We start from the raw sequence: 115,343 nt of genomic DNA, 5'->3' as shown, positions 1-115,343 counted from the left end.
TTGAGTCTATCCTAAGAAAGCACGGGCTACACGACCTTGAGGAGTTTCGGCATATACTAGATGGGATTCTAATCGATAGTATGCAGACGACTTCTCGGCATGCCTCTGCACTGTTTTCATGTATTGCACTCGATATTTATCATGAAGGCGCCTATTATGTGAATGGAGGCCTGTATCGCTTTGGGGAAGTGCTAGCGGAAGTGATTATGTCTCATGGTGGCCGAGTGAAAAAGCCACGTACTGTTACAAAACTCACACGAGACGGATCGGGATGGACAGTAGAGGACCATCGAGGAACCATCTACGAAGCGGATGCAGTTGTATTCAATGGAGATCCACGTTCTTTGGAAGGATTGCTCGAGCCGCATCAATGGGAACAACTACCGAAAAAAATAAAACTGATGCCTCAAAAGTCGACGTGGGGTACATACTCCCTTTATATTGCGATTGACTCTTCCAAACTAGAGAAGTCTTTTGCACCTTTCCAGCAAATCTCACATGGACCAAATGGAGAGATGGACGAAGGGTGGCACTTCTTTGTCTCTGTTTCAAAACCAGAAGACCGATTACGTGCGCCGGAAGGGTATCAGACGGTTACCATCTCTACCCATACAAACTTGGAATACTGGAAAACAAAAGAATCTTATGACGCATATAGAGAAATGATAAAGAAGCGGATTTTAGATGCTGTCGAACAGTATTACCCGGGATTTCAACTAGCCATTGATTTTATCGAAGATGGTGCTCCGCGTGGCTGGGAGAACTATACACTACGTACAAATGGATACGTTGGAGGATTTGCACAAACGCCTTGGCATGCGTTATTTGGTGCAGCGTCCCATCGCTCAGGTTTGCCTGGGCTCTATTTATGCGGAGATCATATCTTCCCAGGAGGGGGTACAATTGGCGTTACAACGAGTGGATTGCATGCGGCCCGTTCTATTGCCAAGAAACCATTTATTTAAAATGGTGTGATAAAGTGACTAACTTGATAGAGTGTGCAGGGGTGACTCCAGCGGGATAAAAAGCGGAAGCTGAGACCGAGGCTCAGCCCGCGCCCGCGGAAAGCTTCCCCTGCACACTATACAAACTCTCTTTATTTTGACGGTTTTTAAGGGCGCATATTCATCCAACTGCCAACGTGATGCACAGAAATTCCTGCAAATGAAGAATAACCCCTAAATGCAGTGTTGACATCTACTAATGCCCGTTCCATCGCTTGTTCGCCTTCTTCATGAAAACTAATGAAAGGATAGTCCTTAGACTCCATCGTTTCGACACCTACACGAACTTTCTTTCCATACGTATTCCCCCAAGCCATCTCTTTTGAAGAAATATCAATAATCGCTTGTGCTGTATCGCGATAAGACATTAAGGCAACACCATCTGTATTTTTGATTGTCCACTCTGCTAAGTTCCCTTTTCCGTAAGCTGGATTTTTATAAGTGATCTCATCAAACCAGAATGGAATGTCTGCTTCAAACTGTAATTTGTGTGTCTTTGAAAAGGTAGCAAGCTCTGTGATTACATTTTGAAAGCCTCGAACAGTTGCGGCACGTTTCGTTTCCCATTCAGGAAGTCCGTAAGGCTCGATATCTACGTGGATGCCATCAAACTTTGCTGTAGCTGGAGCAGTTGTTTGATAATTGGCTACCCAGTTTTTGAATTTGTTTTTTGCTTTAGCGCCAGTAGTGTTGCCCCAGTTTGGAGCCCCGTCTAAAGCAAACACTTTGATATTCGCTTTATGAGCACCTGTCAAGAATGCATGATAGTTTGTGCGTGGGATGTCTGAATCGATTTGCACAAAGACAGTTGAAACTTTCTTTTGTTGTAAGAACGCTAATGTGGACTCTGGCGAATCATAGAACATCCATGGGTTCCATAGCCAAGTTGCACGGTCTGGTGTTTGCGCCATTGCAGGACTACCTCCGATGAATAGCAAGAGAGTAAAGAATAGAACAACGATTTTTTTCATGATGATTCCCTCCTAGGATGATGTTTGACCAAGCATCCTAGTAGGATGTTGGCAACCTGACGACCTTACATACACTGTATGCTTAGGCTCATGGCTTTGCGTCCTTGCCTTTCGGACAAGTTTGCCGTTTACAACAACTTTTAGTGTCAGTATAAATCGAAAAAATAAAAAAGAAAGAGTGCGAATTTCTTATTTTTATAGTATGAAAAATTTGAAATCAAAGAACAGTAGGGACTTAGGGCACTTCATAGAAAAACCCTCTATCTAGTTAGATAGAGGGTAGGGATTTGGACCATGAATTACTCTGAATCTTCTTCATCCGTGTCATCCATATTATCTTCTGCGTCATTTACATCTTCTTCAATTTCTTGCTCTGTACCATCATCGATGTTGTCTTGATCGACGCCATCTCCACAAGCTGTTAGTAAACCTAAAGATAAGAATGCTGCTGCTCCAACTTTAAACCATTTTTGACCGGCTACTAATTTTTCCATTTGAATTCCTCCTAAATGTCGGTTTGTTTTACTTTCCTTACAGGTATTTCGTGCACTTGACTAATAAATACCCAGACACCTGTTTGAACAAACCTCTACTACTTAAAATAGGGCAAAACACATAGGAAATTAAGATAGAGGTCTGACATCATACAATGAAATGGTGTATACTAAATAAGGTTTGATACATTTACAATGATAGAAAGTAGGATATATATGACAAAACCAACGAAACAGCAGGGACTAGTGCTGTTTATACTCGGAATTATCTTTTTGTCACTGACTCTCCGTTCTCCTCTAACAGCAGTTGGACCGGTAACGGAATTTATTCAAAACGGCCTCATGATGTCAACGACATTAATAGGACTACTTACAACGATTCCATTATTGGCATTTGCAGTAGTTTCACCGTTTGCACCTAAAGTGGCCAAGCAAATTGGAACAGAAGCTACTTTATTATGGTCCATAGTGTTACTTGTTGGGGGAATTGCGCTCCGTTCGGGTGGCTCAATTACACTATTGATTTTCGGAACAGCTATTATTGGTGTTGCGATTGCGTTTGGTAACGTGTTATTACCATCCATTATTAAAGATCGTTTCCCACTGCATGTAGGTTTATTGACAGCCGTATTCTCTGTCGTCATGAACTTATCAGCAGCACTTGGAGCAGGAATTGCATATCCAGTTGCAGCAGAAACATCATTCGGATGGCAAGGTTCATTAGGAGTCTGGGCAATTCTTGGAGTGCTGGCAATTGTTATTTGGTTACCTCAATTGAAACATCGTAAGACGGAACCGATTGATGCCACTTCAGAAATAGTAGATAATCCATCTATTTTGAAATCTCCTGTCACATGGAGCGTGACACTGATGATGGCGTTACAGTCTTTGATTTTCTATACGACAGCCGCTTGGTTACCGGCGATGTTGATTGAAAAGGGCATGAGCCCAGATTCTGCAGGGTATATGCTATCCTTTATGCAGTTTGCCCAGTTACCGATGACCTTCATCGCTCCGATTTTGGCAGCGAAAATGGTAAATCAACGTCCACTTGTCTGGTTCTTCAGTGTTCTTTACATCATTGGATTCACTGGCTTACTGCTTGATCCAAATGGAGCAATGACAATCCTTTGGATGATTTTAATTGGATTCGCTGGAGGTACATCTTTTGCTCTGACGATGATGATGTTCACGCTACGCACGAAGACAGCTATGGATGCAGCAGAATTATCGGGAATTGCTCAATCTATTGGATATCTTCTTGCAGCAGCAGGACCTGTATTGTTCGCATTCGTGAATGAAACAACAGGTAGCTGGTATGTCCCGACAATTCTATTCATTGTGACATGTGTATTGTTGCTAGTTGCAGCACTTCACGCAGCAGGAAATCGATACGTACGCAATTAACTAGATGCAAAGAAGCCTCGACAGTTCAGTCGGAGGCTTCTTTTTTATACATATCGCTCAACGTTTTTTGTAAAAGCTGCGTAAGAATACAATCCCGAAAATGGCTGATAAGGTAGAGAGCCAAACATGTTGAAAGAATATGCCAGTGAAAAAGGCAATTAATGAAATAGCTCCCATCAACGCATGGACAGCCCGATCTAAAAAGATATGTTGCACACGTACTTTTTCGATTGTTGTAGCTTCAACTAATTTGCGTAAGCGGGCAGGTTCATCCAAAAGTGAATACACCTTTTGTAAAGGAACAGCCCCTTTTTGAAGCCAGGATAAGACACGGTCTTGTTGATTCACATCTTCGTTTCCAAGTGCTTTATCTCGTGTCCAACTCAAGATGCGTGGTTTCCCAAGAGCCAATAAGTCCACACTCGGATCGAGTGCATGGAGAACACCAACAAACGTTGTAAGTGCTCGACCAAAGAATGCAAATTCTGCAGGTAATTGAACAGGCTGCGTGCGAACAATATGACGAATATCGGTCAGCAGTCTTTCGATAATATAACTGTCCATTTTAGCTAGCTCATTCGTTTCGTATGCATGAATCATGCGTCGAATCGTATCTGCCAAAAGTGGCCGATCTGCATTGGGTAACAAGAAATTCAACTCTTCAAGTGCATCCAATATCTCATCGTCATTTTCAAGCAAGATACCTTGAATAGCTTTCATAATGGAGCGCGTTTGATCAGGAGTAATCGCTCCGACCATTCCAAAATCTAAAAGAACAATCGTGCCATCTTGTTGAATCATCATGTTGCCAGCGTGTGGATCTGCATGAAATTCACCACTGCGCAGAATCTGTTCTAAGAACAAATTAAATAACCGTTTCGTCACTTCTGTAGGATCAATACCGTGTTTTTCCATATAAGAGACATTCGTGATTCGCGTTCCTTCAATCCATTCCATCACCAATACTCTACGTGTGGAATACTCTTCAAAATAGATGGGAAAACAGATGCCATCTAAATCACGAAACCGTTGTTGGAACGACCGACCATGACGCCACTCTTGCAGGAAATCTAATTCAGGAAGCAACGTACTTTCCATTTCTCTATAAAGTAGGTCAAAATCGATTTGCTTAGTGAATGTAGTAAATCGCTTGGCAAGCCAAATAACGACACGCATCGCCTGAAAGTCATACCGAATAATACGTTCGATGCCTGGGCGTTGAATCTTTACGGCAACATCACGACCATCGAGAAGCGTAGCTTTATAGACTTCTCCGATGGAAGCAGACGCAATCGATTCTTTTGAGATGGATGTGACATATTGAGAGGTGGGCCCGTTCCATTCTTCTTCTAAAACTTTCATAGCAAGCTCGCGTTCCACAGGAGGGACCCGGTCTGTCATCCCCTCTAATTCTTCAATAAAGGCTTGAGGCAAAACGTCTGCACGTGCAGATAGAAATTGGCCCACTTTTATCATGAGTCCGCCTAAATACAGGGCTGTTTCTTTGTATTCTATCGCTTGTTTTACAATGAGTCGTTCCCACTTCACTTGAACGGAAGGAGTAAATCGACCGCGATATTTTCTTTGGAAGAAGTAGACTTGCAGGAAAAATTTAATCGACATCCAAACTATTCGATACATCCGGTACCAGGCTACATTTTTCACTCGACATCGCTCCTTGTAGCTCTCATTATAGTGCGCCTGAAACCAAGAGTCCAAGAACTCACATAAAAAATCGGACAGGCCGCTGTGCGAACCTGCCCGAGGGGAAATAAAGTTATTCTTTACGGTCTTCGTCAGTACGGTGATCTTCCGGTGAATCGTGGTATGGGTGAAGATCATTTGTTTCAGGAAGATTAAATCCTGTATCTTGAGGGACGTCTTGTGCTAGTGTCTCGTCTCCATGAGCAGAAGTTCCGTGCATAAAGCGCTCTTCTTCTTGAGCAGCCTTTACATCGTCTTTCGCGTTTTGTTTCATTTCTTCTTTTTTCTGCTCGTAATTCTCTTTATCAACTTCTGCTTCATCAATTGATTTCTCCATACGATCTAGGTAACGAGATGCATGTTCGCGTCCACCCAGTCCGAAGGCTAAACCAAAAGCAAGTGCTACTCCACCCAAGATTAAGATGAAGGCAGATTGAATGATACCAGGTGCGAATCCTAATTGGCTAAGTGCCATGAAGAATGCAAATCCTAAGATAGCATACTTAGCTACTAGGCGTAAGAAGTGAGGAGATCCTGATGCATCTTTCATCAAACTTCCTACTAATTTTTCAGCTAAGTTTGCTAACCAGAAACCTACAGCTAAGATAACTAATGCAGCAATTACCATTGGAAGGTAAGCGAAGACTGCACTTCCAAGTGAAACCATGAACTCTAAGTTAACGAGTTGCAGTGCTTCCATAACGAATAACAAGACGATTACTACTTGGACAATAGTTCCGATAATAGACGCTATATCAAAGTTCTTTGCATTTGTAGAGTTTAAACCCATCTTTTTAGCTAAGTTGTTGATACCAAACCCATTCAATAAGTTGATTACAAAATCTTTCACAAATTTTGCTACATAGATACCAACAATGACTAAGATGATAGCTACGATAATTTGTGGAATCATCGACATAATGTCATTGAGCATGGCAATCGCAGGACCAGAAATTCCTTCTAAATCAAGAATTTCCAGAGCGGTAATTGTGATTGGAATCAAAATCAAAATGAAAGCCACTAAACCAGCAATTTTTGAAAGGCTCGTATTAGAGGTAGAGGTATCATTTTTTAAATTCAGTTTATCTGTAAAACGATCGATTCCAACCGAGTGTAGGAATTTCTCTACCAAATTACGAACAAGTTTTGCAAGGAAGAATCCAATTGCAAAGACAATTGCAGCAGATACTAATTTAGGGATGAAATTGATAAAGCTTGAAAGCATATTTTCGAATGGACCACTTAATCCATCAATTCCAAGTGCATTCAGTACGGCTGGTAAGAATAATAGGAAGATCAAGTAATAAGCGATATTTGCTACTGTATCTGTCCATTTTGTTGTCTGCTCACCAGTAGTCGTTATCCCTGCTTTTTCACCAAAGCGGTTGAAGTCTACTTTGTTGCCAAGCATTTGAATGCCTTTCTTTACAAGAGTGGCAAGTACCCAAGCGACTAGTAAAATCAAACCAGCTTTTAGAATGTTTAAGAATGCGCTTGTTAAAGTATCGTACATACTAGCAAACGGAGCAGCAAAAGTATGTAGGTTCATGATGTTAAAGAATAGAACGAAAGCTAACAATAATAGAATAAAGAAAACTACTTTACTGATCACTTTCTCCACAGACCATTTTGATTTTGTGTTACCTAATCGTTCATTAAGGTTCAACTTACGCAAACCTTTATAAACGAGCTTCTCCACGAACTTTGCAATGAAAAATCCAATTAATAAAACAAGAAGTGCTAATAAAAGATCAGGTAAAAATGAAAGCATGTCACGTACATAAAACTCATTAAACAATAAAATCTCCTCCTCTTTAGTAAATAAGTTGAAACTGTGCCAATCTAGTAAACTATACCCATTAACATTGGATATAAACCCCCTAGACCAATCGAATCAAATTTTTGGAAAAATGTTTAGAAGAGTGTTTGGTTGGAAAAACTGAGGATGTACCTGACAGCATAGAACAAATATTACAAAAGGGAGTTGGACACTAATGGACAACATTCAAAACAAAGTACAAAACGAAATGGAAAACGTATCACCTGAAAAAAAGGAGCAGATCTTACAAGACTTTGATAGATTCAAATCTTATTTAGGAGATAAAGTAGCTCTTGGAGAAAAAATGGGTCTAGGAGAAGAACAATTAGCGAAGACAGCAGAAGTAGTCGCGGGATATCTGGCTAAAAAAGAAGAACCACGCAACGCAGAAGAGAATTTATTACAAGAATTATGGCGTTCTGGAGATAAAGAGCAACAGCATGCACTTGCTCATATGCTTGTGAACATGGTACGTAAATAAGGAGGAGTTTTTTATGAGACACGATCCTAAAAAAGACCAAACACAAGAGAAACAAGATATAAAAGGGCGTATCATGGATAATCCGGAGGTAATGAAAACGGATCAAGAAAGTATTTATGATATGCATGATGATATGAAGACTGTGGATACAATTCCAGTCGAAGAATTGAATCAAAAGGTAAAAGATGAGGACAAACCTCGTCACACGAAAGATTCGTCTTCGAGTGAAGAACGTTATCCTGATTAATACAGAAAAGACTGCCGGCGATAGAATGCCGGCAGTCTTTCTTTATTATCGTGTTTTTTCGATTGCTGCTAGTGCTTGAAGTACAGAACCATACGTGTGGAAATCAGAGAAGTCGATATTCCCTTGTACGATGGCCATTGTAATATTCGGACGCATGCCTGTGAAATATAAATGTATTCCAAGTAGCTGTAATACATTGTGCAGAGTAAAAATGTGTTGTGCAATTTCAGAATCAATGGTCAAAATCCCTGAAAAATCGATAATCAAGTGATCAACTTCCATCTTTGGGATCTTTGGAACGACATGATTCAACACATAAGTCATACGGTCGTAATCAATCATTCCAATTAGAGGGAGTATAGCGACACCATCTTGAACCGGGACAACAGGTGCAGAAAGTTCATTGATTTGATTTTGGCGCTCCCGTAACTTGGCTGCTTGATGTTTTTCAAACGATTGAATCGATTGGACCATCGCAACATCTAATAGATAATTGAAACGGTTCATGATTCGAACAATCTGAGCAGGACCTACTTCTAAATCTAGTGCTACTTGTGCAATATGTTTAGAGTATACTAATCGGTTTTGAGCAAAGGGTTCTATGGATTGAGAAAATTCGTCCATGTTTTGTGAATTTGTTTCACCTTGTTTCTCCGCCCAGTCTAGTAATTCAGCAGCAGCTTCTTCATCTGTTGCTGGGAAAGAACGAGCCATCATTCGAAGAAATTCGATATTTTGCTGCCGTGCAATTTGCAATTGCTCTTCCGACAATTCAAACGTAATATGTTTCAATGCATCTTCTACAATCTTATCGATTAATTGTTCAGCATTTTCTTGCAGATACTGACTTACGCGGACAATTTGATCCATGGGAGGGCCTCCTGTTAAATTAAGAAATCAATGGCAGAAGCCATCGTTTCTTCTGTGATGTCGTAATGAGACTGATCCCATTTTGCTAAGCGATGCATAACTAAAATAGCTTGTGGTGATTGATGTGTAACATTTAAATCGTCTGCAATCTCTAAAGAAATCGGACGATTTTCAATTACTTTTACAAAATAGATAGGAAGGTCTGTTTGAAAATTGGTGACTTGGCGATGTGCAAATGCAGAAATTGGACAAGTCGTACTGTGCTTAAACAAGAAAAAAGGTTGTGTTTCGGATAATTCTAGTAGTTCTTTCCACTGCTCATGAGATGTAATTTCAAGTAGATTGGTCAACGTCTTCATCCTTTCTGTCAAGTGTCTTTTTTCAGTTTAACACAAATCGTTTAGGGGAAAGATAATTTTAAATGGATTTATGAAAGGAAGAGTGGAAATGAAAAAAACGGCGAAATGGACAGGTGTATCTTTACTTCTAACGACAGGAATTTTAGCTGGGTGTAATGAAACACAAGATAATACTGTAGAATCTCAACCTGCAGAATCTTCTCCTGTAGAAAATAGTGATCTTGTTACGACGGATGGATATGGTTTCTCAAGTTTTGATCTTTCCATTGACACGGCGGATGAAAACGATGCTATTGATGTTGACTTTGAATCAGGTAGGTCAGGTGCAGAACTTGAATATGTGAATAAGTTAGAAGATATTAATTTGGGTGGAGATGAAGCGGTAACGGCTCTTGATCCTATATTCTCTACTTTTGAATTATCTGCTGATCTGGCAAAAGAAGATGTGATTGCCCAGGTAACGGAAGCATTTGGTGTAACCGATTATCAGGAGTTTGAATTGGAAGTGGAATTTGAAGATGGTACTGAAGTGAAGTGGGAAGATCGCAAATAAAAAAAGCCCTCAGGGCTTTTTTTATTTGCCGAACAATCCGTCTAACACACCTTTTCCAGGTTGGAATCGAGTTTCAAACGCCAGAAACACACTCCGGAATCCATCGCACCCGCAAAGGCTAAAGTACGCCTTCACGGGCACGCTGGATTTCCTCGGAGTTTCTAGAGTGGCGTTTTACACATCTAAAGTCCTTGATGTCTCATAGACTCAGGCGTTTCTTGACCTGTAGTGTTCGCATTATTTTTCTGTCCACGCATTGGAGTGTTCGTAAACGTTTCAAATTGTTTCGCTAACTTATCACGTGATTCCTTGTTTCGCATAAGATAAGCAGCTCCGAGACCAAGTGCAGCAAGTAGCGCTTTATTATTTTTCCCTGCCATTTCTATCACTCCTTCATAACTAGTTGTAGTTCTAGTATGTATTATCCCCTTCTTTCGCCAGACTAAACATCACAAGTTGATGACAAAAATGACATTTCGAGTCAACAGGTTTAGGTGTTCTATAAGTAAGGAATAGCTAGTTAACAACAAAAAAATTACCAATTTGAAGGAGGAACTTATTAAATGGAAAACAAACGACACGTAGAAGTAGCTTGGACACAGGAAGAAATGAACCAGAAAATCGAATCATTGCGAGCGCAAGGATACAATGAGTCAGATATTCACGTTGTAGCGAAAGACCCTGACCGCTTTCATCTGCATGCAACGGATACACAAATCGATACACATGAAGCAGGATCTTTTTGGGATCGATTTAAATCTTTCTTCACTGGTGAGGATGCAACTTCTGAAAGTCTGCATCGCTTGAATTTAGAAGATCATGAACGAGAGAGCTACGCTAATGATTTATCAAATGGTGGAGCGATTCTTTATGTTGAAGGTGAGGTACGGTCAGATGACTACGCAACATTTGGTGAGACAGGGAATTCGTATGAATCTTATCACGGAGAAACAAATGCTGCAGGTACGGTTGGAACGGAGTTTGTGAACAAACGCTTTACTGATAATGAACCCGCTCTAGGCGAACATACGCCTGAAGAGAATCGCGAGTTATTTAAAGGCGAACCTACAGGATACGACGAAGGCCATGTTGTGCAGGATGATGCATTTGAAATAAAACCTCAAATGACAAATGCGGAGACGGTGGAATCTGATCACCACGATACTACTCGTTTTGAATCATCTACGTCAGAACCTGTAGCTTACGATGAATCAAAAGCTTATGGTGCAGAATCACCTGGAACTGACCCGAACTTAGGGCCTGCTGCTTTTGGTGAACTAAACCCAGCTTTAGAAGATGAGGGACGTGAGCCTTCAGCGATCGAAGATAGTTTATCGAACCACGAGCATGAAGAGCGTGTAGAGGAAATTGAAAACCGTCGTTCTGAGAATAACATGCAGGATCGTAGTAATTATTAATTTAAGATGTGGAGCCGACTGTTCAGAAATTGTGCGAGAAGACAGCGTGGACTGTGAAGCTCTCTTTGCTTCATAGGCCGCGATGGCTTCTTGCGGGATTTCTAGGAGGCGCAACTCGATTCCATTTAGATGTGTAGAACGCCGTTCTAGAAACTCGCCTAAGTGGCGAGTTTTTTTTATAGACATTCACATACCTTGTAGGGTATTTTTAGTATGAGGTGAATGAATTGAAAAAGTTAGCAATTTTAATTGGTGTGGTATCACTACTTTTAGCTGCCTGTTCTAGTGAAGGAGCAGTATACGAAACTATAGATATCAGTGAAGTCACAGAGTACCAAGAGCAAGGAGCACTCGTTATTGACGTGCGCGAAACGAACGAATATGATGCTGGCCACATTCCAGGAGCTATGAACAAACCGCTCTCTGAAATAAGCGCTGGAAATCTTGAGGGATTAGATCCGAATCAAGAGTATGTGGTCGTTTGTCAATCCGGTAATCGTTCCCAACAAGCAAGTGACCTGCTAGCAGAAGAAGGTTACGAAGTAATAAACGTAAAGCAAGGCATGTCAAGTTGGACTGGCACAGTTGAAAACTGATTCTTGCATGCCTCTTGTTTAAAAATCGAATGTAATTTTACCGTCCACAAGTTTTAAATGTGCAGCAAAGGATTTGCCTTGCTTTGAGGTGAATCCTTTTAATTTGCCTGTTCGACCTTTCGTGCATAGAGTTTCGATAACAGAAGGTGATAACTTTTTACTGGCTACTCGAAGGGGGAATGTTTGTGTGCACCCCTCTTTATAGCGCGAACATCCATAAAAGCTCTTCTTCAAGACAATAGTACCTTGCTTGCAAAGCGGGCAAGTAATTGCCTGACTTGCACTTTCTTCTTCCGGCAGTGCAGCGAACTGCTTTGTCTCTAAATGACTAGGCACAGTTTCGAGCGTTTGTTGAATAAAAGCTGTAATTTGCGTAAGGAACTGACTCTCTGTCCCTTCTCCTCGACCAATTTTTTGTAAATAGCTCTCCCATTTAGCGGTCATTGTAGGGCTTGCTAACAAAGTACCTTCAACAGATTGACAAAGGATGCGTCCTTTTTCTGTGATCTGCACTTCATTTTTCACAACATCAATATAGGCTTGCTTTTTTAATGTCTCGATAATACCGCTTCGTGTAGCTTCCGTACCAAGTCCTTCTACTTCTTTTAACAATGCGGCGTCTTCCGCGTCTTCCACTAGCTTTCCGCATGTCTTCATGACCTGAATCAATTGTCCCTCCGTATAGAGCTTTGGAGGTTTTGTGATGCCTTCCGCAATATGAACGGTTCCTTCGACAGATTGCCCTTTTTCTACATTTGGAAGAAATTCTTCTTTTTCTTTTTGTGGGAATAACTGCTTCCACCCCAACTCTAGAGGAACAGTGCCTTTTGTATAAAACGGTAATTCTGAAACGTCTGTCGTGATCGTCGTTTCACGAAAGACGAATGCTGAATGGAACATTCCTAAAGTAGTACGAGTGATTTCATCATACAAGTTTTTTTCAAGGCCACTCAAAGTCCCGACCTTGGGAACTTTTCGTGTTGGAATGATGGCATAGTGTTCTTGTACCTTACTAGCATCAACAAATCGTTTGGATGGAGCAGTTTGCAAAGGGAACGAACATCCAATGTACGATTGCAAGTCAGCCGCGATGTTTTTTATATAGTGAAATTCAGATGGTGTGATATGACGTGTATCGGTTCGTGGATACGTAATGATTTTCTTTTCGTACAAGTTTTGTGCTGCCTTTAAAACGGCAGACGGACTCGCCTTCCACTTCTTATTCGCAGCGAGCTGTAAGCTTGAGAGCGAATGAAGTTGGGGAGGTGGTATCTGTTTTTGTTTCTCTACGACATCCAAAACTGTCGCCTGTATAGATTGTCCTTCTGCTAGTTTGTGCTCTTCTAAAATGTTTTCAACAATCTTTCGCTCGTTCTCTTTTATCTTAGCTTTTCCTTTATAACTGCCATTCTCTGTTGAAAATTTACCTTCCAGCTCAAAAAATGGCTCTGGTTGAAAGTCCTCAATTTCACGAGTGCGCTGATAAATTAGATATAAAGTAGGGGATTGCACACGGCCAATCGAAAATACAGTCGCCACACCTTTTTTCTTTAACAAAATTGTATAGATGCGAGAAGCGTTCATGCCTACCAACCAGTCACTTTTTTGACGCGTACGCGCTTCTTCATATAGACGTAGATCTCGGTCGTTTGGGAGAAGGTTGGCGAAGCCTTTGCGCACTTCCGACGTTTCGAGGGAGTTAATCCACAACCGTTTCACTTGTTTTGAACGAATGCCTGTGAGTGTCAAAATCGAGTAAAAAATATTCGAACCTTCCCGGTCGATGTCGCACGCATTGATTAAGAAACTTGCGTCTTTCATAAGTTTTCGAACAATACTGTACTGTTCATATTTGCCTCGAGCAACTTTGTATTCAAAGGCATCGGGAAGGATAGGAAGTGACTTCAGTGACCATCTTGTCCATTTAGCATCATATTCTTTTGGTTCTCGTAGCTCAACCAAGTGTCCGATTGCCCAGGTTACTAGTGCACCATCTGGAAAAATCTCATCTGGAAAAATTTCGTAATATCCTTTTTGCTTTTTTGTCTTGAATGCATCGGCATAAGCTTTTGCTTGGCTAGGTTTTTCAGCTACAATAAGTGGTTTCATAAGAGGATTCCTTTCGAAGAGAGAGTAGAGGGGAACGTATGTTCATAAGTATACGTGTTTTTGCACTAGAAGGCAAAATAAAACTGCCTACATCTGTAGGCAGCTCAGATGGTGGGCAGTTGCCCCTCTATTTATTTACGATGAGTACCAACTTACCTTGATCAAGCTCTTCCTCAGCGGCTTCGGCTTCTGCCTCAGTCAATCCGGCAGCATGCATATCGCTTCGAAGCTGGTCTCCTCGTTTACTAAACGCATTTTTCATAGATTCAAAAAATCCTTTTTCACTGACGCCGACCTTTTCAGTGTCTAATACGTCTGCGATGTGACCTTCTCGGTCTTTTGAGTGAGCGAACAAATAAATATCATCTCGCGAATATCCTTGAGCCTCTAGTTCTTCAACTTTTTGCTTTGCTTGTACTGAATTTTCTACTGTGTACTTTGTAGCCATAAGTGAATCCCTCCAAGTTTTTATCTGTCGTCTATTCTAAATTTACCCAGTCAGTAGAAAGCTAAACCAAATTACTTTGAAAAGCTAAGTTTTCAGATTACACTGAAAATAGAATGAGGTTTGAGAGGAGCATACGATGACATTTTCAATTGTAGGATTTGATCCAGAAACTAAAGAGCTCGGAATTGCAGTTGCTTCAAAATTTTTAGGGGTAGGAGCAGTTGTACCGTTTGCAAAAGCTGGTGTTGGTGCTATCGCAACACAATCTCTTGCTAATCTTTCTTATGGAGTTGAAGGACTAGAATTATTAGAAAAAGGACATTCCCCGCTTGAAGTAGTAGAGACACTTACGAAAAAAGATGAAAATGCAGCATGGCGGCAAGTGGGTATAGTCGATGCTACAGGCCAAAGCGCTGCATACACAGGAGATGATTGTTACGACTGGGCTGGTGGAAAAGCAGCTAAGAATTATGCGATTCAAGGAAATATCCTAGTGAGCCAGCAAGTGGTGGAACAGATGGAAGCGACATTTGAGCAAACGGAAGGTCCTTTGGCTGAGCGCTTGCTAGCAGCTTTACTTGCTGGAGATGCAGCTGGTGGAGATAGTCGAGGGCGGCAATCAGCAGCTTTACTTGTTGTGAAAGAGAATGGGAGCTACGGCGGGTATACGGATCGCTATATTGATCTGCGAATAGATGATCACGAAGATCCTGTGCAAGAACTGGGACGGTTATTGAAACTTCGTCATCTGTATTTTGAGAAGACTGGAGAAGACGATGTATTAGCTATCACAGAAGAACTAGAAGCCCAACTTGCAACATCACTTCATCAACTCGGTTATTTAAAACTGGAAGAAGTTTCAACAGACGAAGTTCTTGAGGCACTAGATACGTATCATCATACGGAGAACTTCGAAGAGCGCCAACAATCTAGAGGTCAAGTTGATCGCCGTGTACTCGAGTATTTGGAAGAACAGGCGAGAGGTTTCACAGCAAAGAAATAGTGGGTATAGATAGTCATTGTACTTGAAAGGATGAATGACATGAAACCACTTATAGGGATATCTGCAGAAATGTCACAAAATCAAGATCATTTCTGGTTACCTTTTGTATATGTAGAAACTGTATTAAAATACGGGGGCTTACCTCTTATGATTCCAGTAATGGGGGATGAAAATCTAGATGAACTTTCGCTTCGCCTGGATGGACTATTTATTACCGGTGGAGAAGATATTGACCCTTCTTATTATAATGAAAATCCGCATTTGAAACTTGGCAAGATCGCACCTGAAATCGATCAAATGGAATCGGAACTTGTAAAGCGAATGCTAGAACTCGATAAACCATATATCGGTGTCTGTCGCGGACTGCATATGTTGAATATTGTGCAAGGTGGGACGATGTTCCAAGATATTCATGCGCAACGAGAAGAAAAATCGTATCTGCACCTACAAAAAGGTCCTCGTACCTACCGCTCTCATGAAGTAGAGCTAGATTTGGACTCTAAAATCGGTAAAATTCTTGGGGAGGAAAAGTTCCGTGTGAATTCATTCCACCACCAAGCATGTGATCAAGTTGGGCGTGATTTGAAAGTCGTTGCACGTGCAACAGATGGAATCATTGAGGCGATGGAAAGTAAAACACATGAATTTGCATTCGGCTTCCAGTGGCATCCGGAAGAATTTGCAATGGCTGGTGACGAAACTTCAGGTAAGATTTTTGAAGCGTTTATGAAACAAGCAATCAAGAGTAGGAAAGAAATTGATGATTCGAAAAAGCGAGATCGCCAATAAATTTAGTTGAAAAATTCATGGGTATATAGTAACGAAAGAACTGAATATCTAGAGTGGGTTCGGCTGATTCCGGGGTGTATTTCTGGCTTTCGTAACTCGATTTTGGCTCAGCTCGCGGAATACTGCCCCTACACACCCAACACCAAACAGAATGGAGTTACTCAATTACGAGAACTCCATTTTTTGTTTTATGTAGCTCTTTTACTAACTAAAAATCAGTCTTTTGAATGAGAGTATATGGAAAGCATTTCACTCCTCAATCTAGTATGATAAAAGAGAACAAACACTAGAAAGAAGGAAGTGATCCGTATGGACGCTGTTACACAATTTAAGCAAGCGCTAGGGAATTATCCGACAGGCGTTACTGTCGTCACTGCACAAGATGCAGACGGAAATCCGATTGGAATGACCGTAAATTCATTCGCATCGGTTTCGATAGATCCTCTCTTAATTTTATGGTCCATCGATAAAAACGCGTTTTATTACGATGCTTTCACAAATGCAACTACTTTCAATGTTAACATTTTAGCTGCTGACCAAGGCGATTTGTGTATGCTATTTGCAAGTCGTGTAGATGATCGCTTCGGCAAGTGTGAATGGCACCCAGGTCAAAATGGAGTCGCTGTATTAAAAGACACGGCTTCACAGCTAGAGTGCACGGTCTACAATACAGTAGATGCTGGAGATCATATGATTCTAATCGGCGAAGTGACTTCTATTCATAATGAAGACAAAGAGCCGCTTCTTTATCACAAGCGTCTATTCGGAAAAATTCCAGATGCATTTTATCAACAGTCGTAATTCCACAAAAACCCGTCACAGGTGTGGCGGGTTTTCTTCTGTCTTCACTTTTGGTTTTTTCCATTTCCGTTTTCTCCACATGAGAACTAAATAAATAAGAAGAGCCGCGAACGCTATACCAAAGAGTGAAAATTGCTCCGTTGTCGCTTCTAATAAACCTTCTGACACTAATGCTAAAAGGAAGAAAAAGATAAAGTTTCCTATAGCGGTAGCTAGGATAAATGGCATGAATTTCACGTGACTAAGACCTGCAGCTAAGTTTACGAGGCTAGTAGGAATGAATGGAATGATACGGGCTTGAAATACATACAGGAAGCTGTTTGCTTCTATTGAGCGTGTAATTGATTTCGGGATTTTTCTGACGACCAAGTCATCTACTAAATACCGAACAGCGTAGAAAACGATGGCGGATGCCAGAAGGCTTGCAAACCAACTCCATAAAAACCCTGGTAGTAGTCCATAAATCAAAACATTCATAGAGATGACGAGTAATAAAGGGAATATAGTAAATGTATGTTGAATCAACATGATTAAGAAGGTTAGTAATAGTGTAGACGCCCAGTTTCTAGTCAAATAAGCTTGTGCTCTGTCAATATCTCTTTCATACAAGTAGCGGAAGAGGTCAAAATGAATGACTAATAAACAGGAAATCAGTAGGGCAATGGGGAGAACTATCATCCATTTTTTCATGTCATCGTCACCTCTCTAGTCGTTCTATCATAGCATTATTCCCACGCGTTGCCCATTTTAGTACGCCTAGCTTTTCAATATAAAATACAAATAAATGGAATAAAAGGATATACAAGTATCAACCAATCTACTATACTGAAGAAAATCAATTCTAGGGGATAGTGGAATGAAGAAGTTTTGGATTGTAGTAGTCGTTCTGTTAGGGTTTCGCTGGTTGTCCGTCGGTGTCTACGAGGCGAAAACAGTAGATGAGCCAGTAGTGGTAGCGAGCCAAATGAATATGGAATTGAATTCAGTTTTTGTCTCGTATATTACGAAAACTCTTGAACCTGCTGACGTGGAAAAAGTCGAGATCAATGGATACAACTTTGCACCGGGCAACGGAGACATTTTCTTTTTTGAAGAGACTCCTCAAATCAATGCGCAACTTGAAGTGGAGTATCCGTATCACGCAATCTATTCTGTAACCATTCAATTGCCACACGATGGCTATTATGAGTTTATAGAGAATGCTGAAACACTCACTATTCATTTCGGAGATGAATCAAGTCAGTCGTTTCCTCTTCAAGTGCTACAAAAGCTTCCGCTAAACAACGTACTTGTTTCTCAATCTTGGGTTGGTAGTAATGAAACTCAGACAGAGTCTTATAGAGCACAAGATGATTTCATTTTAATGGATATCATTCCAGAGGAGCGTATTGAAATCTTGAGTGTTCGCTTAAACGATAAAGAGTTGAAAGTTCCATTGGACGAGCCGCTTTCAATTAGTAAAGGAGATTCATTTGTGGTTGTGCAATCCGATTCACCCGCACTATTTCTCGGGGAGTGGGGAACTGTGCAATTAACTATCAAAGAGGAATTTCGAGAGCCAAGTGAACTATTCTTAGTGTCAGCGTTTAACAGCAGACCTTCCGAAGAATGGATCCAAGCACAAGTACAGGAGGCGAAGAACAAATGAACTTTCACAAGCGTGTTTTACTAGGAAGCCTATTAGTCGTCTTCGATTTTAACGTCAATGCAATCGATGTGTTACCAGACTTTCTAGGCTTTTTTTTAATCGCGACAGCGTTTGATTCGGTCAAAACCAAAGAAGCCCAAGTAGGACAAACCATTTCACTGGTCCTCGCTGTAATTTCATTCATTCTGTTGTTTGTCCGGCTTGAACCAACAGGTTATCTAGTCCTTTACAGTTTTTATCCTTTTGTGATTGAGAGTGTAATTGGAGCATTGATTATTCTTCAGCTAGCATATGTTTTTATCGTGTCTACGCAGCGGCTTCCGGAGCTTGGTACAGGAATTCCTAAAGTATTTTTAGGCGCCCAACTTTTTATTTACGCTGCAACTGGTCTCACTCCTCATTTTACAGCGAGTGAAGCCGGTACTTGGGTAATAGGCTTAGTTGTCGGATCTGTCGTCTGTTACATGTACTATTTCGGATTTTTATGGAAGAGAAAATCGTTCGAAAGAGAAACGAGAGAGCTTCCTGTGAAGACTCTCGTACAATTCCCTCAATGAAAATTTGAAAAAAATAGAAGGAACTTCTTTGAATCTGTCGAATACTTTCTGTAAGCGCTTTCATATTAAGGGCTTTTTCGTACTGACAACTAGAAAAGAGGGATCGAATGAAGTTAACACATTTTATCAACGGAGAATGGCTCGAATCTGGGCACACAAAAGAAGTACTAAATCCAGCTACAGGAGAAGTTCTAGCACATGTTCCAATGGCAGATGCGGACCTCGTGGCAAAGGCAGTCGAAGGGGCAAAAACTGCTCAGAAGAAATGGGCAAAAGTTCCAGCTCCAAAGCGTGCACAATATTTATATGCAATTGGTCGCTTGATGGAAGAGCGAAAAGAACACTTGTCTCAAGTGCTCACAAAAGAAATGGGAAAAGTAATTGAAGAAGGTCGTGGAGAAGTCCAAGAAGGAATCGATATGGCCTACTATATGGCGGGTGAAGGAAGACGTTTGTTTGGAGAAACAACACCTTCAGAACTCGCTGATAAATTTGCGATGAGCGTGCGTGCACCAATTGGTGTTGTTGGACTCATCACACCATGGAACTTTCCGGTAGCCATCGCAACTTGGAAATCGTTCCCGGCTATAGTTGCAGGAAATACATTCCTTTGGAAGCCGGCTACAGAGACACCAATGATGGCCTATGAAATGGCGAAAATCTTTGAAGAAGTAGGTCTTCCAGAAGGTGTTGCCAATATCGTATTTGGTTCAGGGTCTGAAGTAGGTACGGCAATGATTGAACATCCAGACGTTAAAGTGATTTCCTTCACAGGTTCGACGGAGACAGGTAGCAAAGTAGCTGAACTTGGTGGACGTCACTTAAAGAAAGTGTCTCTTGAGATGGGCGGAAAGAATGCAGTCATCGTAATGGATGATGCGAATCTTGACTTAGCAGTAGACGGTATTTTATGGAGTGCATTTGGTACTGCAGGTCAACGTTGTACGGCATGTAGTCGTGTCATTGCGCATAAAGATGTCAAGAAAGAACTCGAGACGCGTTTACTTGAGAAGATGAAACATCTCACAATTGGGGACGGGACGGACGAATCCGTGAAAATCGGACCGGTCATCAATACAGCAGCACTTGAAAAGATCCATGGCTATGTGGAGATCGGAAAACAAGATGGTGCGATGCTGTTAGCGGGTGGTGAAATCTTAAAGGATGGAGACTTGGCGAAAGGAAACTACTACGCTCCCACACTGTTCACAGATGTACCGTGGGATTCTCGTATTGCGCAGGAAGAAATCTTTGGTCCTGTTGTATCCATCATTGAGGTTTCTTCGTTAGATGAAGCGATTGAAGTGAATAATAGTGTGAAATACGGACTTTCAAGTTCAATTTTCTCACAAGACGTCAATACGATCTTCACCGCACAGCGTGATCTGGATACGGGGATTGTTTACGTCAACGCTGGAACGACGGGTGCTGAGATTCACTTACCGTTCGGCGGGACAAAGGGAACAGGAAACGGACACCGAGATTCTGGTGTAGCGGCACTTGACGTCTATACAGAGTGGAAGAGCGTGTACGTAGATTTTAGTGGGAAGCTGCAACGGGCTCAGATTGATACTAACTAGATGTGGAGCCGACTGTTCAGAACGCCGCACTAGAAAGTTGAGTTACACTACGGGGTTGCTTTCCGAGGGCGCTGCGTGAGCTTCCTCGTCGCAGGCTCCTGCGGGATCTCACGACAGACTGGAATCCCACTGGAGTCAACCCCTCCATTTCACTCAACATTAGTATTAGATGTGGAGAACTCCATTCTACAAAGTCGTTACAAAGGGGTAAGAGAAAAGTAAACAAAGGGGGATTCACAAATGATCGTAGGTGTATTAGGTGCTGGTTTGATGGGGAAAGAAGCAGCAACCGATTTAGTTAAAGGTCAAAACGTTGAAAAAGTCATCATTGGAGATCTGGATGTTGGCCAAACAGAGATGTTTGCTCAAAAATTACAAAATCCAAAACTTGAAGTGCGCCATTTGGACGCAACTGACAATGAGTCGATGAAGTCCTTAATACGCGACTGTGATGTCATAGTCAACGCACTTTACTACTCGTTCAACCAACGCGTCGCAGAACTTGCAATTGAGCTTGGTGTTCATGCGGTGGACCTAGGTGGGCACATTGGGGGCGCGACAGACTACATTTTAAATCTTGATGAAAAAGCTAAGGCTGCTGGTGTTACGATGATTCCGGATCTAGGGGTGGCTCCGGGAATGATCAATATCTTGGCGGGGCACGGCGCCAAAAAACTTGATAAAGTATCGAGTATCAAGTTATATGTCGGTGGAATTCCAGTCGAACCAGAAGGGATTTTCAAATACAATTTGGTCTTCTCCTTAGATGGCGTTTTTGATCACTATACAGATAAGTCGCATGTCATTCGAAACGGAGAAATGCAAGAAGTGGACTCGCTATCCGAAATCGAACCTATTCAGTTTGATGGATTTGATGAGCTTGAAGCATTCCACACTGCAGGCGGTACGTCCACATTGGGACATACGTTCTCAGGAATCGACACATTAGAGTACAAGACCATTCGCTACAAGGGGCATGCTGAGAAATTTAAACTGCTCGTCGATCTTGGTCTAACAAATAAAGAGACGATGGTTAACGCAGGTGGACATGTTGTGTCTGCTCGGGACGTGTTACGTGAAGTGTTAACTCCAAAACTTCGGCTTGGAGACAAGAAAGATGCGGTTTTACTTCGCGTCATTGTAGAAGGGTTCGAAGGAGAAACAGAGAAGAGTTACATGTACGAACTCGTAACGACAAAAGATGAGCTTTCTGGTACAACAGCAATGGCACGAGCAACAGCAAACACGATTTCTGTCGTAGCCCAAATGATTGGCAACGGAACCATTACATCAACAGGTGTATTCCCACCTGAGACAATCGTACCAGGCGACTTGTACATGCGAGAAATGGCGGCACGTGGCGTCGAAATCAAAGAATCTGTAAAATCTGAACAACTATAAACCAGAGACCTGCAATCGACACGGATTGCAGGTCTTGTTTATTTCCCGGGAAATACGTCGAAAAATAACTTTTCCGTGGGTGTAACCTTCTTCCATTTTATAAGTCTAATGGAGTAGAAAAATGAGATGAAAAGAGGGGTCGACAATGAAGAAATGGACAATGCCACTGTTGGCAACCGCTTTTGTAGGTGTCTTGATTTTAAGTGCATATTTTATATTTACGAGGGAAGGCGATCTAGTGACGGGGGAAACAGTTCGTGGATATGATGAAATGACGACGGTCAGAGCAGAAAGTCAATTGCGTGAGTATTTTGAGCGTGTCCGTAAACTTCATGATTCGATGCAGTCTCAAGCAATGGAGGGAGCCAGTGGCACTGAAGCGGAAGAAGCCATGTCTTCTGGTGTAGAAGAGTCCACAGATGCTTCATCTGACAGTAAAAGTGCGGATGTTTCTTCCACGAATAATCAAGTAGAGGGCGTTGATGAAGCAGACAGCGTCAAATTGAACGAAGACTTTATTTATATGATTTCTGAGCAAAATGTAATGATCGTTGATATTCGCAACCCGGATGCTTTAGTCAATGCAGGGAGCATCGGATTTGGTGGGAATCGCTATCCCTCAAATTTATTTTTAACAGACGACTATTTAATTGTGATGAATCAAAACCATATGTATGAAGGAGTTCCAATTCAACCAGCCGCCGAAGGGAAGGTTTGGATGCCATATGATGGGATGACATTAGCTAGCATCTATTCCTTAGAAGACCCAACGAATCCAAAACTAGTTCGTGAAGTAGGAGCAGAAGGGTATATGGGACACGCACGTTTGACGAACAATACAATTTACTTCACTTCAAGTCTTTACAACCGCGTGTGGGCACTAGAGGAAAATGAGGATATCGAGTTGCGTCCGTTTCAGTTCGATTCTGAAAAAAGTGACGAACCAACCGTTCTTCCATATGAAGAAATTACAATCCTTCCTGATACGTTAGAAGGAGGATATACATTGATCTCTGCAATTTCATTAGATGACCTTTCTGAAGCGCAATTGACTACAGAAGGCTATCTTGGTAGCAGTGAACAATTCTACATGTCTCAAGGATCTCTTTATTTAACGACTACTGTCTACAATGCAAAGGCTAACGATTCAGAGGATGGGGACAGTTTGATGGATCTCCGTATTTGGAATCCAGGTGTTCGTGACACTGACATTTTCAAGTTTGATTTTGAAGGCACCGACGTTTCTTATATAGGGACGCATCGGGTAGAAGGTCATTTATTGAATCAATTCTCGATGGACGAATACGACAATCATTTCCGCGTTGTGACAACAGAAGGTGACGCTTGGAACGAAGAGCGACCTTCAGAGAATCATTTGTTCATCTTGGATGATCAGATGAATCGTGTTGGCGAATTAACAGGTCTTGCAAAGACGGAACGCATTTACTCCGCACGTTTCATGGGTGATAAAGCATATATGGTTACATTTAAAGAAACAGACCCTTTATTCGTGTTCGACTTGTCTGACCCAAAAGATCCGCGTGTTCTAGGGGAATTAAAAATTCCTGGATTCAGTAACTATCTGCATCCGGTGGGTGAAAACCATCTTCTAGGGATTGGATACGAAACTGAGATGGTTACATTCCCTGGAACCAAAGAACCGAGTCTAGTGACAGCAGGTATGAAGCTCTCGTTATTTGATGTGACGGACCTTTCGAATCCGATAGAGCAAGATGTTGAAATCATTGGCGGTCCAGGTACTTACTCACCTGTCCAGTATGACCACAAAGCCTTGATGATTCATCAAGAGCGCGGCTATTACGGTTTCCCAGTTACGATTTATGAAGGAGCAGCTGGTGGAAATGTGAAGTTCAAAGGAGACGGCGCCCATATTTATTCTGTAACGCCAGAGCAAGGTATTCAGTTGAAAGCCGCGCTAATGAACGACTTAGTGCCAGGGCAAGAGTATGAGGAATGGAATCAGATGATTCATCGTCTAGCTTATGTGGAGGATACGCTGTATACGCTGGCGAATCGTCGAGTCGAGAGTTATGATTTTAATTCCTTTGCGAAGAAGGCTAGTTTAGACTTTTAGTTTTAGATGTGGAGAACGCCACTCTAGACGTTGAGTTCCACTGCGGGGCTGCTTTCCGTGGGCGCTGCGTGAGCTTCCTCGTCGCAGGCTCCTGCGGGATCTCACGTCAGACTGGAATCCCACTGGAGTCAACCCCTCCATTCCACTCAACATATATTTCGCGGAATTTTCACTACAATTCTATAAAAATGAGGGAGCAACCTTGGCCTACCAGGGTTGCTTCTTCGTTTATTAGCTCTAGATTAAAAAAATAAATTCTTTAAGAGTGCGAAATTTATTTAGTCATTGTATTCCCGCCCTATTATTCGTTAGACTAAGGACAGAACCGAAAGGGGGCATGACATGTCAAATTACGAAATAACCGTTGAGTGCTGCTTACTCGCTGGCCGACTGATGATTGAAGGCGGCGCTGAGACCTACCGAGCAGAAGATACGATGGAACGCATGGCCAAGTCGCAACACCTAATCGGCTCCCAAAGCTTTGTCATGCCGACGGGAATCATGTTTAGTGGAAACAACAACGCACCAACTCGACTCATGCGTGTCAATACGCGCGTGACGGACCTTGAAAAAGTAGCGATGGTCAATTCGATTTCTCGTCGACTGGTGAATCAAGAGCTGACGATTGAAGAAGCGTATGATGAACTACGAAAAATCGAAACAGAACATAAAACGTTTCCATTCTGGTTACAAATCATTGCAGCTGGTATCACGTCTGGCGCATTTTTATTGTTGCTGGGGTTTGATATCTTGAACTTGCCAGCGGCTATGGTAATTGGGGCGCTAGGATATGTGATAGCGACTTTATTAGAAGTAAAGACACGCGTGAAGTTCTTTGCAGAGTTCTTTGCCGCGCTGATTATAGGGATTGCCGCATACTCTGCAGTCTATCTTGGATTTGGTTCGAATCTCGATGGCTTGATCATCGGCTCGGTCATTCCATTAGTGCCTGGTTTATTGATCACCAATGCAGTACGCGACCTAATGGCTGGGCATTTCGTGTCTGGATTATCAAAAGGAGCAGAAGCCTTCCTGACTGCCTTTGCAATTGGGGCTGGGGTTGCGCTTGTGCTGTCATTTTAAGGAGGAGCTATGGACTATTTAGTAGAAGCCGTTTTAAGCTTTCTAGCAGCTGTGGCGTTCGGAGTATTGTTTAATGCGCCGCGTCGAATGCTGATTCACTGCGGCGTCGTCGGAACGGTCGGTTGGCTCGTTTTCTCCATATCACGCAGCCAGACAGATGACCAAGTGGTCGCAACATTTTTAGGTGCGTTCACGATTGCACTCTTGTCGCATATTTTTGCGAGACGTCGGAAGATGCCTATGATTTTATTTAGTGTTACGGGAATCATCGTCCTTGTTCCAGGGAGCTCTGCTTACAACGCCATGCGCCACGTTGTAGAACAGGATTATTTGACGGCAATTGAGCTCGGTACACGGGCGCTCTTAATATCAGGTGCCATTGCGATGGGGTTAGTATTTGCGGAAATTATTATGCAAATCTACTCTAAAGTGTATGGTCGGCTTACAAAAAAGAAAAAGACGGATGCCCTCGTGAATATCGAAGACACCCGTCAGTTATAAAGAAAAACCAAGCGTCTCGTAGGCGCTTGGTTTTCTGTATACATAGTTTCAAAAATGAATGCGCTAAAGTTTTCTCAAGTGTTCTAATGTCACTAGTTTAAATGCTTAAAAGTTGAGTGTAGTGCAGGGGCTGACTCCAGTGGGATTCAAGTCGGAACGTGAGACCCCGCAGGAGCCTGCGACGAGGGAGGCTCACGCCGCGCCCTCGGAAAGCAGCCCCGGAATGGAACTCAACTTTTCTAGAGCGGCGTTCTCCACATCTAGAGTAATCGAGTTGCGCCTCCTAGAAATCCCGCAAGAAGCCATCGCAGCCCATGAAGCAAAGAGCGCTTCACGGTCCACGCTGTCATCTCGCACAATTTCTGAACAGTCGGCTCCACATCTAAAACGAAATCGAGTTGCGAACGCCAGAAACACGCTCCGGAATCAGCCGCACCCGCAAAGGCTGAAGAGCGCCTTCACGGGCACGTCTGATTTCCTCGGAGTTTCTTGAGCGGCGTTCTCCACATCTTAAAGTCACTCAAAATACTCACTAAGCTCGCTGACTTTGAGCGGCTTCGAAATATGGAAGCCTTGCAACCCATCGCAACCCATTGCCTGAAGCTGCTTCATCTGTTGCTCAGATTCAATACCTTCCGCCAATACCCGAATTTGAAGGGAATGCGCTAGAGATACCATCCCTTTAATTAAGCGAAGTACTTTATCATTTTTTGTCATCGACTGAATGAAAACCCGATCAATCTTCAAGCTCTCGATTGGAAGAAGCTGCAGGTAGCGAAGAGAAGCATAGCCAGAACCAAAATCATCAAGAACAAATCGAACGCCTTCACGGTTCAATGCGTGCATCTGTTCAATGATTGTTTTTTCTGCTTCCGCTTCTAAAGCGAACTTCTCTGTAATTTCAATTTGCAAACGGTTGGCAGGACATCCGGTTTGCTGCAAAATCTGCATAATGGTGCGTGCCATATTTTTATCATGGAATTCTCGTACAGACAGATTGACGTTGACCTTGATGTCGTAGCCTTGTTGCTGCCATTCTGCTGCTTGTTGACAACTCTTTTCCAGTACAAAAGTACCTATGTCGTTGATTAACCCTGTTTGTTCAGCAATAGGTATCAATTCTTCTGGAGAAACTGCACCAAGTGCCTCACTTTCCCACCGAACGAGCGCTTCAAAACTTGAGACTTTTTTTGTGACGGTATCGATGATTGGTAAATAGACGACCTCGAGATGCTGTTGATCAAGTGCGACCATAAGCTCTTTTTCGATTTCTACTCGTCGGGATAATTTCGAGTGCGCATCTTTTGGGAGCGTTGTAATCAAGTTCCCGCCTTGCTGTTTCACGCGTTGCAGCGAGTTATGCGCCGCTTCGACAATGTGGTGAAGCGTCTTTTGGTCATCGGGATACCGGGTCATGCTACCACTTACAGTGATGGCAACAGATTTTGAATCTAGATAAACTGGATACGATTTTAGAAAGTCACTAAAGCCTTGGATATACCAGTCACTTAGAGGTGTGATCAAGGCAAACTCATTTCGACCCATTCGTCCGATTTCTGAGTCTGGAAAATACTTTTTCAAAAGGTTTGTGAATTCATGTAAAAGAGCTTCCTCGTGCTGTTCATTCATTAATTCTTTCAATGTATAGAATTTATCGATTGAAAGTAGGACGTAGGTGAACTCCACCTTTTTGGAAAGCTGTTCCTTCATAATCTCTTCCATTTTGTAACGACTCAGTAAACCAGTCTCAAGATCCGTGTAAGCGGCTTCCTCGAGTTTTGTTTGCATCGTCTTTTTATCCGTGATTTCTTCTTCGATGATATAGCTGTGCTGCAGAATGTCTTCTTCATCGAAGATGGGAATAGCAAGTGCCTGAACCCAATAGGACTGCCCTGATTTTGTCGCTTTTTCTATCGGGCCTTGCCAAATGGACCCACGTTCAAGCTGTTGCAAGATTTGATGTCCTTTATGGCGAGAAGATTCTTCATCAGGTAATAATTGCCAAATTGATTTCCCAATGACACGTTTAGGGGTCCATTCACTTCGTTCCAGAAATTTTGAATTGGTGGAGAGGATAATTCCTGTAGCATCAAGGACATAGAACATAAAGCCTTCTTTTAAACCAGCTTTTACCTGTTCCCACTCATTTGAAATGGATTTCATTTCGAATGAATGCTGCAAATTATCAAGTGTATAGTTAGTTTGATTCATTATCAGAACTCCTTTACAATTCGTTTTTATCAGTATAATTCATTTTTACCAAACAGTCATTACAAATAATGGTTGTCTGTATCAAAAGTTCTACGCTAGCCGAAATACATACTACGAAAATGGACAGGGGGATATAAATTTGAAATCACAACGTTGGAAAGGCATATTATTAATTTTGACCGGGGCTATGCTCTGGGGGGCGAGTGGGCCGATGATGGAATGGCTACTTGAACATTTCCCTCTCTCTGTCCCATTCTTCCTGACAGTTCGTTTAATTGTAGCAGGTACTCTTGTCCTGTTATTTTTGCGAATGAAGAAGCAACCTGTCTTTAAAATTTGGAAAGATACTGCATGGCGTTGGAGACTCTTGCTATTCGGGATATTCGGGATGCTTGCTGTGCAGTACACGTTTGTCGCAGCGATCGATGCGAGTAATGCAACTGTTGCCACACTCTTACAGTTTATCGGTCCGGTCTATATCATTCTGTTCATTTCATGGAAATTAAAACAGTTTCCCCCGATGTATCAAGTGATAGGCATGATCGGGACACTCGGCGGGCTAGTATTGTTGCTAACCAATGGAAACTTTGCACAGCTGGCGATTTCTGGTGAAGCGTTGTTTTGGGGGATTGCTGTCGGTATCGCCTTTGCGTTTTATACAGTGTACCCAGCCCGATTGATGCAAGAGTGGGGCGTTCTCCTCGTGGTTGGTTGGGGGATGGTGATTGGTGGAGTTGTTCTTGGAGTGGGAAGTAGGGTATGGACAACTGGTCAGTGGAGCCAGCTTGTGAATCCTACAGTCGCAGGGATGACGCTTGCCATCATCATTGTTGGAACACTCGCCTTTATTCTCTTCCTATCTAGTATGAAGTTTATTACAGCGGTTGAAACAAGTATTTTATCAAGTATGGAACCATTGACGGCTATGGTGATTTCGTTTTTCTGGTTCAGCCAAGTATTTGGTTCACTTCAATACGTAGGGATGATCATTATGCTGTTGTTTATAACGTGGCTAACGCTTGCTGGGGAAAAACAATCAGAACATTGAGACTTGTTTTTCGACTTCGGTGTGTCATAATAAAAGAAGTGATTAATTCGTATTCCGAAGAATTTTGAGGTGCAACATGAGAACAGTCTTTTCGTATTTAACACCGTATCGGGGACTCATCGTCCTCGCCTTATTTTTAATGTTTCTAGAGCTTGCTGTCGAGCTCGTCCAACCGTTATTGATTGCAAAAATAATCGATGACGGAATTTTAGCGAACGACCCCCAAGTCATTATTAATTTAGGGATTTGGATGGTCGCAATTTCGTTTATTGCGTTCTTTGGAGCGATTACAAACACTGTAATCGCTTCTCATATCGTACAGAGTTATGGATACGATATCCGCATGGCACTGTTCCGTAAAGTGCAAGACTTTACGATGACGGCATTTTTACGTTTTCCAAATGCTAGTCTGATCACGCGTCTGACTACAGATGTGACGATGACACAAAACGTAATTTTCATGGGACTGCGTATCATGCTCCGTGCACCATTGCTCGTCATCGGTAGTATTATCATGGCGTTCATCGTCAATCCATCGCTTGCGATTTACTTGGTAATCGGGTTCCCGTTCCTCCTCGTGTTCATGTACTGGATGAGCCGCAAAGGGATGCATATGTTTACGCGTGTACAAAAGGCGCTTGACCGTCTGAACCGTCAAATCCAGGAAAACTTGCAAGCTGTGCGGTTGATCAAAGCGTATTTGCGCGGTCGCTACGAGGCAGAGCGGTTTAACGGCGTCGCAGACGAACTTCGTACAGTGAACGTTACAGCCTTCCGCATCATGGAATTTATTCTCCCGGTCCTACTTCTTGTCATGAATATCAGCTTACTTGCCGTATTATGGTTTGGGGCTGACCTAGTCAATACAGGAGAAGCGCCACTAGGTGACCTTGTGGCCATCGTCAACTACGTGATGCGTATGACAGGGGCATTCTCGATGTTTGCATTCATCATCATCTTCTTCTCTCGTGCGAAAGCGTCAAGTGAGCGTATGGAAGAAGTGTTGCTAGTAGACGAGGAGCTGGAGCAAGGTCTTGAAAGTGGAAAATCCCCACGACGTGCGTTCGGAGAAATCGAGTTCGATAATGTCTCGTTCCGTTATCCGAATACAAAAGAATGGGTACTTGAAAACATTTCCTTCAAACTCCAATCTGGTCAGAAGCTTGCTGTAATGGGCGCGACAGGTGCAGGGAAATCGACCCTGTTTAACCTGATTCCACGCTTCTTTGAAGTGACCCGCGGAACGATTCGAATTGATGGTATCGCTGCAGAACAGTGGCCTCTTCGCGAATTACGCGAGACGATTGGGTATGTACCGCAGCAATCCATTTTATTTACAGGAAGTATTGAAGAGAATCTCGGTTGGGGCGATACAGAAGCCGAGCAGGAATGGCTTGTAAATGCTGCACGCAAAGCTCAAATCCACTCATCAATCGAAGAGTTCCCGAATCAGTACCAGACACGCGTCGGCCAAAAAGGTGTCAATCTCTCTGGTGGACAGAAGCAGCGCCTATCGATAGCACGTGCCATCGTACGCCGCCCGGAAATTTTGCTCCTTGACGACAGTACAAGTGCGCTCGACGTCAATACAGAGAATGCATTGTGGGAAGCACTGGATGAAGAGTCGGCAACCATGCTTGTCATCACACAGAAAATCCGTACAGCACAAGGCGCGGACGCCATCCTATTATTAAATGAAGGAAAAGTGGCTGGTTTCGGTACGCATGAAGAGTTGATGGAAACATCTGAACTGTACAGAGCGATTGCCGAGTCTCAACAGGAAGGAGGCGACGAACATGAGCTTCTTTCGTAAACCGTTTGGCTATGAACCAATTTTAACTAAAGAAGATATTAACGGGACGTCTGAGAAAAAAGTCGACAAAGCGTCGGATTGGAAGTCTGTCTTGTACCGTGTTTGGCAATTTGTCGATGAACAACGTTTCTTATTGATTGTAGTACTTGCACTCGTATTGGTATCATCGGTGCTCGCGCTTGCCGGGCCGTATCTCGTCGGGCGGATTATTGATGACTATATTACAAATCGAGACCTCTCTGGACTCTCTGTGATCATTATCTGGCTTGCCGTGATTTATGTCGGGTGGTCCGTGTCGCTTTACCTCCAAAACTTTTGGATGATCGGCATTGCCCAGCAGACAATCTACCGCTTACGTACAACGTTGATTGGCCATTTGCAACGTCTTCCGGTCTCGTTTTTTGACCGTAGACAGCACGGGGAATTGATGTCACGTGTGACAAATGACATTGAAAACGTCAGTCAGACACTCAATACATCGTTTATCCAAGTGTTCTCAAGTATTTTAACGCTTGTGGGAACGACGGTAGTCATGTTGTTACTTAGTCCTTTAATGACGGTGATCACATTGACGATTGTACCCGTCATGTTCGTTGCAATTCGTTGGATCACAAAACGTACATCAAAGCTGTTTAAAGAACAACAAAAAGCAGTCGGTGAGCTGAACGGGATGATTGAAGAAACTATTTCCGGCCAGCGTATCGTCAAAGCATTCTCACAAGAAGAGCGAATGATGCACGAATTTTCAGCGAAAAGCTCACGGCTTCGCAATACAGGATTCTGGGCACTGACATATTCCGGCTTTATTCCAAAAGTAATGAACTTACTGAATAACTTGAGTTTTACGATGGTCGCAGCCATCGGAGGGATCCTCGCGTTTTACGACCAAATCTCAATTGGTGAAATCGTCATCTTTACGGAGTACGCACGCCAGTTCACGCGTCCCTTGAATGACCTTTCGAACCAATTCAACACGGTCCTATCTGCCATCGCAGGTGCTGAGCGTGTGTTTAAAATCATTGATGAGGAAACGGAAGAGGACACGGGGAAACAACAAAATGCTGTCACTCTTCGTGGACATGTGGAGTTTAAGGATGTCGTGTTCCGTTACAATAAAGAGGAAGAACAAGCCGTCATCAACAATGTGTCCCTTGAAGTACGACCAGGTCAGACCGCGGCTCTTGTTGGGGCGACCGGTGCAGGGAAGACGACGATGATGCAACTGCTCGCTCGTTTCTACGAAACCGATGCGGGTGAGATTTTAATTGATGGGATTCGGATACAAGATATTCCGCGTCAGACACTTCGCAGTCAAATGGCATTTGTCTTACAAGATCCATTCTTATTTGAGATGACCGTAATGGAGAATATCCGGTACGGGAAGTTGAATGCGACGGACGAAGAGGTCATGGAAGCGGCGAAACAGGCAAATGCCCACGACTTCATCATGAAGCTCTCAGACGGCTATCACACAGTTTTAAATGCAGATGGCGGTGAAATTTCGCAAGGGCAAAAGCAGTTAATTTCAATTGCCCGTGCACTTGTGGCAGACCCAGCAATACTCCTGCTTGATGAAGCGACGTCGAGTATTGATACGGTCACTGAAATGAAAATTCAAGATGCACTTGAGCGGTTGATGGAAGGGCGCACAAGTTTTGTTATTGCCCATAGATTGAATACCGTGCGCCAAGCTGATATGATTTTTGTAATGGAGCATGGACGTCTCGTTGAGGGAGGTCCGCAAAAGCAGCTACTTGCACAGAAGGGGCGCTATTACCAAATGCTCATGTCTGGAAAGGAAGAAGACGAATGACAGAAGATTTAGTAGTCGTGTCGACACCTGTTGACCAGGAAACATGGCAAGAAATCAGCGAACTCGTTGCCGCTGCCTCTTCTCAGGACAGCATCAGCTATGCACCAATCTTTGGTGTGGAAAACTTGAAAGATCCGCATTATTATGGATTTTGCTTATTGGCCTATCGCCAAGACACAGATGAATTACTGGGCTTTGCTTCTGCAATGGACCCAATTAATACACGAGATTACGAGTGGAGCATTATGGTGCATCCCGAGCGTCGGAGTAAGGAGTTAGGCGTTCGTATCTATGAACGTCTGCTTGAGGAATTTGAAAAGCGTGAGTTTAATTCTGAGACAGCGATGAACCCGTCGAACAGTCCGCATTCCGCGGCATTCTTAAAAAAGCTCGGCTACACGTACGCCTATTCCGAGCGGACGATGAAAGCTCTTGCCAAACCAGTAGAACTGGATTCTGGATTAGATGTTCGTGCATATAATGAGGAAACAGATCGTGAGGCTTTAAAAGCTATTATTGAAAATGCTTTTGGAGATTCTTCGGAAGAAGTGGACGCCTTGATTGAATTTACGACGCATGCACCCAACCGCCAGTTCTTCCTCGTTCATTCAGGAACGGATGCAGTTGGCGCCATGACAATTGTGCGCGAAAGCGACCGCATTTGGGTGACGGCACTTGCTGTTCATTCGATGGCACGTGGCCAAGGTGTAGCAAGTAATCTTTTACGTTACGCACAACAGTATGCGCACAACGAGGGCATTAAGACGGTCTATTTGGATGTCGAAACGGACAATGAGACTGCGCTTTCGATTTATGAGCGGGTCGGGTTTCAGACGGTGAATCATACGAAGTATTGGAAAAACTAGATGTGGAGCCGACTGTCCAGAAATTGTGCAAGATGACAGCGGAGCCCGTGAAGCGTTCTTGGCTTCATGGGATGCGATGGCTTCTTGCGGGATTTATAGGAGGCGCAACCCGATTCCATTCGAAGTCGAAACTACCTTTCAACCTTTGCTTGTGGAGCCGAGTTTGATTTGAATACGCTGAGCTCCATTGCGCGGCTGCTTTCCGAGGGCGCGGCGTGAGCCTCCTCGGCGTACGAGCACGCCTGTGGGGTCTCACGTTCCGCTTTTGATCCCTCCGGAGTCAGCCCCGCAACGTAGCTCAGCTATGTACCAAAAGATTTCCTCCATTCCGCTCAACTTGAATGTAGAAGTAAGATGCATTCTTTTACTTAACTAACTATAAACCTCCCGAGAGTCCAATTCTCTCGGGTTTTTTTGACTAGAGAAGAGGTGGCGAGACAATGAAAATTTTTGCGCATCGTGGGTGCTCGGGTATTTATCCAGAAAATACTTTAGCAGCTTTTGAAGCAGCCAGTAAACTGCCAATAGAAGGCATAGAATTAGACGTTCATCTTTCAAAGGACGGGGAGCTTGTGGTGATTCATGACGAACTTGTCGACCGGACAACAAACGGCAAAGGGTTCGTAAAAGACATGACAAGTGAAGAATTGCGCCAATTGGATGCGGGGAGTTGGAAAGCCGCAGATTTTAACGGGGAACGTATTCCGTTTCTGCACGAAGTGTTGACGATTTTTGTGGAAACCGACCATGTGTTGAATATTGAACTCAAATCCGATATCTTCCCGTACCCTGGGATGGCCGACCGAGTCATGGAGTTGGTTCAGAAGCTAGGATTTGAGGAGCGCGTCATTCTATCTTCGTTTGATCATGAAGTCCTACGCTATGTGTCAGAGACTTATCCACAGATACATACCGCATGTCTTACAATGGAAGTCATGGTCGACTTTCCGGCCTATTTAAAAACAATTCCGGCACCAGACGCACATGTCCTGTTTCCAACGGCACTGCGTCAAATGGGACAAGAACTACGGGCCGCGGGAATTCCGATCCGTGCATTCACAGTGAACGATAAAGTGTACGCTGATATGCTCGAAAAAGCAGGAGTCGAGGCTATCTTTACAGACTTCCCGGAGAAGTTTTTATAGGTACCTGTCCCACAAACTATTCTGATATTCATGACTATTCACCAAATATGCAACAGAAACCCGCATTCCTGCGTTCATTTCTAAATATTCATAAATTGTGTTGGAATTGTTTGGGTACCAGGTACCTTATGGGGGCTGTTTCCAAATAGAAAAGGCATACCATAAGAGAGTGTGTTTCTCTTAGTGGTATGCCTATTTTAATTTCTGAACAGTCGGCTCCACATCTAAACGTCACCACTTCGCACTATGCTCTTCCACACACCCCAACATATGCGAAATCACTAACTTACCGTAGCCCTCTAGATAAATTGTGCCTTTAAAGTAGCCAAACAGTTGATGGACCTCTGAATACACAAGCTTTGCATCCGTTCTAGCCACTCGCTCATGGAAGGGAATAAACGTGAGGTTTACATCCGAAGAAAATTTCGTTCTCAGCGTCCAAGGCTTCTTGAAATCCTCGCGATCATATCCGAACAACACATCTTCACTGATTTTGTAAAGCTTGCCATCAACAATGACAGCATTTTCCGTCATGCCTGTGCCATCTGTCCATTTGCCACCAAAATTCAACCCGACGCGACGCGAACCGATACGCTGTGAGGCGAATCCCCAGTTCCAAGTCGCTTCGCGTGGCCACATACCCCGCCCGTAATCGAGCACAGCAAAATTCTCTTGTGCATCAAAGGAATACTCGTATCCACCATGGTGCACAGAACCTTCTACCGGTAGCGTATGATGCTTCGCAGTGAACTGGAAATGGTTTCGGTCCCAAGGGATGACGACGTTTAATGACTCCTGATTTTCGGGGTGCGTTATTTTTAAGCTGGCATGCAGAGGCTCACCGTCGAAGTCTGGAATATGAGCATTCAACAAAGTGTAACCTTCCTGATGGCCTACAAAACGCAATGTCATTTCTTTCGACTCCGCGCTCACTGTATCCAGAACGCCAGGTGCCATTTTTACACCACGTCCAAGTGGGAGTGTAACTGTTTTTTCAATGAGCTGCTGGGAATCGTAGTGAAACATATAGACAAAGCAAACAGCAGCGTAGTCCATATGACTGATGGTGGCGGAAAATAAAATTTCCTCACCAAATACACACCAATAATTCCACTTTTTCTTGCGCAAATAGTTTCCGCTCAAGTTGCTTTCGATGAGCGGGCTTTTTGCATACCCAATCGCTAGCGGATTTAATTGGCCCTTTGCATCACACAGTTGTACAGGCTGCTCTAAAAGTCTTTCACTATGTTGATTTCCCATGGCAGTCACCTCGAGTATAGTCTACGCTCACTGTAACATAGTTCCATCTACTCTAGCTGTGTCAAAGGTGTTAATTGTTGTACCAAAGTGTAGCCAGTGTACCTTGTCCAGCGTGAACAGCTAAGACCGTACTGATATCCCCAACAATGATTTCGCTAGTGGGGGCGACCTCTTTTAAGGAAGCCTCGAATTCTCGCGCTTCTGCTTCAGAGTTCCCGTGCATCAAGTAAATGCGTTTAATTGGTTGTTTTGCATATGCTGCTCCTACTTTATCAAGAAGCGACTGCTTTGCCTTTTTCATCGAACGAACTTTTTCTCCTTCGTTCAACTTTCCATTCGGCGCGATATGGATGATTGGTTTGATTTTCAGAAGGCTTCCAAGATAGAACTGTGCACTGCTCAAGCGACCACCGCGATATAGTTGATCCAAGCTTCCGATCAAGATATAGTTTTCAAAATCTTTTACGCGTGTGCGAAGGGCATCTGCAATCTCTTCTCCTGAATGGCCCTGCTCTTGTAAATCAAGTCCGTATTCAAGAAGTTCTGTAATACCTGCAGAAAGAGAGTGAGAATCCACAAGGTGGATATCGACTTCTGCAATTTCAGCGCCACTTCTCGAAGATGCGATCGTCCCGCTTAATTCGTTCGCCAAGTGTACAGAAATGATGGCATCATACTTTTCATTCAAGGCTTCATACAATTTTGCGAATTCACCTGCAGGAGGCTGAGACGTCTTTGCTTTTTCTTTATCACTCGCTAAACGACTGTAGACTTCCGATTTAGTGATTGTCACTTCATCAAGATACGTTTCGTTATCAAAATGAATGGCCAGAGGAACGATATGAACGTCTGGGTGATTCTTTACTCTTTCAGAAGGAAAAACACTGCTATCTGTAACCCATGCAATTTTGGTCATCATATGTGGACACTTCCTTTAATAGTATTCTTTGAATAATAAGTATAGCATGATATGAAGGTGAATAAATCAAAAGTTGAATTTATTTAGAGTGCCACCAAGCGTCGTCCCAGGACTCTTTTGTATCAGATCTATGACGCCATAAGATAATGACAATGAGTAGAAAAAATAGTGCGCTGGATATAACATTTTCAAAAGCTAGAGCAATTGCGTAGGCTGGAAATGCGAGATTCATAGACAGGGTTGCACTGCGGGTAATGACCAGTCCGATGAGCATGACGCCAATAACCGCTAGGAAACTGATTGGATGAAAAGCAAGCGTCACTCCAATGAACGTAGCAATCCCTTTGCCACCACGTCCTTTTAACCAGAGAGGAAAGAGGTGGCCGAGTGTCACCGCGACCGCACCTATAGCAATCGAAGTTGTAGACAGATTCAGTAGATGACCGATCCACACGATGAGTGCACCTTTTCCGGCATCGCCTAAAAATGTCACAATAAACGCGTCTTTTCCAAGAACTGTTCCCGCATTTCGTGCACCGAGATTGCCACTTTTGTGTTCTCTGAGGTCGACGCCTTTCCATTTGCCTACAAACCAAGCGGTCAACACGGTACCGACGAAGTAACTTGCTATCCAGTAAATCATTTCAATCATAGGAAATCTCCTCTAGAAGTTGGTGAGTTAAGTGTACCATGTGATATAGCGGAAGCGCTTTGGTATTTGGTACAATAAGAGCGATAAGGAGAGATGAATGATGAATGTACGTGAGGCAATTGAAACAAGACGATCCATCAAGAAGTTTAATGGGAAACCAGTTACCAAAGAGGCTCTTGCAAAGATTGTAGAGGCAGGAACTTGGGCACCGAATCATGGAACACGTGAACCTTGGCGGTTAGTTGGTGCAGTGGGTGAATCGATGGAGCGTATGGTGGATGCGATAAAAGAAGTCGCAGTTCCAAAGTGGCGCGATATGAGTGAAGAAGAACTTCAGACGGCTTTAGCTAAGTTTATGCTTCCTGGTGCGGTTTTATTTATTGTGGTACCGGAAGATGCGCGTCAAAAAGAACGCTTAGAGGATTTTGGAGCTGCAAGTGCAATGATTCAAAACATGCAACTTGCTGCGTGGGAGATGGAAATCGGGTCTTGCTGGAAGACGCCACCGTTTATTGACCATCCTAAATTCCGATCGAGCCTAGGGATTCAGCCGGGCGAGCGTATCATTAGTATGTTGCAATTCGGCTATTTTGATGAAGCACCAAAAGCAAAGTCACGTAAAGATGTAGACGAGATTTTATCTTATTTTGAATAAAAAATTGAAAAGCTGAACGCGTCGCAAATGGACGTGTTCAGCTTTTTTGAGAGCCCAAAATCCAGAACGCCATTTCCTGGGGGACTTTCACCGAGCCTCCTCACATCGACTTACGTCTCGTTGTGGGGTCTCGGCAAAACTCCGATAGCCCGGGAAATGACGTACTGGCTTCCGGGCACTGTGTTGGTGCATTTCGAAAGTTTTTAACTATCTTAAGTATCAAAAAAGAGTCTCTCATTTTCGAGAAACTCTTTTCTTAAATTGCTACACAATTATTTCTTTAATTGCTCAGGAGTAAAGTTCGCAAGCTGCTCGTAGTAATTCCCTATCACTCGGAGGCCCTTGTCAAAGTTCTCCAGGTGGAAGTGCTCATTCGGTGCATGGAAATTCTCCGTAGATAATCCAAAGCCCATCAATACGACTGGAAGCCCAAGAATCTCATCGAACGAAGCAACGATTGGAATCGAACCGCCTCCGCGCACGTAAGCAGTCGGTACGTTGTAGACCGCTTCATAACTTGCGCCAGCTGCTTGAATTGCTGGGTGATCGTAAGGGGTGATAAATGGTTTCCCTTTATCGAATTCTGAAACGGTCACTTCGACACCTTGTGGCTTATGTGCTTCCACGTGTGCTTTCAACTTCGCGACGATTTCATCTGGATCCTGATCTGGAACGAGGCGGCACGTGATTTTAGCACCTGCTTCATTTGGCAGAACCGTTTTAATTCCTTCACCCGAGAACCCGCCGAACACACCGTTGACTTCTAATGTCGGACGTGCCCACACGCGTTCTAAATGCGTGAACCCTGGCTCCCCAAACAAGGCCGGGACTTCAAGCTCTTGCTTCAAAGCTTCTTCGTCAAAACCAAGTGCTTTGTAAGCTTCACGCTCGTCATCTAAAAGTGGACGAACATTTTCATAGAATCCATCCACTTGAATCGTGCCTTCTTTATCGCGGAACGAAGCTAATAGTTCGACGATGGCATGCAGTGCGTTTTGTACACCGCCTCCGTAAAGACCCGAGTGAAGGTCTCCTTTTGCGCCTTTTACGTCGATTTGAATGCCTGCAAGACCACGAAGTCCATAACATACTGCTGGCTGACCAGGTCCTTGCATCCCAGTATCTGAAATCACAATGATATCTGCTGCTAGAGCCTCTTTATTTTCTTCCACGTAAGCATCTAGGTTCGGGCTACCGATTTCTTCTTCACCTTCAATCAAAAACTTGATATTGACGGGAAGCTCGCCAGAATTCTTTAGTAAAGCTTCTACAGCTTTGACATGCATAAATACTTGCCCTTTGTCGTCGCTTGCGCCACGTGCAAAGAGCTTTTCGTCTCGAATCGTTGGCTCAAACGGTTCTGTTTCCCATAAGTGAAGAGGATCCACAGGCTGTACGTCATAGTGCCCATACATCAACACAGTTGGTTTTCCCGGTGCGTGCAGCCAATCTGCATACACAACAGGGTGTCCAGCGGTCGCATCGATTTTGACGTTTTCAAGACCGGCTTGTTTCATATTTTCCGCTAGCCATTCTGCACCTTTTTGCATATCTTCTTTGTGTTCAGATAATGATGAAATACTTGCTATTTTCAAGAATTCTTTTAGTTCGGAAAGATGTGTTTCTCGCATATCTGAAAAATACTGATCTAGCTTTGGTGAGTGCATCGAATCCCTCTTTCTTTTTGTGTAGAATCTAGTATCAAGTATAGCAAACTTTCAGAATTAGGGAGCTTTCAATGCATCAATCCGTCGAAATATGATATGATAACTCTATCTAAATTTGAGCGTCACACTATAGGGGGAACAAGAAACCAATGGAATTTGTCTATTTAGGCATCTGTTTAGCGCTGTCGTTTTTCTTTTCCGGCAGTGAAACTGCGTTAACCGCAGTCAATAGGATGAAGGTCCAGCTTCGGGCTGAGCAAGGGGATCGTGCGTCACAAAAACTTCTCGTGCTGCTGTCTAAGCCGGACCGCATGATTACTACGATTCTAATCGGAAACAATATCGTGAACATAGCAATGCCCACATTATTAACAATCATTGCATTGAATTATGGATGGGATGTGGCCGTTGCAACAGCGGTATTAACAGTCGTCATTATCATCTTTGGGGAAGTGTTACCGAAAACGATTTCTGTAACGTTCTCAGATAAAGTTGCCTACATCGTTGCTCCGGTCATTGGAGCACTTGTACAAATTTTACGACCAATCACATTCTTACTTGGACAATTAACAAATATCTTTATTCGTGTTCTTTCTAAGGGTGCTGTAAAAGAAGCGACTCTTACCAAAGAAGAGTTACGCTCTATGGTAGATATCGCCTCAACTGAAGGAACGTTCGAAGAAGAAGAGTCTGACCGTTTGAAAGGTGTACTTGATTTCCCTCATAAAGATGTTGAGGATGTCCTCGAGACGCATCGTACAGAGATTGTCGGAATTCCGACGACTGCTACGTTTGAAGAAGTACGTTCCATCTTACTTGAAAACAAATACACACGTTTCCCAGTCTATGAAGATAGCATGGATGAGATCATTGGAATGTTTTACACGAAACGTTTTATTGAATGGTCGATGAATCCAGAACGTGCACTAGAAGAATTTGTGGACCTTGAACCACTGTTCGTCGTGAAATCGTTAAGTGTTGAGAAAGTCTACAAGCAAATGCTAGCGAAGAAAAAGCACATGGCAATTGTTTTAGATGAGTATGGTGGAACACTTGGAATCGTTACGCACGAAGACATTATTGAAGAGATGATTGGTCAAGAGATTGAAGATGAGACAGACGATGATGAGCAGCCGCTGGTGTATGAACACACGGCCGACCGCTTAGTGTGTGCCGCTCGTTTTGAAATCGAAGACTTTAATAATTTGATGGAAATGAACATTGAAACAGAAAACGAAACAATTGGTGGCTTCATTATGGAATTGCTTGGGCATGTACCGGATGAAGGGGAGAAGGTCATCTACGAAAACTTGCACTTTGAAGTGAACGAGATGGACCGCAACCGAATTGTGAAGATGACTGTGACGAAGTTAGCAGATGAAACCGAACAATCTGAAGAAGACCTTGCTCGCGCTTAGCGCGGAGCCAGGGTTTTTTAGATTACATAGATGTAATTGAAATGAAAGAACAGTCGATGGTTCGTAAGGTAGGAGTTTGAGAAGATAAGGGTACGAAGAAACGAACCGGAGGGGAACAATCATGACAAAGATTGAAACCGTTTATGAACAATACAATCGCTCAATTTACTACTTATGCTTAAAACTTACAAAAAACCAGGCGGAAGCTGAAGATTTGATGCAAGATGTTTGGGTGAAAGTTGTACGTTACGAATCATATCTTGAGAACGTGGACCATGTAAAAGCTTGGTTAACAACAATTACTATGAACACATTCCGTGACAAATACCGCAAAGATGTTCGTCGCAGCAAGCATGTTGTAATTCAACCGGATCAATTGGATGTCTCGATTCTTGACCTGATTGCAGCAGACACGCTTCCGATTGAAGATCAGTTGGCGCAAGCAGATGTGAGTGAACTGATCCAGAAGAAGCTTGGGGAACTTGACTCAATCTACAGCAAAACGGTCTTTTATTTCTATGTAAAACAATTATCCCTTGTTGAAATCGCGGAAATGATGAAAGTTTCGATTGGTACAGTGAAGTCTCGTTTGTTCCGTGCGAAGCAACGATTACGTGAGCTTATCTTAAATGACGCGGAATCGGCGGAAATGTTGCTTGCATAACTTAGATGTGGAGCCGACTGTTCAGAAATTGTGCGAGAAGCCAGCGTGAGCTGTGAAGCGTATTTTGCTTCATAGATTGCGATGGCTTCTTGCGGGATTTCTAGGAGGCGCAACTCGATTACTTTAGATGTGGAGAACGCCACTCAAGAAACTCCGAGGAAATCAGACGTGCCCGTGAAGGCGTTCTTCAGCCTTTGCGGGTGCGGCTGATTCCGGAGCGTGTTTCTGGCGTTCGGAACTCGATTCCATTAGATGTGGAGAACGCCACTCTTCGTTATGGAAACAGTTCCCAAAAAGTACCTGGTACCCAAACAATTCCAACACAATTTATATTTATTGACAATACAACGCAGGAATGCGGATTCCAAGTGTATTATTGATGAATAGTCATGAATATCAGAATAGTGTTTGGGACAGGTACCTAAGAAAGAAAACAGCCTGAATAAACCGCGTAAAATCAAGTTTCAAGAACCTTGATTTTACGCGGTTTTTCTATTTCTTAATCAGCTAATCAGGCTAAGTTTTGTACTTATGTCCCAGCCTCTTTGCTTATTCAGAACGCTCTTCCACAAACTCTTCGCCTGTCGAGAACCATTCTTCTACATTCCATACTTTCGTCACAAGACCTTCATAAAAATCAGGCTCGTGGGAAACAAGGACGATTGTGCCTTTGTATTCTTGCATAGCGCGCTTCAGTTCTGCTTTTGCTTGCACGTCCAAGTGATTGGTCGGTTCATCGAACAGCATCCAGTTACTCTCATCGAGCATTAACTTACATAGACGGACTTTTGCCTGTTCGCCACCACTTAAACTTGAGAGAGGGCGAGAGATGTGATCGTTTTTCAGACCAGTGCGAGCAAGTGCAGCGCGGACCTGGTTTTGATCCATACTCGGGAAAGTTCCCCAAACATCATCGATTGGTGTGACGTTGCCAGCTTTCACTTCTTGTTCAAAGTAAGCAGGAATCAAAAAGTCCCCGCGACTTACTTTTCCATCAAGCGAAGGAATTTTACCGAGCATCGTTTTTAACAACGTTGATTTTCCGACACCGTTCATCCCGACAAGTGCGATTTTTTCTCCGCGTTCAATTGTAAATGTAAGAGGTGGGAGAAGGGGTTTGTCATACCCGATAACCAGATGGTCAGCTTCTATGACAAAACGACTGGATCCACGTGCTTCTTTAAAGCTGAATTGAGCATCTTGTGCAGTTTCGGGACGATCAATACGCTCCATGCGGTCTAATTGTTTCTGACGAGATTTTGCACGGCCTGTTGTCGAGTAACGTGCTTTATTTTTTGCTATGAACTGCTCTTGTTTTTTTATGAAATCTTGTTGTTTCTCGTATGCGTCGATATGTTGACGTTTATGCAGCTCCGCAAGCTCAATGAATTTTTCATACGTCGCTGTGTAGCGCGTCAGCTTCGAGAATTCTAAGTGGAAAATGACATCTGTGACAGTGTTCATAAATTCAGTGTCATGCGAAATCAACATGAAGGCATGTGGGTAATTCTTTAAATAGTTTGCTAGCCAGTTGATATGCTCTTCGTCCAAATAGTTTGTGGGCTCATCAAGTAGCAGCACTTTCGGTTTTTCTAAAAGCAATTTTGCCAATAAGACCTTTGTACGTTGCCCACCAGAAAGTGCGTTTACGGGTTTTTCTAAACCAATGGCATCGAGACCAAGACCGCGTGCGACTTCTTCAATTTTCATATCAAGTGTATAAAAATCTCCAGCATCCAAAGCATCTTGAATTTCAGCCATCTCATCAAGCAGTTGCTCGAGTTCTTCTGGAGAAGCTTCCGCCATCTTCATGCCGATATCGTTCATTTTTGCTTCTTTTTCATAAAGTGGAAGGTAAGCATCTCGCAATGTATCCATCATCGAGCGACCGGGTTGCAGGCGTGTATGCTGATCCAAGTAGCCATAATGTGTGCCCGGAAGCCATTCCACGCGACCTGTATCGTGCACTAGTTCACCTGTGATGATGGACATCATCGTTGATTTACCGACGCCGTTTGCACCGACTAGTCCAACGTGTTCCCCTTCTACTAATCGGAAGGATACGTCTTTGAAAAGAGTGCGATCTCCGAAGGAATGTCCTAAATTATCTACTGTTAATAAACTCATGATTGTTCCTCAATCCTTAAAATATAGTTTCCATGAAAAGTGGCTATACGAAAAAACGCTCACTAATTAGAACTTAGCGAGCGCTTCGTTTAATTCCTGTAAGTGGACTTCCATCGCCGCTAAGCGTGCTTCTGCTTTTTCAAGCATAGCTGGATGACCTGTCGATTCAAGCTTCTCCATATCACCTTGCAAGCGTACATAATCCATTTTCAGTTCAGCGAGTTGTTGCTCTAGTTCGTGTTTTGTCATGATCATTACTTCCTTTGCGTGACAATCTACCCTTTAGTCTAACACAAACAGAGTTATGATGTGAATTCTCGAAGTTCTGCAAGTGCTTGGAGTTCTTGGAAAATAGATGAGACGTCGCACCCGTCCATGTTGCGTTGTGAAAAGAGCACAGGAAGAACCTGATACAGCCCGTTTGTTGAAGTTTTCACGGAGTCCGGCCACTTTGATTGGATTTGGGTAGCGCGCTTTTGCTCGTAAAGAGTCATTTCAGTTGTTGGGTCAAGAATATAGGCGATTTTTATAGCAATCATCCTCCTTTATCATCTATACTTCACTCTATGACAGAAATGAAAATGTATGCGAAAGGAGAGTGGGAGTCATGGATTCCTTATTAGTTGTTTTAATGGTCATTATCTTTTTAGGGATATTCTCGCAGTGGATCGCTTGGCGTTTTCGCATGCCGGCAATAGTGGTTATGTCGATAGCGGGTTTACTGGTCGGGCCTGTATTAGGGCTGATCAATCCTCAAGCAAGTCTTGGTGAAATCTTCAATCCGTTGATTTCCCTCGCAGTAGCTATTATTTTATTTGAAGGTAGTTTGAATCTAGATTTCCGAGAAGTGCGAACGTTTAGCAAACCATTGACTCGAGTTGTTACACTCGGCGCATTTATTGCATGGATCGCTGGATCGCTTGCTGCTCATTTCCTGGCGGGTCTGTCATTAGAAGTTGCATTCATAATTGGTGGATTATTTATTGTGACTGGACCGACCGTGATTCTCCCTTTACTCAGACAAGCAAAATTGAAATCCAGACCGGCAGCAATTTTGAAGTGGGAAGGAATTGTTGTTGATCCGTTTGGCGCATTACTTGCAGTATTTGCGTATGAATTTATTAAATTTGCAGGCGGGACCATCACATTAGAAGCCTTCTTGCTGTTCTTTGGAGCGTCTATTTTCGCGACCCTCCTTGGTATTGGAGCAGGATGGGGACAAGGGAAGATGATCGAACGGGGGATGATACCCGAATTTTTGAAAGCACCGATGCTGTTTGCCGTCGTATTGCTGGTGTTTGTCGCTTCAGATAGTGTGATGCATGAAACCGGCCTTCTCGCAGTTACTGCAATGGGAATTATGATGGCGAATATGCATATCGCTTCGATCAATGACATTCGGCATTTCAAAGAAAACATCTCCGTGTTATTGATTTCTACGATTTTTGTCATGTTAACAGCTTCTTTGCAACGTGAAACTTTGCTTGCAATTTTTGACTGGGGCATCATTTTGTTTGTTGCAGCGATGCTCTTTATTGTTCGACCTTTATCTATCTGGATCTCAACAATCGGCACGGAGTTAGATTGGAAAGAGAAGACGCTTATAGGATGGATTGCGCCTCGTGGAATTGTGGCGCTTACGGTGTCGGGTTATTTTGCAGGTGTATTGACGGAAAATGGTTATCAAGATGCGGACATTTTGACAGCCCTCACATTTGCACTTGTCTTTTCAACTGTTGTTTTTCATGGGTTTTCAATAGGATGGTTAGCGAAGAAACTAAATTTAGCAGCTTCTGATCGCCCAGGCGTGTTGATTGTCGGCGGAAATGAGTTTACCGCTAAACTAGGGGAGTCTTTGAAAAATGATGGTGTGGAAACGTTGATTGCAGATAACTCATGGGAACATTTACGTTTTGCTAGAAAGCTTGGAGTTCCAACTTATAGAGGAGATATCTTGTCAGAGCAAACTGAGTATTCATTGGACTTTACCCCGTATCCTGTAATGATTGCAGCAACAGAAACGGATGCCTATAACGCGCTCATTACTTCAAACTTTGTACCGGATATCGGGCGTGAGATGTTGTTCCAGACAGCCCCGTATCGTGCAGATAAAGAGGACTATCATCCTTCGATTGGTGGAATTGTATTGTTTGATGAAGGGGCGGACATCTATACGCTTGCTCGACGTATAGCAACAGGTCATGTGATCCGAAAAACGATGATTACGGAGAAGTTCACAGAAGAAGATTACGTTGCTACAAGACCGGAAGAGAGTTTGATTCTTTATGTAAAACGAGCAGATGAGACGATTCAGTTCTGGGCGCCGAAACGAAAGCTATCACTTAAGACAGGGGATACAGTCGTTTCATTGACACCACCTGTGAAAGAGATGGAAAAGGCAACTAGAAAAGTGGAACAGGCTCGATCAGAAATGACATAAAGATCAGGTATGCCCTAGAAAGAGAATAAGTTTGGAAATAACGAATTTTGTGTACAGGATTTCTTAAAGTCGCAAACATGAAAAGTGTGTAGGGGTGACTCCAGCGGGATTCAAAGCGGAAGCTGAGACCTTGGCTCAGCCCGCGCCCGCGGAACGCTTCCCCTACACACCATACAAAAGGGAATGTCTCACTTACGAGACACTCCCTTTTCTTCATTATATTAAATTTTACTTATTTATCAAACTTTAACCCTTTCAACGCTTCCGCTAACGCGTTGTTAACAGGCTCATCTTGTTGTTGCTGCTTCATAAACTTCTGCACACTGCGCTTATCTGCTTTTCCAGTGCCTTGTTGCTTACGGCGCGCTTCAAATGCGGATAACTTCTCACGGTGTCCACACTTACAGACGAAGATCTGACCATCGCCTTCGCCACGTAGCTCAAGTTTTTTCTTACATTGTGGGCAACGTGCGTTCGTGACACGAGAGACATTTTTGCGGTGTCCGCATTCGCGGTCCTGGCACACGAGCATCTTGCCTTTTTTACCGTTCACTTCAAGCATCGGCTTGCCACAATCTGGGCATGTCTTAGATGAGATGTTATCATGCTTGAATTTCGCATCGCTTGACTTGATTTCTTGAACGATTTTTTCTGTGTACTGTTTCATCTCTGTGATGAATACATCTTTTTTCTTTTTCCCAGTGGCAATTGCTTCTAACTGCGTTTCCCACTCAGCGGTCATTTCAGGAGAGCGCAAGTCAGCAGGGACGAGGTCAAGTAGTTGTTTGCCTTTAGATGTGACATGAAGATCTTTGCCACGTTTTTCAATCAAGAACGAGTTAAAGAGCTTCTCGATAATATCAGCGCGTGTTGCAACTGTGCCGAGTCCACCCGTTTTCTTTAACGTGTCTGCTAACTGTTTATTGGAATCTTCAAGATAGCCAGACGGGTTTTCCATCGCACTCAGTAGTGTAGCTTCTGTGAAACGAGCAGGTGGCTTCGTTTGACCGGAAGTCTGACGCACATAATCAATCGCAAGCTTTTGCCCTTTTTCAAGCTTTGGTAGACGCTGTTCTGCAATTTCCTCGTCGTCATCCTCTTGTAAGTTTTTCACTTCATGCCAGCCTTCTTGAAGAACAGTTTTCCCTTTTGCGAAAAATTCTTCTGAGCCAACTTTTGTGACAACTGTTAACTGCTCAAATTCATGCGCAGGAAGAAGGACAGCTAAGAAGCGTTTCACAACAAGGTCATAAATTTTTCGTTCTTTGTCATTCAACGCACTCAAGTTCACAGTTTCCTCTGTTGGAATAATGGCATGGTGATCCGACACTTTTGCATCGTTCACGAATGAACTAGAAGCTTTGATAGGTTTCGTCAAAATCTTATTGGCAACTGTTCGGTAATCGCTCACCGCACAAGCTTTCAAGCGTTCAGCAAGTGTCGGGACGATATCACTCGATAGGAAACGTGAATCGGTACGCGGATACGTCAGTACTTTGTGCTGTTCATACAATTTCTGCATCGTACTAAGTGTTTCTTTTGCAGAGAATCCGTAGCGTTTGTTCGCATCACGTTGCAATTCCGTTAGATCATAAAGAGCAGGAGAGTATGTTTTTTTGTTTTTCACATCGAGTGACGTGATGACCGCTTCTTTCGATTCGACAGCTTCCACGAGTTGCTTGATTTTGGTAGCATCAAACGAGCGACTTGCCCCAGATTTGGCATCACGCCATGTAAGGGTCAAGCCTTCTTTCGTCATTGCTTGTACACCGTAATACGTTTGCGGGGTGAACTTTTTAATTTCCTCTTCACGTGCTGCAATGATAGCAACGGTCGGGGTTTGGACGCGACCCGCAGAGAGCTGCGCGTTGAAGCGCGTCGTAAGTGCACGTGTTGCATTCAGTCCGACATACCAGTCTGCTTCTGAACGAGCAACCGCTGCATAGTACAGATTTTCATACTTTTGACCAGGCTGCAGCTTGGCAAACCCGTCTTTGATTGCTTTATCCGTAACAGACGAAATCCAAAGTCGTTGAATCGGTTTTTTTGCTTTCACTTTTGCGAAGATCCAACGAGCGACTAGTTCGCCTTCGCGACCCGCGTCGGTACCGATGATCCAGCCGTCCACATCTTTTCGTTCGAGTTGTGCTTTTACCGCGTGGAATTGCTTACTTGATTGGCGAATGACTGTTAGTTTCAATTTTTCAGGCATCATCGGCAAATCTTCTAAATTCCACGTCTTGTACTTGTTGTCATACGTTTCAGGGTCAGCAAGTGTCACTAAGTGGCCGAGTGCCCAAGTAACAATATAGTTGTCGCCTTCTAAAAAGCCGTTTCCTTTTTTCGTGCATTTCAGGACACGCGCGATGTCACGGGCAACAGATGGTTTTTCTGCTAAAACTACTTTTTTCATACACTAATCTCTCCTTCATGTGTCCCTATCTTACCATATCAAGGGCTTGACCTCATGTCGTATACTTAAAGGAGTGTGTGAGAAAGAAGGGTTTAATGTGAAAAAGAATTACGTCGTGCGCTGGAGTGTGTATTTAATCGGGCTCTTGTTAATGGCGCTAGGAATAACACTGACGATTAAAGGGAACTACTTAGGGATCGGACCATGGGATGTGTTGCACGTCGCGTTGTTTCAATTGTTTGGATTGACGATTGGGACTTGGTCGATACTTGTAGGCTTCTTGTTGATTTTGGTCGTATTCGTCATTGAAAGGCGCATCCCGTTACTTGGAACCTGGTTGAATATTTTGTTGATTGGTGCATTCATCGATATTTACAACTGGTTGCTTCCTGACCCGGAATCGGTTGTGGTTCAATCAATCGTGTTCGTTTTAGGAGTCATCGTGATGGGGATTGGGGCAGGTACATACGTCGCTGCTCGAGTGGGTGCAGGCCCGCGTGATTCCATTATGATGATGCTTGTCGCGAAGACGGGTGCGAAGGTGAAGACGGTGCGAACGTCAATGGAGATGGGCGTTGTGTTGCTGGGATGGCTACTCGGTGGTCCTGTGGGAGTCGGGACCTTACTGATTGCATTTGGTCTTGGACAGTTGGTTCATTATACATTGCCCGCGGTTGAAAAATTGATTGAGAAGCTGTCTGGAGAACCTTTCGATGTGAAGGTAAAGGCAAAACCGGTCATTAAATGATACACTACTACTGACTACAGCTAGGAAAGGAAGAAAACTATGTCAAAATCACTCGATACATTTTTAGAGAAAAATCTAAATGAGTTAAAAGAGCAAGGCCTCTACAACGAAATCGATCCAGTAGAGGGTCCAAATGGTCCGATTATTAAAATCGGTGGCAAAGACCTCATCAACCTTTCTTCAAATAACTATTTAGGACTTGCAACAAACGATGAATTAAAACGCATCGCAAAAGAAGCAACAGATAAATACGGAGTAGGTGCAGGGGCTGTTCGTACAATCAATGGAACGCTAGACCTTCACGTGAAACTAGAGGAGAAGCTTGCGGAGTTCAAAGGAACAGAAGCAGCGATCTCGTACCAATCTGGTTTCAACTGCAACATGGCAGCTATCTCAGGTGTGATGGATAAAAATGATGCGATTTTATCGGATCAATTGAACCACGCATCGATCATTGACGGTTGCCGCTTGTCGCGCGCAAAAATCATTGCTTACAAACATAACGATATGGACGATCTTCGTGCGAAAGCGAAAGAAGCGAAGGAATCCGGTCTTTACAACAAAATCATGGTCATCACAGATGGCGTGTTCTCTATGGACGGCGACCTAGCGAAGCTTCCAGAAATCGTAGAAATCGCACGCGAATTCGACTTGATCACGTATGTAGATGACGCGCACGGATCAGGCGTCATGGGCAAAGGAAAAGGAACTGTGAAGCACTTCGGTCTTGAAAAAGAAATCGACTTCCAAATCGGAACACTATCAAAAGCAATTGGTGTTGTGGGTGGCTACGTAGCCGGTTCAAAACAATTGATTGACTGGTTGAAAGTTCGTTCACGTCCATTCTTGTTCTCGACAGCTCTTCCACCAGGGGATGTAGCCGCGATCACAGCAGCTATCCAGATGCTGATCGACTCAACAGAACTACACGACAAACTTTGGGACAACGGTAACTACTTCAAAGCAGGTCTTGAGAAGCTTGGATTCGATATCGGTCATTCAGAAACACCAATCACGCCGACAATTATCGGAGACGAGAAGCTGACTCAGCAGTTCTCAAAACGTTTAGCGGAAGAAGGCGTCTACGCAAAATCAATCGTCTTCCCAACAGTTCCAAAAGGCACAGGACGCGTTCGCAACATGCCAACTGCGGCCCACACAAAAGAAATGCTCGATGATGCTTTAGCGATTTATGAAAAAGTCGGAAAAGAGCTCGGTGTCATTAACTAAATACGTATTGGAAACCCTGCGCTTGGAGAGATGTATCTCTCAGGCGCAGGGTTTTTATTTTGGAAACTACTCCCATTTGGTGCCAGTCACCATTTACCAGAACGTCATTTCCTGGGTGGGTTTCCCCACAAGGTGCATGTCACCTTTAAAAAAGCTGGTCGGTTTCAAACTGAACGAACATTCATCGGATGAATACGTAATTTATTCTGCACTAATCAGGATTTCTTCTACTGAAACTGATTTTTCTTCTACACTAAGCGAGATTTCTTCTACCGAAGTACTATTATGGAAACTAATCCAAAACTCAGACCTGATTTCTTAAGGGCCTTTCTAGTAAGATCTTATGATTCTTACAATCGACAAGCGAAGGTAGTAAGTTCCTGACCGTGTGCAATCTTTGTGATTTGCTGCTGGACATCTAGATTTTGAAGATGCATCATCGCACTTATCGAAACTAAAGTTGAGTGGAGTGGAGGGGCTGACTCCGGAGGGGTTAAAAGTGGAACGTGAGACCCCGGAAGCGTGTTTTTGCGCTGAGGAGGCTCACGCCGCGCCCTCGGAAAGCAGCCTCGCAACGGAACTCAACGTTTCTAGAGTGGCGTTCTCCACATCTACATGGAATCGAGTTGCGCCTCCTAGAAATCCCGCAAAATGCCATCGCACAATTTCTGACCAGTCGGCTCCACATCTAAAGTATTGTATCTCCCCAAAGAACATACTATAATACTAATTGTAAAAACGTTATAAAATCAATGTTCTATACTACTATAATGTACTTTCCAAAAATACAACTGTAACTAAGGAGCGAATCACCATGAAAAAAATCATGATTACCGGTGCTCTTGGCCAAATCGGTTCAGAGCTGATCACCAAGCTTCGCAAAGAATACGGAACCGAAAACGTTCTAGCAACAGATATCCGTCCCATCGACAGCCCGATCGTTGAAGAAGGTCCATTTGAAATCTTGGATGTAACAAACGCAGAAGAGATGCACCGCATTGCAAAAGAGTTCGGTGCGGACACAATGATGCATATGGCAGCACTTCTTTCAGCAACAGCTGAAGCAAAGCCATTACTTGCTTGGAACATCAATATGGGTGGTTTAGTCAATGCACTAGAAGTTGCACGCGAAGAGAACATGCAGTTCTTCACACCGAGTTCGATTGGCGCATTTGGTCCATCGACTCCAAAAGTGAATACTCCACAAGACACATTACAGCGCCCGACGACGATGTATGGTGTGAACAAGGTTTCAGGAGAACTTCTTTGTGATTACTACTTCCAAAAGTTCGGTGTTGACACACGCGGTGTTCGCTTCCCAGGTTTGATTTCGTACGATACACTACCAGGTGGAGGAACGACGGACTATGCGGTTGATATTTATTACAAAGCGTTAGAAGAAGGAACGTACACGTCGTATATCGACAAAGGCACCTTCATGGACATGATGTATATGCCAGATGCACTTCAAGCAATCGTTGACTTGATGGAAGCAGACCCGACGAAATTGATTCACCGCAACGCTTTCAACGTTACAGCGATGAGTTTTGATCCGGAAATGCTTGCTGCTTCAATTCGCAAAGAACTTCCTGGCTTTACATTAAATTATGAGGTGGATCCGATTCGCCAAGCGATTGCAAACAGCTGGCCAGATTCAATCGATGCAACGGCTGCTCGTGACGAATGGGGCTTTAAGGCACAGTTCGACCTAGATGCGATGACGCGCGACATGCTCAAACAATTACGTGCCAAACAACAATTAGTGTAAGAAAAAAATAATTAGGTTAAAGTTGATTTCTAAAAAGAAATTGATAAATCACAAAACTTGTAAAGTGGGTAGGGGTGACTCCAGCGGGATTAAAAGCGGCAGCTGAGACCTTGGCTCAGCCCGCGCCCGCGGAACGCTTCCCCTACACACCTAACACCATACAAAAAGGAGTCTCTCAATTTACGAGAAACTCCTTTTTTGATTCAACCTATTTTATATTATCCATTAAAACAGAAGATGCGCTACTACCGCGATGATTGGGAATGCAATCAATGTACGTAGTAGGAAAATGACAAGTAAGTCTTTGAAGTTGACTGGAATCTTCGAACCTAGAAGAAGTCCACCGACCTCAGACATATAAATCAATTGTGTAACCGACATCGTTGCAATGAAGAAACGTGTCATTTCTGATTCAATTCCTGATCCAAGAATTGCAGGTAAGAACATATCCGCAAACCCGACAACGATTGTCGCGGCTGCTTCTGAAGCTTCAGGAAGTCCTGCAATCATCAATAGCGGTTCAAACGGTTTTCCTAGGATTGTGAAGAACGATGTAAATTCTGCAAGCATAAGAGCTGTTGTACCAAAAGCAAGCACGACGGGTGCTACACCGATATACATATCGGCAACAGTCTTTAAGCCATCTTTAAAGAATTTTGAAACTGAGCGATTGGCATCAGCTTTCTTCAAAGCGTTTTCTAAACCATACGATACAACGGAATGGTGTGCAGGTAATTCTTCACGTGACAAATCAAGTGGTGTATCATCCACATACGTTTCCGACTTGCCGCGAAGTGGATAAATACGTGGCATAACGAGTGCAAGAATAATTCCACTTAAAATAACTGTTCCGTAGAATGGTAAAAAGTATGCACCAAGACCAATTTCTTCTATAACAACAATACTAAACGTGATGGATACGACAGAGAAGGTAGTTCCGATAATGGCTGCTTCTTTTTTCGTATAGTAGCCTTCTTCATACTGACGTGAAGTCAGAAGAACGCCGATTGTTCCATCTCCGACCCAAGACGTGACCGCATCGACTGCTGAACGACCTGGAAGTCCAAATAAAGGACGCATCACTTTTACAAGCATGGCACCGAAGAACTCGAGTAAACCAAAGTTTAAAAGCAATGGAAGAAGTAATCCGGCAAATAAGAAGATGGTGAATAGGAAAGAAACCAAACCTTCAGTTGGTTCTAAAAGTAAGCCACCTGTATACTCATTCCAAACAGCTTCCGGTCCGATTTGGAAAATGATCATCACAGCATACACTAGTGCAATAAGACGAACGACCAACCAAAACGGTGTAACTTTAAAAAGACCAGACGCGAACGAATCATCTTTCGGACGTGCGACAAACAGTAACGAACCAATCGCTGCGATTGCCACTGTGGCTAACGCAATCCACTGAATAACAGGAGCTAGCCAACCAGAAAGAACGTTGGCGAATGAAGCGATCGGTACGCGCATTGTATCGCCATCTGGAAGTGGAATCATGAATAAAACAACACCCACGATGGAAGGGATTAAAAACAGCAACCATGTGGAAAGAGAAAATTTCTTTTTCATACGTAGTCTCCTTTATGTAAAAACTTCGGCGAAACCGTGCACTTATCATACGAAAAGCGCTTTCAAATGTCTATGTAAGATATTGTAAAAGTCTGCGAAAATCGCATGATTTCAAGGTGAAAAGACTGTAATTTTAGTTTTAGATAGTAAAATTGAACTATTTTGTTTATTCAATCTATTCAATTTATATGCGTACTTTAAGGAAGTAAAGTGCATATTAGCGTATGAATATTCGATAATCATGAATAAATTATCGTAAAATAAATTATCATGAAATTTATTCAGAAAAATTAAAAAGATGCCTAGTTTTCACCAGGCATCGATTTGGTTTACTGATACTTGCTCGTTTCCACATCGTATACATAAAAACGTTCAAAGTGGAGCCAGTTTTCCGCTTCCGGTTCACCTTCAGCAAGGCGTTTTTCCATTTCTTCAAGCATCCAAGCTGTCTGAGAAATATGTGCACGCATCGCACCCATTTTGTTGTCGCGGGCTTCTGTGATGTCATGAATCACATGAGGCTCTCCCAAATCATCCTTTGTATCATTCGAGAACGCCACAGCATACAGTTTAGGTCGCGCTTCTTTCGGAAGACGATAAACCGCACGCGATACAGCGCGAGCCGTCGCTTCATGGTCTGGGTGAACTGAGTAATCTGGGTAGAACGTGATGATCAGAGAGGGTTTCACATCCTCGATCAAATCTTGCACGAGCGTAACCATCTTGTTATCGTCTTCGAACTCAATCGTCTTGTCACGTAACCCCATCATGCGCAGATCCGTAAGTCCCATTGCATCTGCAGAGGCTTGCAATTCTTTTTTGCGAATCTGTGGAAGTGATTCACGGGTCGCAAACGGTGGATTTCCTAAATTACGTCCCATCTCACCGAGCGTTAGGCAAGCGTATGTAACAGGAACACCTTGTTTGATATACGTTGAAATGGTGCCAGAGACACCAAATGCTTCGTCATCCGGGTGAGGAAAGATGACGAGAACAGCTTCTTCATGCGGTAAAGTCATGTCAATTCCTCCTTAATAAGCAAACGGTGTGCGGCTGATCTGAAGAGCGACCGCTAATTTGCCGCTATAGTCATGACCGGCCATCAATAGGCGGTCGTGTTCATCCACTTCAAAGTGCGTGATGCCTTGTGCATATACCCAGCCATTCGGCAATTTTAGACCGACACGGTGGGGGGAGTCGCCCACGACTTTTGCAAGTTCATACCGTAACTGAACATTGCGGATGAATGCGCCTGCATTAAATACTTCTTGATTGAAGTGGTTGGCATATGCGCCATTCGTCGTTTCTAAATGAATGTAAACATCCTCGCCGGCGAAGCGGTCGAGGTGGTGTTGCAAAGTTTCGAGTTGAACAGTTTCCATAGATAGACCTCCTTCGCGTGCGTTAGAAAAAGCCTGCATAGTGCAGGCTATTAAACTTCTGTAGTTGTGACTTCTGGTGCTCCGTGAATGCCTTTAGCTCCGTGTAGGACTGGCCCGACGTATTCATTTAATTTCCAACCGTTTTTGATTGCAGCAGAAACGAATTCTTTCGCTTCAAACACAGCGTCTTCTACAGACATGCCGTTTGCTAGGTTGGCTGTGATCGATGCTGCAAATGTACACCCAGCTCCGTGGTTGTAAGTAGTAGGCGTTTTTTCTGTCTCTAATAACGTGAACGTTTCTCCGTTGAAGAACAAGTCCACAGCTTTTTCATGCTGCAACTGTTTGCCGCCTTTAATGATAACGTTCTTCGCGCCAAGCTCGTGAATTTTTGTAGCGGCAGCTTTCATATCCTCGATTGTTTTTAAAGCGCCAAGACCTGACAGTTGACCTGCTTCGAAAAGATTCGGTGTGACAACTTTTGCGTGAGGCAGTAAGTGTTCAATCATTGCCCCAACAGTTCCTGGATTCAGAACTTCGTCTTCACCTTTACATACCATTACTGGGTCGATGACAACGTTGTCCACGCCAGCTTGTTGAATCGCATTTCCTGCAATTTCAATGATTTCTTCTGTGCTTAACATTCCTGTCTTGATCGCATCCACGCCTGTTGAAAGAGCTGTTTTGATTTGAGACTTTAAAACATCTGTTGGAAGGGAATAAACCCCGTGACTCCAGCCATTGTCTGGATCCATTGTAACGACTACTGTCAACGCTGTCATACCGTACGTTCCATGCTCTTGGAAGGCTTTCAAATCGGCTTGGATACCTGCGCCTCCAGATGTATCTGAACCTGCAATTGTAAGAGTTTTCTTGATTGACATTGTAGTTCCCCCATTTTCCACGGCGGAAGATAGCATCATTCCGCTCTGAATTCTATGTTTATTGTAGCAGATACTCGCTAGATTTCCATCAAGGAAGCTTAGGGGCCCTTGCCACATTCCACGCAATTACAGCTAGACCACTACCCGCTATAAAAAGAAAAGCGGCGGTACCGTAACTTTTTCCGATCATTGAAAGAATGGCCAGCACAAAAATCGTGAGAATGACAAGGCTTGCAAAGATGGCTGTTAGACGAAGTCCCAGTTGTTTAGCTTTCTCAGGAACATGGTCCTCTGTCGTCGCGGCTTTTTCAATTTCACGTAGTTTTTCTCGAAATCGTAAATCTGACATAATTTCACCTCTGAAGTCATCCTATCACGGGCTTCCAATTGCTACTAGTGGAATTTTTCTGGTACAGTTTAAGAAACTGTCGAAAGAGGGAACGTTGTGACGAAGCAGAAGCGCATACAAGAACTTGAGAAACTATTACAAGATATGAAGAGAGAAGAAGCAGCCACTTATGCGGAACCATCTGCTCCAACTAGAACCTTCCGCTTGCCATGGAAAGCTGTAAAGTTTATTCCTAAAAAGTTTATATTACTACCTGCACTTATTCTGGCTGCGCTTATCACGCTTGCTATTGTAGTTCCTATGTATTTTTCAAGTTTATTTAGTGGAAGTACGTTCACGGAGCAAAAAGGAGCGATTGTTGAGCGCCTTTCGAATTTAGAGCAGTTGGTCACGGCAGAATCTGTTACTAAAGTTTTTATTGAACGAGAAGATAATCAGTTGTTCGGCCAAGATATCGGGATTAACCTTCCCGGAACACTGCGTCAGGTGCTCGTCGTTATTCCAGGAAAAGTAACGGCTGGGGTTGATCTTTCGAATGTATCTGCTGATGACATTGAAATTGATGAGGAAGCCAAAACAGCAACTTTGCGAATCGCTGCACCGGAAGTCATTGGAGAACCTACAATTCTTTTTGAGGAAGTAGATATCTATTCCTATGAAGGATTGTTCCGTGATCAGCCTGATATTTCTGAAGCGTATGATTTGGCAGCAGAAGCGAGGGTATTAATGATAGAGGAAGCGAGTCAACAAGGATTGCTGGAACTAGCACGTACAAATGCAGAGCAGACACTAAGTGACATGTTCCAACTTGTTGATTACGACGTTACAATCGAATTCGAGGAGTGATGGTTGCATGAAGTGGAAAGAAGCATTGGCCGATGAATGGGAAGCACCGTATTTCATTTTATTGAAAGAACGATTGGAAGAAGAGTATAAAACGAAAACGATTTATCCGGCATGGGACGACGTATTGAATGCACTCAAATACACAGCTTTTGAAGACGTTCGTGTGGTGATTTTAGGACAAGACCCGTATCACGGACCTGGGCAAGCACATGGACTCAGTTTTTCAGTACAGCCCGGAACACCACTTCCACCATCTCTTCGCAATATGTACAAAGAGTTGGAAGCAGACCTTGGATGCAAACGTTCTACGGGAGACCTACGCAGTTGGGCCGCTCAAGGTGTGCTACTCTTAAATACGGTACTCACAGTCGAGCAAGGCAATGCGCATTCTCATAAAGGATGGGGCTGGGAAAACTTCACAGACGCCGTCATTCGCGCTGTTTCTGACAAAGAAGAACCTGTTATTTTCGTATTGTGGGGAAGACCGGCCCAAACGAAAAAGGCCCTGATCGATACCGAGAAACATGTGATTTTAGAGTCTGTTCACCCAAGCCCGTTGAGTGCTTCTCGAGGATTTTTTGGAAGCAAACCTTACTCGCAGATCAATCAGCAACTGGAAGCTTGGGGCAAGTCACCAATTGATTTTTGCCGCTGACTACGCTAGCATGGAACGGGGAAAAGGAGTCAAACGCCATGATCAGTTATCAACAAGTAGCAACACAAATTCAAACATATACACAACGTCTTCAAGTGGCTACAACAGATGCCGAACGAAGAGAATGTTTCGCGGCGATTCGTGCGCTTTGTGATATTGGGCTTGCAACAGGTTCTGTCCCTGTACAAACGCCAACTCAAAGTCAATCAGTAGTTATGCCTCAATCAGTACCACCTGTTCAACAAGCTTCGCCGTCAGTTCCACCGACAGGCAAACGCTTTGAAAAAGACGATGCTAATGGAGATTCGTTATTTGATTTTTAAACGAAAGAAGGAATAGAATGTGAAGTTGTTTATTATTGCGGGAGCTATCAACGGTTTCCTAGCTGTTGCTTTAGGAGCATTTGGCGCACATGCGTTAGAGGAGCGTCTATCCGAACGGTATTTAGCAATCTGGGAGACAGCAGTACAGTATCAAATGTTTCATGCAATCGCACTCATTGCGATTGGGATTTTGATGCATCCAAATTTACTTGGAGCTAGTGGTGCTTTAACTGGTGCCGGCTATGCGATTTTACTTGGAATTGTTATTTTCTCTGGAAGTTTATTCGTACTTGCTTTGAGTGGAGTAGGGATTTTAGGGGCAATTACTCCGATTGGTGGAGTGGCCTTCTTAGTAGGGTGGGTGCTACTGATCGTAGCTGTTGTGAAATCATCGGTTTAATTAAAATGTATGGGTGAAATTAAGAAAATCAGTATCTTCTCTACGATTCATTTCGAGAGAAAATACTGATTTTTCATTTACGTTGAGTTCCGTTCCGGGGCTGCTTTCCGAGGGCGCGGCGTGAGTCTCCTCGTCGCAGGCTCCTGCGGGGTCTCACGTTCCGACTTTGATCCCACTGGAGTCAGCCCCTGCACTCCACTCAACTCAGTAAGTAATTTAGTTTGAAAAATTATCAAACCAATCTATATAAGATTAAATCTCAAAAAACGCCTTACGCTTGTCGCTGTCTAGGTAGGTTCCTACGAAGAACGAGCCGAACTCGCCGTAGCGTGCGCTCACTTCATCAAAACGCATTTCGTAAACAAGCTTCTTAAACTGAAGCACATCATCCGCAAACAATGTAACGCCCCACTCGAAATCGTCGAAACCGATAGAGCCTGAGATGATCTGTTTTACTTTCCCAGCATAGCCGCGGCCAATCATACCATGGCTGCGCATCATAGCTTTGCGGTCATCCATTGAGAGCATGTACCAGTTGTCTTCTCCTTCACGGCGCTTATCCATTGGATAGAAGCATACATATTGCGAGCGTGGAAGTTCAGGGTAAAGACGCGCGCGAACGTGTGGATTCTGGTAAGGATCTTCATTCGATTCCCCAGCCAAGTAATTTGAAAGCTCAACTACTGATACGTACGAATACGCAGGAACTGTGAATTCTGCAATCGTCAGCTTGTTGAAGCGGTTTTCAATCGCATTCAATTCGTCCATTGTCGGGCGCAGTGTCATCAACATGAAGTCTGCTTTTTGACCGACCACCGTGTAAAATGCGTGAGCCCCTTCTTTTGCATCATCGACTTGTTGCATCTCATCTAAAAATGCTAAAAACTCATCTGTTGCGGCTTGGCGCTCTTCTGCGGATAACTGCTTCCAAGAAGACCAGTCCATCGTGCGGAAGTCATGCAGTACGTACCAGCCATCTAATGTAATTGCTGCTTCGTTCATATTTAAACACTCCTTTAGTCCTTTTCAACATTTCCAGTTTACCATATGTCTTGCCCGCCTTTCTATTGTAGCGTAGACAAGGCATGACAAACTGTGGCTAAATCATGTATTCTTGCAATAGAAGAACGAAGGAGGAGACCGGATGACACATTTCATCGATCAAATCAAAGAAACGCTAAAATCGAAACAACAAACCATCGTCTTACCTGAAGGGACAGACTCTCGTATACAAGAAGCAGCGATTCGTCTGCATGAAGAAGGCATTATCAAGCCGGTCGTCATCGGCAATGTTCCGGAATTGTCTGAGCGAGGAATTGAGGTAATCAACCCAGAAACCTATGCCTATATAGAAGAGCTTGTAGAAGCATTCGTATTACGCCGTAAGGGAAAGACTACGCCAGAACAAGCACGTGAATTATTAAAGCAAGTGAACTACTTCGGAACACTGCTCGTGTATACGGGGAAAGCGAACGGATTAGTCAGTGGCGCTGCCCACACAACAGCGGATACTGTTCGTCCAGCACTCCAGATTATTAAAACAAAGCCAGGCATCCAAAAAACAAGTGGCGCGTTCATCATGGCAAAAGGCGACATGCGTTACGTATTTGCCGACTGCGCGATCACGATTGCACCAACGAGTGAAGATTTAGCAGAAATCGCTGTAGAAAGCGCCAAGACCGCTTCTGCATTCGGTATCGACCCGAAAGTGGCATTGCTGTCGTTTTCTACGAAAGGTTCCGCTGTATCAGAAGAAACAGAAAAAGTTTCGCGTGCGCTAGAACTTACGAAGGAAAAAGACCCAGCGTTGTCAATCGACGGAGAGCTGCAGTTTGATGCAAGTCTCGTCCCGTCCATCGCTGCAAAGAAAGCACCAGGTTCAGAAGTTGCAGGACAAGCGAATGTCTTCGTGTTCCCAACACTTGAAGCAGGAAACATTGGCTACAAAATTGCAGAGCGCTTAGGCGGGTTTGAAGCAATCGGGCCAATTTTGCAAGGGTTAAATCAGCCAGTGAACGATTTGTCACGCGGGTGTTCTGCAGATGATGTTTACAAATTAAGTTATTTGACTGCTGCACAAAGTTTGCAGTAGCACGGATGGACTAGAAAGAAGTTGTCTCATGAAATTATTACAACGCCCTTTATGGCGATTTTGGGATGAATCCCTAAGTGCACAATCACGTTCTGCATTAGAATCGTTCGCGGCGGACGATACGCTTTGCCATGCAGTCGGTCAAACTATTTCACCCCCAACACTTCGCACGTGGGTGCATCGTCAAACAGTCGTGCTCGGTATTCAAGATCACCGGTTGCCCTATTTAGAAGACGGAATGGACTATCTCCGGACACAAGGATTTTCACCGATCGTTCGGAACTCAGGCGGCCTCGCAGTTGTCCTAGATGATGGGGTGTTGAATCTCTCTCTAGTATTTTCAGAGCAAGGAGAACCCATTGATATTCCAGCAGGCTACGAAGCGATGGTCGACTTTGTGAAATTGATGTTGCCAGAAGTAGAAGACCAGATTGAAGCGTATGAGATTGTCGGGTCCTATTGCCCGGGGGATTACGATTTAAGTATCGGTGGCAAGAAGTTTGCAGGCATTTCGCAACGCCGCATTCGTCAAGGCATTGCCGTTCAGATTTATTTATGTGTGGAGGGAAGCGGAAGCGCGCGTGCAGAACTCGTTCGTGAATTTTACGACTTGTCACTGCAAGGTGAACCGACTAAATTCACGTACCCTGAAATCAAACCAGAAGTGATGGCGTCCCTCGTTGAATTAACGGGACAGCCATTCACCGTGCAAGACCTGGTCGTCCGCAGCTACCAGGTCATTCAGGCTTTGGCTGGCGACGTGCGTATCCAGTCACTTGCGCAAGAAGAGATGGAATTGTACACATCCTATTTGACTCGTGTCGTCGAACGAAACCAGAAAATGTTAACCAAAAACTAAAAAAAGGGCAGCCGCGGCTGCCCTTTTTAGGTCCCTGGAGCTTCCCAGAGAGTTTCCTATAATAAGAAGTTAACTTGTATTTGAAATCTTCCCTGGGAAGTAATTTTCCCTCTTTTCTCTTGTGTTCTAAAATTTAGCATAGGCAGATTCTAAGACTTTTATTCACATAAATTTCGCTTGCTAGAAAACAATTTCCTGCGCTACAATGACAACGAGTTCGACATTACACAAAAGGGTGTGGAGATTATGGCAAACCATTTTCGTGTTTGCAATGAGTGTGACGCCGTCCATCTCAAGACACTGCTTCCGAAACTGAAAGCTCTCGATCCTGAGGCTGAAATAGAAGTGAAAGAATGCCAGTCCTACTGTGGGCCTGGACGTAAAAAGACATTTACATTCGTCAACAACCGCCCAGTTGCGGCGCTATCTGAAGAGGAATTGATGGAAAAAGTAATTGCGAAGCTAGAATCCCAAGGGATGCTACCAAACGCGTAACAGTCTGACGAAAGTTGAGTCAGACTTTTTTTATTCTGAGCAATTTAGAGGATTTAAAGGACTTGTTCACGAAGAAGAAGGGTATAGAAGAGCAGTTCGGAAGACCCTTTTTTTCAACCGACAACTTCCTTATACTGATTGAAAGACGGTGAAAGCATGACACCTTATGCCACACAAAAACTAGCAGAAGAAAAAGTGTTCAAAGATCCGGTCCACCGTTATATACATATTCGTGATCAAGTGATTTGGGATGTCATTGGTGCAAAAGAATTCCAACGACTTCGCCGCATTCGTCAGCTCGGAACGACGTATCTGGTGTTTCACGGAGCGGAACATAGCCGTTTTAGCCACTCGCTTGGGGTCTATGAGATTGTTCGTCGAATTATAGACAACAGCTTTGAAGGGCGCCCCGAATGGGATCAGTCAGAACGCTTAGTTGTCCTCTGTGCAGCGCTTTTGCATGACCTCGGACACGGGCCGTTTTCCCACGCATTTGAAAACGTATTTTCGTTAGACCATGAAGACTTCACACAAGCTATCTTACTCGGCGACACTGAAGTGAATGCTATCTTGTCACGCGTTAGTACAGACTTCCCGCAAAAAGTAGCAGACGTCATCGCAAAGACGTATCCAAACAAACAAGTTGTCAGCTTGATTTCAAGTCAAATCGACGCCGACCGAATGGATTACTTGCAACGCGACGCCTACTTCACAGGGGTCAGCTACGGGCACTTTGATATGGAACGAATCTTACGTGTGATGCGCCCCCTCGAAGACCAAGTTGTCATCAAATCTAGCGGGATGCACGCGGTAGAGGATTACATCATGAGCCGCTACCAAATGTACTGGCAGGTCTATTTCCACCCGGTATCACGAAGTGCGGAAGTGATTTTGACAAAAGCCCTTCACCGTGCGAAAAAGCTGAGTGAGGAAGGGTACACGTTTACACATGAACCTACACACTTCAAAAGTTTCTTTGACAGCACATTCACACTAGAAGACTATGTCGCACTCGATGAAAGTGTGTTACTGACCTATTTCCAATTGTGGACGAAGGAGCAGGACACGATTCTTGCGGACTTGTGTTCTCGTTTCATGTACCGAAAGTTGTTCCAGTATATCGAATTTGATCCCGCCAAAGACTTTATGAAAATGCGGGAGTTGGAATCCCTTTTCCGAGAAGCGGGTATCGACCCAGACTACTATTTAGTATTCGATTCTTCGTCTGACTTACCGTATGACTTTTACCGTCCAGGCGAAGAGGGCGAACGAATTCCAATCCATTTACTCATGCCATCTGGTGAAATAAAGGAACTGTCTCGCCAATCAGAAATTGTAGAAGCGGTCTCTGGCAAGAGGCGCTCCGATCATAAATTGTATTTTCCGGAAGAACGGCTGCGCGGGGATACGCCGGCAGAGCGACGTATCCGAGACGTATTAGGACTGAAGGAGGTGTAACCATGCTACGTGATCACGCAGCAATCGTGCGGTTTATCGAGCAGGCACATGGCATCACAGGCCGAAAAAAACTTCAAAAGATGATGTACATCGCAAAAAAGCTCGGCTATCCTGTGAACGAAAAATATGAATTCCATATGTATGGCCCGTATTCTGAGGAATTGACGGCGCGTATCGAAGAACTTTGTACAATGGGGTTCTTGGTGGAAGAAAAAGAAGACAAAGGGGCATATACACAATATGCGTACTCCACGACTTCTGAAAGCATGGACTTTATGGAATTGTCCCCTCCACTGGGCGACGCCTTTTCAACGTGTATTGGGGAAATGAAAGAAAAGTCCTCTCGTTTCTTGGAGCTTGTGGCGACTTTATTTTACTTCGATGATTTGGAGCAGCAGGCTCAGATCGATAAGGTACATATTGTCAAAGGGAAGTTGAATTTTACGGAAGAAGAGTTTGCAGAAGCGTTCAAGTTTATTGAGGATTTGAAGAAGAATAACTGTTAACACTTAGATGTGGAGCCGACTGTTCAGAAATGGTGCAACTCGATTCCGTTTAGATGTGGAGAACACCGCTCTAGAAAACTACTTGTACTCAATCTCTGCCTTCTCTTGTCGATTGAAATAGAGAATGTATCTGGAGTGAGTGGCACTTTCCATTCAGTTCCCAAAAGGTACCTGGTACCCAAACAATTCCAACACAATTTATGAATATCGAGAATACAACGCAGAAATGCGGGTTCGCAGTGCATACTTGATGAATAATTTTGAATGTCTGAATTGTTTCTGGGACAGGTACCTAAAAAAAGACAGCAAATTCTCTTGTTCTAGAGAAAATGCTGTCTTTTGTTGATTCTAGATTACTGGTCAGAAAGGCGTTTTCCTGCAACAGCGTAATGGTTCTTCGGCATTTCTTCGATGAACACGACAACTTTCTCAGCAGGTGCATCGACAGTTTCTGTCACTGCAGCAGTCACACGCTCAACTAAAGCTTTTTTCTGTTCTTCAGTGCGACCTTCTAACATTTTCACGGTAACGTATGGCATATTTCTTCCTCCTTTTGCGAAATGTTCTGTATACTAATAGCTATCGTACCATAGAGGAAGGAGCGAAGCGATATGCCAGATGAGCAAAAACCAAAACAAAAAATAGGCTTCACCATTATAAAAAATGACCCAACAGACGGCCACAAAGGCTACGGAATTGGTTCGTTATCACTTGAAAATGTTTCCCCCGTAATCGTCGATGTAGAAGAGGGGGTGGCCCGTGTTGAAATCGGAGCGATGCATGCACGCAGTGATACGGAGCGCGGGATCAAATTCACAACCAATCGAGAAGACTCAGCAGGAGGCAAACCGTACTGGCTCGTGTGGGTAACAATTGACCAGCTTCCAGAAGGCCCGTATTATGCTGGAATGGCGTCATGTGAAATGGTGATCAACCGTGAAAAGCGCCGTGGTTATAAGTTGCTATCGGATCACGTGAACCGAATGGACAAATCGATGAAACGCAAATTTATGCTAGAAAATTTAGACGAACGGTCAAAAGATATTTTGCGTGATTTCTTAAAGTCTCACGATGCGCAGATGTGGGAAAGAAGTCCAGAAGAATTGAAACAGGCACTTGCAAGTTCTGACTAAACTGTGACAATTTCAAATCCGGTTGAATTTCGTCACTAAAGAAAGTAAAATGAGTTTAAAGCTTACGTAACTGTAATGCTAGGACACGACGCTCTTTTACCAGCTTGCATACCCGTACACGCTCGTAAAAGCAGGCGTCACGCCCCCGAATGGCCGGAAACCATTTGGGGGTTTTTTTATTGTTAGATGTGGAGCTGACTGTTCAGAAATTGTGCGAAGTACCATTCGGTGCCTGTCACCTTTTTCCAGTGGTTCCCAAAAGGTGACAGGCACCTCTTGGGAATCGGTTCCAAATTTGTTTTACTAAAATCGTCGTCCTAAATTGTGTTTGAACCCACTTTAAGTCGGGCCTTGCGTTAGCACAGCCCCAGCAATCCGCGAGTAATCGAATCCGCTGTGGTCATAAAATTCTTGATCTTCAATCGCTAAAAACGCCATTGGAAGGTAAGGGGACATATCGTCAAGTTCCATCCACTTCCGCCTTTCTTCGGCGTAGCTGCGCACGTTTCATAGACGTTTCCCTCCCTTTCCTCTAGTATGGAAAGGGAATGGACAGATTAAACGAAAAACAGTTGCACTTTTTGAAAAAACCTGTATAGTTTGTCTGTATTTTATTTTTTCAAGCTTGGAAGGAGATAGATAAATGAGCGGAAACTGGTATACAGAAAAGCAGACCGAAAACTTTGGAATTACGATGAAGATAAATAAAACGTTACACGTTGAACAGACGGAGTGGCAATTCTTAGAGATGGCGGAAACAGCGGAGTGGGGCAACATGTTGTTCCTAGATGGCATGGTCATGACGTCTCAAAAAGATGAGTTCGTTTATCACGAAATGGTGGCACACGTGCCATTGTTCACACACCCAAATCCTGAGAACGTATTGGTTGTCGGTGGTGGAGACGGTGGAGTAATCCGTGAAGTGATGAAGCACCCGAAAGTGAAAAAAGCAACGTTAGTTGATATAGATGGAAAAGTAATCGAATACTCAAAGAAATACCTTCCGGAAATTGCTGGGGAACTTGATAACCCACGCGTTGAGGTCATCGTTGGTGACGGCTTCATGCACATCGCAAAATCGGAAAATGAATATGATGTGATCATGGTCGATTCAACAGAGCCGATGGGACCTGCAGTTGACCTGTTCACAAAAGGTTTCTATGCTGGGATCCACAAAGCCTTGAAAGAAGACGGTTTGTTCGTGGCACAGTCCGACAACCCTTGGTTCAAAGCGGACTTAATCAAGCAAGTGCAAAGCGACGTGAAGGAAATCTTCCCAATCACAAAGCTCTATACAGCAAACATCCCGACATACCCATCAGGTCTTTGGTGCTTCACAATCGGATCTAAGAAACATGATCCATTGAACGTGCCGGCGGAGCAATTCCACGACATCGACACGAAGTACTATACGAAAGAGCTTCACACTGCAGCGTTCGTACTACCAAAATTCGTGAAGGATTTAGCAGGTGAGTAAGATGAGATTTGATGAAGCATATAGCGGCAACGTTTTTATTAAAAGCAAACAAGACTACGAGAACGCGCAAGCCGTAATTTACGGAATGCCTATGGACTGGACAGTGAGTTACCGTCCAGGTTCTCGTTTTGGCCCACAGCGTATTCGCGAAGTGTCAATCGGTCTTGAAGAATACAGCCCGTATCTCGACCGCGAGCTAGATGACGTAAACTACTTTGACGCAGGCGATATCCCACTCCCATTCGGAAATGCGGAGAAGAGCCTTGAGTTGATCGGTGGCTTCATTCGTCAACTACTGCAAGACGGCAAAGTCCCAGTCGGAATGGGCGGGGAACACTTAGTATCGTGGCCGGTCATGAAAGAAGTCGCAGCGGTTCACAAAGACCTTGCAATCATTCATATGGATGCGCACACAGATTTACGTGTGGACTATGAGGGAGAGCCTCTTTCTCACTCGACACCAATTCGTAAAATCGCTGAACACATCGGGCCGCACAACGTCTATTCATTCGGAATCCGTTCTGGAATGAAAGAAGAGTTCGAGTGGGCAAAAGCGAACGGTATGGAAATTGCAAAGTTTGAAGTATTGGAACCACTGAAAAAAGTGTTACCAAAACTTGAAGGTCGCCCGGTATACGTGACGATCGATATCGATGTCTTAGACCCAGCGCATGCACCTGGAACGGGCACAGTAGACTGCGGTGGTATAACAAGCCGCGAGCTACTTGCTTCGATCCACGCAATCGCAAACTCTGGCGTCAACGTGGTCGGCTTTGATTTAGTTGAAGTGGCACCGATTTATGATTCATCGGAGCAAACAGCAAACACGGCTTCAAAATTGATTCGTGAGATGTTGCTTGGGTGGATAAAAGAGTAAGAGTTCAAAACACGGAAGTCGAGGTATTCTCGATTTCCGTGTTTTTTTGTAACAACACTCCCACCTTCACAATCTCCCCAATCTCCCGTATACTAAAAAGGTTATAGAAATAACCAAATACCGAAAAGAGGGCTTGAGAATGACCGAACAGGCAGGGATTCCGATTCAGCTGAAGATTGTGTCGACCTTCAAGCATCCCGGAACAAAAATGACCCAGGAATACCACCGAGCAACTGGCTCGATGTATTACAAACAACAAAAACGCTTCTTACGGTTTGAAGAAGTGACAGAAGAAATCACCCAAACCCTCGTTAAATTTGAAGGGTCCGGTGGCTACATCCGACGGCGCGGCGTCGCGGATATGCGAATTGAGTTCGAACTTGGACAAAAAACAAAAGGGCACTATACAATGCACGGTCACACGATGCCGCTGGAAGTATTCACGAGTCGAATCATCCATACAGAAGGCCACGACCGCATTGAATATTCTCTTTATCAAGACAGTGAAAAAATGGGCGATTACACAATCGACTATCATTATACGGAGGTAACCGAATGAATGCAGTAGAACAACTTCAACAATCCATTAAAGACGCTCTTCAAAAAGCAGTCGACGCGACAGGTCTAGCAGGCGACCAGTCGGTTTCGATCCACTTAGAAGCCCCTCGTGACAAAGCAAACGGGGATTACGCGACAAACGTTGCTATGCAACTCACAAAAATCGCGAAGAAAAACCCGCGTGCCATTGCTGAACAGATTTTAGAGAAACTTGAAACAGAAGGAACATCGATTGAATCTGTTGAAATCGCGGGACCTGGTTTCCTAAATATCCGTACAAAAAAAGACTACCTGCAACAAGTCATCAACACAGCTTTTACAGCGGGTACGGCATTCGGTCGCTCAGACACTGGGGAAGGCGAAAAAGTACAAGTCGAGTTTGTCTCTGCGAACCCAACAGGCGACTTGCACCTCGGCCACGCGCGCGGAGCTTCTGTAGGAGACTCACTGTGTAACGTTCTTGATTTCGCAGGCTATGACGTGAGCCGTGAATATTACATCAACGACGCTGGAAACCAAATTCACAATTTGGCGCTTTCGTTAGAAGCACGCTACTTCCAAGCGCTCGGGCAAGACCGGGACATGCCGGAAGACGGTTACCATGGACAAGATATTAAAGACATTGCTGGGGAACTTGCAGCAAACGACGGGGACAAATACGCATCTCTATCGGACGAAGAACGTTATGAATTCTTCCGCAGCTACGGGTTACAAAAAGAACTTGAGAAATTGCAACAAGATCTAGCAGACTTCCGCGTGAACTTCGACGAGTGGTTCTCGGAGTCTTCACTTTATAAAAACGGCAAAATTGACGTGGCACTGGACAAGCTTCGTGCGAACGGCCATATCTACGAAGAAGAAGGCGCGACCTGGTTCCGCTCGACAACATTTGGCGATGACAAAGACCGCGTACTGATCAAACAAGACGGCAGCTACACATACTTGACGCCAGACCTTGCGTACCACGAAGACAAGATCAACCGTGGTTTTGAAAAGCTGATCAACATTTGGGGTGCGGACCACCACGGGTACATTCCACGTATGAAAGCAGCCATTCAAGCGCTCGGTTATGACCGCGACACGTTAGAAGTCAGCGTCATTCAAATGGTGCAATTGTATAAAGACGGCGAGAAAATGAAGATGAGCAAACGTACAGGGAAAGCTGTGACGATGCGTGAACTAGTAGAAGAAGTTGGGCTCGATGCAGTGCGTTATTTCTTCGGTATGCGTTCAGGCGATTCGCACATGGACTTTGACCTTGACCTGGCTGTTTCTCAGTCAAATGAAAATCCTGTTTATTATGCACAATACGCACATGCGCGTATCTGTTCAATCCTTCGTGCAGCAGAAGAGCACCAGATGGCAGCTTCGGTTGAAAACTTGTCCTTGTTAACGGACGAAAAAGAGATTGACTTGATGAAAAAAGTGGGAGACTTCCCACAAGTGGTGGCAGATGCAGCAAAACTTCGTGCACCGCACCGCGTGGCAACGTACATTCAAGAACTAGCTGCACAGTTCCATAGCTTCTACAATGCCAACAAAGTATTGGACCCAGAAGCAAAAGACTTGTCACAAGCACGCCTTGCACTGATTTCGGCTACGCGCCAAACGATTGAAAATGCACTGAAATTATTAGGGGTTTCCGCTCCAGAGAAAATGTAGTACGCTAGACACAACACAACAAGGTGCTCAAGTAACGGATTGCTTGAGGTAAAAGGGAAGCTGGTGAAAGTCCAGCGCGGTCCCGCCACTGTAAGCGACATCAGTCGTAAGCCAGGAAACCTGCCTTGTTGAATGCGCCGTGAACCTACGAGGATGGGTTGGTGTAAGTCGACTATGCCTTTTTGCATGCTCTAGCCGATTTATACCTATTTTTACCCGTCTTTCCGTAGAGGAAGGCGGGTTTTTTACATACACAGAAAAGGGGAAAGACAATGAAAAAATGGGTAAGTTCACTTTTAGCAGCCACGTTACTACTAGGGGCATGTACGAACGAAGAAGCAACTGAAACTCCGGAGACGTCAACAACTCCGGAAACAGAAGATACAGCATTTCCACTCACAGTTACTGATGCAGTGGGCAATGAAATCACTCTGGAAGAAGCACCAGACGCTATCATCTCGATGATTCCGAGTAACACGGAAATCTTGTTCGCCTTAGGATTAGATGAAGAAGTCGTAGGGGTCACAGATTACGATAACTACCCAGAAGCGGCAACGACGAAAGAAAAAATCGGTTCATTTGAATTTAACATCGAAGTGATGACCGCTCTCCAACCCGACCTAATCCTTGCACATGAATCGAGCTGGTCGTCAGCAGAGGCAGGTTTGCAACCACTGATTGACTCAGGTGTGCAAGTATTTGTCGTTGACAATGCAATGAGTTTTGATGAAACGTACGAGACCATTCTCGACATCGGAGAAGTGACGGGGAAATCAGAAGAAGCTGATCAAGTCGTTTCAGATATGAAAGCGCAAGTAGAAGAAGTAGCGAGTAAATTAGAAGCGGTTGAAACACCGAAAAAAGTTTTCTTAGAAGCATCGGGGGACCCTGAAATCTACACAGCAGGCCAAGGTACATTGAATCAAGAACTACTAGACCTTATCAATGCAGAAAATGTTGTAGCGGACCAAGAAGGCTGGCTGATGATGAACTCAGAAGAAATCATCTCACGCAACCCAGATGTCATCGTCTTGACGTATAACTACATGGAAAATGCCGTGGATGCTGTGAAAGCACGACCTGGATTTGATCAAGTGACAGCAGTGCAGCAAGATGCTGTCATAGAAGTGAATGAAGATATTACAACGCGTCCGGGACCGCGTCTTGCACTGGCTCTTGAAGAGCTTGCAAAGGCTGTCTACCCGGAAATTATGAATGACTAGAAGACCTCTTGGCTGGATTGTATCGATCTTGCTGTTAGTCGCTTCAATCTGGCTCGGTGTCTCGATTGGTGCCGTCCAGATTCCAGTATCCACTTTATGGGGAGGGAGCGAGGATGCAACCGCCTCAACAATTGTCTGGAATATCCGGATGCCGCGTGTGTTTCTCGCAGCCCTTGTCGGAGCTAGCTTAGCAGTGGCTGGAGCTGCATTCCAGGCATTATTGAAAAATCCACTTGCTGACCCGTACACACTCGGTGTCTCTTCCGGCGCATCAGTCGGAGCCGTGGCAACCATCTTTTTTGGATTGTCTTTCCCTTTTTTTGGGATGTTCACATTACCGCTACTCAGTATGGTCGGAGCGGTTGTCACACTCATCGTCGTGGTTTCATTCGCCCGCATGATTGACCGCTCACTGCGGATGGAAACTATCATTTTGACAGGGATTATTACGAGTTCCTTTTTCGGTGCCATGATTTCGCTCATGATCGCTTTAACTGGCGAAGAATTGCGCCAAATTATTGGCTGGTTACTCGGAAGCGTTGCCATGCGCACATGGACACACGTGCAAATGATTGTACCGTTCGTGGCGATTGCGGGTACATGGCTTTTATTCCGAGTGCGAGATTTGAATGCCCTACAACTTGGTGAAGACCGTGCACATCATTTAGGGGTCAATGTCGCGCGCGTGAAAAAAGAAGTCCTCGTTGCAGGTTCCATGTTGACTGGGGCAGCGGTAGCAGTTTCGGGAACGATTGGATTTGTCGGTCTGGTCGTGCCGCACATGGTCCGGCAATTATTCGGTGCTGACAACCGGCACGTGTTGCCACTCAGTATGATCAACGGCGCATCCTTACTCATTTTATGTGACTTGGTGGCACGCACGATTATCGAGCCGACCGAGCTACCAATTGGTGTCATGACCGCATTCATAGGGGCACCTGTATTTGCGTGGATTTTCTTCCGCCAGCGACGAAAGGGCGTGAGCTAGATGTTACGAGTCGAAAAGATTTCCGGTGGTTACGCCCATCCTATTGTCCATGATGTCTCGTTCACAGTGAAACCTGGAGAAATCTTAGGGATTCTCGGTCCGAACGGAAGTGGGAAGTCGACACTTTTGAAGCTTGTCAGTGGACTGCTCTCTGCATCCTCTGGGAAAGTCTCTATCGAAGACAAGCCAATGACATCTTATAAACCAAAAGAACTCGCACGCAAGATGGCCGTGCTTCCGCAATTGCCGCCCCAAAGTTTTGGGATGACTGTAAAAGAAGCGGTGTCGCTTGGACGCTACCCGCATCAACAAGGGTTGTTCTCAAGCTGGAAGACAGCGGATGAGGAAGCTGTCATGGAGGCCATGCAGATTACCCAAGTTGTACCGTATGCGTATCAAGAAATTACGACATTATCGGGTGGGGAGCAGCAACGAGTATTTGTCGCACAAGCACTTGCCCAGCAAGCGAATCTTCTTCTTCTCGATGAGCCGACGAATCACCTAGATATCGCACACCAAAAACAATTGCTTGATACGTTAAAAATGCATGTACAAACGCAAAATACAGCCGTCGTCAGTGTATTCCACGATATCAACCTGGCTTCTCTTTATTGTGATCATTTGTTGCTCCTGGAAAAAGGCCGCGTGTCCGCCTACGGAGAGCCACATGAAGTTGTTGCAAAAGAGACTCTCGAAACGGTCTATGAGACACGTCTAGATGTCGCGGCGCACCCGGTTGAACCTAAGCCGCAGATGACTTTATTGCCAAGTGAAGTGGAAAGCTCAATTTCCTGGGTTCGTGCCACGGACGTGCTCGTGACCGAAAACGCCATTGTGCTTCACAAGGAGCGTCCACTTCGCGTTGTGTCCTCAGCAGTTTTGAATCCGGGTTTTGGCTGGTACCGCACAATCGTGAATCGGCAAGTACCGCAGACATACAACGTCAATGATGTGGAACAGGAAGTGAAGCAGTTTGCGCGCACGCGTCATTGGATTCCAACAGAGACCGTCATGCAACTCACAGCAGTAGATGTAAGCGGAGCAGCTATCAAAGAGTATGAAGCGTCATTTGGATCACTCGTCATCATGGTCACCGCGGGCATCGGAAACGCTCTCGATGTGTCACGGGCACATGAAGTGCAGTCTCTACCAGCCATTGGTACAATCAATACATGGATCCTCGTGAACGGAAACTTGTCAGATGAAGCGTTTATTGAAGCGATGATGACAGCCACAGAAGCGAAGACGAAAGCTCTTGCGGAAGAACAAGTCTTGGATAAACGCACTGGGACGTTAGCGACGGGTACGCCAACAGATAGTCTTGTGGTCGCAGCCACCCAACAAGGAGAGAACTTACCTTACGGGGGCCCAATCACGGAACTCGGAAAGTTAATCGGAAAAGGCGTCGTCGACTGTACACGCCAAGCGATTCGTTCTTACAAACAGGCACAAGGGGAGGAAAACTAAATGAAGATTTACACGAAAACAGGGGACAAAGGGCAAACCAGTTTAATTGGTGCGCGCGCAGATAAAGACGATCTACGAATTGAAACGTACGGCACGATCGATGAAGCCAATTCTTTTATTGGCAAAGCTGTTACGGAACTTAATGCGGAATTATTCAAGGACATTCTTGAAGATTTAGAAGCTATCCAACACGAACTTTTTGATTGTGGTGGTGATTTAGCCGTTGTAACAAAAGTCCGGAATTATAAATTGACAGAAGAACCAATCGAAGTTTTAGAAAAGCGTATCGACCAGTTGATGGAGGAAGGGCCGGCACTCGAACGGTTCATCTTACCAGGTGGAACTTCTGCTGCAGCGACTCTTCATATCGCGCGAACAGTTGCGCGCCGTGCAGAACGTCAAATGGTGAGTTTGATGAAACAACAGGAGGATGTTCCTATCATCGTTCAGCGCTATTTGAACCGTTTGTCGGATTATTTGTTCGCGGCAGCACGCGTGGTCAATGCTCGCAGTGGAGTCCGCGACGTAGAGTACATCCGCGGCGCAAAAGTGTTTCACACAGAAAAAGAATAGTGTTCCAATCCCCTGATCAGCTTTTGTTGGTCAGGGGATTTTTAGATGAGGAAAAAAACCTTGACTGAATGCTCATTCATTTTTATACTGAAACAAACACTTTCTTTCTTCGAATAGCGTTGTTATGCTTACAAGTAAGATCGAATGTCATCCTAGAGGGGGAGAAGAAATTGAGTCCGTTATTAATCGCAAACTGGGTTCTATTCATCGCTGTAACTGGCTATGCCATTTACTTATTCGCGTACCTGCTCAAGACACGTTACCAATTCATCAAACTCGGGAAAAAAGTCGAGTTCGAAGATAATGTCAAAGAGCGTATGCGCAAGATTTGGGTGTATGTATTTGGACAAAAGAAACTATTGAAGGATAAGAAAAGTGGTGCAATCCACGTCATGTTCTTCTACGGGTTTTTACTCGTTCAATTAGGCGCAATTGATTTTATTTGGAAAGGTTTGAAACCGGATTCACACTTGCCACTTGGGCCTTTGTATCCTGCTTTCACTTTCTTCACAGAGATTGTCACACTCGTCATTTTAATTGCTGTCGTGTGGGCATTCTACCGTCGTTACGTTGAAAAGTTAGCGCGTCTAAAACGTGGATGGAAGAGTGGACTAGTCCTCATCTTCATCGGGGGTCTAATGGTTTCTGTATTGATCGGAAACGGTATGAACATGATTTGGCACGACCATGCGGGGACATGGACAGAGCCAGTCGCTTCATCTATCGCAGCGGTATTTGGCTTCTTGCCACCAACAGCGGCAGCAGTCGTATTCTTCATTATGTGGTGGGCACACTTACTATTCCTACTCACATTCCTAGTGTACGTTCCGCAATCAAAGCACTTCCACTTGATCACAGGACCAGCAAACGTCTATTACCACCGTTTAGACAATGTTGGACGCCTAAAACCGATTGACTTTGATATTGAAGAAGATGAAGACAACCCGGACGCGGAAGAAGAAATGCCAACGTTTGGTGTGGGCCGCATCCAAGACTTCACGCAAGCACAGATGATCGACTTCTACGCCTGTGTAGAATGTGGACGCTGTACAAACATGTGTCCAGCTTCAGGGACAGGGAAAATGTTGTCACCGATGGATCTGATTACAAAACTTCGTGATCACTTAACATTCACGGGAGCTGTTGAGACACAACAAAAACCATGGGTGCCAGCACTGGCGTTCAGCGGTACTAAAGGAAACCAGTTAGCTGTGGCAGCTGGTGCACAAGGTGCTGTTATTGAAGACATCTACAGTCCGTCATTGATCGGAGATGTCATTACAGAAGAAGAAATTTGGGCATGTACGACGTGCCGTAATTGTGAAGACCAATGTCCTGTAATGAATGAGCACGTTGATAAAATTATCGACCTTCGCCGTTATCTTGTCATGACGGAAGGAAAAATGGACAAAGACGCTCAGCGCGCGATGACAAACATCGAAAAGCAAGGGAATCCATGGGGACTAAACCGTAAAGAAAAAGAAAACTGGCGTGACGCACGTCCGGACATCGCCATCCCTACTGTGAAAGAAGCAGATAAATCAGGAGAAGGATTCGAGTACTTGTTCTGGGTCGGCGCAATGGGATCATTCGATAGCCGTTCACAAAAAATCGCTCTAGCATTCGCACACTTGATGAACGAGGCAGGCGTGAAGTTTGCAATCCTTGGAAACAAAGAGAAAAACTCTGGAGACACACCACGTCGTCTCGGAAATGAATTCTTATTCCAAGAGCTTGCTCAAGCCAACATCAAAGAATTCGAAAAAGCGGGCGTTACAAAAATTGTGACAATCGATCCGCATGCCTACAATATCTTTAAAAACGAATACAGTGATTTCGGTTGGTCGGGAGAAGTCCTTCACCATACAGAAATGTTGTATGACCTTGTGAATCAGGGACGCTTGAAGCCGACGCACGCTGTAAACGAGACCATCACGTTCCACGATTCGTGTTACTTAGGTCGTTACAATGATGTTTACGATCCACCACGTGAAATTCTAAAAGCCATTCCAGGTGTCAAACTTGTCGAGATGGAACGTAACCGCGAGACGGGCATGTGCTGTGGAGCGGGTGGCGGTATGATGTGGATGGAAGAACACGTTGGAAATCGTGTCAATGTAGCACGTACGGAACAAGCATTAGCAGTAAATCCATCTGTGATCTCATCTGGATGTCCATACTGCTTGACGATGTTGTCCGATGGAACGAAAGCAAAAGAAGTAGAAGAGTCAGTCGGTACGTACGATGTGGCGGAACTTCTTGAGCTAGCTGTATTTGGGGAAATGCAACCACCCACGACTGAAGAAGAAGTAGAACCAATCCTTCAGTAGTAAGTATTGCAATTCATCAGATAATTCGTTAAACTAAACGTAAGTGAAGGGAGTGTGGAATGCACTCCCTTTCTTTACGGGACTAAACTGAGCGAGCGCTCGATAGCCTATATTTTTTTCTACCTTATGAAAGCGATTACAACAAAACTTTTCAATAAAAGGAGTTACGCAAATGACAAAGACAGTTATCCTTTCAGGAGCACGTACGGCATTTGGTAAATTTGGTGGAGCACTTAGCCCACTTTCCGCATCAGATCTCGGGGGACACGCAATTCAAGCAGCCTTAGAACGAGCAGGAGTTACACCTGAGCAAGTCGATGAAGTGATCATGGGAACAGTTCTGCAAGCAGGTCAAGGACAGATTCCTTCTCGTCAAGCAGCGAACAAAGCTGGGATTCCGTGGAGCGTCAAAACAGAAACCATCAACAAAGTATGTGCATCTGGTATGCGCAGCATTTCACTCGGTGACCAGTTGATCCGACTTGGAGAAGAGCATATCATCGTTGCAGGCGGGATGGAGTCGATGTCTAACGCACCGTACTACCTTCCAAAAGCACGCGAAGGATTCCGTATGGGGAATGCGCAAGTAGTAGACGGCATGGTGTATGACGGATTGTCCTGTGCTTTCCATCCGAAAAATGTGCATATGGGAACGTACGGAAACTCAACAGCGGATTCATTTGAAATCAGCCGCGAGGAGCAAGACAAATGGGCAGCACGCTCACATGACTTAGCACTCAAAGCAATTGAGTCTGGTCGTTTTGAAGAGGAAATTACACCGATTGAGATCCCACAACGCAAGGGAGACCCAATCACGGTGGCAACAGACGAGGCACCTCGTAAAGGCACGACAGTAGAAGGGCTCGCGAACTTGAAACCGGTGTTTGGAAAAGAAGGAACTATTACAGCAGGAAACGCACCAGGTGTGAACGACGGAGCCTGTGCAGTCGTACTGACTTCTGAACAAAAAGCACAAGAACTAGGCGCAACACCGCTTGGCTATATCGTCGGACATGCAGAAGTGGGAGTGGCACCAGAAGACTTCCCGCAAACACCAGGACTAGTTATCAACACACTTCTTGAAAAATATAACAAATCGATTGAAGAAATCGACTTGATTGAAATCAACGAAGCATTCGCAGCGGTTGCACTTGTCAGCAATCAGATCGCTGGCCTGGATGCAGAGAAAGTAAACGTGAACGGCGGAGCGGTTGCTCTCGGTCACCCGATCGGCGCATCAGGAGCACGTATTGTTTACACAGTAGCACTTGAACTTCAAAAGCGTGGCGGAGGACTTGGTATCGCAGCCATCTGTTCAGGCGGCGGTCAAGGGGATGCAATTCTAATCGAAGTACCAAAACAAGCGTAAGAGAGGCGGATAGAGATGGCTATTCAAAAGGTATTAGTAATTGGCGCAGGCCAAATGGGGTCAGGAATCGCGCAAGTTTGTGCGCAAGCAGGTTTTGATGTGAAACTAAATGACCGTGCTGAAGAATTCTTCGAACGCAGCTTAGCAGGCATTACAAAAAACTTAGCACGTGATGTGGAAAAAGGACGCAAGACAGAAGACGAAAAAACGGCCATCCTTGGACGCATCACAAAGTCTTTAGATATCAACGACGCACGAGACGTAGATATCGTCATCGAAGCAGCAGTGGAAAACATGGAAATCAAGCAACAAATCTTCAAACAGCTTGATGAAATCACACCGAAACATGCGATTTTGGCGACAAACACATCGTCTCTTCCAATCACGGAAATCGCAGCGGTCACAAACCGACCGGAACAAGTAATCGGTATGCACTTCATGAACCCGGTACCTGTTATGAAGCTAGTCGAAATCATTCGCGGACTTGCGACTTCAGATGACGTATACACAGAAATCGAAGATATGACGAAAAAATTGAGCAAAGTGCCTGTCGAAGTGAACGACTTCCCAGGATTCGTTTCAAACCGCATTCTAATGCCGATGATCAACGAAGCCATCTACACATTGTACGAGGGCGTTGCAACAAAAGAAGCCATTGATGACGTCATGAAGCTTGGAATGAACCACCCGATGGGACCGCTGCAACTTGCAGACTTCATAGGTCTTGATACATGCCTCTACATCATGGAAATCCTACACGACGGCTTCGGCGACAGCAAATACCGCCCTTGTCCACTACTTCGCAAATATGTGAAGGCTGGTTGGCTCGGCAAGAAATCTGGTCGCGGATTCTACGTCTACGAATAAGGAGCGTTTAGTATGGAACTACGTTTTACTGAAGAACAAACAATGATGCGCAATATGGTCCGTGAATTCGCCAAAGAAAAAATCGCTCCGTTTATTGAGCACATGGAAGCTGGGGAATTCCCACGCGACATTATCAAAGAGATGGGCGAGCTTGGGTTGATGGGCATCACGATTCCGGAAGAGTACGGCGGTGCAGGAATGGATTTCATGAGCTACATCATCGCCATCCATGAGTTGTCGAAAGTTTCGGCGACAGTCGGTGTTATCTTGTCCGTGCATACGTCGGTTGGCACAAATCCAATCTTATACTTCGGAACTGAAGAACAAAAACAAAACTATGTACCGAAGCTAGCAAGTGGAGAGTACCTCGGGGCATTCTGTTTAACAGAACCGGCTGCTGGTAGTGATGCAGGCTCTTTAAAAACACGTGCAGTCAAAAAAGAGGATCATTACGTGCTGAACGGCTCGAAAGTGTTCATTACAAATGGCGGAGAAGCAGACGTATACATTGTGTTCGCAAACACAGATCCAGAAAAAGGCTCTCGCGGGATCTCGGCATTTATCGTGGAGAAAGACACGCCAGGCTTTATCGTCGGAAAAGACGAGCACAAAATGGGCTTACACGGTTCACGCACAGTCGAATTAACATTTGAAGATATGAAAGTACCTGCTGCCAACTTGCTAGGGCAAGAAGGGGAAGGCTTTAAAATCGCGATGGCGAACTTAGATGTAGGACGTATCGGAATTGCAGCACAAGCACTTGGAATTGCTGAAGCAGCACTTGACGAGGCAGTCGCATACTCCAAAGAACGCAAGCAGTTCGGGAAACCGATTGCTGTCAACCAAGGTATCGGCTTTAAACTTGCAGACATGGCAACTGCCGTTGAAGCGTCTCGCTTACTTGTCTACAGCGCAGCAAACTTGCGCCAGCTCGGCAAACCATGCGGACAAGAAGCGTCTATGGCAAAACTATTTGCTTCCAAAACAGCAGTGGACGTTTCGATTGAAGCAGTTCAAGTGTTTGGTGGCTACGGCTATACAGAAGAATATCCAGTGGAGCGCTTGTTCCGCGATGCAAAAATTACAGAAATCTACGAAGGTACGTCTGAAATTCAGCGCCTCGTAATCGGCAAACACCTTACAAACTAAAAAAGGCGGGAAATGAAATGAACTTTCAATTATCAGAAGAGCATGAAATGATTCGAAAAATGGTACGCGACTTTGCGGAAAAAGAAGTGGCACCAACAGCTGCAGAACGCGATGAAAACGAAAGCTTTGACCGTGCGCTGTTCGACAAAATGGCAGAGCTAGGCTTAACAGGTATTCCGTGGCCAGAAGAATACGGCGGGATCGGTTCTGACTACTTGGCATATGTCATCGCAGTAGAAGAATTATCACGTGTCTGTGCATCTACTGGAGTAACGCTTTCAGCTCACACATCTCTAGCGGGCTGGCCTGTATTCAAGTTCGGTACAGAAGAGCAAAAACAAAAATTCCTTCGTCCTATGGCAGAAGGGTCTCAAATCGGTGCGTACTGCTTAACAGAGCCGAATTCGGGTTCAGATGCAGGTGGAATGAAAACAACTGCAAAACTTGATGGCGATGAGTACGTGATCAACGGCTCGAAAATCTTCATCACAAACGGTGGGATTGCCGACATCTATATCGTATTCGCGGTAACAGATCCAGAATCAAAACATAAAGGGACGTCTGCATTCATCGTAGAAGCAAGCACGCCTGGTTTCTCCGTAGGGAAGAAAGAAAAGAAGCTTGGAATTCGTTCATCTCCAACAACTGAAGTTATTTTCGATAACTGCCGCGTGCCAAAAGAAAACCTACTCGGTGAAGAAGGTCAAGGTTTCATCATTGCAATGAAGACGTTAGATGGGGGTCGTAACGGTATCGCTGCGCAAGCGGTCGGAATCGCGCAAGGTGCACTTGATGCATCTGTGAACTACGCAAAAGAGCGCGTTCAGTTTGGTAAGCCAATCACAGCAAACCAAGGGATTTCATTCAAACTGGCCGATATGGCGACGGCGACTGAAGCATCTCGTTTACTGACGTACCAAGCAGCATGGCTTGAGTCGAACAACCTTCCATACGGTCAAGCGTCGGCAATGGCGAAATTGATGGCGGGGGATACAGCAATGAAAGTATCTACAGAAGCAGTTCAAGTCTTCGGTGGCTACGGCTACACGAAAGACTATCCGGTTGAACGCTTCATGCGCGATGCGAAAATCACACAAATCTATGAAGGTACGCAAGAGATTCAACGCCTTGTTATCTCGCGCAACTTGACAAAATAAATGACAGAGGGCAAGCACCTTGTCAAAACGTCCGTCAAAGACGAACAGCTGATCACAAAGCGTCGTCAGCAAATGATCGGTGCGGGGGTCAAGCTCTTCAAAGAGAAGGGCTTTCACCGCACCACCACGCGTGAAATTGCCAAAGAAGCCGGATTTAGCATAGGCACGCTCTATGAATACATCCGTACGAAGGAAGACGTGCTCTACCTCGTCTGTGACAGCATCTATGATGAAGTATTTGAACGCATCGAGTCCGTCGGTGCAAAAAACGGTACACTTGACGAACTGGTGTCCGCGATTCGCTATTACTACAGTGTCATCAATGATATGCAAGATGAATTCGTTGTCATGTACCAAGAAACAAAATCGCTTCCGAAAGAAGCCTTGTCGTATGTTCTTCGTAAAGAAGAAGAAATGACAGCCATCTTCCGCACGATTTTACAAAGTTGCGTGACGTCAGGGGAACTGTCGCTCAATGAGCGAGAGATAGACTTATACGCACACTCGATTTTTACACAGGGTCAAATGTGGGCTTACCGTCGCTGGGCTCTTCACAAGAACTACTCGATTGATGAATTTACAGACCTACAAGTCGCATTTATTTTGCGTGGTCTAGGGGCAAGAACAAAGGGGGAACTGTAAGTGGTACAAGTAGCACAGGTTGAAGTTTACCGTCCGACCAACCCGGTCCGTTTCGTGACGGCATCGAGTTTATTTGACGGACATGATGCATCGATCAATATCATGCGTCGCATCCTACAAGCGAGCGGCGTCGAGGTCATTCACCTTGGCCATAACCGTTCCGTGGAAGAAGTCGTCAATGCTGCCATTCAAGAGGATGCACAAGGCATTGCGATTTCATCGTACCAGGGAGGACACGTTGAATATTTCAAATATATGAAAGACCTGCTCGCTGAAAAAGGTGCACCGCATATCCGTATTTACGGCGGTGGCGGCGGGGTTATCCTACCAAAAGAAATCAAAGAACTACATGCCTACGGAATCAGTGGCATTTTCTCACCGGAAGATGGGCGTAAGTTAGGTCTTCAGGGGATGATCAACCGAATGATTGAAGAGTGTGACGTCGCAACGCCTGCAGATGGCGCTTTAGCGCAGCTGGAGACAGCATCTGTTGAAACGCCAGAGACACTTGCACGTTTGATCACGATTGCAGAAGAAGCCACTTTAACAGGTTCTGACGAAGCGAAGCAATTGATTGAAGCAGCAAAAGCAAAATCAAAAGGTACACCGGTTCTTGGGATCACAGGTACTGGAGGCGCAGGGAAAAGTTCACTTACAGACGAATTGATCCGCCGCTTCTTATCTGAGCTTCCGGATAAGCGTGTCGCGATTTTGTCGATTGACCCAACGAAACAAAAAACAGGTGGCGCATTGCTTGGAGACCGCATCCGTATGAATGCAATCTTCAACAAACGCGTATTCATGCGTTCCCTTGCAACACGTGGTTCACGCACCGAGCTATCTGGCGCTATCAAAGACGTGTTAGACGTTGTCAAAACGGCTGGCTATGACTTGATCATCGTGGAAACGAGTGGTATCGGCCAAGGGGATGCGGAAATCACGACAATTTCAGACTTGTCGATGTACGTCATGACGAGCGAATTCGGTGCACCATCTCAACTTGAGAAGATCGATATGATCGATTTTGCAGACTTGATCGTCATCAATAAATTTGAGCGAAAAGGGTCTGAAGATGCACTTCGCCAAGTACAGAAGCAGTACCAGCGCAGCCGTGAACTATGGCACGACGACTTAGATACGATGCCAGTGTACGGAACGATTGCGAGCCAGTTCAACGATAAAGGGACGAATTCATTGTTTGCTGCGCTCATTGCAAAAATCAATGAAAAGACAGGTTCTGACTGGTTGACATCTTACGAAGAGTTTGCAAAAACGCAAAAGCAAAACGTCATTATTCCAAACGACCGTCGTTACTACTTGCGCGAATTAACAGATACAGTGCGCGGATACCACGCCAAGTCGGAGCAACAAGTCGAATTTGCACGCCGCATGTTCCAACTAGAAGGTGCACTACAAGCAGTCAAAGAATCGGGCGGAGAAGAAGCACTTGTCCAGTCGCTCGAATCGCTACTTGATGGCGTGAAAAACGAATTGTCTGCTGAATCAAAACGAATCTTAGAAAACTGGGAAGCGCTGAAAGAAGCGTATTCAGGAGACGAGTTCGTTACAAAAGTACGGGACAAAGAGATTCGTACGATCCTTCGCACGGAAAGCTTGTCAGGTCTAAAGATTCCAAAAGTAGCATTACCAAAATTCAAAGATTACGGCGAAATTTTACGCTGGGCGTATAAAGAAAACGTACCAGGTTCATTCCCGTATACAGCAGGTGTATTCCCGTTCAAACGTGAAGGGGAAGACCCGAAACGTCAATTCGCTGGAGAGGGTACACCGGAGCGTACAAACCGTCGCTTCCACTATCTTTCAAAAGACGATACAGCGAAACGTTTATCTACTGCATTTGACTCCGTAACGCTTTACGGCGAAGACCCAGACCATCGTCCGGATATTTACGGAAAAGTCGGCGAATCAGGCGTGAGCATCTGTACGCTTGAGGACATGAAAAAGCTCTATGACGGCTTTGACCTATGTGCACCATCGACGTCTGTGTCGATGACAATCAATGGTCCGGCACCAATCATTTTGGCGATGTTCATGAATACGGCGATTGATCAGCAAGTGAAGCTGAAGGAAGAAGACCTAGGTCGCACTTTGACTGTGGAAGAATTCACACAAGTCCGTGAAGCGACTCTTCAAGTCGTCCGTGGAACAGTTCAAGCGGACATTTTAAAAGAAGACCAAGGGCAAAATACGTGCATCTTCTCAACAGAATTTGCACTGCGTATGATGGGCGACATCCAGCAATACTTTATCGATCACAAAGTGCGCAATTACTATTCGGTTTCAATTTCTGGCTACCACATTGCAGAAGCAGGCGCAAACCCGATTTCACAGCTCGCGTTCACGTTGTCAAATGGGTTCACATACGTGGAGTACTACTTGAGCCGCGGCATGCACATCGATGATTTTGCACCGAATTTATCGTTCTTCTTCTCAAACGGTCTGGATCCGGAGTACACGGTAATCGGTCGTGTGGCACGTCGCATCTGGGCAGTCGTCATGCGTGAGAAGTACGGCGCAAACGAACGTTCACAAAAACTGAAGTACCACGTTCAAACGTCTGGTCGCAGCTTGCATGCTCAGGAAATCGATTTCAACGATATCCGCACGACGCTACAAGCTTTGATGGCACTACAAGACAACTGTAACTCGCTTCACACGAATGCTTATGACGAAGCAATCACTACACCGACAGAGGAATCTGTACGCCGCGCAATGGCGATTCAAATGATCATCACAAAAGAGCACGGCTTGTCGAAAAACGAGAATCCGCTCCAAGGTGCATTTGTCGTGGAAGAGTTAACAGATTTAGTGGAAGAAATGGTGCTACAAGAATTCGACCGCATGAACGATCGCGGGGGTGTCCTGGGTGCGATGGAAACACAATACCAACGCGGCAAGATCCAAGAAGAGTCGATGCACTATGAAATGAAAAAACATACAGGTGAACTTCCAATCATCGGTGTCAACACATACCTCAATCCGAACCCGGCAACTGAGGACGATATCGACAACATGGAAATCGCACGTGCATCCAAAGACGAAAAAGAAACACAAATCAACAATTTGCGTAACTTCCAGTCAGCACATGCAGACGCTTCGGAAGCCGCACTTGCTCGTCTAAAAGAAGTCGCGAAAACAGGTGGCAACATTTTTGAAGAGTTGATGGATACAGTCAAGGTCGCAAGCCTTGGCCAAATCACGAACGCTCTATATGAAGTGGGCGGGCAGTATCGACGGAATATGTAACGTTTAGATGTGGAGCCGACTGCCCAGAAATTGTGCGAGATGCCAGCGTGGCCCGTGAAGCGTTCTTGGCTTCATGGGCCGCGATGGCTTCTTGCGGGATTTCTAGGAGGCGCAACTCGATTCCGTTTAGATGATAAGAATGCTGCTCTAAAGCGTAATTTATTTCAAAAATCCTGATTCATCTTCCGATGATTGCTTTCAAGACCAAATTAAGAACGAAAAGGACTGGGGCCGCTCATATCGAGCGGCCCCAGCGTGATTCTTCTTAGTTTTTTCTTCCACAATCTTCTCCAGCTGAATCAGACTAGTTGAAGTGCTTCTTTTCAGGAAGGGATGCCTTACAACTTCTTCGAGTCGGCTCCGCCTCTAACGAATTTCAGAAATCGCAAGTGTATTCGAATTTTGGACACTAAAGTGTCCTACACATTTAGTTCCAGGCTGTGCTAACGCAAGGCCTGATTTAGGGTCGTCTAAAATACAGTTTAGGTCATCGGTTTTTGAGAAAACTAGCCGGGGTAAAAAAGGTGACAGGCACCAAATGGAAAACGCTCCCAAAAGGTACCTGGTACCCAAACAATTCCAAAACAATTTATAGTTATCCGATTTCTTACACAAGAATGCACACTCCTGTTGCATAATCTATGAATAATCACGATTGTCGGAATTGTTTTTGGGACAGGTACCTATTAAGAATGCCCCTTGCGCCTGCCCTGTCAAAATAGTACGATAATTCTATCAGACAAAGGAGGGTCCTTCTTGAAACAACTTATCATCTGGCTTATAGTCCTCGCACTCCTTTTTGTCACCGCATTCGTCTACAACGAACAAATCGGCTCCATTCCGCTCCTGATTTTAGCTTTCTTTTTATTCGCCGTAGGGTTCTTTATGATAAAGTCGAAAAAAAGAACAAAGAGATAGTGGAAATATTTCTGTATAATGGGTACAATGAAAGGTATGCAAACGGACAAAGAAAGGACGTTGACCGAATGAATTTTCGTGAGATGACGAAAGAACAATTACAAGAAGAGTCGCTAATCAACCTAGCGTTCACCCTACTTACAGACCGTCGCGAAGCGCTTGAACTGCAAGATTTGTTCAAAGCAATCCAAGACGTTTCAGGATATACAGATGCTGAAATGGAAGAGAAAAAACTTCAATTCTATACAGACATGAACATCGATGGCCGCTTCCTGGCGACATCAGAATACCAATGGGGCCTACGTGAGTGGTACCCGGTAGACACGATCGAAGAAGAGTCTGCACCGACTGTTAAAGTGCGTAAGAAAAAAGCAAAAGCTGTTGATGAAGACGAAGAAATCCTCGAAGACGAAGATGAGCTTCTTTACGATGAAGAAGAACTTGAAGAACTAATCGAAGATGAAGATGACGACGAAGACGAAGACGTAGCAGATCCAGTACTTCTTCCTGTTGACGAAGAAATCGACGAAGACCTTATTGAAGATGAGGAAGACGAAGAATTTGAAATCGACGAAGAAGTAGAGGCTGATGAAGACCTAGAGGACGAGGAAGAAGAACTCTAATTTTCATTCTTGACTTCAGTGTCATATCGCATTAAGATTTAATTGGGCTCTCAAAAAAGAGACGACATCCAATGTGCATAATGCGCTCCCCTGCCAAAGCAGCAGGAGGGCGCTTTTTTGTTTTTACAGATAGCCACGGTTAGGGCAATTTCAAATGCAGGAGGAACTACACATGACAAAGTATATTTTCGTAACAGGTGGCGTTGTATCATCACTTGGTAAAGGAATCACGGCCGCATCACTCGGACGTCTTCTAAAAAATCGTGGACTCGACATCACGATCCAAAAGTTTGATCCATACATCAACATCGATCCAGGGACAATGAGTCCTTATCAACACGGGGAAGTTTTCGTAACAGATGACGGCGCAGAGACAGATCTAGACTTAGGTCACTACGAGCGCTTCATCGACATCAACTTAAACAAATACTCGAACATCACAACAGGAAAAGTGTACTCGTCTGTTCTTCGCAAAGAACGTCGCGGCGATTACAACGGCGGAACAGTTCAAGTCATCCCGCACATTACGAACGAGATTAAAGAGCGTTTGTACCTTGCAGCACGCGAAACACATGCAGATATCGTCATCACAGAAATCGGCGGGACAGTAGGGGATATCGAATCTCTTCCATTCCTAGAGTCGATTCGTCAGATGAAACGTGACGTCGGCAGCGACAACGTCATGTACATCCACGTGACGCTTCTTCCGTTCATCAGTGCAGCGGGCGAAATGAAAACAAAGCCGACACAACACTCTGTAAAAGAATTACGTTCACTAGGAATTCAACCAAATGTAATCGTGGTTCGTTCTGAAGCACCCGTACCACAAGAAATGAAAGACAAAATTGCATTGTTCTGTGATATCAAGCCGGAAGAAGTTATCGAAGCACTCGATGCGGAATCTCTATACGAAATTCCACTTCATCTGCAAGAGCAACACCTTGATCAAATCGTTCTTGACCACTTCAAGCTAGAAAACAAAGAAGCGGACATGACAGACTGGAAAAACCTTGTTTCTCTAGTGAAAGGTCTTTCTGGAAAAGTCAAAATCGGTCTAGTCGGGAAGTATGTAGAGCTTCCGGATGCGTACATTTCTGTCGTAGAAGCATTGAAGCACGCTGGATACACATTCGATGCAGATATCGATGTGAAATGGATCAACGCGGAGCATGTCAACGAATCAAATGTAGACGAAATCTTGTCTGATGTGGACGGAATCCTAGTTCCTGGTGGATTTGGAGACCGTGGTGTGGAAGGGAAAATCTTAGCGACGAAGTTTGCACGTGAAAACAACGTGCCATTCCTCGGGATTTGCCTAGGTATGCAACTTGCAACTGTAGAATTTGCACGCTCAATCTTACACTTAGAAGGCGCACACTCTACTGAGTTGAACCCAGAAACAAACCATGCAATCATCGATCTTCTTCCAGAGCAAAAAGATGTGGAAGACTTAGGTGGAACGCTTCGTCTTGGTCTATACCCATGTAAATTAAAGCCAGGCTCAAAAGCGCGTGAAGCTTACGGCGAAGACTTAGTGTATGAGCGTCACCGTCACCGCTACGAGTTCAACAATGAATTCCGTGAAGCATTTGAAAACGAAGGCTTCGTATTCTCAGGAACGAGCCCAGATGGTCGTTTAGTAGAAATCATCGAGCTTCCAAATCACCCGTTCTTCTTAGCTTCTCAGTTCCACCCGGAATTTGTGTCACGCCCAACGCGTCCACAACCATTGTTCCGTGAGTTCATCAAAGCTTCTGTAGAAGCAAAAAACTAATCTAGCCAAATAAAAACCGGATCCGCAAACGCGAATCCGGTTTTTTTTATGTCTACTCCAACTCATCTGACCCAAGCGTCATGTCGCGCACCTCGAGGAGGACTGCTTCATAAACGAATAGGCCCGCTAACGCATAAGGCAACACGACGCGTTCACCGGTATCGGTCGGGAGCAATCCTTTTGTAAATCCTAGTGACACGTAAGTATAGGCCAACTCACTTAAGACGTTTTCTTCTGACGCTTTATCAGCAGCTAGCGCACTAAATGGGATGAAGCGGTCGCTCAATTCACGTGCAAGAGCTAAAGCTTCCGGATGATCAGCGCGCGGAGTTAAAATCCATACGCGATCCGCAGACGTTAATTCACTCTCGCTTGTCCACTTTGCTAGACTCGGGAATAGCTGTGAAGCAGTAGCATTTGCATAGAGAGCTTCCATCTCACCAAATGGAGCCAAATAGACCTGGCCTTCGCCGACTGTCGCTTGTGCCAGAAGACGTGCTGTTTCTTCAATCGCTTCTTCTTGGCTATTGGCGATCCGCTGGAGCAGACCTGTCACTTGTGTTGTTAACATTTTCATACGTTCTTTCACCTCACGACACAGTATACAAAACCTGAAGGACTCCTTGCTAGTGGGACGTCGGGATTTGTCGAAAAAATGTTTCGAAAAACGTATTGAATTTTTTTCCTGCTAAGAGGATAATTGTTACTAATTATGCGAGAAACTTTTGTACGATAAGGAGATGGGAAAGTGTGACGCATTTATTGATCGTCGATGATCAACCGGGAATTCGAATGCTGTTGCAAGAAGTGTTTGAACAGTCCGGATATACGGTTACAGTAGCGGCAAATGGCCAAGAAGCACTCGAGAAATTTGATGCACAGACGATTGACGGCGTCTTGCTCGATATGAAAATTCCGGGTATGAACGGGATAGAGATTTTAAAGCGCATCAAAGCACTGGATGCAACTACACCGGTGATGATGATGACTGCTTATGGGGAATTGAACTTGATTGACGAAGCAAAGCGACTTGGGGCGTCTCTTTACTTCACCAAACCATTTGATATCTTTGAAGTACGTGCAGCAGTGATCGAACAGCTCAAAGCTTCTTAATAGCGAGAGGACAGGTGTGGAAACCCACGCCTTTTTTTGGTACACTGAAGGATAGATAGCAGGTCAACCTAAATTTAAGCTATCACCATTTAGAGGAGGTCCATTCATGGCATTAGAATCAATGAAAGACATGCTTGAAAAAGGCAAACGTGAGGGCTATGCAGTTGGGCAATTTAACATTAACAACCTTGAATATACACAAGCGATCCTTCAAGCTGCAGAAGAAGAAAAATCTCCTGTCATTTTAGGTGTATCTGAAGGAGCAGCGCGTTATATGGGCGGCTTCAACACTGTGGTACATATGGTGAAGGGATTAATGAAAGACTTCGGGACAACTGTTCCTGTTGCAATTCACTTAGATCACGGTTCTAGTTTTGAAAAATGTAAAGAAGCAATCGATGCAGGCTTTACATCTGTCATGATCGATGCATCTCACCACCCATTTGAAGAAAACGTTGAAACGACTTCTAAAGTTGTAGAATATGCACATGCAAATGGCGTTTCTGTAGAAGCAGAGCTTGGAACAGTTGGTGGCCAAGAAGATGATATCGTTGCAGACGGCGTCATCTATGCAGATCCAAAAGAGTGTGAAGAGCTTGTGAAGCGCACAAACATCGACTTCCTAGCACCAGCACTAGGTTCCGTACACGGACCATATAAAGGTGAACCAAACCTTGGTTTTGCTGAAATGGAAGAAATCTCAAAACTTGCAGACCTTCCACTTGTTCTTCACGGAGGAACAGGCATCCCAACGAAAGATATCAAACGTGCGATTTCTTTAGGGACAGCAAAAATCAACGTAAATACTGAAAATCAAATTGCGGGTACAAAAGCTGTGCGTGACTTCTTAAACGCAGACGCAGAGCAATATGACCCACGTAAATACTTGACGCCGATGCGCGATGCTATTAAAGAAACAGTAAAAGGCAAAATGCGCGAGTTCGGTAGCTCAGGCCAAGCGTAAATATTGAACTAACGGGAGAAGCGTTCATTGCTTCTCCCATTTCACTAATTGGAGGAAATTATTCATGAAATTTTTTATCGATACAGCAAACTTTGACGAAATTAAAGAAGCCCACTCATGGGGCATCATCGACGGTGTTACAACAAACCCGTCACTAGTAGCAAAAGAAAATATCTCATTCCACGATCGTCTTCGTGAAATCACAGCACTTGTCGATGGCTCTGTTTCTGCAGAAGTAATTGCTTTGGACGCAGAAGGCATGATCAAAGAAGGCCGCGAGCTAGCAGCAATCGCTCCAAATATTACAGTAAAACTTCCTATGACCCCGGAAGGCTTAAAAGCATGTTCAGTTTTCCGCGCAGAAGGCATTAAAACAAACGTGACGCTGATCTTCAGTGCAAACCAAGCCTTACTTGCAGCGCGTGCAGGAGCAACGTATGTATCGCCTTTCTTAGGGCGTCTTGATGATATCGGTCATGATGGAATGGAACTGATTGCGAAAATCGCAGACATCTTCACAATCCACGATATCGATACAGAAATCATCGCAGCATCGATCCGTCACCCTCAACACATCACGGACGCTGCATTAAATGGTGCGCACATCTCTACAACACCATTTAAAGTATTGCAACAACTCTTCCATCACCCTCTGACTGACAAGGGTATCGAAGCATTCTTGAACGACTGGAACAATCGTCAAGCGAAGTAGGTGCTTCTATGGAGGTTTATAAAATCAATGGAGGCAATCGTTTAAAAGGGACCATCAAAGTCAGTGGTGCAAAGAACAGCGCGGTAGCACTAATTCCCGCAACCCTTTTAGCCGATTCACCTGTCACTATCGAAGGCTTACCAGAAATCGCGGATGTCTATATTTTAAAAGAAATTTTAGAAGAGCTCGGAGCTGTTGTGACGTTTGAAGACGGAACAATGGTCGTTGATCCGACGAACATCCAGGACATGGCGTTGCCAAATGGCAATATTAAAAAACTACGTGCATCGTATTATTTGATGGGTGCAATGCTAGGCAAATTCGGTCACGCAGCAATTGGTCTGCCTGGTGGATGTCACTTAGGACCACGTCCGATTGACCAACACATCAAAGGGTTTGAAGCTCTTGGTGCGAAAGTGTCCAATGAGCACGGTGCTATCTATTTACGTGCAGAACAACTCGAAGGCACAAAAGTGTATCTAGACGTTGTCAGCGTTGGCGCAACTATCAACATTATGCTCGCTGCTGTGCGTGCGAATGGACGTACCATCATCGAAAATGCAGCGAAAGAACCTGAAATCATTGATGTGGCAACACTCCTTTCGAATATGGGAGCGAACATCAAAGGAGCCGGGACGAACATCATCCGAATCGAAGGTGTGGACAGCCTACACGGCACGAACCATACGATTATTCCGGACCGAATCGAAGCCGGAACATTTATGATCATGGCAGCGCTCATCGGTGACGGTGTGCAGATCGACAATGTCATTCCGCTACACTTAGAAGCACTTACTGCCAAACTGCAAGAAATGGGCGTTGTCATTGAAGAACGTGAAGAGTCCCTCTATATTCCACGCGTAGAGTACTTGAAAAATGTCGATGTGAAGACCCTTGTCTACCCAGGCTTTGCAACAGACTTGCAGCAGCCATTCACTGTGCTGATGACGCAAGCGGATGGTACGTCTGTTATTACAGACACGATCTATTCTGCTCGTTTCAAGCAAATCGATGAACTGCGTCGCATGAACGGTGAAGGTCGAGTGGAAGGCAGCACAGCCATTATTAAAGGACCGACAAAGTTAGAAGCAGCAAGTGTCCGCGCAAGTGATTTACGTGCAGGAGCTGCTCTAGTGCTAGCTGGTTTGATTGCTGAAGGGGAAACAGAAGTCCACGACATTTATCACATTGAACGTGGCTATGGTAGATTAATTGAGAAATTATCTGCTTTAGGCGCAGACATTCGACGTGTGAAGCTCGAGCCTGTCGAAATTACGAATGCAGACAGAACCGTGTAGTGGTACAATAAGACAGGTTTAGAAAACGCTTGGCAGGAGGAGAAACGATGGAACGAAGTTTATCAATGGAATTAGTACGTGTAACTGAGGCGGCAGCGATTGCGTCTGCACGCTGGATGGGGCGCGGGTTAAAGATAGAAGCAGATGACGCGGCGACGACCGCAATGCGTTCTGTATTTGACACAATTCCTATGGAAGGTGTCGTCGTAATCGGTGAAGGTGAAATGGACGAGGCGCCGATGCTGTATATCGGTGAAAAATTAGGTCTTGGTAACGGTGGGCCACAAGTAGATGTGGCCGTTGATCCACTTGAAGGCACTAACATTGTCGCGTCAGGTGGTTGGAACGCATTAGCAGTTCTAGCAATCGCAGACCGTGGCAACTTGCTCCACGCCCCAGACATGTATATGGACAAACTTGCAGTGGGTCCAGAAGCAGTCGGATTGGTCGATATTGATGCACCGGTCATCGATAACTTAAAGGCCGTTGCTCGTGCCAAAAACAAAGATATTCAAGACGTAGTGGCAACGATTTTAAATCGCCCGCGTCACCAACAGATCATTGACGAAATTCGTGCTTCTGGAGCTCGCATCAAATTGATCAACGACGGAGACGTGGCAGGTGCCATCAACACGGCGTTTGATGAGACAGGTGTCGACATCTTGTTCGGCATGGGTGGAGCACCAGAAGGCGTGATCGCGGCTGTTGGCTTGAAGTGTCTAGGAGGAGAAATTCAAGGTCGTCTAGTACCTCATGAAGAAGGTGAACTAGAGCGTTGTATCAAGATGGGTCTTGATGTGAACAAAGTCTTGCGTATGGAAGACCTTGTACGCGGTGACGATGCGATCTTCACAGCTACAGGTGTTACAGACGGAGAGCTTCTTCGCGGCGTTCAGTTCAAAGCAGGGTATGCAGAAACACATACACTGGTTATGCGCGCAAAATCTGGTACGGTCCGTTTCGTAGAAGGCCGTCATAGCTTGAAAAAGAAACCGAATCTAGTCCTGTAAAAAAGATAGAATGCCGCACAGAGCTTTTTCTGTGCGGACATTTCTTCTATTTATTTAGTACTCCTACTGAATCATCCCTTCCTGTATCCGATAACTCCCAACACATGCAATCCCAACAAAATAATCTAAGAGTGTGGTGCCAATATGACCCAGCATACAATCAATGAACTGGAAAATATGACGTTAAAAGAGCTATATGAGCTCGCTAAGAGATACAAAATCTCGTCTTACAGTAAACTAACAAAAAAAGAACTCATTATATCCATCTTGAAATCGCGTGCCGAGCAAGAAGGCTTTTTCTTCATGGAAGGTGTTTTAGAAATCATTTCATCAGAAGGATTTGGCTTCCTTCGCCCAATCAACTATTCGCCGAGTTCTGAAGATATCTACATCTCTGCATCGCAGATTCGTCGCTTTGATTTACGTAACGGAGATAAAGTTACCGGAAAAGTACGTCCTCCAAAAGAGAGCGAGCGTTACTATGGATTGTTACACGTTGAACTGGTAAACGGGGAAGACCCAGAGACGGCAAAAGAACGTGTTCATTTTCCTGCCCTTACACCGCTCTACCCGGACCGTCAGTTAAAGTTAGAGACGACGCCAGAACGATTGTCTACACGCATCATGGATCTAGTTGCGCCAGTAGGCTTCGGTCAACGTGGATTAATTGTAGCCCCACCAAAAGCCGGAAAGACGATGTTATTGAAAGAAGTAGCCAATGCCATCACAACGAACCATCCGGAAGCGGAATTGATTGTCCTACTAATCGATGAGCGACCAGAAGAAGTGACAGATATTGAGCGTTCAGTGAAAGCAGATGTTGTTAGCTCAACATTCGACGAAGTTCCTGAAAATCACGTAAAAGTGACAGAACTTGTTCTTGAGCGTGCGATGCGCCTTGTTGAGCACAAGCGGGACGTCATTATTTTGATGGACTCCATCACGCGTCTTGCACGCGCGTACAACTTAGTCATTCCACCAAGCGGACGTACGTTATCTGGAGGGATTGACCCGGCTGCATTCCACCGTCCAAAGCGATTCTTCGGAGCGGCTCGTAACATCGAAGAAGGCGGAAGCTTAACGATTTTAGCAACGGCTCTAGTCGACACAGGCTCGCGTATGGATGAAGTGATCTACGAGGAGTTCAAAGGAACAGGAAATCTCGAGCTTCACTTAGATCGTCAGCTTGCGGAACGTCGTATCTTCCCAGCGCTGGATATTCGCCGTTCAGGTACGCGTAAAGAAGAATTGTTGATTGAAAAGGCGCAGCTTGATAAGTTGTGGGCCATCCGCAAGACATTCTCAGACTCACCAGACTTTACAGAGCGTTTCATGCGCAAGCTGAAACAGACAAAAGACAACGACGCATTCTTCCAACAATTAGCGGATGAAATGAAAGCACATAAGGCAAACAAAGCCTCCCTATAAACAACTTTTTTTCAAACTAACTACTTGAATTGACCTCCAAAACATGGTATTCTAGTCGTTGTAAGTTTTATTATTTCTGCTACATATGTGGCTGACACACCGGGCCATGTAAGGTATCAGTTTTCATAACCAACTCTGTTCCAGATGGTTCAGGGCGAGAGGAGAGAAAGCAGATGAAATCAGGAATTCATCCAGACTACAAAGAAGCAACAGTTACTTGTTCATGTGGAAACTCATTCAAAACAGGTTCTGTAAAAGAAAACATCAACGTCGAGTTCTGCAGCGAGTGTCACCCATTCTACACAGGACGTCAGAAATTCGCAGCAGCGGATGGTCGTGTTGATCGCTTCAACAAAAAATACGGTCTTAAAGAAGAGCAACAAAACTAAGAACCTAAATACCTGTGGGGCATTTGCCTTACAGGTATTTTTTGATAGAAAAGTGGAGCGGGCTTCTATTTGGAAGTAGCTCCCAAAAGGTACCTGTCACCCACACAATTCAAACACAATTCATAAATATGTAAAACTAACTGTAATAACGCAGGTTCGTGGTGTATATTCGGTGAATATTCATGAATGTCAGAATAGTTTCTGGGACAGGTACCTATAAAAACTATAAAGGGGTACCTACATGGCACAACTATTTTTCAAGCATGGCGCAATGAACAGCGGGAAATCCATCGAGATCCTCAAAGTTGCCCACAACTATGAAGAACAAAACAAACCGGTCATTATTTTCACACCAGCAATCGATACACGGGACGAAGTGGGAACGGTCGCAAGTCGAATCGGACTCAAGCGCAAAGCGATTCCGGTATTTGAGGATACCAACTTGTTTGACTACGTAAAAGATCAAAATGAGCGTATCTATTGTGTTCTTATTGATGAAGTCCAATTCATTAGCAAAGAACACGTCCTGCAACTTACGCAAATCGTAGATGAGCTAAATATTCCTGTGATGGGCTTTGGTCTGAAAAATGACTTCATGAATGAATTGTTTGAAGGTAGCCGGTACATGTTGACGTACGCCGATAAAATCGAAGAAATGAAAACAATTTGTTGGTTCTGTCACCGTAAAGCAACGATGAATTTGCGGGTAGATGAGAACAAAAAGCCAGTTCGCACGGGCGCTCAAATCGTCATCGGTGGTAACGATAGCTACTACCCGGTTTGCCGGAAGTGTCATGCGAATCCACCACTATAGTTAGGATCAATCTCTGGCGATACGGCAGTGAGTCCCAGGGGGAGCATACCGGAGCCTCCTCTTGGCATACGAGAAGCTTGCACTTCTCGCCTCCACTGCGGGGTCTCCGCTATACTCTGATTCCCCAGGAACTCACTACCTACTCTTGTCGATTGAACCTACTTTAGTGACTTAGTGACTTAGTGCTGGCATCAAATTTAGTGCCTGTCACTTTTTATAGCTATAGTATTTTCATGAATAACTTAATTGTGACGTCAAATCCCGGAAGCCAGGTCGTTATTTCCCGGGCTATCGGAGTTTTCTCGAGACCCGGCAACGAAGATGAAAGTGCTTTTCTTTCATCTTACGTGGGGAGGCTCGAGGAAAATCCCCCAGGAAATGACGACCTGGGTGGAGGGATTTCCAATAAAATAGCACAAATTACAAATTACCAACTACTCATTTAAAAGTATTTAAAAAATAATAACAAACCCGCCCCAGGAGGTGTCCCTATGTTTGACCGCTTACAAGCCGTTGAAGACCGCTATGACAAGCTGAACGAAATGCTATCGGACCCGGAAATCGTCAATGATACAAACAAGCTTCGCCAGTACTCAAAAGAGCAATCGGACCTACAAGAAACAGTCGATGCTTACCGTGAATACAAGGCAGCAAAAGAACAATTGGCAGAAGCTAAAGAAATGTTAGATGACAAACTCGACGCAGACATGCGCGAAATGGTCAAAGAAGAAGTCAATGAACTGGAGGCGCAAATCGAAAAACTCGAAGAACGCCTGCACATTTTATTGATTCCGAAAGACCCGAACGATGACAAAAACGTCATCATGGAAATCCGCGGAGCAGCAGGTGGAGACGAGGCAGCCTTGTTTGCTGGAAGCTTATTCCGCATGTACAGCCGCTTTGCTGAAACAAATGGCTGGAAAATTGATATTATGGATTCTTCTCCTACAGGGCTTGGTGGTTTCAAAGAAGTCGTCTTCATGATTGCTGGAAACGGAGCTTTCTCAAAATTGAAGTATGAAAACGGTGCACACCGCGTGCAACGTGTTCCTGAAACGGAGTCGGGTGGGCGTATCCATACGTCAACTGCGACAGTTGCCTGTCTACCGGAAGTGGAAGAAGTCGATGTGGAAATTCACGACAAAGACATTCGTTTCGACGCGTATGCATCGTCTGGTGCCGGTGGACAATCGGTTAATACGACGATGTCAGCGGTTCGTCTAACACACATTCCAACGAATACAGTCGTGACGTGTCAGGATGAAAAATCGCAAATCAAAAATAAAGAAAAAGCGATGAAAGTACTGCGTGCGCGTGTTGCGGACAAGTATCGTCAAGAAGCACAAGCGGAATACGATGCTGTACGTAAATCAGCAGTTGGAACGGGTGACCGTTCTGAGCGTATCCGTACGTACAACTTCCCGCAAAATCGTGTAACAGACCATCGTATCGGCCTGACAATCCAAAAACTTGACCAGATTATGGAAGGCAAAATCGATGAAGTCATTGAAGCATTGATTATCGAAGATCAAGCCGAAAAGCTGGAGAAGATGAATGAAAGCACGATTTAATACAATTCAAGAGGCCCTCTCATGGGCTTCTTCTTATTTAGAGGCAAACGGACAAGAAGGACTTGCTGCAAAGTTTTTCTTGCAAGATGTTTTACAGTTCACGTCCAGTGATGTGATGATGAAGCAGTTCGATCCATTTCCGGAAGATAAAATTACAAAGTACGAAAAAGGAATTGAACAAATCGCAACCGGAACGCCGTATCAGTATGTAAGCGGAGTAGCTGAATTTTACGGCCGTCATTTCAAAGTGACTCCGGATGTCCTCATTCCTCGTCCGGAAACGGAAGAATTGATCGAGCAACTCATACAACGTAAGAAAACTTTATTTGGTAAGCGACCCGTTCGAATTGTGGATATCGGGACAGGTACTGGATGCATCGCAACGACTTTGAAACTGGAGATTCCAGAAGCTGAGGTCCATGCTGTGGATATCTCGTCTCAAGCTCTAGAAGTCGCGCGACACAATGCTGTTTTTCTACAAGCAGACGTTCAATTCTTGCAAGGGGATATGACCGAGCCGATTGAAGGGGAGAAGTGGGATATTTTTGTTTCCAATCCGCCGTACATTGCTGAGGTGGAAAAGCAGGTGATGCACGGCAATGTTCTCGACCACGAACCACACCTCGCTCTTTTTGCAGAAGACGAGGGGCTTTATTTCTACAAAAAGATGTGTGCAAGGTTACCAGAACTACTAAGTGCGCAGGCCATCGTCGGTTTTGAAATCGGGTATTTGCAAGGTCCAGCAGTTAAACTACTGCTAGAGCAAGCTCTTCCGACAGCGAAAGTGGAAGTCGTTGAAGATTTAAACGGACGCGACCGAATGGTTTTTGCAACTTTATGAATAGAGTAGTAGAAAGTGGGTCATGCTGATTTCAAGGGAGAATCGGGATGACTCATTTTCAAAATTTACTAAATCGGCTAGGCACCGCTGAACATTTTTTATGGATCTTATTAGATGGACGTGGAGACAACTTTTGGTGTATCCTCGTGAAAAATAGTTGCTACGACGAGAAGGATGTCGAAGAGCCAAAATCGTTTTTTGTCACACTATGGAAGCGATGGTTTTCCACAGATGATGACGATAGTTCTCCACAGGATGGGGATAAAATCAGTTTACAAGAAGGATGACGCGAAATGACAAAGTTTGTACATGTGGATAGAGATGGGGATAACCTTAAAAGTTATCAACAAATTGTGGATAAGTGGGTCGCTGGAGAAGTAGTGGCTTTCCCGACAGAGACTGTATACGGCCTTGGTGCAGATGCGAGAAATCCTCAAGCTGTTGCTAAAATCTACGAGGCAAAGGGTCGTCCTTCTGATAATCCACTTATTGTTCATGTAGGAAAAACCGAGCAACTGCAAGGGTTCATCGCGTATATTCCAGAACTTGCACAAAAAGCGATGGATGCATTCTGGCCGGGTCCGTTAACGGTAATTTTACCTTTGAAAGAAGGGGCGCTTGCGCCAGCCGTGTCAGCTGGGTTATCCACAGTCGGTGTGCGAATGCCGGCGCATCCCGTTGCCCATGAACTTCTTGAATTTGCGAACATTCCTATAGCGGCACCAAGCGCAAATCGCAGTGGCAAACCTAGCCCCACTGCGGCAAGTCACGTTGTTGAAGATTTAGAGGGACGCATTCCAATGATTGTGGATGGAGGACCTGCAACGGCCGGATTGGAATCGACGATTGTTGACTTTACCGTTCAACCACCCGCACTATTGCGTCCAGGTTCCATCACAGAAGAAATGCTCCAAGACGTGATTGGAGACATGCAAGGTGCAGGTCGTCTTCGCGAAGAACAGGCTCCAAAAGCTCCGGGAATGAAATACACGCATTATGCCCCAGATGCACCGGTTTACTTAGCATATTTAGATCAGGCAATGACTGGTGACAAAATGGAAGAGCTGAGCAGAATGGGTAAAAAAATTGCGCTGGTGGCTCCAGAAAAGTATCGCCACCTTCCTCACGATGAGTTTTTGTCACTCGGGACTGACGCGTCACTCGAGTCTATTAGCCGGCACTTGTTTAATGCACTTCGGGCATGTAATCAAGTAGAAGTCGATTTGATTGTGGCGGCCGCTTTCCCAGCTGAAGGAGTCGGCAAAGCATTGATGAACCGTCTCGAGAAAGCTGCGGGCGGTACTTGGTTATGAGATAACCACGAGGGGTAAAAAGGAGATGACTTTCTATGAACATTTTATTTGTTTGTACAGGAAATACATGTCGTAGTCCAATGGCAGCAGCAATTTGGCGCGAGCTTGAGGGCGTCGAAATTCAATCGGCTGGTGTCTATGCAATCCATGGAGCGGACATGTCCTATCATGCCAAACAAGCCTTAGCTGAAAAGGGAGTAGATGCTTCGCATGCTTCTCAACCCGTGACAGCAGACCTACTGGACTGGGCGGATGTAGTGTTGACGATGACAACGAGTCACAAGCATGCGCTTCTCCATGCGTATCCAGAAAATCGCGATAAGGTCCACACCTATTCGGAATTTGCAGATCCAGAAAATGCATTTGAAATTGCAGATCCGTTTGGAGGGAACTTGCAAGATTATCAGTTTACACTGTATCAACTTGAACAATTGCAACAAAAAGCACTTCACCGACTGCATCTCCACAACGACAAAAATTAATGATATGATGGACTTGAACGAATGATACAGAAATGAGGGAATGCACGTGAACATTGCCATTTCATCCGACCATGGCGGAAACAACTTACGAAAAGAAATTGTCTCGCTTCTAGAAGAACTAGGCCATCAAGTCACAGACTTCGGTCCCCAAACAAAAGACTCTGTGGACTACCCAGACTATGCAAAGCCAGTATGTGAAGGCGTTGCAGGAGGCGAGTTTGATTCAGGAATTTTGATTTGTGGAACTGGAATCGGAATGTCGATTGCCGCTAACAAATACAAAGGTATTCGTTGTGCGCTCGTCCACGACGTATTTTCTGCAAAAATGACAAAATGCCACAACAACTCAAATATCCTTGCAATGGGTGAGCGTGTCATTGGGGCAGGTCTTGCTCGCGAAATCGTATCGACTTGGCTCGAGAACGAATTCGAAGGCGGCCGTCACGAAACACGTATCAACAAAATTGCACAAATCGAAGAAAACAACTAAATCAATTCCTATGAGGGAGGCGTTTGGAATGGAAGCAACAAGCCAGTGGAAAGCACAACTTGAACAGCTGCTGGACGAATTCGAACAACTCACGGACATCAAACCGGCCACACTCTTTGTCGTCGGCTGCTCCACCTCAGAAGTTATCGGGAAGAAAATTGGAACAGCGGGGGCCACGGAAGTTGCAGAGGCACTTTTTGAGCCCCTCGAGGAATTCGCAAGACGAAAAGGTGTTTATCTTGCGTTTCAAGGCTGTGAACATATAAACCGCGCACTCACCATGTGTCGCGAAACGGCTGACAAGTTTCAGCTCGAAGAAGTATCGGTTATACCGGTCCCATCTGCAGGCGGTCCCATGTCTGCCTATGCCTATGAACAGTTCCATGACCCAGTCGTCGTAGAGAACATTCGCGCGCATGCAGGCATTGATATTGGTCAAACATTGATTGGGATGCATTTGAAAGAAGTCGCTGTACCTGTTCGAACATCCGTGAAGATGATTGGTGATGCCATCGTCACCACGGCTACCACACGTCCAAAGCTCATTGGTGGACGACGTGCATTTTATGGAAACTAGGAGGAACATCATAGTGAAAAACATTCAAGCGCAAGACCAAGCCGTATTCGAAGCAATGGAAAACGAAAAAAAGCGTCAGCAGGCCAATATCGAACTGATCGCCTCTGAAAACTTTGTCACACAAGCTGTTATGGAAGCGCAAGGCTCTGTACTGACAAATAAATATGCAGAAGGCTATCCTGCGAAACGCTATTACGGTGGATGTGAGCACGTCGATGTCGTTGAAAACATCGCACGTGACCGTTTAAAAGAACTATTCGGTGCAGAACACGCCAACGTCCAGCCACACTCTGGTTCACAAGCGAACATGGCGGTCTACATGACAGCACTTGAGCAAGGGGACACAATCCTTGGAATGAACCTTTCACACGGTGGGCATTTAACACACGGTTCACCTGTTAACTTCAGTGGAATTCAGTACAACTTCGTTGAGTACGGTGTCAACAAAGAAACCGAACTGATCGATTATGAAGATGTTCGACAAAAAGCGCTTGAGCATAAGCCGAAAATGATCGTAGCAGGAGCAAGTGCATACTCACGCACAATTGACTTCGCGAAGTTCCGTGAAATCGCAGATGAAGTCGGTGCATATTTAATGGTCGATATGGCGCACATCGCAGGACTTGTCGCTGCTGGTTTGCATCCAAATCCAGTACCACATTCGCACTTTGTCACATCGACTACACATAAAACACTTCGTGGACCACGTGGTGGATTAATTTTGACTACTGAAGAGTGGGCAAAAAAAATCGACAAGACAATCTTCCCAGGTATTCAAGGTGGACCACTTATGCATGTGATTGCGGCAAAAGCGGTTGCATTCGGCGAAGCGCTTCAAGACGACTTCAAAACGTATCAACAACAAGTAATCGACAACGCACAAGCACTTGCTGCAACACTTTCTGAAGAAGGCGTGCGCATCGTATCTGGTGGCACAGACAACCATGTGTTTTTGATCGATGTAAAAGGTTTAGGATTGACTGGGAAAGTAGCAGAGCATGTCCTTGATGAAGTCGGCATCACAGTCAACAAGAATACAATTCCATTCGACCAAGAAAGCCCGTTCGTCACTTCTGGTATTCGAATTGGAACGCCAGCTGTCACATCGCGTGGATTCAAAGAAGATGAGATGAAAGAGATCGGTAAAATTATCGCAGATCTTCTGAAAAATCATGAAGACGAAGCAACTTTAACATCTTCTAAAGAGCGCGTGAAGGCGTTAACAGACAAGTTCCCACTTTACGCATAATTTATAGTAACTCCGAGCCACCTCTACTAAAAAATCGAGGTGGCTTTTTATCGCAATTTTCCGTAAACTAAAGAAAACGTTCGTGACTAATCAGCAGAGGAGTGCGGGTATGAGCCAACAGACCGATAGCAAGATGCGTACAGAACTCTTGCACTGGATTAAAAAGATTGGCAGTCAGTTTGATACAAGTTATATCGTTCGGGACCCTAAACTTCCAGGAAAACCCATCGTGTATGTCAACGAAGCATGCAATAAAAAATTTGGCTATACATCAGAAGAACTAATCGGTGAAAGTGTCTCATTCCTCTATAGCAATCAAGAAATGAATGGGTATGAAGAATTAATCGAAGCAGATTTTACTGAAAACGTATCGGTCCGGCGTGAAGTCGTATTATTTCGTAAAGACCGATTGCCTATTTGGTTTAATCTAATCGGTCAGACTTTTCGGGATAATCACAGCAATCCAGTTTTTGAAGTAGCTTTCCTATCCGATATTACTGTCCAAAAACAACAAGAGTCTATCATTGAAATGCAAGCAGAGATCTATGAAGGAATTGAAAAAGGCTATGCCATCAGTTCACTTCTTCAAGAAATTTGTTATAAAGTAGAGCAGTTTTTCACAGAAGGTTCGATGTGTAGCATCATGCACGTGCGCGATGGCCATCTCTATGGACTTGCCACCAAGTCTTTACCGAAAGAGTATTCAAAAGTAATAGAGGGTCTAGAGATTGGGCCGAATTCTGGAACGTGTGGAGCAGCAGCTTACCATCAGCAAGTTGTCATCACAGAGGATGTTGAGAACTCCCCAAATTGGATTCCGTATATCGGGGAAGGTCCGAATCTTTATGGGTTTAAGGCGTGTTGGAGTTTCCCGATTGTCAATCACCAGCGGCAAACGATAGGGACGTTCGGTGTTTATTTCCGCGAAAGTATTAGCCCTACGAAACTCGAAATGGCGTTTATTCAAAAAATCGTGCCGCTCGTTCTACTCGCATTCCGCAATGCAGCGGATCAAGAAAAAATTCTGCATTTGGCGTATCAAGACCAGGAAACCGGCCTTGCCAATATGAACTATTTTTATACAGAGGTCAAAGATTTGGATGAGGACTCAGAAAATGGATTTGTCGCAATCGTTACACCGACAAACCATCCGGAAATTGTCGATATGTTTGGACGAGAAATCGCATCCCTAGTGTTGAAAGAATTAGGTCGTCGATTAGAAGGAATCTTGGAAGACTACAACTATGTGATGGCACGCTTTACGAGCACAACGCTTATTTTGGCAGGGAATACAAGGCGGGAAGATTTCCGAGATATTCTAGAACTGCTCCTACGAGCTGGTCATTTCCCAATCAAAATCGATCAAATGGAAATTTTTCTCCCTCTTCATATTGGTGTCGTACCGTATCAAAAAGGTGATGAAGTGACGCAGCTCATTCGCCAAGCGGACCTTGCTTTGTCGGAAGCGAAAAAACGCAATGGGGAGCAAGTTTGTTATTATTCCGTCGAGATGGACGAGGCAATCAAACGCAATATGGAATTGCAAAGTGCCATTGAAATTGGCTTGCGGGAGCAGGAATTTGATGTCCATTTGCAACCGAAAGTCGATATGGAGAGCGGTCGGATCATCAGTTTTGAAGCACTTGCGCGTTGGAACTCGAGCCGTCTTGGCATCGTTTCTCCAGTCGACTTCATCGAAGCGACCGAGAGCGCGGGTAAAATTGACCAACTCGAGATGATTATTTTAAATAAAGTTTTATCATGGCAAAGTGACCGCCAATCTAAACACAAATACCTTTACCCAGTGGCAGTGAACATCTCGCCGAATCACTTTTATCAATCTGGCTTTTTAGAAAGTTTACTTCGATTGTTAAAAGGCTACGACCTCCCATCAGAATGCATTGTGCTGGAGCTGACAGAAAGTATTCGCCTTGAAGACTTGGAGCAGGCAAAGACGATTTTGAAAAATCTCGCAAAAGAGGGGATTCGTTGCTCCATCGATGACTTTGGAATTGGCTATTCATCACTCAGTTATTTGCATGAACTTCCGATCTCTGAAATTAAATTAGACCGGAGTTTCATCTCACAAATTCATACGAGTGGAACACGAGCGGTGGTCCAAACAATTATCGATCTCGCTGACAAACTCGATATTCGAGCCGTTGCAGAGGGCATTGAGACCTATGAACAAATGATTTTACTGCGTGGAATGAGTTGTTCTATCGGACAAGGGTACTATTTCTATAAGCCATTACCTCTCGCGCAAATAGACGAAATAATCAAAACTGAGGAGACCTAGAAAGTCTTCTCTTTTTTTTGCTATAATAGGTCAGAATGAAATGAAGAGGAGTGAACAGGATGTCAAAAGTTTTCGTATTTGATCACCCACTGATTCAACATAAATTAACGTATATCCGCAGCGTAGAGACAGGAACAAAAGAATTTCGCGAGTTAGTCGATGAGGTCGCAACACTGATGGCCTTTGAAATCACACGAGACATGCCACTAGTCGAAACGGAAGTAGAGACACCTGTAACCGTCACAAAATCAAAAGTTCTTGCAGGGAAGAAGATGGGTATCGTACCAATCCTACGTGCAGGAATCGGAATGGTAGATGGTATCTTAAAATTGATTCCGGCAGCAAAAGTTGGACACATCGGTCTTTACCGTGACCCACAAACGTTGCAACCGGTCGAATACTATGTGAAATTGCCAGCAGACGTGGAAGAGCGCGACTTTATCGTCGTTGACCCAATGCTTGCTACAGGCGGTTCAGCAATCGAAGCCATCAACTCACTGAAAAAGCGCGGAGCAACAAGCATCAAATTCATGTGCTTAATTGCAGCACCAGAAGGCGTCGAATTATTGCAACAAGCACACCCAGACGTCGACGTTTATATCGCAGCGCTTGATGAAAAGTTAAACGATCACGGCTATATCGTGCCAGGTCTTGGCGATGCAGGCGACCGACTTTTTGGTACGAAGTAAGTTTTTAAACGTTGAGTTCCATTCCGGGGCTGCTTTCCGAGGGCGCGGCGTGAGCCTCCTCACTTCGACTTCGTCTCGTTGTGGGGTCTCACGTTCCGACTTGAATCCCACTGGAGTCAGCCCCTGCATTCCACTCAACTTGGTTTTAGATGTGGAGCCGACTGGTCAGAAATTGTGCGAGAAGACAGCGTGGACTGTGAAGTGCTCTTTACTTCATAGGCCGCGATGGCTTCTTGCGGGATTTCTAGGAGGCGCAACTCGATTCCATTTAGATGTGGAGCCGACTGTTCTAAACGTTGAGTTCCATTCCGGGACTGCTTTCCGAGGGCGCGGCGTGAGCCTCCTCACTTCGACTTCGTCTCGTTGTGGGGTCTCACGTTCCGACTTGAATCCCACTGGAGTCAGCCCCTGCATTCCACTCAACTTGGTTTGCGTCTCGTAAAACTTTCGTATATAACAATTGAAAGCTCTATTTTCTCCAACAGCGCCTAGGCACTGTTGGATTTTTTGTTCGAAAAACACCCCCTTCCAAACATAACAAAAGAATTATGTCCGTAATTTGTCGAACAGAGGTGTCTTGTGATGTTTTTCACAGGATGCAATTGACATGAAATAGGTGCTATTGTATGCTTACAAAGGATATTAATGATAGGGGTTTCATACTGAAATCCGACTGTCTATTCCACTTTCTGCAAGCTAGCGTCTTCATTTGAGAAGCACCCCAGAACCAGCGAAAAATCTCGCTTCCATTCGAATCTAAATTCAGGAGAATTCCAATGCTCAATTTGTTTCATATTTACCAGCGGCAGAAAAAGTACATACTCTTTTTGCTCGCAGCCTGTGTGCTCGGTGCAGCGTTCACGCCGTATTCGACCATATTTGCGGGCATCGGTCTCGGGGCAGCCTTTGGACTCTATAACTTCTGGATCCTACAGCGTCGAATGCTGAAGTTTGACCGTGCTTTTGATCAAGGAAAAAAGCGCGTCAGTCTCGGTACTGGATTACGCTTTGCTTCAGGAATTGCGGCAGTGGCGATTGCCCTATCGCTACCTGAATATTTCCATTTGATCAGTACGGTAATTGGTCTAATGATACCGTATGTTCTACTGGTCATAGAACAGCTAGTATTTGCGATACGCAAACAAAATGAAGATGCGAAAGAGAGGTGAACTACTAGTGGATCATTTAGCTCCAGAATATGAGTTTCTCGGTATGACAGGAAACTGGTCGACATTGATGATGCTTGCCATCACGACGCTTATCGTGTTTTTGATAGCTGTCATTTCGACACGTAACTTGAAACTCAAACCATCAGGGATGCAAAACTTTATGGAGTGGATTATGGACTTCGTAAAAGGCATCATCAAAAGCAACATGGACTGGAAAACAGGCGGAAGCTTCCATGTACTTGGAATCACGCTTCTTATGTTTATCTTTGTGTCGAATATCCTCGGACTTCCATTTGCCATCGTTTATGACGGATACTTGTGGTGGAAATCACCGACAGCTGACCCAGTTGTAACGATGACGCTTGCTGTAATGATTATCGCATTAACTAACTATTACGGCGTGAAAGCAAAAGGGTTCAAAGGGTACATCAGTGACTTTGCAAAACCGTTGCCATTCATGGCACCACTAAAAGTTATTGAGGAATTCGCAAACACGTTGACACTTGGTCTACGTCTTTACGGAAACATCTACGCAGGTGAGGTACTACTCGGACTAATCGCCGGACTCGCAACTGCAAGTGCATTTGGCTTCATTGGAGCCATCATTCCAGGTATGGCCTGGATCGGATTCTCGATCTTCATCGGGGGTATCCAATCGTTTATCTTTGTTATGTTAACGATGGTGTATATGGCACATAAAGTGGCAGACGACCATTAATATAAACTGAAGGGGACTTCAGTATAAACTTAAAACCAACCAAACTTTAGGAGGAAACTACACAATGACAGGTTCAGTAGGTTTATTAGCAGCAGCTATCGCAATCGGATTAGGAGCACTTGGTGCAGGTATCGGTAACGGTCTTATCGTTTCAAAAACAGTTGAAGGTATCGCTCGCCAACCAGAAGCACGTGGCGCACTTCAAACAGTTATGTTCATCGGGGTTGCATTAGTTGAGGCACTTCCAATCATCGCAGCAGTTATCGCGTTCATCGCATTGAACCAATAATTGATTAAAACTTAAGTGGCGGAGCATATCCGCCACTTCCTTTAAGCAAAACAACCATAGAAAACAACAAAGTTTTTGTTTACTCAATAGAAGCAAGAAAACGACGGAATAGCGTTTGAAAGGAGTGAAACAATCGTGTCTTTTGATTACCTGGTACTCGGGGCTGGCGCCACGGGCTTAAATACATGGGATATCTTAGCGACTTTATTCTTCTTTACATTACTAATGGTACTGTTGAAGAAATTCGCATGGGGTCCATTAATGGGAATCATGAACGAGCGTGAGCAGTTAGTAGCGAGCGAGATCGAAGCAGCTGAAAACAGCCGTATCGAATCACAAAAACTACTTGACGAGCAACGTGAATTACTAAAACAAGCACGCACGGAAGCATTGGCAATCGTTGAAAACGCGAAGAAACAAGGCGACGTTTCTCGTGAAGAGATTATGACAACTGCACGTGAAGAAGCAGCACGCTTGAAAGAGTCTGCTGTACGTGAGATTGAAACTGAAAAAGCACGCGCGATTGCTGCTGTACGTGAGGAAGTTGTTTCCTTGTCAGTACTTGCTGCATCGAAAGTGCTTGAGAAAGAAGTTACGGAAGAAGATAATCGTGCATTGATCGAGGCTACGATTGCGAAGGCAGGCGAAGCGAAGTGAGCAAATCTGCAGTAGCAAAGCGTTACGCCATCGCTTTATTCGAACTGGCACGAGAAAACGATACATTGGTTACAACACGTGAGGACTTAACGGAAATCAAATCAGCTTGGAAACAAGACGCAGACGTGCAAGCCTTGTTCGATTCTCCAAAACTTTCTTTAGATAAAAAGAAAGAATTAATTCGTACAGTATTCGGCTCAGCAAGCCCAGCAGTTGTGAACACACTTCAGCTTCTTGTTGAAAAGAAACGCCTGCACGAACTTCCAGCCATTGTGGAAGAATTCAGTGCTCTATCAAACGAAGCACAAGGAATTGCGGAAGCAACGGTTTACTCAACACGCGCTCTAACAGACGAAGAACGTGCACACATCTCTTCTGCATTCGCACAAGAAGTAGGCAAAGGTTCTTTAAATATTCATAACGTAGTAGACCCATCCTTAATTGGTGGCCTACGCATTCAAATCGGAAACCGCATTTACGACAACACATTAAGTTCTAAACTTACTCGCTTGAAGCGTAACTTGATCGGTTAATACTATAGAAATATGAGAGGTGACATACATGAGCATCAAAGCTGAAGAAATCAGTGTCTTGATTAAGCAGCAGATTCAAAACTACGAATCTGAAATGAAAGTAAGCGATGTGGGTACAGTTATCCAAGTCGGTGACGGTATCGCTCGTGCTCATGGTCTCGACAACGTCATGGCTGGAGAGCTTCTTGAGTTCTCAACAGGTGTACTTGGTATGGCGCAAAACCTTGAGGAAAACAACGTAGGTATCGTTATCCTTGGACCATACACAGACATCAAAGAAGGCGATGAAGTACGTCGTACAGGCCGTATTATGGAAGTACCAGTAGGAGAAGCGCTTATCGGGCGTGTAGTAAACCCACTTGGTATGCCACTTGATGGGCAAGGTCCTATCGAAACAACAACAACTCGTCCAATCGAAAGCCCAGCACAAGGTGTTATGGCGCGTAAATCGGTTCACGAGCCACTTCAAACAGGTATCAAAGCGATCGATGCACTAGTGCCAATCGGTCGTGGACAGCGTGAGTTAATCATCGGTGACCGTCAAACAGGTAAAACATCTGTTGCGATCGATACGATCCTTAACCAAGCGGACCAAAACATGATCTGTATCTATGTTGCTATTGGACAAAAAGAATCTACTGTACGTAACGTAGTAGAAACTTTACGTAAAAAAGGCGCATTAGATTACACAATCGTTGTAACAGCTTCGGCTTCTCAACCATCTCCATTACTATACCTAGCTCCTTATGCAGGTGTAACAATGGCAGAAGAATTCATGTTCCAAGGCAAGCACGTTCTTGTCGTGTACGATGATCTTTCTAAACAAGCTGCGGCTTACCGTGAGCTTTCACTACTATTAAAACGTCCTCCAGGTCGTGAAGCATATCCAGGGGATGTATTCTACTTGCACAGCCGTCTACTTGAGCGCGCTGCAAAGTTGAATGAAACACTTGGTGCAGGTTCAATCACTGCATTACCGTTCGTTGAAACACAAGCAGGGGATATCTCAGCTTACATTCCAACAAACGTAATTTCAATCACAGATGGTCAGATCTTCTTACAGTCTGATTTATTCTTCTCTGGTGTACGTCCAGCAATCAACGCAGGTCTTTCTGTATCACGTGTTGGTGGTTCTGCCCAGATCAAAGCAATGAAAAAAGTAGCGGGTACACTACGTCTTGACTTAGCGGCTTTCCGTGAACTAGAAGCATTCGCTCAGTTCGGTTCAGATCTAGATGCATCTACTCAAGCAAAACTTAACCGTGGTCAACGTACTGTTGAAGTATTGAAGCAAGACTTGAACTCACCGATCAAAGTTGAGAAGCAAGTTATCATTCTTTACGCTCTAACACGTGGACTTCTTGACGATGTAGCATTAAATGATGTTCGTCGTTTCGAAAACGAACTTCTTAGCTGGTTAGATTCAAACCACACAAACGTTTTAGATCACATTCGTACAACTAAAGACCTTCCTGCAGACGAAGATCTAGTGAACGCTATCAACGAGTTCAAAAAGACATTTGCAGCAAGCGAATAAGTTCGAATAAAAAACGATAAGGTGGTGAAATACCAGTGGCATCATTACGCGATGTAAAAAATCGAATTACGTCTACAAAGAAAACTAGTCAGATCACAAGAGCCATGCAAATGGTTTCGGCTTCGAAATTGAACCGTGCAGAAACGAATGCAAAAGCATACGTTCCATACATGGGGAAAATTCAAGAAGTCGTTGCAGCGATTGCATCCGGTTCAGCTGACGCAAGTCACCCAATGCTCACGTCTCGTCCTGTCAAAAAGACTGCTTACCTCGTCATTACATCTGACCGTGGTCTAGCAGGTGCTTACAATGCGAACGTTCTACGTGCGGTAACAACGGCAATCAACACTCGTCATGCTTCAGCGGATGAGTACGTCATCTTTGCAATCGGACGTATGGGTCGTGACTTCTTTGCAAAACGCGGAGCGAACGTGATTGAGTCGGAAGTTGGACTTCCGGATCAGCCGTCTTTCGCAGACATTAAAGAGATTGCACGCAAAGCTGTTGGTATGTTCACAGAAGGTACGTATGATGAACTTTATATGTACTACAACCACTTTGTCAGTGCCATTTCTCAGGAAGTCACTGAGAAGAAGGTACTGCCATTAACGGATATCGCACCAGAGGCAGGAACAGCATCGTATGAATTCGAGCCGTCTCCTGAAGCGATCTTAGAAGTATTGCTTCCGCAGTACGCTGAGAGCTTAATCTTCGGTGCGTTACTCGACGGAAAAGCAAGTGAACATGCTGCACGTATGACAGCAATGAAGAGTGCAACAGACAATGCATCCGATTTAATCAATAGTTTGACATTAGTATATAACCGTGCGCGTCAAGCTGCGATCACGCAAGAAATTACGGAGATCGTCGGCGGAGCGGCAGCATTAGAATAGAGTAAGACAGGAGGGAACAGTAGTGAACAAAGGACATGTTCTACAGGTAATGGGACCGGTTGTTGACGTAAAGTTCAGCAACGGCCAACTACCAGAAATCTACAATGCATTAACTGTAGCGATCGAGCGTCCAAATGAAGCGCCTTCTACACTAACACTAGAAGTAGCGTTACACTTAGGGGACGATTCAGTTCGTACGATCGCAATGTCTTCAACAGATGGTTTGAAGCGTGGCGAGGAAGTAACAGACTTGGGTGCAGCTATCTCTGTTCCAGTTGGAAACGCAACACTTGGTCGCGTATTCAACGTATTAGGAGAAGTTATTGACTTAGGAGAAGAAATCCCGACTTCAGAACGTCGTGATCCAATCCACCGTCTAGCACCAACTTTCGAAAACCTTTCAACAGAAGTTGAAATCCTTGAAACTGGAATCAAAGTAGTAGACCTTTTAGCACCATACATCAAAGGTGGTAAAATCGGTCTCTTCGGTGGTGCCGGAGTAGGGAAAACGGTTCTTATCCAAGAACTAATCAACAACATCGCACAAGAGCACGCGGGTATCTCTGTATTCGCAGGTGTTGGTGAGCGTACACGTGAAGGAAACGACTTATTCCACGAGATGAGCGATTCTGGCGTAATCAAACAAACAGCAATGGTATTCGGTCAAATGAACGAGCCACCTGGAGCACGTATGCGCGTAGCTCTATCTGGTTTGACAATGGCTGAGTATTTCCGTGATGAGCAGGGTGCAGACGTACTTCTCTTCATCGACAACATCTTCCGCTTCACGCAAGCAGGTTCTGAGGTATCGGCACTTCTAGGTCGTATGCCATCTGCCGTTGGTTACCAGCCAACACTTGCAACGGAAATGGGTCAACTGCAAGAGCGTATCACGTCTACGTCAACAGGTTCTGTAACATCGATCCAAGCGATCTATGTACCAGCCGATGACTACACGGATCCAGCTCCAGCAACAACATTCGCTCACTTAGATGCAACAACAAACCTTGAGCGTAAACTTTCTGAAATGGGTATTTACCCTGCGGTAGATCCACTTGCTTCTACTTCACGTGCACTTTCTCCGGAAATCGTTGGAGAAGAGCACTACACAGTAGCTCGTCAAGTTCAGTCTACTTTACAGCGTTACCGTGAGCTTCAAGATATCATCGCCATCCTAGGTATGGACGAGTTATCTGATGACGACAAGCAAACAGTTAACCGTGCACGTCGTATCCAGTTCTACCTGTCTCAGAACTTCCACGTAGCGGAGCAGTTCACAGGTCAACAAGGTTCTTACGTACCAGTTAAAGAAACAGTTCAAGGGTTCAAACAAATCCTTGAAGGCAAATACGACCACCTTCCAGAAGATGCATTCCGTCTAGTTGGACGCATCGAAGAAGTAATCGAAAAAGCTAAAGCTATGGGTGTAGAAGCCTAATACACGGGACCAGGAGGAAAGCAAATGCCGACATTAACAGTCAATATTGTCACTCCAGACGGCCCAGTATACGATGGTCAAGTAGATATGGTGATCGCCAAAACGGTCACAGGTGAAGTTGGGATTTTGCCAGGGCATATTCCAATGGTCGCACCTCTTGAAATTGGTGCAGTGAAGCTCAAGCGTGATGGCAAAGTCGAGTATGTTGCTATCAGCGGCGGCTTCGTTGAAGTTCGCCCTCAGCAGGTATCAGTTTTGACACCTTCTGCAGAGCTTGCTGAATCTATTGACGCTGCTCGTGCTAAAGAAGCACTTCGTCGTGCGGAAGAACGCGTGCAGTCTAAACAAGATAACGTCGATTTCAAGCGTGCGGAACTTGCGTTACAGCGTGCCATGAATCGTATCAACGTTAAAGAGGGTAATATGTAAGATCCACTCGCCGCACTCCCAGTTCTGGGGGTGCGGTTTTTTGTTGTGGATTTTTTTCAAGGGCTTGAGGGCATAAGGGCTTGGAGTGTTAAAGGGCTTTTGCTAGGAAGGGCTTTGGGACATAAGGGCTTGGAGTGTTGAAGGGCTTTTGTTTGGAAGGGCTTTGGGACATTAAATTTCACTGTGAGCGACGAAAGTTCCGAATCTAGCGACGAATCCTGAAGATCCAGCGATGCAAATCGCAATTCTAGCAACGAAAGAGCCAGTACAGTCACTGTGAGCGACGAAAGTTACAAATCCAGCGACGAGTCATGCAGATCCAGCGACGCAAACCACAATTCCAGCGACGAAAGAGCCAGTACAGTCACTGTGAGCGACGAAAGTTCCGAATCTAGCGACGAATCCTGAAGATTCCGCGACGCAAATCGCAATTCTAGCGACGAAAGAGCCAGTACAGTCACTGTGAGCGACGAAAGTTCTGAATCTAGCGACGAATCCTGAAGATCCAGCGACGCAAGAGCCAGTACAGTCACTGTGAGCGACGAAAGTTCCGAGTCTAGCGACGAATCCTGAAGATCCAGCGACGCAAACCGCAATTCTAGCGACGAAAGAGCCAGTACAGTCACTGTGAGCGACGAAAGTTCCGAATCTAGCGACGAATCCTGAAGATCCAGCGACGCAAACCACAATTTCAGCGACGAAAAATAAACTCATCTCGATAACATCAACACAAATATCCTTGATCATTGTAATACTAGAACTTAATTCAGTAGATTCTTTTCAAATGAAGTCACTTCAGCTAAACTAAACAAAAAAGGAGAAAATTCATGACGACTTACATTAAAACCAAACCAATTATACGAGATAGACGTGACCAGCTCCTCGCTCTAAAGCAACTGTCCCTTAGAATTCCCGAAAGTAATGTGAATGAGAAAGCATATTTCACTAAATTATATGCAACTGCCAAAGCTGGGCACGACGGAGAACTTAAAATAGATCGTATTCTCGAAAACATTCCTTTCCCAAAACTCCACTCCATTATCCCTGACTTCCACACCCAATCTAAATTCGGCAACTACTTTCAGTTTGATACTTTAGTAATCACAAATCGATACATCCTCCATTTAGAGATCAAAAATATTAGAGGCGAAATCGAATTTCAAGAGAATCCTGCTCACATCATTCGAACATTTGAAGGCGTGCAAGAAAAATTAGCCTGTCCGATTCATCAATTAACCAGGAATAAGAGAGCGATAGAAAATATATTAACTAACATAGAAAGTAGATTACCAATATACTCCGCCATTGTATTTAGCCATCCGAATGCTAAAATCGCTTCCTTTCCTCAATCCACAAAAGTCTTGTATAAAAACCAAGTTGATTTCTATATTGAAAAACTTAATGACCTACCAGAACTTTGCGACAGAGAGCAATTCCAGAAAGTTGTTCGTTCATTTAATGCTTTGAACAAGAACTTCAAAGAATTACCCTTATGTAACCGCTACTCATTTGATCCAAATAAATTAATAAAAGGTATATTTTGTTTAGAGTGTGAACAGCAGCTGCAAACTATGAAGAATGAACGAGTGTTTAGTTGCACTGTTTGTCAGAAGGTGGACCTATCTATACTCAACGACACAATTATAAGTATGTTTCGAATAGTTGGATCTCAATTGAAACGGAAAGAAATACAAGAGTTTTTAGGCTACGGATGCAGAGATACAATTTTACGAGCCCTCACCAAACTAAACTGCACCAAATCTGGCAGTGG

At 44.5% G+C, this 115,343-nt stretch carries 113 protein-coding genes and 2 riboswitches (2 of these 115 running past the window's edge); of the genes, 85 read left to right on the top strand and 28 right to left on the bottom strand.

Features of this window, described 5'->3' with window-relative positions:
• On the top strand, positions 1-965 hold the 3' portion of the coding sequence (locus ACF3OH_RS11605) for an NAD(P)/FAD-dependent oxidoreductase (protein ID WP_204589538.1). 517 nt of this gene lie to the left of the window's left edge; only the last 965 of its 1,482 coding nucleotides appear in the window; its start codon lies off the left edge, out of view; its stop codon occupies positions 963-965.
• 146 nt (positions 966-1,111) lie between these two features.
• Here ACF3OH_RS11605 and ACF3OH_RS11600 read toward each other — a convergent pair whose 3' ends face one another.
• The gene (locus ACF3OH_RS11600) at positions 1,112-1,975 is read right to left on the bottom strand and encodes an amidase (RefSeq protein ID WP_204589539.1); all 864 of its coding nucleotides are present in this window, start codon (positions 1,973-1,975) and stop codon (positions 1,112-1,114) included.
• Positions 1,976-2,022: 47 nt separating this feature from the next.
• Positions 2,023-2,111, bottom strand: a riboswitch (cyclic di-GMP riboswitch).
• Positions 2,112-2,274: 163 nt separating this feature from the next.
• Positions 2,275-2,469 carry a hypothetical protein gene (locus ACF3OH_RS11595; RefSeq protein WP_204589540.1) on the bottom strand — a complete coding sequence of 65 codons (195 nt, stop codon included), beginning with the start codon at positions 2,467-2,469 and terminating at the stop codon, positions 2,275-2,277.
• A 216-nt stretch (positions 2,470-2,685) separates the two neighbouring features.
• Between ACF3OH_RS11595 and ACF3OH_RS11590 the strand changes: the two genes are divergently transcribed.
• The gene (locus ACF3OH_RS11590; protein WP_239584819.1) at positions 2,686-3,876 is read left to right on the top strand and encodes an MFS transporter; all 1,191 of its coding nucleotides are present in this window, start codon (positions 2,686-2,688) and stop codon (positions 3,874-3,876) included.
• A 57-nt stretch (positions 3,877-3,933) separates the two neighbouring features.
• Here ACF3OH_RS11590 and ACF3OH_RS11585 read toward each other — a convergent pair whose 3' ends face one another.
• Together ACF3OH_RS11585 and ACF3OH_RS11580 are read right to left on the bottom strand one after the other, a co-directional pair.
• Positions 3,934-5,541, bottom strand: coding sequence for an ABC1 kinase family protein (locus tag ACF3OH_RS11585; RefSeq protein ID WP_392454765.1), 1,608 nt, complete (start codon positions 5,539-5,541; stop codon positions 3,934-3,936).
• 112 nt (positions 5,542-5,653) lie between these two features.
• Positions 5,654-7,378, bottom strand: coding sequence for a mechanosensitive ion channel (locus tag ACF3OH_RS11580; protein ID WP_392454764.1), 1,725 nt, complete (start codon positions 7,376-7,378; stop codon positions 5,654-5,656).
• A 196-nt stretch (positions 7,379-7,574) separates the two neighbouring features.
• Between ACF3OH_RS11580 and ACF3OH_RS11575 the strand changes: the two genes are divergently transcribed.
• Together ACF3OH_RS11575 and ACF3OH_RS11570 are read left to right on the top strand one after the other, a co-directional pair.
• Positions 7,575-7,880, top strand: coding sequence for a DUF3243 domain-containing protein (locus ACF3OH_RS11575; protein WP_392454763.1), 306 nt, complete (start codon positions 7,575-7,577; stop codon positions 7,878-7,880).
• Positions 7,881-7,893: 13 nt separating this feature from the next.
• Positions 7,894-8,127, top strand: coding sequence for a hypothetical protein (locus ACF3OH_RS11570; protein ID WP_392454762.1), 234 nt, complete (start codon positions 7,894-7,896; stop codon positions 8,125-8,127).
• Between the two features lie 45 nt (positions 8,128-8,172).
• Here ACF3OH_RS11570 and ACF3OH_RS11565 read toward each other — a convergent pair whose 3' ends face one another.
• Positions 8,173-8,997, bottom strand: a complete 825-nt coding sequence (locus tag ACF3OH_RS11565) for an STAS domain-containing protein (protein ID WP_392454761.1) — start codon at positions 8,995-8,997, stop codon at positions 8,173-8,175.
• A 14-nt stretch (positions 8,998-9,011) separates the two neighbouring features.
• A complete protein-coding gene (ytxJ, locus tag ACF3OH_RS11560) occupies positions 9,012-9,347 on the bottom strand; it encodes a bacillithiol system redox-active protein YtxJ (RefSeq protein WP_392454760.1) in 336 nt (111 codons plus the stop codon).
• 97 nt (positions 9,348-9,444) lie between these two features.
• Between ytxJ and ACF3OH_RS11555 the strand changes: the two genes are divergently transcribed.
• Positions 9,445-9,909, top strand: a complete 465-nt coding sequence (locus tag ACF3OH_RS11555) for a YusW family protein (protein WP_204589547.1) — start codon at positions 9,445-9,447, stop codon at positions 9,907-9,909.
• A gap of 182 nt (positions 9,910-10,091) precedes the next feature.
• Here ACF3OH_RS11555 and ACF3OH_RS11550 read toward each other — a convergent pair whose 3' ends face one another.
• Positions 10,092-10,289: a hypothetical protein gene (locus ACF3OH_RS11550; RefSeq protein ID WP_392454759.1), complete on the bottom strand. Its 198-nt coding sequence runs from the start codon at positions 10,287-10,289 to the stop codon at positions 10,092-10,094.
• Between the two features lie 183 nt (positions 10,290-10,472).
• On the opposite strand from ACF3OH_RS11550, the gene ACF3OH_RS11545 reads away from it, so the two are divergent.
• Positions 10,473-11,327, top strand: a complete 855-nt coding sequence (locus ACF3OH_RS11545; RefSeq protein ID WP_392454758.1) for a general stress protein — start codon at positions 10,473-10,475, stop codon at positions 11,325-11,327.
• 227 nt (positions 11,328-11,554) lie between these two features.
• The gene (locus ACF3OH_RS11540; RefSeq protein WP_392454757.1) at positions 11,555-11,923 is read left to right on the top strand and encodes a rhodanese-like domain-containing protein; all 369 of its coding nucleotides are present in this window, start codon (positions 11,555-11,557) and stop codon (positions 11,921-11,923) included.
• An 18-nt stretch (positions 11,924-11,941) separates the two neighbouring features.
• Here the strand turns inward: ACF3OH_RS11540 and ACF3OH_RS11535 are convergent, their stop codons facing one another.
• Positions 11,942-14,032 carry a DNA topoisomerase 3 gene (locus tag ACF3OH_RS11535; protein ID WP_392454756.1) on the bottom strand — a complete coding sequence of 697 codons (2,091 nt, stop codon included), beginning with the start codon at positions 14,030-14,032 and terminating at the stop codon, positions 11,942-11,944.
• 127 nt (positions 14,033-14,159) lie between these two features.
• Positions 14,160-14,480 (bottom strand): general stress protein, encoded by a 321-nt coding sequence (locus tag ACF3OH_RS11530; RefSeq protein ID WP_392454755.1) that lies wholly within the window; start codon positions 14,478-14,480, stop codon positions 14,160-14,162.
• A 136-nt stretch (positions 14,481-14,616) separates the two neighbouring features.
• Here ACF3OH_RS11530 and ACF3OH_RS11525 point away from each other — a divergent pair, with 136 nt between their 5' ends.
• From ACF3OH_RS11525 to ACF3OH_RS11515, 3 genes are all read left to right on the top strand, one after another.
• Complete coding sequence (locus tag ACF3OH_RS11525; protein ID WP_392454754.1) at positions 14,617-15,483, top strand: DUF1028 domain-containing protein; 867 nt, start codon at positions 14,617-14,619, stop codon at positions 15,481-15,483.
• A gap of 39 nt (positions 15,484-15,522) precedes the next feature.
• Positions 15,523-16,272 (top strand): gamma-glutamyl-gamma-aminobutyrate hydrolase family protein, encoded by a 750-nt coding sequence (locus ACF3OH_RS11520; protein ID WP_392454753.1) that lies wholly within the window; start codon positions 15,523-15,525, stop codon positions 16,270-16,272.
• Positions 16,273-16,581: 309 nt separating this feature from the next.
• Positions 16,582-17,073 (top strand): flavin reductase family protein, encoded by a 492-nt coding sequence (locus tag ACF3OH_RS11515; protein ID WP_204589554.1) that lies wholly within the window; start codon positions 16,582-16,584, stop codon positions 17,071-17,073.
• 15 nt (positions 17,074-17,088) lie between these two features.
• Here ACF3OH_RS11515 and ACF3OH_RS11510 read toward each other — a convergent pair whose 3' ends face one another.
• Entirely contained in the window at positions 17,089-17,763 is a 675-nt protein-coding gene (locus ACF3OH_RS11510) for a TVP38/TMEM64 family protein (RefSeq protein WP_204589555.1), read from the bottom strand.
• Between the two features lie 166 nt (positions 17,764-17,929).
• Here ACF3OH_RS11510 and ACF3OH_RS11505 point away from each other — a divergent pair, with 166 nt between their 5' ends.
• The 7 genes from ACF3OH_RS11505 (at position 17,930) to ACF3OH_RS11475 (ending at position 25,938) form a co-directional block, all read left to right on the top strand.
• Complete coding sequence (locus tag ACF3OH_RS11505) at positions 17,930-18,721, top strand: hypothetical protein (RefSeq protein WP_392454752.1); 792 nt, start codon at positions 17,930-17,932, stop codon at positions 18,719-18,721.
• Positions 18,718-19,278: a hypothetical protein gene (locus ACF3OH_RS11500; RefSeq protein WP_204589557.1), complete on the top strand. Its 561-nt coding sequence runs from the start codon at positions 18,718-18,720 to the stop codon at positions 19,276-19,278. The genes ACF3OH_RS11505 and ACF3OH_RS11500 overlap by 4 nt, the downstream gene beginning before the upstream one ends.
• Positions 19,279-19,385: 107 nt before the next feature.
• The gene (locus ACF3OH_RS11495; RefSeq protein ID WP_392454751.1) at positions 19,386-20,858 is read left to right on the top strand and encodes an aldehyde dehydrogenase family protein; all 1,473 of its coding nucleotides are present in this window, start codon (positions 19,386-19,388) and stop codon (positions 20,856-20,858) included.
• Between the two features lie 240 nt (positions 20,859-21,098).
• The gene (locus ACF3OH_RS11490) at positions 21,099-22,259 is read left to right on the top strand and encodes a saccharopine dehydrogenase family protein (RefSeq protein WP_392454750.1); all 1,161 of its coding nucleotides are present in this window, start codon (positions 21,099-21,101) and stop codon (positions 22,257-22,259) included.
• A gap of 145 nt (positions 22,260-22,404) precedes the next feature.
• Positions 22,405-24,354, top strand: coding sequence for a beta-propeller domain-containing protein (locus tag ACF3OH_RS11485; RefSeq protein WP_392454749.1), 1,950 nt, complete (start codon positions 22,405-22,407; stop codon positions 24,352-24,354).
• Positions 24,355-24,696: 342 nt separating this feature from the next.
• Complete coding sequence (locus tag ACF3OH_RS11480; protein ID WP_392454748.1) at positions 24,697-25,437, top strand: threonine/serine exporter family protein; 741 nt, start codon at positions 24,697-24,699, stop codon at positions 25,435-25,437.
• A 9-nt stretch (positions 25,438-25,446) separates the two neighbouring features.
• Positions 25,447-25,938 carry a threonine/serine exporter family protein gene (locus ACF3OH_RS11475; protein WP_204589562.1) on the top strand — a complete coding sequence of 164 codons (492 nt, stop codon included), beginning with the start codon at positions 25,447-25,449 and terminating at the stop codon, positions 25,936-25,938.
• A gap of 516 nt (positions 25,939-26,454) precedes the next feature.
• Here the strand turns inward: ACF3OH_RS11475 and ACF3OH_RS11470 are convergent.
• Complete coding sequence (locus ACF3OH_RS11470) at positions 26,455-28,149, bottom strand: EAL domain-containing protein (protein ID WP_392454747.1); 1,695 nt, start codon at positions 28,147-28,149, stop codon at positions 26,455-26,457.
• Between the two features lie 139 nt (positions 28,150-28,288).
• Between ACF3OH_RS11470 and ACF3OH_RS11465 the strand changes: the two genes are divergently transcribed.
• From ACF3OH_RS11465 to ACF3OH_RS11445, 5 genes are all read left to right on the top strand, one after another.
• Positions 28,289-29,197: a DMT family transporter gene (locus ACF3OH_RS11465; protein WP_275580364.1), complete on the top strand. Its 909-nt coding sequence runs from the start codon at positions 28,289-28,291 to the stop codon at positions 29,195-29,197.
• A gap of 76 nt (positions 29,198-29,273) precedes the next feature.
• Positions 29,274-31,010 (top strand): ABC transporter ATP-binding protein, encoded by a 1,737-nt coding sequence (locus ACF3OH_RS11460; RefSeq protein WP_392454746.1) that lies wholly within the window; start codon positions 29,274-29,276, stop codon positions 31,008-31,010.
• Positions 30,994-32,823 carry an ABC transporter ATP-binding protein gene (locus ACF3OH_RS11455; protein WP_392454745.1) on the top strand — a complete coding sequence of 610 codons (1,830 nt, stop codon included), beginning with the start codon at positions 30,994-30,996 and terminating at the stop codon, positions 32,821-32,823. The genes ACF3OH_RS11460 and ACF3OH_RS11455 overlap by 17 nt, the downstream gene beginning before the upstream one ends.
• Positions 32,820-33,689 (top strand): GNAT family N-acetyltransferase, encoded by an 870-nt coding sequence (locus ACF3OH_RS11450; RefSeq protein WP_392454744.1) that lies wholly within the window; start codon positions 32,820-32,822, stop codon positions 33,687-33,689. Before ACF3OH_RS11455 ends, ACF3OH_RS11450 begins: the two co-directional genes overlap by 4 nt.
• A 440-nt stretch (positions 33,690-34,129) precedes the next feature.
• A complete protein-coding gene (locus tag ACF3OH_RS11445) occupies positions 34,130-34,834 on the top strand; it encodes a glycerophosphodiester phosphodiesterase (RefSeq protein WP_392454743.1) in 705 nt (234 codons plus the stop codon).
• Between the two features lie 231 nt (positions 34,835-35,065).
• Here the strand turns inward: ACF3OH_RS11445 and ACF3OH_RS11440 are convergent, their stop codons facing one another.
• The 3 genes from ACF3OH_RS11440 to ACF3OH_RS11430 form a co-directional block, all read right to left on the bottom strand.
• The gene (locus ACF3OH_RS11440; protein WP_392454742.1) at positions 35,066-36,094 is read right to left on the bottom strand and encodes a DUF2804 domain-containing protein; all 1,029 of its coding nucleotides are present in this window, start codon (positions 36,092-36,094) and stop codon (positions 35,066-35,068) included.
• A gap of 70 nt (positions 36,095-36,164) precedes the next feature.
• Positions 36,165-37,013 (bottom strand): DegV family protein, encoded by an 849-nt coding sequence (locus tag ACF3OH_RS11435; RefSeq protein ID WP_392454741.1) that lies wholly within the window; start codon positions 37,011-37,013, stop codon positions 36,165-36,167.
• Between the two features lie 79 nt (positions 37,014-37,092).
• Positions 37,093-37,665, bottom strand: a complete 573-nt coding sequence (locus ACF3OH_RS11430; RefSeq protein WP_392454740.1) for a glycerol-3-phosphate acyltransferase — start codon at positions 37,663-37,665, stop codon at positions 37,093-37,095.
• A 97-nt stretch (positions 37,666-37,762) separates the two neighbouring features.
• On the opposite strand from ACF3OH_RS11430, the gene ACF3OH_RS11425 reads away from it, so the two are divergent.
• Positions 37,763-38,320 carry a nitroreductase gene (locus tag ACF3OH_RS11425; RefSeq protein WP_392454739.1) on the top strand — a complete coding sequence of 186 codons (558 nt, stop codon included), beginning with the start codon at positions 37,763-37,765 and terminating at the stop codon, positions 38,318-38,320.
• A 272-nt stretch (positions 38,321-38,592) separates the two neighbouring features.
• Here the strand turns inward: ACF3OH_RS11425 and ACF3OH_RS11420 are convergent, their stop codons facing one another.
• Positions 38,593-39,987: a dipeptidase gene (locus tag ACF3OH_RS11420; RefSeq protein WP_392454738.1), complete on the bottom strand. Its 1,395-nt coding sequence runs from the start codon at positions 39,985-39,987 to the stop codon at positions 38,593-38,595.
• Positions 39,988-40,136: 149 nt separating this feature from the next.
• On the opposite strand from ACF3OH_RS11420, the gene ACF3OH_RS11415 reads away from it, so the two are divergent.
• Positions 40,137-41,405 carry a hemolysin family protein gene (locus tag ACF3OH_RS11415; RefSeq protein ID WP_392454737.1) on the top strand — a complete coding sequence of 423 codons (1,269 nt, stop codon included), beginning with the start codon at positions 40,137-40,139 and terminating at the stop codon, positions 41,403-41,405.
• A gap of 121 nt (positions 41,406-41,526) precedes the next feature.
• Positions 41,527-42,069 (top strand): RNA polymerase sigma factor, encoded by a 543-nt coding sequence (locus ACF3OH_RS11410; protein ID WP_392454736.1) that lies wholly within the window; start codon positions 41,527-41,529, stop codon positions 42,067-42,069.
• 549 nt (positions 42,070-42,618) lie between these two features.
• Here the strand turns inward: ACF3OH_RS11410 and abc-f are convergent.
• From abc-f to ACF3OH_RS11395, 3 genes are all read right to left on the bottom strand, one after another.
• Positions 42,619-44,196 carry a ribosomal protection-like ABC-F family protein gene (abc-f, locus tag ACF3OH_RS11405; RefSeq protein ID WP_204589843.1) on the bottom strand — a complete coding sequence of 526 codons (1,578 nt, stop codon included), beginning with the start codon at positions 44,194-44,196 and terminating at the stop codon, positions 42,619-42,621.
• Positions 44,197-44,262: 66 nt separating this feature from the next.
• A complete protein-coding gene (locus ACF3OH_RS11400; RefSeq protein WP_392454735.1) occupies positions 44,263-44,445 on the bottom strand; it encodes an SE1832 family protein in 183 nt (60 codons plus the stop codon).
• Positions 44,446-44,498: 53 nt separating this feature from the next.
• Positions 44,499-44,735 carry a hypothetical protein gene (locus ACF3OH_RS11395; RefSeq protein WP_392454734.1) on the bottom strand — a complete coding sequence of 79 codons (237 nt, stop codon included), beginning with the start codon at positions 44,733-44,735 and terminating at the stop codon, positions 44,499-44,501.
• Between the two features lie 68 nt (positions 44,736-44,803).
• Here ACF3OH_RS11395 and ACF3OH_RS11390 point away from each other — a divergent pair, with 68 nt between their 5' ends.
• Complete coding sequence (locus ACF3OH_RS11390) at positions 44,804-46,636, top strand: cation:proton antiporter (protein ID WP_392454733.1); 1,833 nt, start codon at positions 44,804-44,806, stop codon at positions 46,634-46,636.
• A gap of 232 nt (positions 46,637-46,868) precedes the next feature.
• Here ACF3OH_RS11390 and ACF3OH_RS11385 read toward each other — a convergent pair whose 3' ends face one another.
• The gene (locus ACF3OH_RS11385) at positions 46,869-49,049 is read right to left on the bottom strand and encodes a DNA topoisomerase III (protein WP_392454732.1); all 2,181 of its coding nucleotides are present in this window, start codon (positions 49,047-49,049) and stop codon (positions 46,869-46,871) included.
• Positions 49,050-49,146: 97 nt separating this feature from the next.
• On the opposite strand from ACF3OH_RS11385, the gene ACF3OH_RS11380 reads away from it, so the two are divergent.
• The 3 genes from ACF3OH_RS11380 to ACF3OH_RS11370 all read left to right on the top strand — a co-directional run bounded on the left by ACF3OH_RS11380 (position 49,147) and on the right by ACF3OH_RS11370 (position 52,795).
• Positions 49,147-49,797, top strand: a complete 651-nt coding sequence (locus ACF3OH_RS11380; RefSeq protein ID WP_204589840.1) for a YitT family protein — start codon at positions 49,147-49,149, stop codon at positions 49,795-49,797.
• A gap of 39 nt (positions 49,798-49,836) precedes the next feature.
• Entirely contained in the window at positions 49,837-51,027 is a 1,191-nt protein-coding gene (locus ACF3OH_RS11375) for a glycine C-acetyltransferase (RefSeq protein ID WP_204589839.1), read from the top strand.
• 814 nt (positions 51,028-51,841) lie between these two features.
• Positions 51,842-52,795, top strand: a complete 954-nt coding sequence (locus tag ACF3OH_RS11370) for an L-threonine 3-dehydrogenase (RefSeq protein ID WP_392454731.1) — start codon at positions 51,842-51,844, stop codon at positions 52,793-52,795.
• Between the two features lie 225 nt (positions 52,796-53,020).
• Here the strand turns inward: ACF3OH_RS11370 and ACF3OH_RS11365 are convergent, their stop codons facing one another.
• The 5 genes from ACF3OH_RS11365 to ACF3OH_RS11345 all read right to left on the bottom strand — a co-directional run bounded on the left by ACF3OH_RS11365 (position 53,021) and on the right by ACF3OH_RS11345 (position 56,982).
• Positions 53,021-54,367 (bottom strand): YjiH family protein, encoded by a 1,347-nt coding sequence (locus tag ACF3OH_RS11365; RefSeq protein WP_392454730.1) that lies wholly within the window; start codon positions 54,365-54,367, stop codon positions 53,021-53,023.
• A gap of 329 nt (positions 54,368-54,696) precedes the next feature.
• Positions 54,697-55,386 carry a bacillithiol biosynthesis deacetylase BshB2 gene (gene bshB2 / locus ACF3OH_RS11360; protein ID WP_392454729.1) on the bottom strand — a complete coding sequence of 230 codons (690 nt, stop codon included), beginning with the start codon at positions 55,384-55,386 and terminating at the stop codon, positions 54,697-54,699.
• Between the two features lie 12 nt (positions 55,387-55,398).
• On the bottom strand, positions 55,399-55,749 hold the full coding sequence (locus ACF3OH_RS11355; RefSeq protein WP_204589835.1) for a YojF family protein: 351 nt from the start codon (positions 55,747-55,749) through the stop codon (positions 55,399-55,401).
• Positions 55,750-55,799: 50 nt separating this feature from the next.
• Positions 55,800-56,633 (bottom strand): bifunctional hydroxymethylpyrimidine kinase/phosphomethylpyrimidine kinase, encoded by an 834-nt coding sequence (gene thiD, locus ACF3OH_RS11350; RefSeq protein ID WP_392454728.1) that lies wholly within the window; start codon positions 56,631-56,633, stop codon positions 55,800-55,802.
• An 88-nt stretch (positions 56,634-56,721) separates the two neighbouring features.
• On the bottom strand, positions 56,722-56,982 hold the full coding sequence (locus ACF3OH_RS11345) for a hypothetical protein (protein ID WP_392454727.1): 261 nt from the start codon (positions 56,980-56,982) through the stop codon (positions 56,722-56,724).
• A gap of 96 nt (positions 56,983-57,078) precedes the next feature.
• On the opposite strand from ACF3OH_RS11345, the gene ACF3OH_RS11340 reads away from it, so the two are divergent.
• From ACF3OH_RS11340 to ACF3OH_RS11325, 4 genes are read left to right on the top strand one after another with little or no spacing between them, the layout of a single operon-like run.
• Positions 57,079-57,828 (top strand): DUF4230 domain-containing protein, encoded by a 750-nt coding sequence (locus ACF3OH_RS11340; protein ID WP_392454726.1) that lies wholly within the window; start codon positions 57,079-57,081, stop codon positions 57,826-57,828.
• A 7-nt stretch (positions 57,829-57,835) separates the two neighbouring features.
• Positions 57,836-58,483 (top strand): uracil-DNA glycosylase, encoded by a 648-nt coding sequence (locus tag ACF3OH_RS11335; RefSeq protein WP_392454725.1) that lies wholly within the window; start codon positions 57,836-57,838, stop codon positions 58,481-58,483.
• A 38-nt stretch (positions 58,484-58,521) separates the two neighbouring features.
• Entirely contained in the window at positions 58,522-58,806 is a 285-nt protein-coding gene (locus ACF3OH_RS11330; protein ID WP_392454724.1) for a YwdI family protein, read from the top strand.
• A gap of 19 nt (positions 58,807-58,825) precedes the next feature.
• Complete coding sequence (locus ACF3OH_RS11325; protein WP_392454723.1) at positions 58,826-59,206, top strand: DUF423 domain-containing protein; 381 nt, start codon at positions 58,826-58,828, stop codon at positions 59,204-59,206.
• A gap of 252 nt (positions 59,207-59,458) precedes the next feature.
• Here the strand turns inward: ACF3OH_RS11325 and hemQ are convergent, their stop codons facing one another.
• The gene (gene hemQ, locus ACF3OH_RS11320) at positions 59,459-60,208 is read right to left on the bottom strand and encodes a hydrogen peroxide-dependent heme synthase (RefSeq protein WP_392454722.1); all 750 of its coding nucleotides are present in this window, start codon (positions 60,206-60,208) and stop codon (positions 59,459-59,461) included.
• A gap of 142 nt (positions 60,209-60,350) precedes the next feature.
• On the opposite strand from hemQ, the gene pta reads away from it, so the two are divergent.
• The 5 genes from pta (at position 60,351) to ACF3OH_RS11295 (ending at position 64,616) form a co-directional block, all read left to right on the top strand.
• Positions 60,351-61,298, top strand: a complete 948-nt coding sequence (gene pta, locus ACF3OH_RS11315; protein WP_392454721.1) for a phosphate acetyltransferase — start codon at positions 60,351-60,353, stop codon at positions 61,296-61,298.
• A gap of 28 nt (positions 61,299-61,326) precedes the next feature.
• Positions 61,327-62,157: a biotin/lipoate A/B protein ligase family protein gene (locus ACF3OH_RS11310; RefSeq protein WP_392454720.1), complete on the top strand. Its 831-nt coding sequence runs from the start codon at positions 61,327-61,329 to the stop codon at positions 62,155-62,157.
• A 246-nt stretch (positions 62,158-62,403) separates the two neighbouring features.
• Positions 62,404-62,652 (top strand): DUF1450 domain-containing protein, encoded by a 249-nt coding sequence (locus tag ACF3OH_RS11305; RefSeq protein ID WP_204589825.1) that lies wholly within the window; start codon positions 62,404-62,406, stop codon positions 62,650-62,652.
• A 156-nt stretch (positions 62,653-62,808) separates the two neighbouring features.
• A complete protein-coding gene (locus ACF3OH_RS11300) occupies positions 62,809-64,110 on the top strand; it encodes an HD domain-containing protein (protein ID WP_392454719.1) in 1,302 nt (433 codons plus the stop codon).
• A gap of 2 nt (positions 64,111-64,112) precedes the next feature.
• Positions 64,113-64,616 carry a YwgA family protein gene (locus ACF3OH_RS11295; protein WP_392454718.1) on the top strand — a complete coding sequence of 168 codons (504 nt, stop codon included), beginning with the start codon at positions 64,113-64,115 and terminating at the stop codon, positions 64,614-64,616.
• Positions 64,617-64,969: 353 nt separating this feature from the next.
• Here the strand turns inward: ACF3OH_RS11295 and ACF3OH_RS11290 are convergent, their stop codons facing one another.
• Positions 64,970-65,155 carry a 2-hydroxymuconate tautomerase gene (locus ACF3OH_RS11290; RefSeq protein ID WP_204589822.1) on the bottom strand — a complete coding sequence of 62 codons (186 nt, stop codon included), beginning with the start codon at positions 65,153-65,155 and terminating at the stop codon, positions 64,970-64,972.
• Positions 65,156-65,227: 72 nt separating this feature from the next.
• Between ACF3OH_RS11290 and ACF3OH_RS11285 the strand changes: the two genes are divergently transcribed.
• Positions 65,228-65,749 carry a YwhD family protein gene (locus ACF3OH_RS11285; protein ID WP_392454717.1) on the top strand — a complete coding sequence of 174 codons (522 nt, stop codon included), beginning with the start codon at positions 65,228-65,230 and terminating at the stop codon, positions 65,747-65,749.
• A 339-nt stretch (positions 65,750-66,088) separates the two neighbouring features.
• Here ACF3OH_RS11285 and ACF3OH_RS11280 read toward each other — a convergent pair whose 3' ends face one another.
• Entirely contained in the window at positions 66,089-66,253 is a 165-nt protein-coding gene (locus ACF3OH_RS11280; RefSeq protein WP_392454716.1) for a transglycosylase domain-containing protein, read from the bottom strand.
• A gap of 139 nt (positions 66,254-66,392) precedes the next feature.
• Here ACF3OH_RS11280 and speE point away from each other — a divergent pair, with 139 nt between their 5' ends.
• From speE to ACF3OH_RS11190, 18 genes are all read left to right on the top strand, one after another.
• On the top strand, positions 66,393-67,226 hold the full coding sequence (gene speE, locus ACF3OH_RS11275) for a spermidine synthase (protein WP_392454715.1): 834 nt from the start codon (positions 66,393-66,395) through the stop codon (positions 67,224-67,226).
• Position 67,227: 1 nt separating this feature from the next.
• Complete coding sequence (gene speB / locus ACF3OH_RS11270; protein ID WP_392454714.1) at positions 67,228-68,103, top strand: agmatinase; 876 nt, start codon at positions 67,228-67,230, stop codon at positions 68,101-68,103.
• Positions 68,104-68,242: 139 nt separating this feature from the next.
• On the top strand, positions 68,243-68,662 hold the full coding sequence (locus tag ACF3OH_RS11265) for a DUF1934 domain-containing protein (protein ID WP_204589817.1): 420 nt from the start codon (positions 68,243-68,245) through the stop codon (positions 68,660-68,662).
• Positions 68,659-70,323, top strand: a complete 1,665-nt coding sequence (gene argS / locus ACF3OH_RS11260; protein WP_392454713.1) for an arginine--tRNA ligase — start codon at positions 68,659-68,661, stop codon at positions 70,321-70,323. The genes ACF3OH_RS11265 and argS overlap by 4 nt, the downstream gene beginning before the upstream one ends.
• Positions 70,324-70,327: 4 nt before the next feature.
• Positions 70,328-70,466, top strand: a riboswitch (cobalamin riboswitch).
• 129 nt (positions 70,467-70,595) lie between these two features.
• A complete protein-coding gene (locus ACF3OH_RS11255; protein ID WP_392454712.1) occupies positions 70,596-71,546 on the top strand; it encodes an ABC transporter substrate-binding protein in 951 nt (316 codons plus the stop codon).
• Positions 71,539-72,534 (top strand): iron ABC transporter permease, encoded by a 996-nt coding sequence (locus ACF3OH_RS11250; protein WP_204589814.1) that lies wholly within the window; start codon positions 71,539-71,541, stop codon positions 72,532-72,534. The genes ACF3OH_RS11255 and ACF3OH_RS11250 overlap by 8 nt, the downstream gene beginning before the upstream one ends.
• Positions 72,535-74,001, top strand: coding sequence for an adenosylcobinamide amidohydrolase (locus tag ACF3OH_RS11245; protein ID WP_392454711.1), 1,467 nt, complete (start codon positions 72,535-72,537; stop codon positions 73,999-74,001). It abuts the gene before it with no gap.
• A complete protein-coding gene (locus ACF3OH_RS11240; RefSeq protein ID WP_392454710.1) occupies positions 74,002-74,574 on the top strand; it encodes a cob(I)yrinic acid a,c-diamide adenosyltransferase in 573 nt (190 codons plus the stop codon). It begins immediately after the preceding gene.
• Between the two features lie 170 nt (positions 74,575-74,744).
• The gene (locus ACF3OH_RS11235; RefSeq protein WP_392454709.1) at positions 74,745-76,904 is read left to right on the top strand and encodes a (Fe-S)-binding protein; all 2,160 of its coding nucleotides are present in this window, start codon (positions 74,745-74,747) and stop codon (positions 76,902-76,904) included.
• 172 nt (positions 76,905-77,076) lie between these two features.
• Complete coding sequence (locus ACF3OH_RS11230) at positions 77,077-78,273, top strand: acetyl-CoA C-acetyltransferase (RefSeq protein ID WP_392454708.1); 1,197 nt, start codon at positions 77,077-77,079, stop codon at positions 78,271-78,273.
• A 15-nt stretch (positions 78,274-78,288) separates the two neighbouring features.
• Positions 78,289-79,140 carry a 3-hydroxybutyryl-CoA dehydrogenase gene (locus tag ACF3OH_RS11225; protein WP_392454707.1) on the top strand — a complete coding sequence of 284 codons (852 nt, stop codon included), beginning with the start codon at positions 78,289-78,291 and terminating at the stop codon, positions 79,138-79,140.
• A 12-nt stretch (positions 79,141-79,152) separates the two neighbouring features.
• Complete coding sequence (locus tag ACF3OH_RS11220) at positions 79,153-80,289, top strand: acyl-CoA dehydrogenase (RefSeq protein ID WP_204589808.1); 1,137 nt, start codon at positions 79,153-79,155, stop codon at positions 80,287-80,289.
• 17 nt (positions 80,290-80,306) lie between these two features.
• A complete protein-coding gene (locus ACF3OH_RS11215) occupies positions 80,307-81,446 on the top strand; it encodes an acyl-CoA dehydrogenase (RefSeq protein ID WP_204589807.1) in 1,140 nt (379 codons plus the stop codon).
• Entirely contained in the window at positions 81,447-82,088 is a 642-nt protein-coding gene (locus ACF3OH_RS11210) for a TetR family transcriptional regulator (protein ID WP_392454706.1), read from the top strand.
• A complete protein-coding gene (gene icmF, locus ACF3OH_RS11205) occupies positions 82,089-85,355 on the top strand; it encodes a fused isobutyryl-CoA mutase/GTPase IcmF (RefSeq protein WP_392454705.1) in 3,267 nt (1,088 codons plus the stop codon).
• Between the two features lie 756 nt (positions 85,356-86,111).
• Positions 86,112-86,273, top strand: a complete 162-nt coding sequence (locus tag ACF3OH_RS11200; protein ID WP_392454704.1) for a hypothetical protein — start codon at positions 86,112-86,114, stop codon at positions 86,271-86,273.
• 68 nt (positions 86,274-86,341) lie between these two features.
• The gene (gene rpoE, locus ACF3OH_RS11195) at positions 86,342-86,896 is read left to right on the top strand and encodes a DNA-directed RNA polymerase subunit delta (RefSeq protein ID WP_392454703.1); all 555 of its coding nucleotides are present in this window, start codon (positions 86,342-86,344) and stop codon (positions 86,894-86,896) included.
• A gap of 172 nt (positions 86,897-87,068) precedes the next feature.
• A complete protein-coding gene (locus ACF3OH_RS11190; protein ID WP_392454702.1) occupies positions 87,069-88,670 on the top strand; it encodes a CTP synthase in 1,602 nt (533 codons plus the stop codon).
• Positions 88,671-88,722: 52 nt separating this feature from the next.
• Here ACF3OH_RS11190 and ACF3OH_RS11185 read toward each other — a convergent pair whose 3' ends face one another.
• Complete coding sequence (locus ACF3OH_RS11185) at positions 88,723-89,247, bottom strand: DUF2529 family protein (protein ID WP_392454701.1); 525 nt, start codon at positions 89,245-89,247, stop codon at positions 88,723-88,725.
• Positions 89,248-89,420: 173 nt separating this feature from the next.
• Here ACF3OH_RS11185 and ACF3OH_RS11180 point away from each other — a divergent pair, with 173 nt between their 5' ends.
• From ACF3OH_RS11180 to ACF3OH_RS11045, 28 genes are all read left to right on the top strand, one after another.
• Positions 89,421-89,783: a response regulator gene (locus ACF3OH_RS11180; RefSeq protein WP_204589801.1), complete on the top strand. Its 363-nt coding sequence runs from the start codon at positions 89,421-89,423 to the stop codon at positions 89,781-89,783.
• Positions 89,784-89,889: 106 nt separating this feature from the next.
• Positions 89,890-90,747, top strand: coding sequence for a class II fructose-bisphosphate aldolase (locus tag ACF3OH_RS11175; RefSeq protein ID WP_392454700.1), 858 nt, complete (start codon positions 89,890-89,892; stop codon positions 90,745-90,747).
• Positions 90,748-90,811: 64 nt separating this feature from the next.
• Complete coding sequence (fsa, locus tag ACF3OH_RS11170) at positions 90,812-91,459, top strand: fructose-6-phosphate aldolase (protein ID WP_204589799.1); 648 nt, start codon at positions 90,812-90,814, stop codon at positions 91,457-91,459.
• A gap of 8 nt (positions 91,460-91,467) precedes the next feature.
• On the top strand, positions 91,468-92,757 hold the full coding sequence (locus ACF3OH_RS11165; protein ID WP_204589798.1) for a UDP-N-acetylglucosamine 1-carboxyvinyltransferase: 1,290 nt from the start codon (positions 91,468-91,470) through the stop codon (positions 92,755-92,757).
• Positions 92,758-92,804: 47 nt separating this feature from the next.
• A complete protein-coding gene (gene glpX, locus ACF3OH_RS11160) occupies positions 92,805-93,767 on the top strand; it encodes a class II fructose-bisphosphatase (RefSeq protein WP_204589797.1) in 963 nt (320 codons plus the stop codon).
• A gap of 144 nt (positions 93,768-93,911) precedes the next feature.
• Entirely contained in the window at positions 93,912-95,195 is a 1,284-nt protein-coding gene (gene rho / locus ACF3OH_RS11155) for a transcription termination factor Rho (RefSeq protein WP_392454699.1), read from the top strand.
• 173 nt (positions 95,196-95,368) lie between these two features.
• Positions 95,369-95,584, top strand: coding sequence for a 50S ribosomal protein L31 (rpmE, locus tag ACF3OH_RS11150; RefSeq protein ID WP_094943609.1), 216 nt, complete (start codon positions 95,369-95,371; stop codon positions 95,582-95,584).
• A gap of 241 nt (positions 95,585-95,825) precedes the next feature.
• On the top strand, positions 95,826-96,398 hold the full coding sequence (locus tag ACF3OH_RS11145; RefSeq protein WP_204589795.1) for a thymidine kinase: 573 nt from the start codon (positions 95,826-95,828) through the stop codon (positions 96,396-96,398).
• Positions 96,399-96,889: 491 nt separating this feature from the next.
• Positions 96,890-97,969, top strand: a complete 1,080-nt coding sequence (prfA, locus tag ACF3OH_RS11140; protein ID WP_392454698.1) for a peptide chain release factor 1 — start codon at positions 96,890-96,892, stop codon at positions 97,967-97,969.
• Entirely contained in the window at positions 97,953-98,810 is an 858-nt protein-coding gene (prmC, locus tag ACF3OH_RS11135) for a peptide chain release factor N(5)-glutamine methyltransferase (protein WP_392454697.1), read from the top strand. Before prfA ends, prmC begins: the two co-directional genes overlap by 17 nt.
• A gap of 47 nt (positions 98,811-98,857) precedes the next feature.
• Complete coding sequence (locus ACF3OH_RS11130; RefSeq protein ID WP_392454696.1) at positions 98,858-99,097, top strand: hypothetical protein; 240 nt, start codon at positions 98,858-98,860, stop codon at positions 99,095-99,097.
• A gap of 6 nt (positions 99,098-99,103) precedes the next feature.
• On the top strand, positions 99,104-100,123 hold the full coding sequence (locus tag ACF3OH_RS11125; protein ID WP_392454695.1) for an L-threonylcarbamoyladenylate synthase: 1,020 nt from the start codon (positions 99,104-99,106) through the stop codon (positions 100,121-100,123).
• 35 nt (positions 100,124-100,158) lie between these two features.
• Positions 100,159-100,605, top strand: coding sequence for a low molecular weight protein arginine phosphatase (locus tag ACF3OH_RS11120; protein ID WP_392454694.1), 447 nt, complete (start codon positions 100,159-100,161; stop codon positions 100,603-100,605).
• A 46-nt stretch (positions 100,606-100,651) separates the two neighbouring features.
• Positions 100,652-101,095 carry a ribose 5-phosphate isomerase B gene (gene rpiB / locus ACF3OH_RS11115; RefSeq protein WP_392454693.1) on the top strand — a complete coding sequence of 148 codons (444 nt, stop codon included), beginning with the start codon at positions 100,652-100,654 and terminating at the stop codon, positions 101,093-101,095.
• Between the two features lie 28 nt (positions 101,096-101,123).
• The gene (locus ACF3OH_RS11110) at positions 101,124-101,672 is read left to right on the top strand and encodes a TIGR01440 family protein (protein WP_392454692.1); all 549 of its coding nucleotides are present in this window, start codon (positions 101,124-101,126) and stop codon (positions 101,670-101,672) included.
• Between the two features lie 13 nt (positions 101,673-101,685).
• Positions 101,686-102,921 carry a serine hydroxymethyltransferase gene (gene glyA, locus ACF3OH_RS11105; RefSeq protein ID WP_392454691.1) on the top strand — a complete coding sequence of 412 codons (1,236 nt, stop codon included), beginning with the start codon at positions 101,686-101,688 and terminating at the stop codon, positions 102,919-102,921.
• Between the two features lie 109 nt (positions 102,922-103,030).
• Positions 103,031-105,220 (top strand): EAL domain-containing protein, encoded by a 2,190-nt coding sequence (locus ACF3OH_RS11100; protein WP_392454690.1) that lies wholly within the window; start codon positions 103,031-103,033, stop codon positions 105,218-105,220.
• Positions 105,221-105,279: 59 nt separating this feature from the next.
• Positions 105,280-105,909 (top strand): uracil phosphoribosyltransferase, encoded by a 630-nt coding sequence (gene upp, locus ACF3OH_RS11095; protein ID WP_100353390.1) that lies wholly within the window; start codon positions 105,280-105,282, stop codon positions 105,907-105,909.
• A gap of 776 nt (positions 105,910-106,685) precedes the next feature.
• Positions 106,686-107,078 (top strand): ATP synthase subunit I, encoded by a 393-nt coding sequence (locus ACF3OH_RS11090; protein WP_204589785.1) that lies wholly within the window; start codon positions 106,686-106,688, stop codon positions 107,076-107,078.
• A 7-nt stretch (positions 107,079-107,085) separates the two neighbouring features.
• Positions 107,086-107,796 carry a F0F1 ATP synthase subunit A gene (gene atpB / locus ACF3OH_RS11085; RefSeq protein WP_392454689.1) on the top strand — a complete coding sequence of 237 codons (711 nt, stop codon included), beginning with the start codon at positions 107,086-107,088 and terminating at the stop codon, positions 107,794-107,796.
• Between the two features lie 64 nt (positions 107,797-107,860).
• Positions 107,861-108,085: a F0F1 ATP synthase subunit C gene (gene atpE / locus ACF3OH_RS11080; protein ID WP_204589783.1), complete on the top strand. Its 225-nt coding sequence runs from the start codon at positions 107,861-107,863 to the stop codon at positions 108,083-108,085.
• A 135-nt stretch (positions 108,086-108,220) separates the two neighbouring features.
• The gene (gene atpF / locus ACF3OH_RS11075; RefSeq protein ID WP_204589782.1) at positions 108,221-108,742 is read left to right on the top strand and encodes a F0F1 ATP synthase subunit B; all 522 of its coding nucleotides are present in this window, start codon (positions 108,221-108,223) and stop codon (positions 108,740-108,742) included.
• The gene (locus tag ACF3OH_RS11070) at positions 108,739-109,275 is read left to right on the top strand and encodes a F0F1 ATP synthase subunit delta (RefSeq protein WP_392454688.1); all 537 of its coding nucleotides are present in this window, start codon (positions 108,739-108,741) and stop codon (positions 109,273-109,275) included. Before atpF ends, ACF3OH_RS11070 begins: the two co-directional genes overlap by 4 nt.
• Before the next feature lie 28 nt (positions 109,276-109,303).
• Positions 109,304-110,812, top strand: a complete 1,509-nt coding sequence (gene atpA / locus ACF3OH_RS11065) for a F0F1 ATP synthase subunit alpha (protein WP_204589780.1) — start codon at positions 109,304-109,306, stop codon at positions 110,810-110,812.
• Between the two features lie 35 nt (positions 110,813-110,847).
• Positions 110,848-111,705, top strand: coding sequence for an ATP synthase F1 subunit gamma (atpG, locus tag ACF3OH_RS11060; protein WP_204589779.1), 858 nt, complete (start codon positions 110,848-110,850; stop codon positions 111,703-111,705).
• A 22-nt stretch (positions 111,706-111,727) separates the two neighbouring features.
• Positions 111,728-113,143 (top strand): F0F1 ATP synthase subunit beta, encoded by a 1,416-nt coding sequence (gene atpD, locus ACF3OH_RS11055; RefSeq protein ID WP_204589778.1) that lies wholly within the window; start codon positions 111,728-111,730, stop codon positions 113,141-113,143.
• A 24-nt stretch (positions 113,144-113,167) separates the two neighbouring features.
• Positions 113,168-113,572, top strand: a complete 405-nt coding sequence (locus ACF3OH_RS11050; protein ID WP_204589777.1) for a F0F1 ATP synthase subunit epsilon — start codon at positions 113,168-113,170, stop codon at positions 113,570-113,572.
• 827 nt (positions 113,573-114,399) lie between these two features.
• On the top strand, positions 114,400-115,343 hold the 5' portion of the coding sequence (locus ACF3OH_RS11045) for a nuclease-related domain-containing protein (RefSeq protein ID WP_392454687.1). It continues 31 nt past the right edge of the window; 944 of the gene's 975 nt are visible here — the first part of the coding sequence; it begins with the start codon at positions 114,400-114,402; the stop codon falls past the right edge of the window.

Origin of the sequence: Chryseomicrobium aureum (genome assembly GCF_043182735.1) — a bacterium.
GTDB lineage: Bacteria > Bacillota > Bacilli > Bacillales_A > Planococcaceae > Chryseomicrobium > Chryseomicrobium aureum.
The sequence above is the reverse complement of the archived record's forward strand: the minus strand, read 5'-3'. Positions and strand labels throughout refer to the sequence as shown.

Excerpts from the sequence above, each read along its gene's own strand:
- ACF3OH_RS11600 (WP_204589539.1), bottom strand. The coding sequence starts at position 1,975 with ATGAAAAAAATCGTTGTTCTATTCTTTACTCTCTTGCTATTCATCGGA.
- ACF3OH_RS11595 (WP_204589540.1), bottom strand. The coding sequence starts at position 2,469 with ATGGAAAAATTAGTAGCCGGTCAAAAATGGTTTAAAGTTGGAGCAGCA.
- ACF3OH_RS11590 (WP_239584819.1), top strand. The coding sequence starts at position 2,686 with ATGACAAAACCAACGAAACAGCAGGGACTAGTGCTGTTTATACTCGGA.
- ACF3OH_RS11575 (WP_392454763.1), top strand. The coding sequence starts at position 7,575 with ATGGACAACATTCAAAACAAAGTACAAAACGAAATGGAAAACGTATCA.
- ACF3OH_RS11570 (WP_392454762.1), top strand. The coding sequence starts at position 7,894 with ATGAGACACGATCCTAAAAAAGACCAAACACAAGAGAAACAAGATATA.
- ACF3OH_RS11565 (WP_392454761.1), bottom strand. The coding sequence starts at position 8,997 with ATGGATCAAATTGTCCGCGTAAGTCAGTATCTGCAAGAAAATGCTGAA.
- ACF3OH_RS11555 (WP_204589547.1), top strand. The coding sequence starts at position 9,445 with ATGAAAAAAACGGCGAAATGGACAGGTGTATCTTTACTTCTAACGACA.
- ACF3OH_RS11550 (WP_392454759.1), bottom strand. The coding sequence starts at position 10,289 with ATGGCAGGGAAAAATAATAAAGCGCTACTTGCTGCACTTGGTCTCGGA.
- ACF3OH_RS11545 (WP_392454758.1), top strand. The coding sequence starts at position 10,473 with ATGGAAAACAAACGACACGTAGAAGTAGCTTGGACACAGGAAGAAATG.
- ACF3OH_RS11535 (WP_392454756.1), bottom strand. The coding sequence starts at position 14,032 with ATGAAACCACTTATTGTAGCTGAAAAACCTAGCCAAGCAAAAGCTTAT.
- ACF3OH_RS11530 (WP_392454755.1), bottom strand. The coding sequence starts at position 14,480 with ATGGCTACAAAGTACACAGTAGAAAATTCAGTACAAGCAAAGCAAAAA.
- ACF3OH_RS11525 (WP_392454754.1), top strand. The coding sequence starts at position 14,617 with ATGACATTTTCAATTGTAGGATTTGATCCAGAAACTAAAGAGCTCGGA.
- ACF3OH_RS11520 (WP_392454753.1), top strand. The coding sequence starts at position 15,523 with ATGAAACCACTTATAGGGATATCTGCAGAAATGTCACAAAATCAAGAT.
- ACF3OH_RS11515 (WP_204589554.1), top strand. The coding sequence starts at position 16,582 with ATGGACGCTGTTACACAATTTAAGCAAGCGCTAGGGAATTATCCGACA.
- ACF3OH_RS11510 (WP_204589555.1), bottom strand. The coding sequence starts at position 17,763 with ATGAAAAAATGGATGATAGTTCTCCCCATTGCCCTACTGATTTCCTGT.
- ACF3OH_RS11505 (WP_392454752.1), top strand. The coding sequence starts at position 17,930 with ATGAAGAAGTTTTGGATTGTAGTAGTCGTTCTGTTAGGGTTTCGCTGG.
- ACF3OH_RS11500 (WP_204589557.1), top strand. The coding sequence starts at position 18,718 with ATGAACTTTCACAAGCGTGTTTTACTAGGAAGCCTATTAGTCGTCTTC.
- ACF3OH_RS11495 (WP_392454751.1), top strand. The coding sequence starts at position 19,386 with ATGAAGTTAACACATTTTATCAACGGAGAATGGCTCGAATCTGGGCAC.
- ACF3OH_RS11490 (WP_392454750.1), top strand. The coding sequence starts at position 21,099 with ATGATCGTAGGTGTATTAGGTGCTGGTTTGATGGGGAAAGAAGCAGCA.
- ACF3OH_RS11485 (WP_392454749.1), top strand. The coding sequence starts at position 22,405 with ATGAAGAAATGGACAATGCCACTGTTGGCAACCGCTTTTGTAGGTGTC.
- ACF3OH_RS11480 (WP_392454748.1), top strand. The coding sequence starts at position 24,697 with ATGTCAAATTACGAAATAACCGTTGAGTGCTGCTTACTCGCTGGCCGA.
- ACF3OH_RS11475 (WP_204589562.1), top strand. The coding sequence starts at position 25,447 with ATGGACTATTTAGTAGAAGCCGTTTTAAGCTTTCTAGCAGCTGTGGCG.
- ACF3OH_RS11470 (WP_392454747.1), bottom strand. The coding sequence starts at position 28,149 with ATGAATCAAACTAACTATACACTTGATAATTTGCAGCATTCATTCGAA.
- ACF3OH_RS11460 (WP_392454746.1), top strand. The coding sequence starts at position 29,274 with ATGAGAACAGTCTTTTCGTATTTAACACCGTATCGGGGACTCATCGTC.
- ACF3OH_RS11455 (WP_392454745.1), top strand. The coding sequence starts at position 30,994 with ATGAGCTTCTTTCGTAAACCGTTTGGCTATGAACCAATTTTAACTAAA.
- ACF3OH_RS11450 (WP_392454744.1), top strand. The coding sequence starts at position 32,820 with ATGACAGAAGATTTAGTAGTCGTGTCGACACCTGTTGACCAGGAAACA.
- ACF3OH_RS11445 (WP_392454743.1), top strand. The coding sequence starts at position 34,130 with ATGAAAATTTTTGCGCATCGTGGGTGCTCGGGTATTTATCCAGAAAAT.
- ACF3OH_RS11440 (WP_392454742.1), bottom strand. The coding sequence starts at position 36,094 with ATGGGAAATCAACATAGTGAAAGACTTTTAGAGCAGCCTGTACAACTG.
- ACF3OH_RS11435 (WP_392454741.1), bottom strand. The coding sequence starts at position 37,013 with ATGATGACCAAAATTGCATGGGTTACAGATAGCAGTGTTTTTCCTTCT.
- ACF3OH_RS11430 (WP_392454740.1), bottom strand. The coding sequence starts at position 37,665 with ATGATTGAAATGATTTACTGGATAGCAAGTTACTTCGTCGGTACCGTG.
- ACF3OH_RS11425 (WP_392454739.1), top strand. The coding sequence starts at position 37,763 with ATGATGAATGTACGTGAGGCAATTGAAACAAGACGATCCATCAAGAAG.
- ACF3OH_RS11420 (WP_392454738.1), bottom strand. The coding sequence starts at position 39,987 with ATGCACTCACCAAAGCTAGATCAGTATTTTTCAGATATGCGAGAAACA.
- ACF3OH_RS11415 (WP_392454737.1), top strand. The coding sequence starts at position 40,137 with ATGGAATTTGTCTATTTAGGCATCTGTTTAGCGCTGTCGTTTTTCTTT.
- ACF3OH_RS11410 (WP_392454736.1), top strand. The coding sequence starts at position 41,527 with ATGACAAAGATTGAAACCGTTTATGAACAATACAATCGCTCAATTTAC.
- abc-f (WP_204589843.1), bottom strand. The coding sequence starts at position 44,196 with ATGAGTTTATTAACAGTAGATAATTTAGGACATTCCTTCGGAGATCGC.
- ACF3OH_RS11400 (WP_392454735.1), bottom strand. The coding sequence starts at position 44,445 with ATGACAAAACACGAACTAGAGCAACAACTCGCTGAACTGAAAATGGAT.
- ACF3OH_RS11395 (WP_392454734.1), bottom strand. The coding sequence starts at position 44,735 with ATGATTGCTATAAAAATCGCCTATATTCTTGACCCAACAACTGAAATG.
- ACF3OH_RS11390 (WP_392454733.1), top strand. The coding sequence starts at position 44,804 with ATGGATTCCTTATTAGTTGTTTTAATGGTCATTATCTTTTTAGGGATA.
- ACF3OH_RS11385 (WP_392454732.1), bottom strand. The coding sequence starts at position 49,049 with ATGAAAAAAGTAGTTTTAGCAGAAAAACCATCTGTTGCCCGTGACATC.
- ACF3OH_RS11375 (WP_204589839.1), top strand. The coding sequence starts at position 49,837 with ATGTCAAAATCACTCGATACATTTTTAGAGAAAAATCTAAATGAGTTA.
- ACF3OH_RS11370 (WP_392454731.1), top strand. The coding sequence starts at position 51,842 with ATGAAAAAAATCATGATTACCGGTGCTCTTGGCCAAATCGGTTCAGAG.
- ACF3OH_RS11365 (WP_392454730.1), bottom strand. The coding sequence starts at position 54,367 with ATGAAAAAGAAATTTTCTCTTTCCACATGGTTGCTGTTTTTAATCCCT.
- bshB2 (WP_392454729.1), bottom strand. The coding sequence starts at position 55,386 with ATGACTTTACCGCATGAAGAAGCTGTTCTCGTCATCTTTCCTCACCCG.
- ACF3OH_RS11355 (WP_204589835.1), bottom strand. The coding sequence starts at position 55,749 with ATGGAAACTGTTCAACTCGAAACTTTGCAACACCACCTCGACCGCTTC.
- thiD (WP_392454728.1), bottom strand. The coding sequence starts at position 56,633 with ATGTCAATCAAGAAAACTCTTACAATTGCAGGTTCAGATACATCTGGA.
- ACF3OH_RS11345 (WP_392454727.1), bottom strand. The coding sequence starts at position 56,982 with ATGTCAGATTTACGATTTCGAGAAAAACTACGTGAAATTGAAAAAGCC.
- ACF3OH_RS11335 (WP_392454725.1), top strand. The coding sequence starts at position 57,836 with ATGAAGTGGAAAGAAGCATTGGCCGATGAATGGGAAGCACCGTATTTC.
- ACF3OH_RS11330 (WP_392454724.1), top strand. The coding sequence starts at position 58,522 with ATGATCAGTTATCAACAAGTAGCAACACAAATTCAAACATATACACAA.
- hemQ (WP_392454722.1), bottom strand. The coding sequence starts at position 60,208 with ATGAACGAAGCAGCAATTACATTAGATGGCTGGTACGTACTGCATGAC.
- pta (WP_392454721.1), top strand. The coding sequence starts at position 60,351 with ATGACACATTTCATCGATCAAATCAAAGAAACGCTAAAATCGAAACAA.
- ACF3OH_RS11310 (WP_392454720.1), top strand. The coding sequence starts at position 61,327 with ATGAAATTATTACAACGCCCTTTATGGCGATTTTGGGATGAATCCCTA.
- ACF3OH_RS11305 (WP_204589825.1), top strand. The coding sequence starts at position 62,404 with ATGGCAAACCATTTTCGTGTTTGCAATGAGTGTGACGCCGTCCATCTC.
- ACF3OH_RS11300 (WP_392454719.1), top strand. The coding sequence starts at position 62,809 with ATGACACCTTATGCCACACAAAAACTAGCAGAAGAAAAAGTGTTCAAA.
- ACF3OH_RS11295 (WP_392454718.1), top strand. The coding sequence starts at position 64,113 with ATGCTACGTGATCACGCAGCAATCGTGCGGTTTATCGAGCAGGCACAT.
- ACF3OH_RS11290 (WP_204589822.1), bottom strand. The coding sequence starts at position 65,155 with ATGCCATACGTTACCGTGAAAATGTTAGAAGGTCGCACTGAAGAACAG.
- ACF3OH_RS11285 (WP_392454717.1), top strand. The coding sequence starts at position 65,228 with ATGCCAGATGAGCAAAAACCAAAACAAAAAATAGGCTTCACCATTATA.
- speE (WP_392454715.1), top strand. The coding sequence starts at position 66,393 with ATGAGCGGAAACTGGTATACAGAAAAGCAGACCGAAAACTTTGGAATT.
- speB (WP_392454714.1), top strand. The coding sequence starts at position 67,228 with ATGAGATTTGATGAAGCATATAGCGGCAACGTTTTTATTAAAAGCAAA.
- ACF3OH_RS11265 (WP_204589817.1), top strand. The coding sequence starts at position 68,243 with ATGACCGAACAGGCAGGGATTCCGATTCAGCTGAAGATTGTGTCGACC.
- argS (WP_392454713.1), top strand. The coding sequence starts at position 68,659 with ATGAATGCAGTAGAACAACTTCAACAATCCATTAAAGACGCTCTTCAA.
- ACF3OH_RS11255 (WP_392454712.1), top strand. The coding sequence starts at position 70,596 with ATGAAAAAATGGGTAAGTTCACTTTTAGCAGCCACGTTACTACTAGGG.
- ACF3OH_RS11250 (WP_204589814.1), top strand. The coding sequence starts at position 71,539 with ATGACTAGAAGACCTCTTGGCTGGATTGTATCGATCTTGCTGTTAGTC.
- ACF3OH_RS11245 (WP_392454711.1), top strand. The coding sequence starts at position 72,535 with ATGTTACGAGTCGAAAAGATTTCCGGTGGTTACGCCCATCCTATTGTC.
- ACF3OH_RS11240 (WP_392454710.1), top strand. The coding sequence starts at position 74,002 with ATGAAGATTTACACGAAAACAGGGGACAAAGGGCAAACCAGTTTAATT.
- ACF3OH_RS11230 (WP_392454708.1), top strand. The coding sequence starts at position 77,077 with ATGACAAAGACAGTTATCCTTTCAGGAGCACGTACGGCATTTGGTAAA.
- ACF3OH_RS11225 (WP_392454707.1), top strand. The coding sequence starts at position 78,289 with ATGGCTATTCAAAAGGTATTAGTAATTGGCGCAGGCCAAATGGGGTCA.
- ACF3OH_RS11220 (WP_204589808.1), top strand. The coding sequence starts at position 79,153 with ATGGAACTACGTTTTACTGAAGAACAAACAATGATGCGCAATATGGTC.
- ACF3OH_RS11215 (WP_204589807.1), top strand. The coding sequence starts at position 80,307 with ATGAACTTTCAATTATCAGAAGAGCATGAAATGATTCGAAAAATGGTA.
- ACF3OH_RS11210 (WP_392454706.1), top strand. The coding sequence starts at position 81,447 with ATGACAGAGGGCAAGCACCTTGTCAAAACGTCCGTCAAAGACGAACAG.
- rpoE (WP_392454703.1), top strand. The coding sequence starts at position 86,342 with ATGAATTTTCGTGAGATGACGAAAGAACAATTACAAGAAGAGTCGCTA.
- ACF3OH_RS11190 (WP_392454702.1), top strand. The coding sequence starts at position 87,069 with ATGACAAAGTATATTTTCGTAACAGGTGGCGTTGTATCATCACTTGGT.
- ACF3OH_RS11185 (WP_392454701.1), bottom strand. The coding sequence starts at position 89,247 with ATGAAAATGTTAACAACACAAGTGACAGGTCTGCTCCAGCGGATCGCC.
- ACF3OH_RS11175 (WP_392454700.1), top strand. The coding sequence starts at position 89,890 with ATGGCATTAGAATCAATGAAAGACATGCTTGAAAAAGGCAAACGTGAG.
- fsa (WP_204589799.1), top strand. The coding sequence starts at position 90,812 with ATGAAATTTTTTATCGATACAGCAAACTTTGACGAAATTAAAGAAGCC.
- ACF3OH_RS11165 (WP_204589798.1), top strand. The coding sequence starts at position 91,468 with ATGGAGGTTTATAAAATCAATGGAGGCAATCGTTTAAAAGGGACCATC.
- glpX (WP_204589797.1), top strand. The coding sequence starts at position 92,805 with ATGGAACGAAGTTTATCAATGGAATTAGTACGTGTAACTGAGGCGGCA.
- rho (WP_392454699.1), top strand. The coding sequence starts at position 93,912 with ATGACCCAGCATACAATCAATGAACTGGAAAATATGACGTTAAAAGAG.
- rpmE (WP_094943609.1), top strand. The coding sequence starts at position 95,369 with ATGAAATCAGGAATTCATCCAGACTACAAAGAAGCAACAGTTACTTGT.
- ACF3OH_RS11145 (WP_204589795.1), top strand. The coding sequence starts at position 95,826 with ATGGCACAACTATTTTTCAAGCATGGCGCAATGAACAGCGGGAAATCC.
- prfA (WP_392454698.1), top strand. The coding sequence starts at position 96,890 with ATGTTTGACCGCTTACAAGCCGTTGAAGACCGCTATGACAAGCTGAAC.
- prmC (WP_392454697.1), top strand. The coding sequence starts at position 97,953 with ATGAAAGCACGATTTAATACAATTCAAGAGGCCCTCTCATGGGCTTCT.
- ACF3OH_RS11130 (WP_392454696.1), top strand. The coding sequence starts at position 98,858 with ATGACTCATTTTCAAAATTTACTAAATCGGCTAGGCACCGCTGAACAT.
- ACF3OH_RS11125 (WP_392454695.1), top strand. The coding sequence starts at position 99,104 with ATGACAAAGTTTGTACATGTGGATAGAGATGGGGATAACCTTAAAAGT.
- ACF3OH_RS11120 (WP_392454694.1), top strand. The coding sequence starts at position 100,159 with ATGAACATTTTATTTGTTTGTACAGGAAATACATGTCGTAGTCCAATG.
- ACF3OH_RS11110 (WP_392454692.1), top strand. The coding sequence starts at position 101,124 with ATGGAAGCAACAAGCCAGTGGAAAGCACAACTTGAACAGCTGCTGGAC.
- ACF3OH_RS11100 (WP_392454690.1), top strand. The coding sequence starts at position 103,031 with ATGAGCCAACAGACCGATAGCAAGATGCGTACAGAACTCTTGCACTGG.
- upp (WP_100353390.1), top strand. The coding sequence starts at position 105,280 with ATGTCAAAAGTTTTCGTATTTGATCACCCACTGATTCAACATAAATTA.
- ACF3OH_RS11090 (WP_204589785.1), top strand. The coding sequence starts at position 106,686 with ATGCTCAATTTGTTTCATATTTACCAGCGGCAGAAAAAGTACATACTC.
- atpE (WP_204589783.1), top strand. The coding sequence starts at position 107,861 with ATGACAGGTTCAGTAGGTTTATTAGCAGCAGCTATCGCAATCGGATTA.
- atpA (WP_204589780.1), top strand. The coding sequence starts at position 109,304 with ATGAGCATCAAAGCTGAAGAAATCAGTGTCTTGATTAAGCAGCAGATT.
- ACF3OH_RS11050 (WP_204589777.1), top strand. The coding sequence starts at position 113,168 with ATGCCGACATTAACAGTCAATATTGTCACTCCAGACGGCCCAGTATAC.